The sequence below is a fragment of the Mucilaginibacter xinganensis genome (assembly GCF_002257585.1).
GTDB lineage: Bacteria > Bacteroidota > Bacteroidia > Sphingobacteriales > Sphingobacteriaceae > Mucilaginibacter > Mucilaginibacter xinganensis.
The window spans coordinates 1211102-1326444 of the sequence record NZ_CP022743.1 but is presented as its reverse complement, the minus strand read 5'-3'; the positions used below and the strand labels follow the sequence as shown (position 1 = coordinate 1326444).

Annotated in this window: 91 protein-coding genes (2 of these 91 running past the window's edge); 25 read left to right on the top strand and 66 right to left on the bottom strand. The window is 43.7% G+C overall.

The genetic code is table 11. The features are described 5' to 3' along the window. On the bottom strand, positions 1-1166 hold the start of the coding sequence (locus tag MuYL_RS05715; protein ID WP_094569617.1) for a PAS domain S-box protein. The gene continues 1450 nt to the left of window position 1, outside the view; only the first 1166 of its 2616 coding nucleotides appear in the window; its start codon is at positions 1164-1166; its stop codon lies off the left edge, out of view. Between the two features lie 317 nt (positions 1167-1483). Here MuYL_RS05715 and MuYL_RS05710 point away from each other — a divergent pair, with 317 nt between their 5' ends. Further along, positions 1484-1705: a DUF6965 family protein gene (locus MuYL_RS05710; protein ID WP_094569616.1), complete on the top strand. Its 222-nt coding sequence runs from the start codon at positions 1484-1486 to the stop codon at positions 1703-1705. 175 nt (positions 1706-1880) lie between these two features. Here the strand turns inward: MuYL_RS05710 and MuYL_RS05705 are convergent, their stop codons facing one another. The 13 genes from MuYL_RS05705 to MuYL_RS05645 form a co-directional block, all read right to left on the bottom strand. Further along, entirely contained in the window at positions 1881-2507 is a 627-nt protein-coding gene (locus MuYL_RS05705; RefSeq protein ID WP_094569615.1) for a hypothetical protein, read from the bottom strand. Positions 2508-2584: 77 nt separating this feature from the next. Beyond that, on the bottom strand, positions 2585-3211 hold the full coding sequence (locus MuYL_RS23715; RefSeq protein WP_262493658.1) for a collagen-like triple helix repeat-containing protein: 627 nt from the start codon (positions 3209-3211) through the stop codon (positions 2585-2587). Between the two features lie 63 nt (positions 3212-3274). Next, positions 3275-3913, bottom strand: coding sequence for a hypothetical protein (locus MuYL_RS05695; protein WP_094569613.1), 639 nt, complete (start codon positions 3911-3913; stop codon positions 3275-3277). Between the two features lie 33 nt (positions 3914-3946). Then, complete coding sequence (locus tag MuYL_RS23710; protein WP_170309727.1) at positions 3947-4567, bottom strand: collagen-like protein; 621 nt, start codon at positions 4565-4567, stop codon at positions 3947-3949. A 61-nt stretch (positions 4568-4628) separates the two neighbouring features. Then, a complete protein-coding gene (locus tag MuYL_RS23705) occupies positions 4629-5258 on the bottom strand; it encodes a collagen-like protein (RefSeq protein WP_157740631.1) in 630 nt (209 codons plus the stop codon). A gap of 253 nt (positions 5259-5511) precedes the next feature. Next, positions 5512-7683: a GH92 family glycosyl hydrolase gene (locus MuYL_RS05680; protein ID WP_094569611.1), complete on the bottom strand. Its 2172-nt coding sequence runs from the start codon at positions 7681-7683 to the stop codon at positions 5512-5514. A 293-nt stretch (positions 7684-7976) separates the two neighbouring features. Next, on the bottom strand, positions 7977-10280 hold the full coding sequence (locus MuYL_RS05675; protein WP_094569610.1) for a glycoside hydrolase family 3 N-terminal domain-containing protein: 2304 nt from the start codon (positions 10278-10280) through the stop codon (positions 7977-7979). Between the two features lie 5 nt (positions 10281-10285). Further along, positions 10286-12568 carry a beta-N-acetylhexosaminidase gene (locus tag MuYL_RS05670; protein WP_094569609.1) on the bottom strand — a complete coding sequence of 761 codons (2283 nt, stop codon included), beginning with the start codon at positions 12566-12568 and terminating at the stop codon, positions 10286-10288. A 67-nt stretch (positions 12569-12635) separates the two neighbouring features. Then, positions 12636-15362, bottom strand: a complete 2727-nt coding sequence (locus tag MuYL_RS05665; protein WP_094569608.1) for an alpha-L-rhamnosidase — start codon at positions 15360-15362, stop codon at positions 12636-12638. 157 nt (positions 15363-15519) lie between these two features. Beyond that, positions 15520-17013: a RagB/SusD family nutrient uptake outer membrane protein gene (locus MuYL_RS05660; protein WP_094569607.1), complete on the bottom strand. Its 1494-nt coding sequence runs from the start codon at positions 17011-17013 to the stop codon at positions 15520-15522. Positions 17014-17055: 42 nt separating this feature from the next. Further along, positions 17056-20457: a TonB-dependent receptor gene (locus MuYL_RS05655; protein WP_094569606.1), complete on the bottom strand. Its 3402-nt coding sequence runs from the start codon at positions 20455-20457 to the stop codon at positions 17056-17058. 191 nt (positions 20458-20648) lie between these two features. Further along, a complete protein-coding gene (locus tag MuYL_RS05650; protein WP_094569605.1) occupies positions 20649-21809 on the bottom strand; it encodes a FecR family protein in 1161 nt (386 codons plus the stop codon). 197 nt (positions 21810-22006) lie between these two features. Further along, on the bottom strand, positions 22007-22933 hold the full coding sequence (locus MuYL_RS05645) for a helix-turn-helix transcriptional regulator (RefSeq protein WP_094569604.1): 927 nt from the start codon (positions 22931-22933) through the stop codon (positions 22007-22009). Positions 22934-23025: 92 nt separating this feature from the next. Here MuYL_RS05645 and MuYL_RS05640 point away from each other — a divergent pair, with 92 nt between their 5' ends. Beyond that, the gene (locus MuYL_RS05640; protein WP_094569603.1) at positions 23026-23883 is read left to right on the top strand and encodes an NAD-dependent epimerase/dehydratase family protein; all 858 of its coding nucleotides are present in this window, start codon (positions 23026-23028) and stop codon (positions 23881-23883) included. Positions 23884-23896: 13 nt separating this feature from the next. Then, the gene (locus MuYL_RS05635; protein ID WP_094569602.1) at positions 23897-25093 is read left to right on the top strand and encodes an MFS transporter; all 1197 of its coding nucleotides are present in this window, start codon (positions 23897-23899) and stop codon (positions 25091-25093) included. 88 nt (positions 25094-25181) lie between these two features. On the opposite strand, the gene MuYL_RS05630 is transcribed toward MuYL_RS05635, so the two are convergent. Continuing rightward, on the bottom strand, positions 25182-25757 hold the full coding sequence (locus MuYL_RS05630; RefSeq protein WP_094569601.1) for an RNA polymerase sigma-70 factor: 576 nt from the start codon (positions 25755-25757) through the stop codon (positions 25182-25184). 281 nt (positions 25758-26038) lie between these two features. Between MuYL_RS05630 and MuYL_RS05625 the strand changes: the two genes are divergently transcribed. The 5 genes from MuYL_RS05625 to MuYL_RS05605 all read left to right on the top strand — a co-directional run bounded on the left by MuYL_RS05625 (position 26039) and on the right by MuYL_RS05605 (position 30212). Next, positions 26039-26506 carry a DUF3659 domain-containing protein gene (locus tag MuYL_RS05625; protein WP_094569600.1) on the top strand — a complete coding sequence of 156 codons (468 nt, stop codon included), beginning with the start codon at positions 26039-26041 and terminating at the stop codon, positions 26504-26506. A gap of 157 nt (positions 26507-26663) precedes the next feature. Further along, positions 26664-28019, top strand: a complete 1356-nt coding sequence (locus MuYL_RS05620) for a metallophosphoesterase (protein ID WP_094569599.1) — start codon at positions 26664-26666, stop codon at positions 28017-28019. Positions 28020-28153: 134 nt separating this feature from the next. Beyond that, positions 28154-28894, top strand: a complete 741-nt coding sequence (locus MuYL_RS05615) for a hypothetical protein (protein WP_094569598.1) — start codon at positions 28154-28156, stop codon at positions 28892-28894. 99 nt (positions 28895-28993) lie between these two features. Then, complete coding sequence (locus MuYL_RS05610) at positions 28994-29605, top strand: class I SAM-dependent methyltransferase (protein WP_094569597.1); 612 nt, start codon at positions 28994-28996, stop codon at positions 29603-29605. Between the two features lie 70 nt (positions 29606-29675). Beyond that, positions 29676-30212 (top strand): OmpA family protein, encoded by a 537-nt coding sequence (locus MuYL_RS05605; RefSeq protein WP_094569596.1) that lies wholly within the window; start codon positions 29676-29678, stop codon positions 30210-30212. Positions 30213-30255: 43 nt separating this feature from the next. On the opposite strand, the gene MuYL_RS05600 is transcribed toward MuYL_RS05605, so the two are convergent. The 9 genes from MuYL_RS05600 to MuYL_RS05565 all read right to left on the bottom strand — a co-directional run bounded on the left by MuYL_RS05600 (position 30256) and on the right by MuYL_RS05565 (position 42924). Beyond that, the gene (locus MuYL_RS05600; protein ID WP_094569595.1) at positions 30256-31014 is read right to left on the bottom strand and encodes a TIGR03915 family putative DNA repair protein; all 759 of its coding nucleotides are present in this window, start codon (positions 31012-31014) and stop codon (positions 30256-30258) included. Between the two features lie 2 nt (positions 31015-31016). Beyond that, positions 31017-32273, bottom strand: a complete 1257-nt coding sequence (locus MuYL_RS05595; protein WP_094569594.1) for a putative DNA modification/repair radical SAM protein — start codon at positions 32271-32273, stop codon at positions 31017-31019. A gap of 136 nt (positions 32274-32409) precedes the next feature. After that, positions 32410-34710, bottom strand: coding sequence for a family 20 glycosylhydrolase (locus MuYL_RS05590; RefSeq protein WP_094569593.1), 2301 nt, complete (start codon positions 34708-34710; stop codon positions 32410-32412). 181 nt (positions 34711-34891) lie between these two features. Continuing rightward, positions 34892-35713: a patatin-like phospholipase family protein gene (locus MuYL_RS05585; protein WP_094569592.1), complete on the bottom strand. Its 822-nt coding sequence runs from the start codon at positions 35711-35713 to the stop codon at positions 34892-34894. Positions 35714-35877: 164 nt separating this feature from the next. After that, positions 35878-36000, bottom strand: coding sequence for a hypothetical protein (locus MuYL_RS23700; protein ID WP_262493656.1), 123 nt, complete (start codon positions 35998-36000; stop codon positions 35878-35880). 13 nt (positions 36001-36013) lie between these two features. Then, positions 36014-37432, bottom strand: a complete 1419-nt coding sequence (locus MuYL_RS05580) for a TolC family protein (protein WP_094569591.1) — start codon at positions 37430-37432, stop codon at positions 36014-36016. A gap of 156 nt (positions 37433-37588) precedes the next feature. Beyond that, positions 37589-40804, bottom strand: a complete 3216-nt coding sequence (locus MuYL_RS05575; RefSeq protein ID WP_094569590.1) for an efflux RND transporter permease subunit — start codon at positions 40802-40804, stop codon at positions 37589-37591. Positions 40805-40933: 129 nt separating this feature from the next. Then, the gene (locus tag MuYL_RS05570; RefSeq protein WP_094569589.1) at positions 40934-42070 is read right to left on the bottom strand and encodes an efflux RND transporter periplasmic adaptor subunit; all 1137 of its coding nucleotides are present in this window, start codon (positions 42068-42070) and stop codon (positions 40934-40936) included. Positions 42071-42321: 251 nt separating this feature from the next. After that, entirely contained in the window at positions 42322-42924 is a 603-nt protein-coding gene (locus MuYL_RS05565; RefSeq protein ID WP_094569588.1) for a TetR/AcrR family transcriptional regulator, read from the bottom strand. A gap of 254 nt (positions 42925-43178) precedes the next feature. Between MuYL_RS05565 and corA the strand changes: the two genes are divergently transcribed. Next, the gene (gene corA, locus MuYL_RS05560; protein ID WP_094569587.1) at positions 43179-44306 is read left to right on the top strand and encodes a magnesium/cobalt transporter CorA; all 1128 of its coding nucleotides are present in this window, start codon (positions 43179-43181) and stop codon (positions 44304-44306) included. Between the two features lie 95 nt (positions 44307-44401). Here the strand turns inward: corA and MuYL_RS05555 are convergent, their stop codons facing one another. From MuYL_RS05555 to MuYL_RS05515, 9 genes are all read right to left on the bottom strand, one after another. After that, positions 44402-45280: a hypothetical protein gene (locus MuYL_RS05555; RefSeq protein WP_094569586.1), complete on the bottom strand. Its 879-nt coding sequence runs from the start codon at positions 45278-45280 to the stop codon at positions 44402-44404. Beyond that, positions 45264-46571, bottom strand: a complete 1308-nt coding sequence (gene nrfD / locus MuYL_RS05550) for an NrfD/PsrC family molybdoenzyme membrane anchor subunit (RefSeq protein WP_245845789.1) — start codon at positions 46569-46571, stop codon at positions 45264-45266. The genes MuYL_RS05555 and nrfD overlap by 17 nt, the downstream gene beginning before the upstream one ends. 16 nt (positions 46572-46587) lie before the next feature. Next, positions 46588-47511 carry a 4Fe-4S dicluster domain-containing protein gene (locus MuYL_RS05545; protein ID WP_094569585.1) on the bottom strand — a complete coding sequence of 308 codons (924 nt, stop codon included), beginning with the start codon at positions 47509-47511 and terminating at the stop codon, positions 46588-46590. 27 nt (positions 47512-47538) lie between these two features. Further along, entirely contained in the window at positions 47539-47817 is a 279-nt protein-coding gene (locus MuYL_RS05540) for a hypothetical protein (RefSeq protein ID WP_094569584.1), read from the bottom strand. A gap of 145 nt (positions 47818-47962) precedes the next feature. Continuing rightward, entirely contained in the window at positions 47963-48370 is a 408-nt protein-coding gene (locus tag MuYL_RS05535) for a c-type cytochrome (RefSeq protein ID WP_245845788.1), read from the bottom strand. A 61-nt stretch (positions 48371-48431) separates the two neighbouring features. Next, positions 48432-49403, bottom strand: a complete 972-nt coding sequence (locus MuYL_RS05530; RefSeq protein ID WP_157740629.1) for a DUF5777 family beta-barrel protein — start codon at positions 49401-49403, stop codon at positions 48432-48434. Positions 49404-49423: 20 nt separating this feature from the next. Continuing rightward, positions 49424-49807 (bottom strand): hypothetical protein, encoded by a 384-nt coding sequence (locus MuYL_RS05525; protein WP_094569582.1) that lies wholly within the window; start codon positions 49805-49807, stop codon positions 49424-49426. Positions 49808-49823: 16 nt separating this feature from the next. Beyond that, positions 49824-50606 carry a YceI family protein gene (locus MuYL_RS05520; protein ID WP_094569581.1) on the bottom strand — a complete coding sequence of 261 codons (783 nt, stop codon included), beginning with the start codon at positions 50604-50606 and terminating at the stop codon, positions 49824-49826. 121 nt (positions 50607-50727) lie between these two features. Then, a complete protein-coding gene (locus MuYL_RS05515; protein WP_094569580.1) occupies positions 50728-51258 on the bottom strand; it encodes a hypothetical protein in 531 nt (176 codons plus the stop codon). A 383-nt stretch (positions 51259-51641) separates the two neighbouring features. Between MuYL_RS05515 and typA the strand changes: the two genes are divergently transcribed. Beyond that, positions 51642-53453 carry a translational GTPase TypA gene (typA, locus tag MuYL_RS05510; protein WP_094569579.1) on the top strand — a complete coding sequence of 604 codons (1812 nt, stop codon included), beginning with the start codon at positions 51642-51644 and terminating at the stop codon, positions 53451-53453. A 105-nt stretch (positions 53454-53558) separates the two neighbouring features. On the opposite strand, the gene MuYL_RS05505 is transcribed toward typA, so the two are convergent. The 5 genes from MuYL_RS05505 to MuYL_RS05485 all read right to left on the bottom strand — a co-directional run bounded on the left by MuYL_RS05505 (position 53559) and on the right by MuYL_RS05485 (position 59346). Continuing rightward, positions 53559-53885, bottom strand: coding sequence for a hypothetical protein (locus MuYL_RS05505; protein WP_094569578.1), 327 nt, complete (start codon positions 53883-53885; stop codon positions 53559-53561). Between the two features lie 83 nt (positions 53886-53968). Then, entirely contained in the window at positions 53969-55411 is a 1443-nt protein-coding gene (locus tag MuYL_RS05500) for a hypothetical protein (RefSeq protein WP_094569577.1), read from the bottom strand. 17 nt (positions 55412-55428) lie between these two features. After that, on the bottom strand, positions 55429-58218 hold the full coding sequence (locus MuYL_RS05495; protein ID WP_245845786.1) for a TonB-dependent receptor: 2790 nt from the start codon (positions 58216-58218) through the stop codon (positions 55429-55431). A gap of 147 nt (positions 58219-58365) precedes the next feature. After that, positions 58366-58863 carry a MarR family winged helix-turn-helix transcriptional regulator gene (locus MuYL_RS05490; RefSeq protein WP_094569576.1) on the bottom strand — a complete coding sequence of 166 codons (498 nt, stop codon included), beginning with the start codon at positions 58861-58863 and terminating at the stop codon, positions 58366-58368. A gap of 93 nt (positions 58864-58956) precedes the next feature. Beyond that, a complete protein-coding gene (locus MuYL_RS05485) occupies positions 58957-59346 on the bottom strand; it encodes a hypothetical protein (protein WP_094569575.1) in 390 nt (129 codons plus the stop codon). Positions 59347-59513: 167 nt separating this feature from the next. Between MuYL_RS05485 and MuYL_RS05480 the strand changes: the two genes are divergently transcribed. The 6 genes from MuYL_RS05480 (at position 59514) to MuYL_RS05455 (ending at position 68519) form a co-directional block, all read left to right on the top strand. Next, complete coding sequence (locus MuYL_RS05480; protein WP_094569574.1) at positions 59514-60848, top strand: flippase; 1335 nt, start codon at positions 59514-59516, stop codon at positions 60846-60848. Beyond that, positions 60845-61492 (top strand): class I SAM-dependent methyltransferase, encoded by a 648-nt coding sequence (locus MuYL_RS05475; RefSeq protein WP_094569573.1) that lies wholly within the window; start codon positions 60845-60847, stop codon positions 61490-61492. Before MuYL_RS05480 ends, MuYL_RS05475 begins: the two co-directional genes overlap by 4 nt. Before the next feature lie 214 nt (positions 61493-61706). After that, a complete protein-coding gene (locus MuYL_RS05470) occupies positions 61707-65702 on the top strand; it encodes a gliding motility-associated C-terminal domain-containing protein (protein ID WP_094569572.1) in 3996 nt (1331 codons plus the stop codon). Next, the gene (locus MuYL_RS05465) at positions 65699-66697 is read left to right on the top strand and encodes a PorP/SprF family type IX secretion system membrane protein (RefSeq protein WP_157740627.1); all 999 of its coding nucleotides are present in this window, start codon (positions 65699-65701) and stop codon (positions 66695-66697) included. Before MuYL_RS05470 ends, MuYL_RS05465 begins: the two co-directional genes overlap by 4 nt. 117 nt (positions 66698-66814) lie before the next feature. Continuing rightward, complete coding sequence (locus MuYL_RS05460; protein ID WP_094569570.1) at positions 66815-67588, top strand: class I SAM-dependent methyltransferase; 774 nt, start codon at positions 66815-66817, stop codon at positions 67586-67588. A 13-nt stretch (positions 67589-67601) separates the two neighbouring features. Next, complete coding sequence (locus MuYL_RS05455) at positions 67602-68519, top strand: glycosyltransferase (protein ID WP_094569569.1); 918 nt, start codon at positions 67602-67604, stop codon at positions 68517-68519. Positions 68520-68601: 82 nt separating this feature from the next. On the opposite strand, the gene MuYL_RS05450 is transcribed toward MuYL_RS05455, so the two are convergent. Both MuYL_RS05450 and MuYL_RS05445 read right to left on the bottom strand, forming a co-directional pair. After that, positions 68602-70005 (bottom strand): aminopeptidase P family protein, encoded by a 1404-nt coding sequence (locus MuYL_RS05450; protein ID WP_094569568.1) that lies wholly within the window; start codon positions 70003-70005, stop codon positions 68602-68604. A gap of 215 nt (positions 70006-70220) precedes the next feature. Continuing rightward, positions 70221-73403, bottom strand: coding sequence for a S41 family peptidase (locus tag MuYL_RS05445; RefSeq protein ID WP_094569567.1), 3183 nt, complete (start codon positions 73401-73403; stop codon positions 70221-70223). A gap of 363 nt (positions 73404-73766) precedes the next feature. On the opposite strand from MuYL_RS05445, the gene MuYL_RS05440 reads away from it, so the two are divergent. The 3 genes from MuYL_RS05440 to MuYL_RS05430 are packed head-to-tail and all read left to right on the top strand — an operon-like array spanning position 73767 to position 75702. Then, positions 73767-74621 carry an NAD(P)-dependent oxidoreductase gene (locus MuYL_RS05440; protein WP_094569566.1) on the top strand — a complete coding sequence of 285 codons (855 nt, stop codon included), beginning with the start codon at positions 73767-73769 and terminating at the stop codon, positions 74619-74621. 4 nt (positions 74622-74625) lie between these two features. Further along, entirely contained in the window at positions 74626-75156 is a 531-nt protein-coding gene (locus MuYL_RS05435; protein WP_094569565.1) for a 5' nucleotidase, NT5C type, read from the top strand. Between the two features lie 21 nt (positions 75157-75177). Further along, on the top strand, positions 75178-75702 hold the full coding sequence (locus tag MuYL_RS05430) for a 5' nucleotidase, NT5C type (RefSeq protein ID WP_094569564.1): 525 nt from the start codon (positions 75178-75180) through the stop codon (positions 75700-75702). Between the two features lie 80 nt (positions 75703-75782). Here MuYL_RS05430 and MuYL_RS05425 read toward each other — a convergent pair whose 3' ends face one another. The 7 genes from MuYL_RS05425 to MuYL_RS05395 all read right to left on the bottom strand — a co-directional run bounded on the left by MuYL_RS05425 (position 75783) and on the right by MuYL_RS05395 (position 83237). After that, complete coding sequence (locus tag MuYL_RS05425) at positions 75783-76796, bottom strand: glycoside hydrolase family 130 protein (protein WP_094569563.1); 1014 nt, start codon at positions 76794-76796, stop codon at positions 75783-75785. Between the two features lie 15 nt (positions 76797-76811). Further along, positions 76812-77579 carry an HAD-IIB family hydrolase gene (locus MuYL_RS05420; RefSeq protein WP_094569562.1) on the bottom strand — a complete coding sequence of 256 codons (768 nt, stop codon included), beginning with the start codon at positions 77577-77579 and terminating at the stop codon, positions 76812-76814. 50 nt (positions 77580-77629) lie between these two features. Then, on the bottom strand, positions 77630-78622 hold the full coding sequence (locus MuYL_RS05415; RefSeq protein WP_094569561.1) for a type I phosphomannose isomerase catalytic subunit: 993 nt from the start codon (positions 78620-78622) through the stop codon (positions 77630-77632). Between the two features lie 12 nt (positions 78623-78634). Continuing rightward, positions 78635-79684: a class I fructose-bisphosphate aldolase gene (locus MuYL_RS05410; protein WP_094569560.1), complete on the bottom strand. Its 1050-nt coding sequence runs from the start codon at positions 79682-79684 to the stop codon at positions 78635-78637. Positions 79685-79842: 158 nt separating this feature from the next. Next, positions 79843-80571 (bottom strand): 6-phosphogluconolactonase, encoded by a 729-nt coding sequence (locus MuYL_RS05405; RefSeq protein ID WP_094569559.1) that lies wholly within the window; start codon positions 80569-80571, stop codon positions 79843-79845. 18 nt (positions 80572-80589) lie between these two features. Beyond that, the gene (gene bglX, locus MuYL_RS05400) at positions 80590-82824 is read right to left on the bottom strand and encodes a beta-glucosidase BglX (protein WP_094569558.1); all 2235 of its coding nucleotides are present in this window, start codon (positions 82822-82824) and stop codon (positions 80590-80592) included. 215 nt (positions 82825-83039) lie between these two features. Next, on the bottom strand, positions 83040-83237 hold the full coding sequence (locus tag MuYL_RS05395) for a hypothetical protein (protein ID WP_094569557.1): 198 nt from the start codon (positions 83235-83237) through the stop codon (positions 83040-83042). A gap of 461 nt (positions 83238-83698) precedes the next feature. On the opposite strand from MuYL_RS05395, the gene pstS reads away from it, so the two are divergent. Together pstS and MuYL_RS05385 are read left to right on the top strand one after the other, a co-directional pair. Next, on the top strand, positions 83699-84817 hold the full coding sequence (gene pstS / locus MuYL_RS05390) for a phosphate ABC transporter substrate-binding protein PstS (RefSeq protein WP_094569556.1): 1119 nt from the start codon (positions 83699-83701) through the stop codon (positions 84815-84817). Between the two features lie 130 nt (positions 84818-84947). Continuing rightward, on the top strand, positions 84948-85640 hold the full coding sequence (locus MuYL_RS05385) for a uracil-DNA glycosylase family protein (RefSeq protein WP_094569555.1): 693 nt from the start codon (positions 84948-84950) through the stop codon (positions 85638-85640). Between the two features lie 3 nt (positions 85641-85643). On the opposite strand, the gene MuYL_RS05380 is transcribed toward MuYL_RS05385, so the two are convergent. The 8 genes from MuYL_RS05380 to MuYL_RS05345 all read right to left on the bottom strand — a co-directional run bounded on the left by MuYL_RS05380 (position 85644) and on the right by MuYL_RS05345 (position 94600). Continuing rightward, the gene (locus MuYL_RS05380; RefSeq protein WP_094569554.1) at positions 85644-86492 is read right to left on the bottom strand and encodes a fumarylacetoacetate hydrolase family protein; all 849 of its coding nucleotides are present in this window, start codon (positions 86490-86492) and stop codon (positions 85644-85646) included. A 56-nt stretch (positions 86493-86548) separates the two neighbouring features. Further along, the gene (locus tag MuYL_RS05375) at positions 86549-87313 is read right to left on the bottom strand and encodes an SDR family NAD(P)-dependent oxidoreductase (protein WP_094569553.1); all 765 of its coding nucleotides are present in this window, start codon (positions 87311-87313) and stop codon (positions 86549-86551) included. A gap of 131 nt (positions 87314-87444) precedes the next feature. Beyond that, positions 87445-89106 carry a UxaA family hydrolase gene (locus MuYL_RS05370; protein ID WP_094572860.1) on the bottom strand — a complete coding sequence of 554 codons (1662 nt, stop codon included), beginning with the start codon at positions 89104-89106 and terminating at the stop codon, positions 87445-87447. 12 nt (positions 89107-89118) lie between these two features. Next, on the bottom strand, positions 89119-90474 hold the full coding sequence (locus MuYL_RS05365; RefSeq protein WP_094569552.1) for an alpha-L-fucosidase: 1356 nt from the start codon (positions 90472-90474) through the stop codon (positions 89119-89121). 157 nt (positions 90475-90631) lie between these two features. Further along, positions 90632-90961, bottom strand: coding sequence for an L-rhamnose mutarotase (locus tag MuYL_RS05360; protein WP_094569551.1), 330 nt, complete (start codon positions 90959-90961; stop codon positions 90632-90634). 304 nt (positions 90962-91265) lie between these two features. Further along, the gene (locus MuYL_RS05355; protein WP_094569550.1) at positions 91266-91667 is read right to left on the bottom strand and encodes a hypothetical protein; all 402 of its coding nucleotides are present in this window, start codon (positions 91665-91667) and stop codon (positions 91266-91268) included. A gap of 175 nt (positions 91668-91842) precedes the next feature. After that, entirely contained in the window at positions 91843-93342 is a 1500-nt protein-coding gene (locus tag MuYL_RS05350; protein ID WP_094569549.1) for a gluzincin family metallopeptidase, read from the bottom strand. 577 nt (positions 93343-93919) lie between these two features. Further along, positions 93920-94600 carry a GNAT family N-acetyltransferase gene (locus MuYL_RS05345; RefSeq protein ID WP_157740625.1) on the bottom strand — a complete coding sequence of 227 codons (681 nt, stop codon included), beginning with the start codon at positions 94598-94600 and terminating at the stop codon, positions 93920-93922. Between the two features lie 254 nt (positions 94601-94854). Between MuYL_RS05345 and MuYL_RS23785 the strand changes: the two genes are divergently transcribed. Together MuYL_RS23785 and MuYL_RS05335 are read left to right on the top strand one after the other, a co-directional pair. After that, the gene (locus MuYL_RS23785; RefSeq protein WP_094569547.1) at positions 94855-96516 is read left to right on the top strand and encodes an FAD-dependent oxidoreductase; all 1662 of its coding nucleotides are present in this window, start codon (positions 94855-94857) and stop codon (positions 96514-96516) included. A gap of 67 nt (positions 96517-96583) precedes the next feature. Further along, positions 96584-96853: a UBP-type zinc finger domain-containing protein gene (locus MuYL_RS05335; protein ID WP_094569546.1), complete on the top strand. Its 270-nt coding sequence runs from the start codon at positions 96584-96586 to the stop codon at positions 96851-96853. Between the two features lie 165 nt (positions 96854-97018). On the opposite strand, the gene MuYL_RS05330 is transcribed toward MuYL_RS05335, so the two are convergent. The 5 genes from MuYL_RS05330 to MuYL_RS05310 form a co-directional block, all read right to left on the bottom strand. Then, on the bottom strand, positions 97019-97834 hold the full coding sequence (locus MuYL_RS05330; RefSeq protein WP_094569545.1) for a glycerophosphodiester phosphodiesterase: 816 nt from the start codon (positions 97832-97834) through the stop codon (positions 97019-97021). Positions 97835-97847: 13 nt separating this feature from the next. After that, complete coding sequence (locus tag MuYL_RS05325) at positions 97848-100574, bottom strand: phosphoesterase (protein WP_094569544.1); 2727 nt, start codon at positions 100572-100574, stop codon at positions 97848-97850. 131 nt (positions 100575-100705) lie between these two features. Continuing rightward, the gene (locus MuYL_RS05320; RefSeq protein WP_094569543.1) at positions 100706-102283 is read right to left on the bottom strand and encodes a SusD/RagB family nutrient-binding outer membrane lipoprotein; all 1578 of its coding nucleotides are present in this window, start codon (positions 102281-102283) and stop codon (positions 100706-100708) included. A 39-nt stretch (positions 102284-102322) separates the two neighbouring features. Further along, positions 102323-105640 carry a SusC/RagA family TonB-linked outer membrane protein gene (locus MuYL_RS05315; RefSeq protein WP_094569542.1) on the bottom strand — a complete coding sequence of 1106 codons (3318 nt, stop codon included), beginning with the start codon at positions 105638-105640 and terminating at the stop codon, positions 102323-102325. Positions 105641-105991: 351 nt separating this feature from the next. Further along, positions 105992-106573, bottom strand: coding sequence for a phosphonate degradation HD-domain oxygenase (locus MuYL_RS05310; RefSeq protein ID WP_094569541.1), 582 nt, complete (start codon positions 106571-106573; stop codon positions 105992-105994). 180 nt (positions 106574-106753) lie between these two features. On the opposite strand from MuYL_RS05310, the gene MuYL_RS05305 reads away from it, so the two are divergent. Further along, a complete protein-coding gene (locus MuYL_RS05305) occupies positions 106754-107638 on the top strand; it encodes an alpha/beta hydrolase (RefSeq protein ID WP_094569540.1) in 885 nt (294 codons plus the stop codon). A 143-nt stretch (positions 107639-107781) separates the two neighbouring features. After that, the gene (gene trxA, locus MuYL_RS05300; RefSeq protein ID WP_094569539.1) at positions 107782-108078 is read left to right on the top strand and encodes a thioredoxin; all 297 of its coding nucleotides are present in this window, start codon (positions 107782-107784) and stop codon (positions 108076-108078) included. A gap of 83 nt (positions 108079-108161) precedes the next feature. Here trxA and MuYL_RS05295 read toward each other — a convergent pair whose 3' ends face one another. The 6 genes from MuYL_RS05295 to MuYL_RS05270 all read right to left on the bottom strand — a co-directional run. After that, complete coding sequence (locus MuYL_RS05295) at positions 108162-110696, bottom strand: phosphocholine-specific phospholipase C (protein WP_094569538.1); 2535 nt, start codon at positions 110694-110696, stop codon at positions 108162-108164. Positions 110697-110834: 138 nt separating this feature from the next. Beyond that, the gene (locus MuYL_RS05290; protein WP_094569537.1) at positions 110835-111986 is read right to left on the bottom strand and encodes a TIGR03364 family FAD-dependent oxidoreductase; all 1152 of its coding nucleotides are present in this window, start codon (positions 111984-111986) and stop codon (positions 110835-110837) included. After that, on the bottom strand, positions 111983-113302 hold the full coding sequence (locus MuYL_RS05285) for a DUF5690 family protein (protein ID WP_094569536.1): 1320 nt from the start codon (positions 113300-113302) through the stop codon (positions 111983-111985). The genes MuYL_RS05290 and MuYL_RS05285 overlap by 4 nt, the downstream gene beginning before the upstream one ends. Positions 113303-113304: 2 nt before the next feature. After that, positions 113305-113991: an HAD hydrolase-like protein gene (locus MuYL_RS05280; protein WP_094569535.1), complete on the bottom strand. Its 687-nt coding sequence runs from the start codon at positions 113989-113991 to the stop codon at positions 113305-113307. Between the two features lie 214 nt (positions 113992-114205). After that, positions 114206-114793, bottom strand: a complete 588-nt coding sequence (locus MuYL_RS05275; RefSeq protein ID WP_094569534.1) for a helix-turn-helix domain-containing protein — start codon at positions 114791-114793, stop codon at positions 114206-114208. A gap of 128 nt (positions 114794-114921) precedes the next feature. Continuing rightward, positions 114922-115343, bottom strand: partial view of a Kelch repeat-containing protein gene (locus tag MuYL_RS05270; protein ID WP_094569533.1) — the end only. The gene runs 706 nt beyond the window's last position; only the last 422 of its 1128 coding nucleotides appear in the window; its start codon lies off the right edge, out of view; its stop codon occupies positions 114922-114924.

Genomic DNA, 115343 nt, shown 5'->3' with positions numbered 1-115343 from the left:
AATTCTGCCTTTGCTTTAATTTCCGGGCGCAAATCGCGGGCATTGGCGCCCCTCCCTATTACTTCACCAGTTTCCGGGTCGCGAATCAGCATATAGCTCACTTCGCAGGGAATAGGTTCCTTTGTTATCTTGTTTCTTAACGTGATGAGGCCTTTCCAGCCATCTTCTTCCGTTATTTGTTTAAGAATGGTATTTTGAACACGCGCTAACTCTTCAGCGTCGTAAAAGTCTTTGGCAGACAACAGCGTAATATCCTCGGTTTCCAAAACGCCAACCAGGTGTTTTGCCGCATGATTCATATAGATCAGCTGGCCGGACATATCTGCTATCGTCATATGATTGGCGTTATCATCCACCAGTCTTAATAACTGCCTTTCCCGCTGCCTGGCATGCACTTCTTCTGTAATATCATATACCGTACCTGCAAAGCGGTACGCTAAGCCTTCCCCGTTAAAGTAGGCTTTGCCCTTACAATGCACCCAGCGTAAGCGGCCATCTTTTTGACCTATGGTGCGGTAACGGATATCATATTGATCATCAGCTTTTGGGTTAAGTGCATTTATGACCGCCTGGCGTACCGCCGGTTCATCAGCAGGGTGAATGCAGCTCAGCGCAGCATCATAAGGTATGTGTTCATCCCCGGCAAAGCCGAACAACTCCCGGCATCGGGCGTCCCAGCGAACGGTATTATTTAACGTATCCAAGTCCCATGTACCTGTTCCGGCCGAGGATAACGACAGGGTTAACCATTCTTTCGTATCCGCAAGTTGGTTTCTTGCTTCCACCATTTGTGTTATATCAACCGCAGTATGAAAAATATAAGCTATTTTCCCGTCTGGCCCGGGAATTGGCTTGTAAGTAAAATCGAAATAAAATGTACGAAGTTGTCCGTCGCGCAATAACTCAGCCTTAGACTCCCGGGTTTCGTAGGTTTCACCAGTTTGAAATACATTTTTCAGCAGGCCGATAAAAGGCTGCCCCTCAAGTTCCGGCAATGCCTTTTCAAGCGGCTTACCAATTACGGCCGCATCCCTGTCCCAAAGGTTAAGCATTAGCTGGTTAACCATACAGATAGTAACATCAGGGCCTGTATAAATGGCGGTTGCCACCGGCGATGCCTGTATCAGGGCGTTAAACTGCTGCGCTTCCGCAAAAGGGTTTGTCATTAAACTAATATTTTTGCTAAAAATATGCAAAAAATAAACTACCCCGGAACCTTTTAACAGGGCAATATTTTAAATTAAATTTCTTACAGTAACATCAATACGCTGAAAACCCATACATTTTCGGGGCCGGGCTTAATGGTTTGTGCGCTTAATAAAAACGGGGTAAAAGCAATTAAAGCAGTTATAAGAAAACGGTTGAACATTGCTGCTGGTTTTATAATCGATAAAAGAAGGAAGACTAAAGTAACTCCTTTTTTGCATAATTGGTAATGATGATTATGTGCGGGATGTTGACTCCAGTTTTATATTTTTGCAGAATGACGGACCAGGAGTTAATCACATTTTTTGAATCGGCAGCATTACCCGAAACACTTAGGATAGACCGGGCAACAACCCAACTGGATGTTAAGGGAGCAGTGGAGAGAAACATAGGAATGATGCAAAGCAGCCCAAAAGACGGAAATGCAAAACACCGGCTAATGCAAATCAGGCATGCGCTTGAAAACCCTTACAGCGGGCCGGCCATACCAAAGCTTTGATCAGTAGATCTTAAGAATCAGGCAGGTCTCACTGCTTCCAGGCCGTGCCTAAATTAAGTTCGAGGTTACCAATGCGGATGATTTCTTTGAAATATGGAAACATAGAAGGTTTTTAAGTTTGTATGCTATGAACGTACAAAACAATAAGCAGCTTGCCAGTGCTTAATTTAAAGTGTTACCGCCTTTTAAAGGTACTGCCTATGCTGTGCGTATTGCCGGGCACAACGGTGTATTTTATGCTGACTGTATTGCCTACATCAACGCCGCCCAAAAAACCAACAAAAGCGGTTACCTGGAGTATGATATGCCCGGGCTGCAGTGTTACCGATAAGCGATCGTCAAATGTGCCGTTTTCGATAGTGATGCTGATAAATGCCGGAAATGCAGTTACTTTTCCCGCAGGCCAATTGGTAGTTAATCCAATCTTTGCCACAAATTTCTCAAAATTGGTTCCATATACCAACACCAGGCCTTTGTCTATAACATCCTGGGTAATAGCAGGTGCAGGAACATCCCATTGGTACCAACTTATAAGGTAATTAGGATCAAAATCAGAAGTGGAGGTTGCAGGGGTTATCCAGTCTGAGTAGTATGCGTTTGTTGCGCCCTGGGCTCCGGTAGCACCTGCGGAGCCTGTTGAACCCTGGGAACCAGCTGCTCCGGTAGCGCCTGCAGGGCCCGTATTCCCCTGCGGCCCCACCTGCCCGGTTCCTCCTGCCGGGCCGGCAGGCCCCACATTCCCGCCTTTTATACATGAAGCAAGCAGCATTACAGCGGTAAACAGATAGCGGATCTTTTTCATGATATATAAGTTTTACTTTTAAAAAGATGACTGGATTAAGTGACCCATATCAATAAAAATCACTGTATAAGGGTCCATTAGTCAGGTAAATGCAGTGCCTCTTTTACTTGTGTATAGTTTTTAATATTAATGCTGCCCATGCTATGAACAATATTTCCGGGTATTATTAAATACCTGTACGTAATTGAGATATGTGTATTATCCCTGTCAAACTCATATAAGTTGGTGTACGTCATGGTAAGCACAATATTTCCGGGTGTGGCATCCGCTGTCCATTCCATGAATACCAGCGCCCCGGTAACGCCGTAATGGGTTTCAAAGGGGAAAGTATTAATGGTTGTGCCGTCGCTTTTGCAGTATACTACTACCAGCCCGCCGCTCAGCACACTGGCCGTAATTTCCGGGACCGGAACATGCCATATATCTACGCCGGGTTGGGAAACATTATCAAAAAAATCATTGGTTGCAACCTTCCAGTCAGAATAAATTGCGGTTACCGTACCCGGAACACCGGTAGCACCTTTCGGGCCGGCGGGGCCAGTTGGCCCCCTGGGGCCGGTTGGGCCGGGTACACCTGCAGGCCCGTTAACTCCAGCTATCCCTTGTGGTCCGTTAGGCCCCGCAGGGCCAATGCCGCCGTCTTTGGCACAACCGGCGAAAATAGTCAGGAAGACGAGAGCGAAAACGTAATATTTTCTCTTCATGATAAAAAAAATTATGATGAATACATCCCCGTTGCAGAAAGGCATCAATATTACAGTCCCTTTTTATTTGCTTACAATTTGCTTAACATGCTTATTTTTATTGGTACTGCCGGTAATATGTGTATTGCCGTATGCTACAATATACTTTATGCTAATTGTGTTGCCGGCATTATAGTTACCGTCAAAAAAACCTGCTGCTTCTGACACCTCTACCAGAATATGCCCCGGCTGGATATATGATGACCAGGAAGAGGTTAACGAGGAGGAGCCGTCAATTACAAAGCCGATATCAACAGGGAATGTGGTTATTTTGCCCGCAGGCCAATCGGTGCTCATGAAATCTGGTCTTGTTAAAAATTTCTCAAAACCGGTTCCGTACACAAACACTAATCCTTTATCCAAAGCATCCTGGGTAATTTCAGGGGCAGGAATATCCCATGCAGGTCCGGAGGAGGTTGCCGGGGTTATCCATGCTGAATAAAAAACATTGGTTGTTGCCCCTCTGGCACCGGTGGGCCCCGCCGGGCCAGTTGGTCCAGCGGCACCTGCAGGGCCGGTAGCTCCTGCAGGGCCTGTATCGCCCGGTTGGCCCGCCGGGCCTTGTGCTCCCTGCGGGCCAGCAGGGCCAACAGCGCCGTCCTTTACACAGGAAGTAAGCAATATTGCAACAATAAAAGCGAACAGGTAATGAATTCTTTCCATGATAGATGAATTATATTGATCAAAAACATTTTACTAATTGGGCAGGTGCAACGTGTGTTTTAAATGATCATAGTTGTTCATATCAGCGCTGGCCGATAACCGGCTATTTCCAGGTATGGCGATATATCTAAGGCTAAATAAATCAGGCATGGTAACGGTATTATTGCTATAAGTTACCATGGCAATATGAATGACACCCTGTTTTACGGCTGCGGTCCAGGTGTCTCCATTAACCGCAATAGGAAATAAACCCACCCTTCCTGCTGACCATACTTGCTCACTGTAAAAGTTATTTAACCCGGCACCATAAACTGCAACCTTGCCTGTTTTTAAAACAGCTTCCGTAAGCTGCGGTGCCGGAATGTCCCAGGTACGTTCAGTTAATCCATTAGTTGATTTAGTGATACCCGGCCCGGAAGGTGACATCCATGCAGAATAGATGATAAGCACACCACCCGAAGGACCGGTTGGACCAGCGGGACCGGCCGGACCCGCTGGTCCCTGGGGGCCAGTGGCACCTGGAGGGCCCTGGGCACCCGGCGAGCCCTGCGGGCCTTGCGGACCAGCCGGACCCTGGGGGCCTGTAACGCCATCCTTTGCACATGAGGCAAGCATTAAAACCACAAAAGCTAATAGGTAATGGATCTTTTTCATAATAACGTATTTATTAATCTTCAGATTTAAAGCAAAAAATAAAAACAGGCGTTCCTCGACTTCAGTTTGGCAAATGCAGCACCTGCTTTACCCGGCTATAATTATTAATATTAATACTGCCCATGCTATGAACAACATTATCAGGTACCACCACATACCGGTAAGTAATAGTGATGTGTATATCTCCCGCCTGGACATCGGGAAGTATAATTGGATACGCCATTGTAAGCGTAATGTGTCCGGGGACAATATCTGCGTTCCATGTTTGTGTAATTGATGAGCCGCCAGCCGGGTAGGAAGTTACAAAAGGAAAGGCATGGGGGTAATCGGTAGCTACCTTGGCATACACCACAATCAAACCATTACTGATCGCGCTGGCGGTTACAGCCGGTGCCGTTATGTGCCAGGTATCCAGGCCCGATTGATCCTGAACCAGGTAAGTATCATTTGCGGCGGTTACCCAATCAGAATACATAACAGTAAGTGTACCTGTGGCGCCGGTCGGTCCAGTCGGGCCGGCCGGACCTGTTGGTCCTGTTGCCCCTATGCCACCGGGAACGCCGGCCGGCCCGTCAACTCCCTGAGCACCCTGCGCGCCGTTGGGACCTGTTGGCCCAACACCACCATCTTTAGCGCAGCCGGCAACCATCATCACACCAATTAAGGCAAGTAAACAATGAATTTTTTTCATGCGAAACAGGTTTTATAGGTAAATATTTAGCAGGGGCACTAAATCGGCAATAGTTCGGGAGAACATCGTACATTTTCACTTATCAATTTAAAAATCAACAAGCAAAAAATTATTATGCAATGTAAGCAATATATAACTGATTGTCAATCCGTTAAATCACCTTTTTTTAAACAGGTAGTTAACCTTTACCGGATCGGCAGGTTTGTTTGCTGTATAGTGGGGTGAATATCGGATGATGAACTTTTTATCCGGCTCAAAAAACAGCGTCCGGTTTTTTATCACCCATAACAAATACGAGGATACCGCCATTCATTAGGGTCTTGTGCGGGATATAATTCATTTTATATTTTACCCCGTTAAGGCTGATACTTTGGACATACTTATTTGCTGCCGACAGGTTTTTAGCTTTGACAGTAAAGGTTTTTTTTCCAGGTAAACTGATAGTTACACTTTTTAGCAACGGTGCCCCGAAAATGTATCTGCCATCAGCAGGGTTAACGGGATAAAAACCCATCGCTGTGAAAACATACCATGCCGACATTTGTCCGCAATCGTCATTGCCAGACAGGCCATCAGGCTTATTTACATAAAATTCATCTGCTATCTGCCTCACCAGCTGCTGCGTTTTTGCCGGGTTACCGGCCATTGTATATAAATAAGCAATATGGTGATTCGGTTCGTTGCCATGTGCATACTGGCCAATAAGGCCGGTAACATCAAGGGTTGATCCCTTTCCAAAAACCTTCGAATCCATGGTAAACAATGAATCTAATTTTTCACTAAAGCGCTTTTTTCCACCCATCAGGGTAATCAAACCGGGAACGTCCTGCTGTACCTGCCAGGTATATTGCCAGGCATTACCCTCGGTATAGTCGCCGCCAATAGCCAGTTGCCCGCTATCCAGGTTGGCAAAAGGCCGTACCCAGTTGCCATTTGAAAGCCGCCCGCGCATCAGGTTGGTCGATTTATCAAAAAGGTTGACATAAAATTTTGACCTTTTTATAAAATATGCATAATCGGCCTGCTTATGCAGTACAGCCGCTAATTGAGCGGCGCACCAGTCATCGTAGGCAGCTTCCAGCGTTCGTGACACCGCTTCGCGTTTTACGGTGTCTGACGGCAGGTAACCATAACGCAGGTAAAGGCCCCAGTTATATTTTGGGTTTTTATTTTGGGTAAGCGTTGCCTTTATCGCCGCATATACCTTCTCCTTATCAAAACCCCTGATCCCTTTCATACTGGCATCCACCATAACCGGAATAGCGTGATTACCGATCATTGCATAACTCTCTTTGCCCCAAAGCGTCCATACCGGCAGCAGGTGCACCGCGTTAAAATGCTGCAGCATGCTTTCAACCATCTGCCCATCTTTATCCGGGCAAATAATGGTGTAAAGCGGATGGGCGGCACGGTAGGTATCCCATAATGAAAAAGTAGAATAAAAAACCTTATCGACCGATTGATGGACCAGGCCATCGGCTCCGCGATATTTACCATCCACGTCAGCAATATTATTTGGCTGGATCAGGGTATGGTAAAGGCTGGTATAAAAAGTGATCTTCTCCTGTTTTGTACCTTCTGCTTTAAGCTTGCCCAGATATTGCTCCCACGTCTTTACAGCATCCGTCCTGACAGCATCAAAGCTTTTACTAAGCGTTTCATTAAGGTTTGCGAGGGCTCCTTCAACGCTTACCCCCGAAATTGCCACCCGTGCTTCAACCGTTTCGCCGGGTTTGCTATCAAAATCAATAACAAGGCGGCGGTGCGTATCGCCATCAATAAAATGCGAACCAGTGATAGCTTTACTAAACCTTGCCACAAAAAACACTTTCTTATCTACCCATTGGCTGGTGTAAGCATAACCGCTGATATTATTTTTATTGATAGTAATAGCACCTTCAGATACATGGTTTTCCAATTCCTCCTTACTTTCAACCAGCCCGCTTTGCAGATCGATCAGCATATGAGCCGCCCCCCCTGCTAAATAAGTATAACGGTGCACGCCGGTGTGTGCCGAGGCGGTAAGCTCTGCCCTGATGTTATTATTACTTAATACAACTGTGTAATAACCGGGTGATGCTTTTTCTGTTGATTTTAAAAACCGGCTGGTGAATTGCGCCGGCTGGTTGCCCTGGTATGGAAAAAACAACACGTCGCCAAGGTCAACGCCGCCGGTGCCACTGAGATGCGTATGCGCAAAACCTGTTATTGTAGTATCTTCATACCGGTAACCTGAGCAATAGTTCCAGCCGAAATTACCAGTTTCGGGGCTCAGCTGCACCATACCAAAAGGAACAGTGGCCCCCGGGAAGGTGTGCCCATTGGCCGAGGTCCCGATAAAAGGATCAACATATTGGTTTACCGATTGCGCTTTAATACCGCTGGCTAAAATTACCAGCAGCAGAGCTATAATTATTCTTTTCATTGTACTAAACTTTAAGCCCATATTATGCCGGACAAAACGCGGCGTCATGCTTTGGGTGTTTTTATTATTTAACATGAATTCGATATACACATCTATGGAACACTCTTATTATCAGTTACTTATATGTGTTTTTTTATTCGAAAAAAGCAAACTAACTGATAATCAATATGTTTCACTTTGTCCCGGCTGTTCCGCATGCAAAAATGGAACGCTTTACGGCGTGAATACACAAACTTACCTCATCTAAAACTACGGCTGCACGCGGTTACAGAGAAGTTTAGGTCGAAATCACATTATTTATACGCCAACGTCTTTTTTAAAACCACATCCTCTGCTGACCGGGCTATCATTACATCAAAAATACCCGGTTCTGTTACTTCCTTCATGTCCAAATTCCAAATGGCTACATCCCCGGGCTTTATAATAAATTTTACATTTTTGGTCTCGCCCGGTTCCAGGCTGATCTTCTCAAAGCCTTTCAATAAAATTACAGGAGTAGTAACAGAATTCACCTTGTTACCCAAATACATTTGTACTACTTCCTTCCCTGCTATTTTACCCGAATTGGTTACATCCACAGAAACCGTTACCCGCTCATCTTTACTAAAAACAGGCGCTGAAACCTGCATATTGCTGTAAGCAAACGTGGTATAGCTTAAGCCAAAACCAAAAGGGTAAAGTACCCCTGTTGATGAAAAAACATAATCCTGTCCGGGTTTTTCAGGGGTGCCGGGGTTATGATAAAAACCTTTGTTTGAATTTACATGGTTATAAAAAACAGGTATATGCCCAACCGACTGGGGGATAGATACATTTAGCCTGCCTGAAGGGTTTACCTTGCCAAAAAGAATATTCGCGATAGCGCTCCCGCCTTTTTCGCCGGGGTACCAGGCCTCAATAATGGCCGGGATATTTTCCTTTTCCCAGCCAATGCTCCAGGGGCGGCCATGTACCAAAACCAGTATCACCGGTTTGCCGGTTTTATAAACGGCCCGTAATAACTCGCGCTGTACGCCGTCCGGATTAATATCGGTAACGTCATAGCCTTCGCCGCAGGTAAAAGGATCCTTTGGTTCGCCTTCGGGGGTATGCCCGTTCCATCCAATACCTGAAAAAACCACGCTGGTAGTACCCAATACCACTACAATTGCATCGCTGTTTTGAGCAGCTTTAACAGCTTCGGCAAAGCCGCTTTTATCATTGCCAGATAATGCGCAACCTTTGGCATAACTGATCTTTATCCTGTCGCCTGCCAGCTGTTTAATTCCGTTAAGCACCGTGGTGCCCGAACGGCTATCGCGGGTTGAGCTGTAATCGCCATATTGTACCTGGTTGGCATTGGGGCCAATAACAGCAAGCGATTTTAAACGCCCGATATTTAACGGCAACAATTGCTTTTCGTTTTTTAACAGGATGACAGATTCCTCTGCAATAGTTTGTGCAAGGGCAATATGCTGGGGGGTATGTACCCGATCTTTTAATCTGGCGGTATCCGGCAGCAGTTTTTCAAACAAACCGGCTTTAAATTTCACTGTAAGGATACGTGCAACGGCGCTATCAATGTCCGCTTCTTTTACCCGGCCGGCTTTAACCAGGTCCGCGAGCTTATCGTAAGTATCAGGGCTGGGAGCCTCCAGGTCAACCCCGGCCTGCAGGCCTCTTATAGCTGCATCGCCGGGGCCTGCAGCTATGTGGTGAAAAGTGTATAACATTTTCAGGCCCTCGTAATCTGAAAAAACATAACCTTTAAAACCCCATTCCCTGCGCAAAACCTGCTTCAATAAAAAGTTACTGGCATGGGCAGGCACTCCGTCAATTTCGTTGTAAGCCGGCATTACCGAATAGATATTTGCCTGTTGAACGGCATCCCTGAAGGGTGGTAGAAACATCGATCTTAGTTCCCTTTCACCCACCGAAGCCGGTGCCAGGTTAATGCCCGCCACCGGGATGCTGTAAGCCGCAAAATGCTTTGCCGTACACATCAGCTTATCTTTTGCAATACCATTTATACTTTGTGCTGCATCGCCCTGCATCCCGGTTACAAAAGCGGTTCCCAGGCGGCTCACTAAATACGGGTCCTCCGCATAACACTCCTCTACCCTGCCAAAGCGCGGATCGCGGATGAGATCAAACAGAGGTGACAGCGCCTGGTCAACTCCGGATGAAGATGCCTCATAGGCCACAACCGACGCCATTTGTTTAACTATAGCTGGGTTCCAGGTGCTTCCCAAAGCTATAGCCTGCGGAAAAATGGTTGCCCCTGATGCCAGCTGCCCATGCAGGCACTCCCCTATTTGAATGGGCGGGATACCCAGCCTGGTTTTTTCGCGAGCATATTTTTTGGCGGCAATTGATTGCGCAGCAATTTCATTTATGGTTACAAACGGACTTTCGCAAACGCCGTAACCCAGCGGATTGTTCAGCGAACCTTTAAGTGAGCTCATACTCATTTGCGCCACCTTTTCTTCCAGCGTCATGCGGCTTAGTAAGTCTTTTACGCGTGCATCTATACTTGCACCGGCATCTTTATATACCTGCGCCCCGGCAGTTACCGTACAGCACAGTGCCGTAAGAAATAAGGCCCATTTTTTTATCATAAAGGTTACATGTGGTATAAATAGGCACCCGGATCAAGCACCTTGCCCCCGACCGTTTGCAGTTGTAAAAGGTTTTGGGTACTGTTGGTATCATCTGCCAAATAATAGCCCCGAATAGCGTAGTACCCTTTTTTAAGGTGCAGCAATGCTTTTTGCGGTTCAACATACCGATTTCTTTCGCGGTCCATTACTTTGGCATTACCCAAAAATAGCAGCGGGCTTTCCTCAAAACCGGTAGTTAACTGGTAATCATCCTCCGTATCAATTTTAATAAATCCGTTTACCTTAACCCAATTAAAAAGAGGGCTGCCCGCAGGCGCGGCAACTAAGGGCTGCGGAAAGCTGAGTATGCCTGCTGCTGCCGGTGCTATGGTATCCAGCTTTCTATAGCTTACCTCTTTGGTTTTATAAAGGGAAAAATTTAACCCCGGCTGAAGGTTGCCTATGCTGTCATCAGCATCAACTACTACGTGTTTTACCATTTCCCTTTGCAAAATATGCTGATGGCCAAGCAACCAGGTGGTGTATGCCGAAAGCTTTAGGGTATCGGTAAGCGCCTCGTCTATTTTTAGGGGGAAACCGGCAGCTGCTGCTGTACTATCGGGCATTTTTCCGTTGATGGAGTAGCGAACCTGCGCGCCCTTTAGCGGATAATTTAGTACGAATGAATAATGGTCATGGTTGGTATAAACATCGGCCATATTTTCAATATTGGGCAGTCTGGCGTTAAGTCCCCACAATTTAAAAAGGCCGTATTGCATGTTCAGCTTATCGGCAAACCTGCCAATGTCCTTGTTTTCTTTGGCCGTCCAGCCCAGCTCGGCGACTGCCAGCGCGCGTGGGTAAACCATGTATTCCAAATGTTTAAGATTGGGCACTTTTTCGGCCCAGATATTGCCTTGCACGCCCATTATATATTTGGCGTCGCCGGTACTCAGTTGTTTTGACTGCGGCTCGTAATTATAAACCATTTGCCAGGGCACCGGGGGATTCCAGCCAATCGGCTCCAGACTCTCATTAGCCTGGGGTGCATCAAAATACATGTAAGGGAGCGGTGTCATCACTACGGGATGGTGCATTTTGGCTGCGGCTATTCCGCCGGCTTCTCCTTCCCAGCTCATTACCGTTGCCGACTCGGCAAGGCCGCCCTGCAGGATCTCGTCCCAACCGACCAACTTTTTATTTTTCGAAAGCAAGAATTTTTCTATCCTTTTTATAAAATAGCTCTGTACCTGCTCCGGCCTGGTAAGGCCCTCCTTTTTCATCAGGGCAACGGCTACCGGACTTTTCAGCCAATCCACAACTTCCGCCTCATCGCCACCGATATGGATGTACTGGTTTGGAAAAAGATCAATTACCTCGGTAAGCACATTTTGCATAAATGTAAAGGTACTATCGCCCGGGTCAAGCATGCGCACCCGGTGTTTAGCGCCGGTTGAGTCTTTACAACCCAGCCATGGGTAAGCAAATATGGCAGCTTCGCTATGCCCCGGCATTTCAATCTCGGGCAGCACCGTAACAAAGCGCTCTTTTGCATATTTTAAAACCTCCCGAATATCGGCTTTTGTATAAAACCCATCCCGGCCCCCATCAATCAAATTATCCAGCTTGCGAAACTTCCCCTGTTTTTCGTAAAAGCTGATCTTTGAACCAACATCGGTTAAAAGCGGGTATTTATCAATCTGAATTCGCCAGCCTTCATCGTCTGTTAAATGCCAGTGAAACACATTGAGCTTATAATGCGCCATCACATCAATATATTTCTTCACCTCATCTACCGTAAAAAAATGACGGCTTACATCAAGGCTCAGGCCGCGCCACTGAAACCGCGGCTCATCGACTATTTCACATGCTGCCAAACGGAAAGGCGCGGCACCATCCTGGGGCAAAAGCTGGATAAGCGATTGAATGCCGTAAAATATGCCATTACTATTGCCTGTTATTTTTATCGATGATCTACTAATATTTAAAAAGTAATCGCCTTTTGTACGGTTTGAATCCAGCAGCAGGTAGATGGCAGCAGCCGTTGGTTTTATCCGCACTTTTAAATGCAGGTTGTAGTTTTTTGCAAGATAGCTTTGGAGGTAAATAGCGGTAGCTTTATTATCCGCATCAATGCCTATCACCATATTGTTCTTTAAAGTAAAGGTGCCGGGTTTAGGGGTAAGTCTAAGCGGCTGCGGGATGATATGGAATTGAGCATTAACCGTAAAACATAAACACATCAACAGCAAAGCTGTGATTGCAGCGGCAAAATTTTTAGGGGAGCTATTTTTATTCCGGACCATGGCTTTATGGTTAGTTTATTTTTTTACTGTTTGAGCACCGCATACCCAATACCTGCGCAATGTTAGCTTAGGCTTTTTTAGGTTTCACTATTTTAAGTTTATATACAAAGTGATAATTGCCTGAGCCTGCGGTTAACTGCTCATCATTCCCCACATTTTTAATATTGCTTAACTCTTTCACTGTGTTTATGGCTGTGCCGCTTTCGGTAACATCGCCATCAACCAGTGGCAAAATAATTTGTGCGGTTGTGTTTGGCGGCACGGTTATATCAATTGTAATATTCCCGCTATCAACGCTCCACGCCGACCTTATTTTACCATACTCTGTTTCCAGTTCACCATCGGCATATTTTAGTTTGCCGCCAGGATATGGGCTGATGATCATTTTTTTAAAGCCTGGTGCTGTTTCATCGGTATTTATGCCGGCTATAACGCTGTACATCCAATCGCCAATGGCACCGTAAGCGTAGTGGTTAAAAGAATTCATTCCGGGATCCTCAAAACTGCCGTCAGGTTTTATGCCGTCCCAGCGTTCCCAAATGGTTGTGGCGCCGTGTTTAACGGGGTATAGCCATGACGGGTATGATTCATTCATCAGCAGGTCATACGCCCTGTCAGTAAAACCAAAGCGGCTTAGCACATGGCAGATGTAAGGTGTGCCTAAAAAACCTGTGGTAATATGGCCGTCATAACTATCAATATTTTGTACTAGCCTTTTAGCAGCCGACTCGCGCAGGTTTTCAGGCAACAGATCGAAATTAAGCGCCAGCACATAGGAGGTTTGGGTACCCGAGATCATGCGGCCATTAGGGGTTACATACTCACTCATAAATGCTTTTTTTATATTGATGAGCAGCTGAATGTATTTTTTAACATCGTCATCCTTATCCAGTATGCGGGCGGCATTAATGAGCAGTTGGGTTGAGTAGGCGTAAAATGCCTGTGCTATCAAATTTTTATCGGTATGCGCTGCGCCGTCCTCATAGTCCGTTCCGGCATAAAAAAGCCAGTCGCCAAAGTGGTTCCCGGTATCCCAAAGGTTGTTGCGCGTATGCTGCTGAATATAGGTTACCCAGGCTTTCATACTTTCATACTGCTGCCGCAATACCTGCTTATCGCCATAGGCTAAGTAAATATTCCATGGCGCTATGGTTGCCACATCGCTCCAGCCCGACGCCGCCGAATACGTTGAATCCAGCACGTTTGGTATTACGTAAGGCACCGCACCATTTTTAACCTGGTCTGCCGCCAGGTCCTTTAGCCATTTGGTAAAAAAGGCGGCTACGTCCATATTAAAGGTGGCTGTTCGGCAAAACGCCTGTGCATCTCCAGTCCAGCCCATGCGTTCATCCCGCTGCGGGCAGTCGGTAGGTATTTCAATAAAATTACCCTTTTGTCCCCATAAAATATTATGCTGCAGCTGGTTAATCAGCGGGTTTGATGTACTGAACTTGCCCGTTTGATCCATGTCTGAATACAATGCATAGGCTACTAAATTGGTTGAGTCAATGGGGCCGGTATAACCTTTAATTTTCAAGTACCTGAACCCCTGGAAAGTAAAATGAGGTTCATAGGTCTCCGCCGAATCACTTTTGAAAATATAAGTAATCTCCTGCTTTGCAGTCCGCAGGTTTTTAGTGTAAAAGTTTCCTTTCTGATCAAGCACTTCAGCATGGTATAGCTTTAAGGTATCGCGGGGTTTACCTTTCAATTTAAACTGTACCCAGCCCACCAGATTTTGTCCAAAATCAACTACGCGGTCTCCTTCGGGTGTTGTTAACACTTTAAGTGGTACAAACTTTTCCTGTTTACGTACCGGCGGTCCAACAGCTGCAATCAAATGATCTTTGATCAGGTCGTTTTGTTTAACGGGTTCCCAACTGTCGTCCTTGTAGGCAGCGGTTGCCCAGCCATTTTTCTCTTTGGTAGCATCGTACACCTCGCCATTAAAAAACGAAGACGACCTGACAGGGCCATAGGCTACTTTCCAGCTTTTATCTGAAACAAAAACCTGGCGTTTGCCATCGGTATAAAGTACTTCAAGCTGAAACAGGAGCGCAAGTTTTTTTCCATACACATTTTTCTTACGGTCATAGGTATAGCCACGGTACCAGCCGTCGCCAATGGTTACTCCAAACGCATTTGCCCCCCTTTGCAGCTGGCTGGTAATATCATAAACCTGGTATTGCAGGCGTTTGTTGTAGCTGGTGAACCCTGGTGCAAAATAATCGTCGCCAATACGTTTGCCGTTCAGCTGCGCTTCATAAAGGCCGTGAGCCGACAAGTATAAATGTGCTGATTTTACTTTGTGTGCCAGCAAAAAGACCTTGCGAAACATAGGGCTCGGCCCTCCGGTGGTATCCTGTTCATCGTTGCTCTGAATCCAGTGTGCGGCCCAGTCATCAGGTTTAAGAAGCCCCATTTTCCATGAGTTCACCTGGCTCCAGGGCGATGCCTGGTTTTTATTGTTCCAAACCCGAACCTGCCAGTAAACTTTTTGACGGGATGGCAACGGGCGACCTCCGTAATAAATGTGAACAGACTGATCAGAAAGCACCCTGCCTGATGTCCAAACAAGGCTGCGGCCTTTTGTTAGTGATGCAGCGTTAATGCCCACCCTGATCTCGTATGCAGTTTGGTGTACATTCCTGTCAACGGTAATCAGTTTCCAGCTTAAGCGCGGGTTTGTTACATCAATTGACATGGGGTTTATTTTATACTCGCAACTCAGGTTATCGGCCCTGAAAGCTATAGGAATAGCTTTTTTTGCCCATACTACGCAGGGTATAAACATCCAGATCAATAAGACAGTGCCCAGACACGACTTTTTTCGATCACCCTTCACTAATAAAATCATACTATGAAACGGTATTGTGCTAATTATCCGGATTAATATACGAAATTATTGCAGCCCCCTGACAAGGAGGTTGAAAGGGAGGCTGCAAAATATTTTAATGCTCCAGGTTTTGCTCATTTAAAGGGTACTGGAACAGCAAGCGGATATTGGTATATGCTGCTGAATTTATGTTCCAGTAATCAGCTTTCGACGCCCTTTCGCTGGCGGCATGCGCCGTCATAACCTGCACCGCTTTACCTGTACGCAACAGGTCAAACCAGCGGTGATTTTCAAACGCAAGCTCCACCTGCCTTTCGTGCGCAATGGCCGCGCGGAATGCTTCCTGGTTTGGTACACTTAATGATGCATCCTCGTTTGAAACCGTTTTATCGGCAAGGCCGGCACGTTCACGTACCAGGTTTAAGTATTTAAAAGCTTCGCCTCCGCCTGCAAAGCCCTGCTCGTTAAGGCACTCGGCAAGCATCAGGTAAACATCGGCATAACGGTAAACCGGGAAATCATTGGCAGTTATGTTTTGCACTGCACCCTGGCTCACATATTTTTTTATAAAAGGCAGATCATTACCATATTCGTCTGAAGTAAAATCAACCAATGATGCATCTCTCCGGTTATCGCCATCTTCATAAGCGTTTACCATGTCCTGCGTAGGGATGTTCCAGCCGTTCAGCGCGCCGTTCTGGATCTCAAAGCCGGTAATGTCGGTATCGTAATAATCCCATGGAATAAACTGGTCAACAAAATCGCTGCCCAGCCCGTTTGAACCTTCCTGGTATTGGATCTCAAAGATAGATTCAGGGCTGTTTTTTGTGTGGATGTCAAAGTTATCGGCATAATTGGCGTTCAGGCTGTAAGCATTTGATGCAATAACAGACCGCAGCAAAGGGACAGCAAGATCATATTGATGCAAAGTCATGTAAACTTCTGCAAGCATAGTCTCTGCGGTGCCTTTGGTTACCCTGCCCTTGTCAGCATCAGCGGCATATTTTACCGGAAGCTTTGCAATGGCATCCTGGGCATCAGCAATTATAGCTTTGTAAACATCGGCAGCCGGAGCTCTTTTTGCAACTTTATAAGCATCAGCAACTGATTGTACTTCGGTAAGCACCAGCGGCACATCGCCAAACATGCGTACCAGGTTAAAATAGTTAAATGCACGCAAAAAGCTGGCCTGCCCTTCAAACTCGGCAGCAGTTGCAGCGTCCAACTTTGCTGCGGGCAGCCTGCCTAAAATAGCATTACAGCGGCCTATTCCTGTGTAAGATGCGTCAAAAAAGCCCTGTACATACTCATTATTTGCAATCTCCCTAAATTCATCAATCTCTTCTTTTGGTGTTCCGGAGCGGTCATTAGGGTCGTATTCGTACGAAGTGTTATCAGACCTCATTTCACCCATCGCCCAAAATGGACCATTATACAAACCCTGCAACGGCTGGTAAGCCCCGTTTACAGCCTGTTTAAACTGATCAGGCGTTTTAAAAAAATTACCCGCATTTTGCGTATCTGTAGGCTGAAGGGCCAGGTAATCTTTTTTACAGCCTGCTATGCTTATCGCAATAAAAAAGAGAAACAGATATATATATTTTTTCATGTGTTTTGCTATTAAAATTTTAACCTACCGAACCATTTTAAATTAGAAGGTAACGTTGCAGCCTATTGAATAAACAGCCGAAACAGGGTAACCTGTAAAATTTACATTTGGTGAAAGTGACCTGTTACCCTGTTGCCCATCAATACCAACCTCGGGGTTGCCGCCTTTATATCCGGTTATTAGTATGGCGTTTTGTGCGCTTAAATAAACCCTGAAATTTTTACTGAACTTTGTTTTAAAGCTATATCCTAAACCAATATCCTTAAACATTAAATAAGAGTTGCTCTCTACCCAATACGAAGGATAATAGTCTCTTGCCAGGTTTGTGTTTGACGTTGTGGTTGGCAACAGCCCCGCACCGGGCTGGCTTTCAGAACGCCAGCGCTGCGCCACCGATTTCTCTACGTTAAACACGCCATCCAGGTTGGTGGTAAACTGTTTGTACATATCAAATACGTGCCCCCCAACTGAACCTGCTGTAACCACGTTTAAATCAAAGTTTTTATAACTGAAATGGTTATTAAAGCCAAACGTGAATTGCGGCCAGGGGTTGCCGATGATTGTTTGGTCGTTACCATCAATCACATGGTCGCCGTTGATGTCTTTGTATTTAATATTACCGATGGTTTCGCCGTCAAAGTGAGGGCTTTTATCAAGGTCGGCCTGGTTTTGGATGATCCCGGCAAAAATGTAACCGTAAAACTGTCCCAGCGGCGAACCTACTTTGGTTATACTGGTTGGGTTATCATTGGCTGGCGCATCTAAAATAAACGGTGTAGGCCCCAGGCTGATCACCTTGTTGCGGTTAAAGGAAACGTTAAAGTCCGATGACCAGTTAAAGCCACTGCTTACAATGTTTTTTGTGGTTAAAGTAAACTCCCACCCCCTGTTGCGCACATTACCAACATTTGAAAGGGCGCCGCCGTAACCCGAAACCGTAGGTACAGGAATAAATTGCAGCATATCCTGTGTATAGCGGTTATAATACTCTGCAATTAGATAAATACGGCCCTTTAAAAGCGATAGGTCTGCCCCAATATCAAGCTGGCGGGTGGTTTCCCAACCCAGGGCAGTGTTACCCAATTCGGTTAATGATTTACCGGGAGCAATCACGCCGCCAAAAGTATAATTGGTTTGGCTAACGGATGGCACATAATCATAGTTGCCTACATTATTGTTGCCTGCAAGGCCATAGCTGGCGGTAAACTTCAGTTGGTCTATCAGGTTTATTTTCGGGAAGAAAGATTCGTCAGAAATGCGCCAGCCACCGGATACGGACGGAAAGGTGCCCCAGTTATGACCAGGGGCAAACCTTGATGAACCGTCGCGGCGGATAGATGCGCTGATTAAATATTTGTCCTTAAATGAATATTGTGCTCTGGCTATTAATGATTGCAGGCGCCATTCTTCGTCGCCCGCACTCGCCGTTACTATAGTTGCGTTACCAACAGAGTGGATGGCATCATCAGCATAACCAGTACCATAAGTTAAACGGTTGTGCGAGGTTTCCTGCTGTATAGAATAATCGCCCAGGAGGGTTAAGGTATGATCGCCCCAGGTTTTTTTATAGTTAACACTGTTTTCATTGAGCCAGTTAAATGAGTTTGATGAGTTGAATGATCCGATAGCTTTTGCCTGTGTACCATCGTGATTGGGCACGTTAAATGCCCCAAGGAACGATGGCCGGAAATAATCACCGGTGCTATTCTGGTAGTCAACCCCGAAAGTTGATTTAATATCGAGACCTTTTATTACCTGCCAGTCTGCGTAAAAATTGGCAAGGGTTCTAAATTGGGTGTATTTGTTCGTAGTATTTACGAGTTCGCTCACCGGGTTGGCATTTTGAAAAGTACCGGGTGAACCCACAATATTTGTATATGACCCATCGGGTTGTTTTACGGGTGTGAGCGGGCTTTCCAGGTAAGCCTGGCTTAACACCGCCTGGTCAAAATGCCCATCAGTTTGCTGCAGATTGCGCAGGCTGTAGGTCGGCGCTATACTTAGCCCCATGGTAATATTTTTTGCCACATTGGCATCCATGTTTCCTTTTATGGAGTAACGCTGAAAACCGGTATTCAGAACGGTCCCCTGCTGATCAAAGTAACCAACAGAAAACAAGGACCGTACTTTTTCGGTCCCGTTGGAAACGGTTACATCGTAATTTTGCATAGGTGCTTTACGGGTAACCGCGTTAAACCAGTCTGTACCTTTGCCGTACTGTGAGGGATTGCGGTACTCAACCGGAACATTGTTGATGTCAAAAGTTTCGCCAGCTGCGGCTGCGGCGTCCTGGTACGACTCTAAACGCCACTGTGCAAATTCTCGGGCATCCATTACCTGCAACTTGCTCGACGGCAAAATACGCTGCATCCCTGTAGAAGTATTTACGGTGATATTTGACTCGCCTTTTTTTGCCCGTTTGGTAGTGATTAAAATAACACCGTTTGAACCGCGCGAACCATAGATTGCGGTTGAAGCGGCATCTTTTAAAACGCTGATATTTTCAATATCATCCGGATTAATGGTACTCAAAGGGTTTGAATACTGGTCAAAGCCTGGAGAGATTGGAAAGCCGTCAATTACATATAACGGGTCATCGCCTGCACCTACTGAACCTGCACCGCGAATGTTTATAGAAACACCGCCGCCGGGAGTTCCCGTCACCTGGTTTACGGTAACACCGGCCAGCTGCCCGGCTAATTTCAAATCTATACTTGCGGCCTTAATTTCTTTAATATTGGCCATTTTAACCGTGCCTACTGCACCGGTAACGTCTTTACGCTCCTGGTTGCCGTAACCTATCACCACCACTTCGTTCATCTGGCGACTGTCTTCTTCAAGCGTTATGTTTATTTCTGTGCGCTTATTAACCGGTTCTTCTTTAGTTTTTAAGCCTATAAAGGAGAACACCAGTGTTGCTTCGTCATCAGTGGTTATAGAATATTTTCCGTTACTGTCGCTAATGGTGCCTGAGGTAGTACCTTTAACTTTGATGTTAACACCGGGCAGCGGTAAATGCCCGCTATCGTAAACAACGCCTGTTACCGTAATTTTTGCAGCTGCGATATTTGTACGCATCTCTCCTTTTTTACTGATTACGATGGTTTTGTTTTCAATAACATAAGTAAACGATTGGTTTTTAAAACACTGCGCCAGCGCTTCTGCAAGTGGAGCGTTGGTTAACTGCACCGTGACCGGGGCTGCCTGCTCCACATCCTTATACCGGTAAAAAAAGCCGTAACCACTCTGTTTTTCAATTGCCGAGAAAACTTTCCGGATGGGCGTTTCCTTTACATTAAGGGTAATGGTTTGTGAAAAGCTCTTAGCACTAAGCTGCAAACAGCCAACGATAATTAGTAGTACTGTTATCCTCATAATCAAAAACAGGTTTTGAATTGCTTTTTTTGCGGTAAGAAAAATTTTACCACATAAGTTAAATGTCATAACTTTGAATGTTTTGGTTTATAGTTCAGTTGATGATGTTGTAAACCCATCCATTTGTAACCGGGGAGTGTTGCCGCACTCACCGGTTTTTCATTTATTGGATAAGGGAACTTAGGATAAGTATTTTTAGTGGAGACGTCGAAGTTTATTCATACTCGAAATTTAATAGTGTTTAATTAGTTAATATATTGTTAAGGGGTAACGGTTAAATTCTTATTTTCAAGTTTAAAGTGAACATGGCTCAATTCTAGTATATGCAACACCTGCGATAGTTTTACATTGCGTTCAATTTTCCCTACATACTCATCGTCGGGAATTTTACCTTCATAAGTAACTTTGATATCGTACCACCTTGCCAGCTGATTCATGATTTCCCTGATGCTTGACCTGTCAAATTCAAAATAGCCATTCTTCCAGGCTACCGCTTGTTCCGCATCAACGTCAACAATATTAATGTCGCCGCTTTTAGTTACCCGGCCCTGCTGACCCGGTTTTAACACACTGGCGTGGTTGCCAACAGTTAGCTTTACTGCCCCTTCAAGTAAGGTGGTTTTTATGGCATTCTCATTATCGTAGGCCATTATGTTAAAGTGTGTACCCAAAACCCTAACCTGCATATTATTTACCTTTACCATAAATGGCATGGCTGCATTTTTAGCTACTTCAAAATAAGCCTCGCCGGTTAGTTCAACCGTACGTTCCCTACCTTTAAACGCTGTTGGATATTTTATTGAAGATTCAGAGTTGAGCCAAACTTTGGTGCCGTCGGCTAGTAAAAGCTGATACTGCCCGCCTGCTTTGGTGCTCATGGTATTAAGGGCGCTTACATTTTCGTTTGCAGGTTCATTGGTCTCAGCTGCGTAAGTTACCTGTCCGTCTTTTTCTTTTTTTATGCTGACATTACCTTTTTTTGCCAAAACACCATTTTTTGCCGAATCAAGCACATAAGTCGAGCCATCGGCCAGTGTAAGCGTGGCCCTGTTGCCGCCCGGATTGGCATCATGCTTTACTTGCGATTTGTTAACGACTAATTGTTTATCGGCAGTTTTTTTGCTCACAACATAAAACATACCGCCGGCTGCCAGTAAAAATATGGCTGCGGCTGCCACGCGTTTGAAGGAGAACATGCTGAAAACTTGGTTGTTGCTGCCTTCAGCCGATTGGCGGACAGAATTTTGCAACCTGGCCAGCATCTTGTCTTCCAGCTGTTGTTTGTTACCCAACTTCGTTTCATCCCACTCGCCAGCCGACTGAAAACTATTAAAGTAATTTAACAGCAGTTGTTCCTCTTCTGCAGAGGCCCTGCCATCAAGATACTTTTCAATAAGCCGGTGAAATTCCTGTTGATCCACAAATTTGGGTTTTATGTAGAGAGTAAAAAAAGGACGCTATCCCCTATGCTTATGTAAAAAAATTCAGGGTATTTGTAAATGATCATTTTAGATGAAACTGTCAGTATTATGAAAAGTGTCATTATTCATAGTTCATTATACACTTTATTCAAAGCTTACCATATGAACGCTATCCTGAGATTAAGTTCTCCCGTACCTTAAGACCGGCTGTATTGCTTTGGTTTCATTCCAATATGTTCCATAAAAACCCGTGAAAAATGGCTGAGGTTGATAAAGCCCAGCCTGTAGCCAACGTCCGAAACAGACAGCTTTTCCTCTTTTAGCAGACGGGAGGCCTCTTTCATCCTAAATTCCTGATAATAACTGAAAATACTATTACCAAAAATTTGTTTGAATAAACGTTTCAGTTTAGACGGGCTCATACCTGCGCAAAAGGCCAATTCTTTAATAACCGGAGGATTTTCCAGGTTTAGAAGCATCTGCTCTTTTACTTTGTATATCGCTTGTATGTCGTGATTATTTAAAGCATACAGCTTTTTTTCATCCCGCTTTTCCAGTTCCATCAAGAGCCGGCAAACCATTTCCTCTGCCTTTATCCTCAGAAAAAATAGTTCAAAAATTCCACCAGCGGGTTCAGTTAGCATGTCGTCCACAATTTTTTGAAGGGAGGGATAAATGATTTGTTCAAACAGCAGGGGCTGCGTATTTGCTAACAGGCTTTGCAAAACAGGCGATCTTAAAGCTACATCAAAAAGCCCGTTTAGATAATCGGCATTCACTTCTATATTAATCGTCGCGGTATTGGTGTGGATGGCAATTACATCATCTGTATTGACACGGCTGGTGGCAATCAAAACGGATGGCGTTTCTAATGTTCGGGAAAAAACATGTTGGAACTTAAAAAAAATCATCCGGCCTCCTGCATTCCTGTCGGGATTTTTAATTACCAAATCTTCGTTGAGTTCGTAATTGCTGATCAGTAGCCGGATATATTCATTAAAAACGTATCCGGTACAATAGCCCTTGCCAAACGTTTCAGGGATCTCTAACCTATGGTTTTTTACCTCCGTCCCCAGTGATTGCGCAAAAGCAGAGAGAATATTTGGCACGGTATCTTTTTTCATAAAAATCCTTTACGACTATTTATTAGTCAATAATAGCTATTTTACCCATATAATACCAGTTAATTTTGAATTCCATTAAAACGATAGGAAATATGCGACAAGAAAACTTGGCTCGTTCAATAAAAATCCTGGTAACAGGTGCTACAGGTAAAGTAGGTAGCAAACTTGTTCCAAGGCTCATTCAATGGGGATACGAAGTCAGGGCCTTAGTAAGACAAACGGGTCGAGCATCATTCCTGAAAACTGCCGGTGCAGAATTGGCTGTCGGAGACCTGCTTAATCCCGGCTCATTTAAGGCTGCGCTTAAGAATGTTGATGTGGTGATTCACCTGGCCACATTTTACAAAGGCGCTAACGAAGAGCAGTCCAGAAAGGCAAACATTGACGGTACTGAAATTCTTGCCAAAGCTTCGCTCGAAGCCGGAGTGCAGCATTTTATTTTTGCCAGTTCAAACCGTGTTTACGGTTCCAACCGTACAAAAATGGTTACGGAAACCGATGCCACCCATTCATCAGATAATCAATTTGCGATAGCAAAGGTGGAAGTGGAAAATTTACTGCTAACGGTATTCGAAAAAAGTAACCCTGTCCTTTGCATCCTGAGATTTCCACTCGTTTACGGCGACGGAGACCGCCATTTAAAGGAAACAATTCCGGCACTTAATGATTGGCCTCCTGCAAAAAGAGTTCAGATGGTACATCATGCCGATCTTGCACAGGCAGTAAAACTATCCATTTCCCAAAAAGCAAACGGAATATACAACGTTACCGATGATGCCCCATTAACTATTTCCGAACTCCGGTGTATATATCACGTGCCCGATACTGAGGATGGGCAGATTTCCGATCCATGGGAGATGATTGTTAGTAACAGGAAAATAAGAGATACGCTTGGCTTCAGACCAATTTACCCAACTTTTTATGCTGCACATGATGCAGGAGCACTCTAAATAGCGCGAGATCATGAAGTCGAAAAAATATACCTTATGGATCATCATGTTGATCGTGGCACTGAACTCCATTGGATTTTCCATCGTGCTGCCGTTGCTGCCTTTTTTAGTAGGCAAATATCTTCCTTCCCGGCAAGTTGTTGTGGGCATGAGTGCACTCCTGTCTGTATTTGCTGCCTGCACGTTTTTTGCGGCACCTGTGCTCGGCGCATTAAGTGACCGATACGGACGAAAAAAAATCCTTATGGTAAGTTTATTTGGGTCTGTCATTGGCTATATCCTCTTTGGTATAGGAGGTGCGTTATGGGTACTCTTCCTGGGACGCATCATCGACGGACTTACAGCCGGAAATATCAGTACGCTGTTCGCCTACCTTTCCGATACGATAGCACCCAAAGAACGTATCAAATGGTTTGGCTATATCGGTGCGGTTATGGGAACAGGAAAAATAGGCGGCCCTGCGTTAGGTGGATTATTGGGGAACATCTCTATTGGCTTACCTTTTTACGTAACTGCCGCATTAATATTTCTTTCCGGTTTGGCCGTGTATTTTCTGTTGCCTGAATCTTTGCCTCCCGAAAAGAGGACTAAACAGCTGACATTAGCCAGTATGAATACGTTTTATCTTTTTAAAGAGATATTCAGCCTGAAAGCAGTCAAATTATTGCTCCTGCTGGGTGCGCTGTTTTATGCGGGCCTGGGTATATTCCAGTTTAACTTTACTGTTTTTCTAAAGGACGTTTATCATTGGGGGCCTCAACTTATTGGTATTCTGCTTACTGTTGTGGGAGTTTTCGATATTGTTACGCGTGCAGTATTGTTACCCCGTTTGTTGAAACATTATAGCGAAAAAAGTATAGCGATTGCCGGTTTGATCGGTCTTGGCATTGGGTTAGGATTGATTTTGGCAAGCATATACCTGCATTCGTTAATTATCATTTCCCTTGCCGTGATATTCATCATCTCCGGCGAGGGTTTATTTGAGAGTACCTATAACGGAAAGCTGTCACAATCAGTCAGTGAAAGCCAGCAGGGAAAATTGCAAGGCGTCAGTCAAAGCTTGCAGTCCGCAAATAACATGTTTGTTCCACTGGCTGCAGCCGCCATCTATTTTTACAATCCGGGGGCATTGTATGCAGTAGCTACATTGATTATACTTGCGGCAGTTGGTATGTGCGCAAAATATATACCCCGAACTAAACCAACCTAAGGCACAGAATTGTTTATTTCAAACAATAATGAATGATTAACTATGACCAGCCTGTATGATGTACTTTGAATAATGACAAAAAACGCCATCAGTTAACCAGCAAATAAGTTATAGCCGCTATAACGGTAGTAGTTAGCGATGTACGCAAATACCGCAACGCCTTGGTGATCTGGTTCTCTACTGTTTTTGTAGAGATATTCAACTGCTCTGCAATTTGCTTGTGCGACAGGTGTTCCTCACGGCTCAGTTTGTAAACTTCGCGGCATTTTTCGGGTAGTTTGTTTACCACCGAACTTACCTGCCCTATCAGTTCCTTATATTCAATATCATTATATGTTCCAGGAGTTTCCAGGCGCTCCAAAAGATTATCATAGATTTCACCGCGAACTGCCCCTGTGCGCACCTGCCGGTAAACCTCATACCGGATGGAGGCATACAGGTATGCTTTCAACGATACTGTTATTTCAAGCGTATGCCGGTTATTCCACAATTTTATAAAAAGTTCCTGGATAATATCTTCGCAGGCTTGCTGGTCTTTTAAGATGTTATGTGCCGAAATGTAGAGTGATTGCCAATATTTTTTGTAGATAATTGACAAAGCAATAGCCTCATCACCCTTTAGGCGATCAATCAATTGTTTATCAACTAAATACTCATCGTGCATCTTAAACGAAAATAAAAAATTAGCGCTATATTCCGTATAGTTTTGTATTAATACACTACATTGTTACGAAAAGGTAAATTTAAGTTAAATATTTAACTTGCAGTAAACTATAGATTGCATTTTGAATGCGCTTTTTCACGGAACATAAACTTAAGTCGTATATTATTCAAAAGGGGGCTCTTACCATCAAAAAGTAATAAGCATCATTTTTCAAACTGCTCACCGTCATGATTTTAGGTGCATATTATCTCTTTCTTTGATAAAGAAAAAGCACCACTATCATGAAAAAATTAAACCTGTTGCCTGTTTTACTCATAATACTTCTTACAGCGTTTGCTGCCAACGCTTTTGCGCAGGCCGGCCACGATACCAGCAAAGCCAACAATATTGTTATTGATGCCAAAGGTGGCATTTATAACCATGATGGCACTAAACTGGGGTATATCACCAAAGATGATATCGTCAAAAATAATAAAGGCGAAAAGCTTTATTTTATTGACCGCGATGGAAATGTTATTGACGCCAAAGGCAATAAACTAGGCATGGCCAAAAAGAACGGCAATTATTACAACAACAAGGGTCAAACTGTATTGCAATTGAAAAATATAAACGACGAAACCTGCGCAATTTTAGATCCCCAGGGTCACAATTTGGGTACCGTGCATAAAAACTACAAGCTGCATGCCTGCGCAGCACATTGTTATTTTTTAGAGCAAAAAAAGCTTAAGGACGCCAAAACAAAAGAATAAAGGCGGAGGAAGGGGTTAAACGAACTATGCTATTTCCGGCAGTTTTAAGCTACCCGGCGCAAAGCTTAGCGTAAAGGCCCCTTCCGCCATCTCTTAATCTGCTGTTTCAATTTTTTTTTAGTGTTTTATATTGTAACTTCATCTCAAAGCTACACCTATGAAACGCAAACAACGCAACAGCGGGGCGCACCCCGCTAATGGCTGTTTTACGGCAATAATTATACTGCTGGCTCTAATTCTGAATCTTTCATTACCCGGAAATACTTATGCGCAGGGCCGCTGCCTCATTGTTTCAGACATTCATTTAAATCCATTTTTTACTACCGATGGCAATTACGGGATCAATAATGAACTGGTACAAAAGTTATCGGCCGCAAAGGCTGACGAATGGGGTGAGATCCTGGATAATTATGCAGCAAAAACTATCGATTCGAACCTGCGCGGACATGATTCAAATTACCCGCTTTTAATAAGCGCTTTGGATAACATGTATCTGGCTGTTAAAAGGCCCGATTTTATAATTATTGCCGGCGATTTTATCTGGCACAATAACCCCGCTGATACCGCTTTAAAACAAAAATCCATTCAATTTATAGCCGGTTTGTTTCATAAAAAATTTCCGGGCGTACCCATAATCCCTACGCTTGGGAATAATGACAGTAACAACGATTATGAAAAACAAAGTCCGCAGTTTTTACAAAACTTTGCCAGTGCCTGGCAGCTGGAAAAACAAAATGCGGACACCGCTTTGTTTAAATCCCGTGGCTATTATACCGCCACTATTGGCAAATTAAGATTTGTTGTTTTAAACACTTCCCTAGTGAGTAAAAACAGTGTTGCCATGGGCTATAATTATTATAATGATGGTTACGCCATGGTGAACGACTGGCTGAAAAAAGAGCTGACGGATACAATAAACAAGGTATGGATCATCTCGCATATCCCACCCGGAACCAACGGCTTTGACGGAAAGCCCATGTGGATGACAGGCGGCCCAAAAGGCGATCTTTCCGCTATGTTTACGGGTACAGTGGTTAACAACAGCAGGCAGGTTGAGTTTATGATAGCAAGCCACACCCACTTTAATGATTTCAGGGTATTTTATCCCGGCACCAGTACCATTGCCGATTCGGCAGCGGCTTATATGAGGATAGTTCCATCTATAGGCATGGACCATCGCAATAACCCCTCATTTGAAATAGCTGATTTTGACGGAGCTTACCATGTTACAAAGGAAACCAATTACTACCTTGACCTTTCTAAACTTACCGGTAAAGAAGAGCCCACAAAACTAAAATGGAGCGACATGGTTAGCTTAAATAACTTTACTGCCAAAAGGAAAATAGATGCTAAAACCTTATCCAACCTGGTTGATAAGATGCTTTCGCAAAGTAAGATCCGGACTTATTATGACCAGTTTTATGGTGCGGGCCACCCTACAGGTGCTTTCACCAACCCGGTTAAATACCCCGCTTACCTTAAAGCAGAAAAGCAAAACCGGGCATCACAATAATTATTTAAGCAATTATATTGTTGATTGTTGCAAAGGTCCAAAGCACTATTTTCGCAAAAACGCGAAAAAAAATGACTTACAGGCAACAATTTATGTGTAACAAACGTATTACAATAAACAACAAATAACCAACCATGAAAAAACAACTAATAACCAAAGGATTTTGCGCCATTGCATTAGCCTTTATGTTTAGTGCCTGCCAAAAAAACGGCTCATCCCCTTCAACAACCGGAACGCAGCTTTCGTTTGCCATGAGTGCTGACAATTCATCAACTGCATTACCTTCTTCTGTTGGCGGGCTAACCACCAATGCAACCACCGGCACCGCCAGTATTGCATGGACATCGGGAATCGCTAATATTGCTTACTTTAAACTGGAGGCAAAAAAAGGAAACACATCCGTTGAGATCAAATCAAAAGCGTTAACCAACGTTGATATTTTTGCTCCTATCCCTGCAAAAATTGCCGCTGCCATTGACACCGGCACCTATAGAGAAATTGAGATAAAAATTGTACTGGCAAAAACTACAACTGCCAATATCCCGCTTACCCTTAAAGGTAACTTTACAACCGCAGGCGGCGCAGTTGTGCCTATTGAGTTTGACTTTAACGATGATGCCATTATTAAGGCCGAATTAGAAAATATTACTGTTGATGGTAAAACCGACCTGGCTACCACTATCAAATTCCATTTAAACAAATTGCTTACCAATACAGCTGCTGCCATTTTAGATAAAGCCGACCGCGTAAACGGCACCATAGTGATTAGCAGCACGGTTAACGTAGCACTTTACAATGCCATTAAAGCACATTTTGAATTGTGCGGCGAGGGCAAAGGTTTTGAACACCACGATAAGAGTGAAAGAGGAAAGTAACTGATCTTATAAGCATTATTTAACAAAAGCAAAAGCCCCTTCCGGGGCTTTTGTTATATCCGGAAAGTTCGGCTTACATTAGCGGCTTTAAATAATACCATGCAAAACAACCTGCAGCAACTTTACGGAAACATTGACATTTATTTATTTGACCAACTGTTAAAGGGCCGGTTTGATGGTTGCCAAAAAGTGCTTGACGCCGGCTGCGGCGGCGGCCGCAACCTTGTATATTTTTTGAGAAATGGTTTTGACGTTTACGGGATAGATCCAAACCCGGAAGCCATTGACGCTGTCGCTGAGCTTGCAGGTATGCTGGCACCGGATATTCCGGCAAGCAATTTCCAGATAGGCGCTGCAGAAGATTTGCCTTTTAATGATGCGACGTTTGACCTGGTGATCAGCAGCGCGGTACTTCACTTCGCCGCAGATACCTCTCATTTTGAAAACATGCTGCGTTCTATGTGGCGGGTACTTAAACCAGGTGGTTATTTGTTCGCCAGGCTTGCATCTGATATAGGAATTGAAACCCTGGTGAACCAGCTCGGCAATGGCCGCTACCTGCTTCCCGACGGTTCGGAACGCTTTTTAGTGAATGAAGAAATGCTGCTTGCATACACCAGCGATTTAAACGGACAATTGTTTGAACCCATAAAAACAACCAACGTGCAAAACTTAAGGTGCATGACCACCTGGTGCATCTTCAAAATGTGAAGAAGTTTATAAGTTGCAATATGCTATTTTGTATTGCGTTTCTATATTTACATCCATACATAGTCAATTTATGAAAATTATAAAAGCTCAGTTCCTGTTATTCGCCATTTTATTTGCCGTAGCCGCGTTACCGGCATGCAAAGCTAAAAAGCCGCTTGTTACCAAGCCTGCCGTTAGTTATCCGCCTGATCCGGCACCGGCACCAAAAGAAACGCCAGCACCTGCACCGGCACCTGTGCAAAAGGAAACGCCACCGCCACCCGTTGCAAAGCCCGACTACAATTTCAGCAACATCCAATTTGAATTTAACTCTGGAATATTAAAAACCGAATCATATCCTATTTTGGACAAGGCGGCAGCAGAAATGAAAAAAGACCCGACAGTTAAATTTGTCCTGAATGGCAATTCATCTGCTGAGGGGAGCTATGACCATAACATGGCACTATCGGTTGAGCGCGCCAATTCAGTTAAACTCTATTTGGTTAATACCGGTATCGCTGGTGATAACCTTAGCATTAAAGGTTATGGCGAAAGCAAACCTATTGCAGATAACACTACCGAAGACGGAAGAAAATTAAATCGTAGGGTAGAGATCAAGAAACAATAAAGGAATTGTCACCCTGCCAAGCAAAACTGCTCCGGGGTGACATTCATATTTTCTCTGTCAAATGTTTCCAATATCTTTTGGGAATATGCCTTAAATGCAGCTTTGTATTTTTTCGCGATGCGATATTTACACTCCTGAAATAATTCTTCCAAAGGTGCTGGTAGGTCTCCTCGTGTTCGCTAAAAACAGCGATGGCGTTACCAGCCGGAGCGGACGCCGAAAATTCCATAGCAACAAACTCCGTATCGTGCAGGTCGTAGTAAATGCCATAGTTTCTTTTTACGTCATATATCATCCATTTCTGATCAGCATAGCGATTTTTAAAGTGCCTTATTAACAACGGCAACACGTTAAAATCGGGTTCAACTGCTGCGTAATACGTATCGTCCTGCAGCTTTTGAAAGCGTACAAACGCCTCCATTCGGTGTTTCTCCCGACGCATCATTTGCACTATTTGCGAAATTCGCTGCACGTATTTGTTGCCGTAGTCATCTTCAATATTTTGTTGGGTATCAAACGCATATCTGATATAGCCTGCGATATTATTTTCTTCGTGCTCCATCCCTGCGAAATGGGCAATATAAACGCGCTGTACGCCATTTGCTGAAAGCCTGGTTTTCAGGCCTTTCAAAACCCGGTTTGCGCGGGCATCATCTGTAATAATCTGCAATTCATCTTCAAATAAAGCACTACTGCCTGTTCCGTCTTTTTGTAAATTAACAACTGTAAGCCTGCGATCATAAATTTCGAAAATCGCGGTCAGCAAGCCCTCAAAAGTTCCATCGTAGATCAGCCTGGTCATTTTTAAAAAAGATTAAGCTGGGATTGCACGTTCTTAAGGTACTTACTTTGCGACTCGGCTAAAATAAACTGCTTTATTTTGGTGCCTGTAAGGTCGCGCTTTTCGTAATCGCCGCTTTTGCACGTAATAAAATATTTAGCCCGGTTCAGGGCAACCCCTATCTTTTTCAGCTGATCCCAGTTTAAGAAAGCAAATTTACGGGCGCTCACAATTTTCTGCGCCGAATGCAGCCCAATGCCTGGTACGCGAAGGATCATGTGCAGATCAGCTTTGTTAATATCTATGGGAAAAGCCTGCATATTGCGGATGGCCCAGCCCAGTTTAGGGTCAATATCCAGATCCAGCAGCGGCTGTTGGCTGTTTACAATCTCGTTTACATTAAAGCCATAAAACCGCATTAGCCAATCAGCCTGGTAAAGCCGGTTTTCGCGCACCATTGGCACAGCGGTATTTAACCCGGGCAGGCGTTTATCAGCCAGCACAGGTACGTAGCCAGAGTAATAAACCCGCTTTAAATTAAAGTTCTTGTAAAAATGGTTAGCGGTATGCAAAATCTGCTGATCATTCTCAGGCGTGGCCCCAATAATAACCTGGGTGCTTTGACCCGCTGGTGCAAACATTGGTGCTTTTTTAAACAACTTCTTTTCTTCCTTTCGCTGAATGATCTCTTTATTTAAAAATGCCATGGGGTCAATCATGTCCTGCCGGTTCTTATCAGGGGCCAGCAGTTTTAAGCCGGCTTCGGTCGGCATTTCAAGGTTAACACTCAGCCGGTCAGCATATAAGCCGGCTTCGCGCATAAGTTCGTCACTGGCACCCGGAATGGATTTTAAGTGGATATAACCATTAAAGTTATTTTCTGTACGAAGTTTTTTGGCGATTGTTACCAACCGCTCCATTGTATAATCGGCATCTTTAAAAATTCCGGAACTCAGGAATAGCCCTTCGATATAATTACGGCGGTAAAAATTGATGGTCAAATCTACCACCTCCTGCACGGTAAATGCAGCGCGTTTAATGTCATTACTTTTTCGGGATACACAATAGGCGCAATCAAAGATGCAGTGGTTGGTAAGCAGAATTTTTAATAGCGACACACAGCGCCCATCTTCCGTATAGCTGTGACAAATGCCGTTGCTGGCATTACCGAGGCCTTTGTTCTCATTTTTTCGCTTGCTCCCGCTTGATGCACACGACACATCATACTTGGCTGCATCAGCCAGGATATTTAATTTTTCCGTTACCCTATCCACGTTCATATCTATCAAAATTACTAATATTTTTAGTAATTTTGAGAAGGAATAGGTAAACATTTGGGGAATAAAATAGGCAGAGTGATTATCTAAAAATGGGGGGAAACGTTTTAAATAGAATTGTTTACGCGCTGACTCCGTATTAATTTTTTAACCAATCAGCCGGAATTTCCTTTGGCTCCGAACCGTTTATGCTGTATTTCAACAACAGCTTAAAACCGCCGCCACCTTCAATAAAGTCAAGTGCGAATGGATGCGCTCCCATTTTCAAGGCAATTTGGCCGCTCCGTTCCTGCGCCGAATGGTTACCATCGTTGTTCACAGTGATGTTATCGCCAATCCGTAAAACGCCGCCGTCATCGCAGGTGAGGAAAAAAGTATAAATACCATCCGAAGGGACATCCAAATAGCCCTTGTAAGTTATTCCGAATGAGGGCGCTTTTACCGTAGGCGGTACAGCAATCTTATCGCTGGTAAAGGTGCTGTCAGCCTTTGCATTGTGCATTAACGCCGTTTCCTTGAAAAAAGCTTTGTAATAGCTGCAAACCAGGCCAGGTTTTGGTGACCCAATTTTTACCGGCCCAAGCATATTTTGCTGTGTATAATTCAGGCTGTAAACATCGCCCCGGGTGCCCGATGGCGTAAATGCCGCCACTTTAACCATTTCGGGTTGCTTAATTACCAATGGCGCGGGCAGTTCGGGAGAGCTTACTGCAGGTATGGAGCCATCTGTTGTGTACCGGATGACAAGGCCCGGCAAGGGTTTGCTGATGCTTAGCTTTCCTTCGTCAGTAAACACATATTCGTTCAATAAACCGGGAAGATCAGGCAACCTGTAATGGATCTTCAGCGCATCCATTCGCGGGTATTGCTCTACCAGCCGTTTTAAATAGGAATTGTACTTGCTTTGATCATTTGTCCAGAGCATTTCTGCAAGCGCTGTCATGCGGGGCATATACATGTAATCGGCGCGATTTTCTGATGGGATCATTTCCGTCCAGATGTTTGCCTGAGCGCCAATAATAGCGCTGGCTTCCTTTCTATTTAACCCTTTCGGAATCGGATTAAAGTGATATACCTTGTAAATTGAGTACTGGTCGGGCTGGGCGTCAAAGTATAAAGGTTCGCCGGGCGTCATAATAACGGTGTTGCCGTTTTGTGCAGCCTTTACGGGCGCGCCGGGTACCCACGTACGCCAGTACATTATAATGGCGGTTTTAGTTACGCCGCCTTCAATAATCTCGTCCCAGCCAATCATTTTCCGCTCCCGGGCATTAAAAAATTTCTCCATCCGGTTAATAAAGTAGCTTTGCAGCGCGGGCAGGTCTTTAATTCCTTCCTTCTGCATCAATGCTTTACAGGCATCTGATTTTGCCCAGTCGGACCGGTCGACCTCATCGCCCCCGATATGAATATATTTTGAGGGGAAAATTTCCATGATCTCCTTAAACACATTTTCGGCAAACTCAAAAGTATTTTCGTTGCAGGGGCAAACAGGCTTCGAAAAAAGTTCGCCAAATTTATTCTCGCCGTTGCAAGTTAAAAACGGATATGCGTTTATAGCCGCCATCATGTGGCCGGGCATATCAATCTCCGGAATAATATCAATGTGGCGGGCGGCAGCATAAGCTACCACACTTTTCATTTCATCCTGCGTATAAAATCCGCCGTATAACGTTTTACCATCGCGCTGAATGATGTGTTCTTTATCAATGGTAAAATCCGGATTATCCACAGCTCTCTTCATACAGGCCGAATCCTGGTTATTGAATGTACGCCACGCTCCTTCTTCGGTCAGTTTCGGATATTTTTTTATTTCAATACGCCAGCCCTGGTCGTCGGTTAAATGCAGGTGCAGTTTGTTCATTTTATATAAAGCCATCCTGTCGATAAACTTTTTAAGGTAGCTTATAGCGAAAAAATGACGCGATACGTCCAGATGCATGCCCCGCCATTCATAAGCGGGTTCATCTGTAATAGACATCACAGGCAATGCTAATTGGTTATTAACAATACCGCTTTCAACAGCAACAGGCAACAGCTGCCGGATAGTTTCAACCGCGTGAAATACGCCTGCCGGATCTTTTGCCGCTATAATTACCTGTTGCGGCGTAATAGTTAACTTATATGCTTCAGGGGCGGTAATGGATGCATCATATACCAATTTTATAGCATGGGGATTGGAGTTCTTAGTTATGCTTAATTTTTTGCCAAGGCCCTTGCTTAGCAAATCATTTAATTCATTTGCCTCATTCCAAAACCGCTCGGCAAGTGTAATACTTGTTTTTGAAGTTATAATAAAAGAACCTTTACCTGCGGTTAATTTAGCCGGATAAGGAATCAGGGGGAACCTGCTTTCCTGGGCTGATACAGGGACAATGCTTATAGACCATAATAGCATTAAAAACGTAACGATGCCGCGCCTTTGAATAAAGAGTTTCATGAACAGGACTAATAAATGAGCCTGAAAGGTAGTAATTTCAGTTTAATATCATGCTGACGCCCGTAAGTTTGCCGCCGTTTGGGTATGGTATGGCGCCTTTATCTGTCAAATTATCTATACCTGGTAAACAATTATTCGCCGCTCCCACTCATTTGCCTGAGCTTTTTAGTGGCCGTTAACATTATACTGAAGGTGATTTTTGGTGTGCCTGTACAATACCTTTAAGTATTTCGTTTTCTTGAATGGTTTTCAAAGTTTCTTCATAGCCTATGTTATAAATTTCATCGGCTGCATCGGTATCAAATATTCCGTAACCACCCAGATCATGCGGCTCAATAACTATATCGCATAAAATTTTACGCGTATTAAGGCTCGAACTTATAGCAATCATCGCGGCCCTGTCAACCAGGCTGCGGAATGATTTAATCTCAGTAACTACCGGCAAATGGTTACATGAAGAACCAATAATCACATCACAATTGCCTACCAGCGGTTCAACCGGAAAATTATTGAGAATTCCGCCGTCCACATACATGTGGCCGTTAATAATAATGGGTTTAAATATTCCGGGCAAACAACATGAAGCTAAAATTGCCATATCCAGCTCACCTTCGGTAAAATAAACCAGTTTGCCATCACCCAGATTAACAGATGAGACCGTTACGTGGATATTAAGTTTTTGAAAGGAATTATGAGGAATAAATTTTGTAAACAGAAACCGGGTCTTCAGTATTGAAATCAATCCCGCGCTGCCAATTGATGGCCTCAACAGCTTAAGCAGCTTTGTTTCCTTAATAATCTGTAAAATCTCTTTAGGGGCATATCCTGCCGCGAAAAAGGCAGCAGCCACTGCCCCGGCACTGGTACCTGAGATATGCGAAAATTCAATACCATGATCGGTTAGCGCCTGCATTACACCTAAATGCGCTACCCCCCTTACACCACCGCCTGAAAGCGCAAGCCCTATTTTCTTTGTTTTATTGAGATCGATAGCGGGATTCATTTGTTGCTTATTTTGGTTAATTAGTTGCCATTAACCGTGCCAAAGCTAACATACCATTTATCCGCCAGTTAAACGGAATTAAAAAAAACGGGACAACAGACCAGCTTATTGGTGTTGTCCCGTTGAGGATTATCAGTTACCTGAAAGGGTCAGTATAATAATTATTACTTCAGTACATTGATCAATACTTCAACCAATAATACAATCCCCCAAAATACAAGGGTAACGTTCCATTCTTTTATCGAACAAAAAAGCATTTTGCTTCTTAATGTTAAAAAGTCTTTCATAGTTATTAAATTATTATCTCCAACCACCACCCAGTGACCTGTATAATTCAGATACTGCGCTTAATTCATCTCTTTTAATTGATGCAAGTTCTAATTCGCTTTGCAAAACATTACCCTGCGCTGTTATCACTTCAAGGTAAGTAGCTAAACCATTTCTAAATAAAAGGTTGGCATTTTTAGTAGCCTGCTGTAAGGTATTTACCCTGTTTGCGGCTATATCCTGCTGTGCTTTTAGCTTATCAATTTTTACCAGCGCATCTGAAACCTCGCCAACTGCATTTAACACCGACTGGCGGAACTGCAACACTGTTTTTTCGCGGTTAACCTTTGCAACCTCATAATCAGTTTTCAATCGTTTATGATCCAGCAGCGGCTGCACAACACTGCCCGCAACCACACCAAACAGTGATGCAGGAATATTGAACCAGTTACTTGCCTTAAATGAGTTTACACCCCCTTGCGCAGTAATGCGCAAAGCGGGGTACATTTCGGCTTTGCTAATACCTACGTTGCTGTTTGCAATTTGCAGGGCCAGTTCTGCACTTTTAACATCAGGCCGGCGACTCACAATAGCTGATGGCAAGCCGGCAGACACACTTACCGGGATAACCATAGCATCCAAATTTGAGTTACGGGCAATTTTATCAGGTAGCTGGCCGGTTAAAATACGAAGAGCATTTTCCTGGATAGCAATATTCTGCTCAAACTGCGGCACCAGTTGTTCGGCTGCCTGTTTTTGTGCATCGGCTTGCTGTACCGCTAATGATGTAACCTGCCCGGCATCATATTGCAGCTTAATTATCCGCAAAGTGCTGTCATTAAGTTTTACATTTTTTTGCGCAATATCCAGCTGTGCATCCAACATCAGCAGGTTATAATAACCTTGCGATACCGTAGCCACCAAATTGGTTTGTACAGCTTTTTTAGCTTCTGTGGTTTGCAGGTAAGCAGCCAGCGCACTGCGTTGCTGGTTGTGGATCTTACCCCAAATATCAGCCTCCCATGAAAGGGCAAGGTTAGCGGAGTAATCTTCCACGTGCTTTGTGCCGATGTTGTATTGTGCAATGCTCAGGCCTGTTAAACTATTGTCTGACGGGCGCTGTGAATTGGCTGTAACATTCAGGTCAACCTGCGGAACATAGTTCCACTTTACCTGCTTAAATAACAACTGCGACGCTTCTATATTTTTTACGGCAATCTGCATGTCGTAGTTTTTTTCGATAGCGCTGTCAATCAGTTTTTGCAGGGTTGCGTCGGTAAAGAAGTTTTTCCACTGCATATCAGCAATACTGGTTGTATCGCCGGTTGTGGCGGCACTCCTGAAAGTTTCAGGCAACTCGGGTTTGGGTGTTTGTACATCCTTTGATACTTTACAAGCGCTCAGCACTGCCAGCACCAATATCAAAACAGACCCTTTAATATAATTTTTCATTGAAGTATTTTTTTTATGCCGATGGAGCTATCATGAGCTAACAGCTTCTGATCTTTCCATTTTCATGTATGATTAATAAGAATATGACTTGCAACCTCCTCCTCTAATCCTCCCATATCATTCCGTGGGAAAGAAATCGCAAGCCGCTCTTTGTATTTATACCGATAGTTCGCTTTGTAATTCAGCTGCGGGCTTGCCGCCATGTCCATGATGCTTATCTTCAGCATTTAATACAGCCAACGGGATCCCTGTTATTCTTTCCTGCAAACCCTGGAATATTACAAACAGTACCGGGATAATAAATAGCCCAAGCAATACACCTGAAACCATCCCGCCTGCGGCACCTATACTGATAGAGTGGTTACCTTGTGCAGATGGGCCTGTTGCAATACTCATCGGGAACAAACCGAACACGAATGCCAGCGATGTCATGATGATCGGACGGATCCTCAGCCTTGCAGCTTCAATTGCCGCTGCCACTAACGGCTGGCCGGCTTTACGCCGCTGTACGGCAAACTCCACGATCAGGATGGCGTTTTTAGCCAGCAAACCGATGAGCATGATGAGCGCTACCTGTACATAGATGTTGTTTTCGATACCTGTTAAACCTAATACCACAAACACACCTAAAATACCTGTCGGGATTGAAAGTATTACAGCCAATGGCAAAATATAACTTTCATACTGTGCTGATAATAAGAAATATACAAACAGCAAACACAACATAAATATTACGGCTGATTGTCCGCCCGAAGAAATCTCCTCACGTGTTTGACCAGCAAACTCATAAGCAAAGCCCGTTGGCAATTGCTCTTTTGCTGTTTCCTCTATAGCCTTAATCGCATCACCTGAGCTATATCCCGGTTTAGGGATAGCATTAACCTCAATAGAGTTGAACAGGTTGAAACGCGAGGCGGTTTCTGAACCATAAACACGGGTTAGTTTAACCAGCGTATTTATTGGCACCTGTTCGCCTGTTTTGTTTTTTACAAATACACGATCAATAGCTGTAGGGTCGGTCCTATCGGCAATATCAGCCTGAACCACTACGCGGTAGTATTTACCAAAGCGGTTAAAATCCGATGCCTGGGCAGTACCAAAATATGCTTGCATAGTTGCAAGGATATCTTTAACACTAACGCCCAACTGATCAGCTTTTTCGTCGTCAACTTCTAATTGTAATTGAGGATAATCTGCTTTGTAGGAAGTAAAGGCATAAGCGATTGCCGGTTTAGCCATCAGCTTGCCTATAAAGTTATTGGCAACGCCGCTGAATTTATCCAGCCTGCCGTTGGTTTTATCCTGCAGCACCACATCCATGGCTTCCACGTTACTAAATCCCGGCACAGTTGGAAAGCTGAACACGAAGAACGTGCCGCCTGGTATGCCGGCTAACTTCCCTCTTACTATATTTTGTATATCATCGATATTCTTTACCGCGCCCCTTTCTTCGTTAGGCTTTAACAATAAGAAAATTACACCGGCAGATGGACTGCTGGATTGTGTTAAAAAGTTAAAACCAGATAACGCTGTAACAAACCTTTGTGATGGTAAAGTCTTAAGCTGATCTTCGGCTTGTTTGAAGATCTTGTTGGTACCACTTAGGGAGGTTCCGGATGGCGTACTAACAGCTACGGCCACAAAGCCCTGATCCTCGGTAGGGATAAATCCAGTTTTTGTTCTGTTTACCAGGAAAACGGTAATTAAAACTACCAGCGCCAAACCGCCTATACTAAGCCATTTTTTACGCATAAGGAATTTTAAGCCACCTACATACCTGGTGGTTATATAATTAAACCCACCATTAAAGCCTGCATAAAATTTCTCTACAAACCCTTTTTTAGGTGCATCATGACCATCAGCAGTATGTTTATTCTTTAAAAACAAGGCAGCCAAAGCAGGACTCAAAGTTAAAGCGTTAACAGCCGATATAATGATGGCTATGGCCATGGTTAATGCAAACTGCCGGTAAAAGATCCCTGTTGAACCCGTCATGAAACTAACCGGTAAAAACACAGCTGCCATAACCAATGTAATAGATATAATGGCACCCGTAATTTCATGCATTGCCTCGGTAGTTGCCACTTTCGGGCTCATTCCCGGGTTATGCTCCATTTTGGCGTGAACCGCCTCGACGACCACAATTGCATCATCCACCACAATACCTATGGCCAGCACCAGTGCAAACAGAGTTAACAAGTTAACAGAGAAGCCAAACAGGTTCATGAAGAAGAACGTGCCGATAATAGCTACCGGAACCGCTATAGCAGGGATCAGCGTAGACCTGAAATCCTGCAGGAATATAAATACCACTATAAATACAAGCACAAAAGCTTCTATCAATGTATGCTCAACCTGGTTGATTGATTCATCAAGGTCGGTTTTGGTACGATAGAACTGGTTGTATTTAATGCCGGCTGGAAAATCCTTTGACAATTTTACCATCAGCTTATCAACGTCGATCTGAATTTGATTGGCGTTTGATCCCGCCAGTTGTACCAACCCTATAATGATACCATCGTGCCCGTTCAGGTTACTCACACTATTGTATGAATAAGCGCCAAGTTCAACACGTGCTACATCTTTTAAACGCAGCACAGAACCATCGGCATTTGCACGGATAGCAATATTCTGGTATTCTTCCGGTTTGGTAAGCTTACCTTTATATTTAATTACGTATTCAAAAGCCTCGTCACTTCGTTCACCAAATTTACCGGGAGCGGCTTCAAGGTTTTTGTCCTGTATAGCTGCCATCACTTCGGCAGGCGTTACTTTGTAGGTAGCCATTTGACCCGGATTAAGCCAAACACGCATAGAATAATCCTTAACACCACCAAATATGGCGGCAGAACCTATACCCGGGATACGTTTAATTTCGGGCACAATGTTGATTTGCGCATAGTTGGCTACGAAAGTCTGATCGTATTTTTTTGGATCTTCTGAATAAATCGCCATCGCGCCAATGAAGCTACTTTGCTGCTTGGTTGTGGTTATACCAAATTGAACAACCTCGGCAGGTAACTGACTGGTTGCCTGCGACACGCGATTTTGAACATTCACAGCCGCCTGGTCTGGATCGGTACCTTGTTTAAAATAAACAGTAATGCCCAGTGAACCGTCATTACTGGCAGTAGAGGTCATATAGGTCATATTTTCCACACCGTTAATAGCTTCTTCTAACGAAGGCGTTACGGAACGTAAAATGGTCTCGGCATTAGCGCCGGGGTAAACGGCAGACACCAATACTGCCGGAGGGGCAATATTCGGGAACCGTTCTAAGGGCAATTTTGTTAAACCAAGTATACCAACTATCACCAATAATATGGAGATAACAGTTGAAAGTACCGGTCTTTGTATGAATTTTTGAAACATGATTTTGTTTTTTATTTGTTTTCAAAATACTTGCAGCCTCACCTAAATCCTCTCCAAAGGAGAGGGCTTTAACTTCGCTCTTTTTTAGAACCCTCTCCTTTGGAGAGAGCAGGGTGAGGCCCTTAGTTTTTAGTTTTTTGCTATCGCAGCCGTTTTTTCCGGTGCCTTTTCCGGATGGATAACTGTGCCTTCCTGCAAGTGATCAATACCGCTTAACACAATCTGGTCGCCGGCTTTTACACCGCTTTTAACCAGGTAATTGCTTCCGCTTTTTCCAACTATATCAATAGCTTGCTTTTTAACTTTGCTGCTATCTCCAACGGTAAATACAAACACTTTATCCTGCATTTCAATAGTTGCACTTTCAGGTATAATTAGCGCATCTTTATGGGTAAGGCTTAAACGGATTTTCCCGGTATTGCCTGAGCGTAATAAACCCTGCGGATTTGAAAAACTCGCCCTTAAAGTAATGGCACCTGTTGTTTTATCAAACTGACCGTCTATCATATCAACTTTACCTTGTTTGGCATAAGCGCTGTTATCAGCAAGCAATAGTGAAACGGTTGGCAATTTTGATAATTTATCTTTAAGTGTCTCGCCAGGATATTGCTCTTTAAAGCTTACAAAATCCTTTTCACTCAGCGAAAAATAAACATGCACATCATGCACATCTGATAACTGTGTAAGTGCTTCGGCATCAGCAGGAGCTACAAGGCTTCCCTGTTTTTTTATCAGGCGGCCTATATAACCGCTTACCGGTGCTTTTATCAGGGTGTATCCTAAATTGATCTGCGCGGTTGAAACATTTGCTTTAGCCTGTTCAATATTTGCTTTGGCAATGTCATAAGCTGATTTTGCTGTTTTCATCTGGTATTCTGATACTACTTTATTTTGAACCAGTGGGGTTAATTTGTCAATTTCCAGTTGTGCGTTAGCTGCTGCACCTTCGGCGGCATGCTGGCTGGCAACGGCATTGTTTAAAGCAGCGCGGTAAGGCTGATCGTTGATTTTGAATAAAGGCTGACCGGCGTTTACAAAAGCACCTTCGTCAACAAATACTTTATCTAACGTTCCGCCTACCTGCGGGCGAACTTCTACATTAACAGTACCTTCTATTGATGCAGGGTACTCCTGGAAAGTAGTATCGGTGCCTGTAGTTATTGTGGCTACCGGTAGTGACGGTGCCGGCGGTGCTCCTGCCGTCTGGGGCTTTGTTGAGCAACTGTATAATGATATTGCCAGGATCGCTAAAATTAAATTTTTCATGATTATGTTATATGGAGTTGTTGTGTGTATGTATTTGTGTTTGAATTCAAGGAAACCCTGATTGCTACCTGCAACACCGGTCTGAACTTGAAATAGATATTATAACACTATTAAACAATTTAACAGTGTTAGGTATTTGAGATTGAGTTTGGTTCAGTGTTTTCATAGTTGTATTTATTTAATGTTGATAATTCGATTATATATTTAACAGTGTTAAATAGCTTAACACTGTTCTTAATTCGTTAAAAAAATTAATCCTGCATAGACTTTATAATGCTTCCTATTGCATCTTTCAGTACATGGCGGTTAATTTCGTCAGACGATCCCCGGCTTAACAGGTTAATGGAAACCAACCCGTGTACAACCGACCAAAGGGTGTAATATTTGGTACAGATCACGTCACCCTCCAGATCGTTGTTGTTCATTAACTCGCCTATTACCCCGCTGAAAAGATCGTAAGGGATATCTGCCTCAGGCAAGCCATTTACAAGTTCGCAGCTGCAATTGGTAGTTATGCCAAACATTCCCTGGTAAAGCTCTTTATTTGCAAAAGCAAAGTTCCAATAGGTAAGCCACATATCTTCCAGTTGTTTAGCCGGTAAACGGTGCCTATCTCGGGCTTCTGTTAATTCCCTCGCCAATTTTAAATAACCCTGGCGGTTGAGTTCTAATAGTATGGCTTCTTTATTTGAAAAGTATTCATATATAATAGGAGCGGTATATTCAATCACGTCGGCAATTTTGCGCATGCTCAAGGCTTGCCATCCTTCTTCCTTAACAATCTGCAGGGCAGCTTCCAGTATGTTACACCTGGTCTCTTCCTTCAATCGTAATATTCTATCTTTACTAGCCATTTTGAATAGGCATTAAATAATTTAACACCGTTAAGCAAATGTACAGCGATAAATTATTAAGTGTGTTCATTGTATTGTCATTTAATTATCGGTGAATTGTCATTAGAAGCAAAGCCCGCGTTGATTATGGGCAACCTGTCGCGGATATAATTAAATATCGCCGCTGCAGCGCCTACCCGGCACTTAAATACCTTTACCAATATATTTCCAACAAAAAGCCCTAAATTTCGTTCCTCTATATTTATATCCATTAAATGAATCACTCAATCAAAAGGATCCGCTATAACCCCCGAAGAAAAGCAGGAAACATTGGTGACAGCCCCGGGGCTATTATTATACCTGAAGATGCTGTAAAACCGCTGATCTGCGTATTTTCATACAATGCGAAAGAACTGGTTACCAACGAAGGAAAAAGTATAAAAGTTGTGCTCGACCAGTTTAAAAAATGCCCGGACCATACCCATTGGGTACAGATCAGGGGCCTGGGCGATGCCGGGCTGATTGAAGATATTGGCGCCATTTTAACCATTAACCCGCTGGTGCTCGAAGACATTACCAATATTCACCAACGGCCAAAATTTGATGAGTACGACGACTATTTGTTTGCAGTAAGCCGCATGATAAATTTCACAAAAGACTATGAGCTTGTTAACAATCAGTTTTCTGCCCTGGTAAAAGATAACGTCATCATCACTTTTGAAGAAACACATGAGGAATATTTTGAAGCGGTAAAAAACCGCCTTGCCTCCGGTAAAGGTGCCATTCGCACTGCCGGGGCCGGCTATATGTGCTACGCCCTTACAGACACCATACTGGACCGCTATTTTGCCTTGCTGGCCAAGCTGGGCGACCAACTGGACACGGTTGAAGACCGACTTTACGGGAATGTGGACAAAAGTATTATGTTTGAAACGCAGCAGCTTAAACGCACCCTGATTGTATTAAGGCGATCATGCTGGCCTGAAAGGGACAAAATTAATGATATGCTGCGGACCGAGAACTCCCTGATAAACCCCGAAGTAAAACTATTTTTAAAGGATGCCTACGACCATTGCATCCAGATCATGGATCTGATTGAGAGTTACAAGGAAATTACCTCCAGTATAATGGATATCTACCTTTCAATGGTGAGCAACCGAATGAACGAGATTATGAAGGTGCTCACTATAATATCTGTTATATTTATTCCCCTAACCTTTATTGCAGGTGTTTATGGGATGAACTTTTCCAGGGTAGATCCTGTAACGAATAAAGTAATGCCAGACAACCTACCCGAGCTTTACAACCCTCACGGTTATTTTTATGCGCTTGGCGGCATGTTTGTGATCGGCATTATTCAGGTTATTATATTTTGGAGAAAAGGGTGGTTTAGCAAACTATAGCTTTAATTTGGCGAGGAGCGGTTTAATAACAGATAAGTAAAAAAAAAGACCAGCCTTTCAGCCGGTCCTCTTAATATTTATTCCCTTTGCGATTTTTATTCAAGCTGCCCGCCTATTTTTCTAATCTTAAACAGGTTAAATACCAGGAAGATTAAAATTATCCAAACGCCGGCCAAAATAGAGTAGGCTATCAATTGCAGCCAAACCGGCGCTTTATCCCGGGTGGCATAAAGCGTTCTTTCATTAAAAGTGTTAACGGGGATAAACTTGGCACCCCAAGGCACCGTTTTTTCAACGGTGAGGTTTCCGTACTGGTCATTATCTTCAACTTTAGCAATCAGGGTAATATTTCCTGATTTGCCGGCGTGAAGGCTGTCCCTTTTAAAATCTGCCGAGGCCTGACCTAAAGAATCGGTGGTAAAAGTGGGCGTTTCATTCACGGGGAGATCGCCGGTAAGGCGTTTTACAGCTATTTTAAGCTCCACGCCTTTTACAGGCACCCAAGCAGTATCCTTCATTTCCAAAACAGTAGCCGTAATGCTTTTATCGGCGGTAGTCAGCAATATTTTGGCTCGTGACACGGTTAAGTCGGCCTTGGCTTCCTCAAACTTTTTATCCCCTTTAAACGTTGCTAAAAAAGTGTGTTTTACCGAGCTGGCCCATTCTTTTTTTACCGATACCGGGATAAAAATACTGGCCTCGCCCTTCCTGTTAGTGGTAACACTACCAATAGCTGTGCCCGCAGAATCCTTATCAAGGAACAGATTAAGCGTAATGCCGGCAACCGGTTGAAACCGTCCGTCAACCTTGGTCTTTACCCTCACCAGCAACGATGGAACGGTATTGTTATTAACAAAATAGCTAATGGCTACGCTCAGGTCTCCTTTGGGTGCAGCTTGTGCAAAGGCATTGTAGCTGGTAAATGCTAAAGCAAATGCAGCCAGCGTAATGAAATATTTATATAGCCTTTTCATGTTCTTCTGTTAAAGTTTCTTGGATTGGAATGATTGGGAAAACCCTTGCGAGTATGGTGATAATTAACAACGCGCCGGCTAATGAACCCATAGTGATGGCCCACTCTTCCCAGCTCGGAAAGTAATGGTGGTAGCTTGCAGGGGCATCATGCATAGGCAGGAAGGGATGAAGCAGGGTTGGTGTTACAATTAAGTAACGTTTAAACCAGGCACCAACAATAACCATTACCCCTACAATAAACATCGGCAGTGGCTTCCTACCGGATTTGAATAACAAAATAATTATCGGGATGATCATGCCTATTAAAATGGCGAACCAGAACACCGTTGCAAAGTCGCCGCTGAACAGACCGTTTAAATACCCTTCTTCTGACTTTTTCATTTTAAAGAAAGGAGTTAAGAACTCGTTCATATTGAAATAGAGGTAAAGCAGTGATAACAATACCACCACCCGGCCCATTTTTTCAAAATGATTTTCGGTAATGTATTTTTCAAGATGATAGGCTTTTCTGAAAACATACATGGCCACTACTACCGCTCCTGAACCAACCAAAAAAGCACCAGCAATAAAGTACGCGCCAAAGTTGGTACTGTCCCATCCGGGTCTGTAAGTTGTTGCAAACAACCATGAAGTAACCGTGTGTATGGTGAAGGCCACCGGGATAATCGTTACGCAAAGGATATTGATAGCCTTTTCGCTTAATTTAAATTGTTCAGGCGTACCTTTCCAAAACGAACCGATGTAGCTGTAAAATTTATGCATCCGGTTTCCTGACTTTTCTTTATAGCGCAACAATATTTTAATATCGGGCAGCAGGGGGTAATATAACAGCAGCAGGCTGATAAAAAAGTAAGTAGTAATTACTATTACATCCCAGATAATAGGCGATTGAATGCGGCCATGTGTAAACAGGTTGTAGAACCTTTCGGGGCTACCCATATCCACAATAATAATAAGGGATGCAAAAATGATTGCCGCCACCGCTATGATCTCAGCGATACGGGTAAGCGGCGATCCCCATTTAACACCCGCTAACCTAAATATGGCTGTTATTAAAGACCCCACCAGGCTTATGGCAACAAAAAATACAAAGTTTGAAATGTAAATACCCCACGAAACATAATCGCGCATTGCAGTAACTACCAAACCGTATCGTATCTGGCGGTAATAGGCAAACAGGCCTATCAAACAAACCACCGTTAATAATGCAACCCATATTTTGCCGGCCTTACCAAATTTTTGGGGCAACAGGTCGTTTATTATTTTTTCATCTATTATTGAATTTTCCACGTTTAGCTATTTAATGTTATTTATTCTGCACCTTGTCATTTTCAAGGCCTGATTCAAAAGGAAAATTACGGCTTACAGGCGGCAGGTAATAAACACTTGGTTTAGTTCCCAAATCTTCCATTAAGCGGTAGCCGCCTTTGTCTTTAATCAGGTCACTGAACCTGAAAGTTTCTGCGCCATTGCTTACTGAATCCTCGTTAAGATCACCAAAAGCAAAAACGCCGTTCGGACATGCCGAAACACAATGCGGTAACTCGCCCATCCTGGTCATATCTGCACAAAAATCACATTTGCCTACCGTTCCCTTTTTTTGAGGAACGCTGGTTTCGCATGAGTATGGCAGAGCGGCAATGGCAGGCGCAATTTCCGGCTCGCCCCAGTTAAATACCCTTGTTGAATACGGGCAGGCAGCCATACAGAAGCGGCAGCCTATACAACGGTCGCTGTCAATCAAAACAATTCCATCCTGCCTTTTAAAGGTTGCATCAACCGGGCAAACCTTAACACAGGGTGGCTCATCGCAATGCATACAAGTGGTTGGTTCCCAATAAGGAGCAGTATGCTCGGCATCCTGCATCGGGTCCACTTTAATCCAGTTTTCGCCGGGGTTCAATTCATGGGCATGGTTACATGCCGATTGGCATTTTTTTAGGTTTTTACACCTGGAAAGGTCAATAACCATTACAAACTTTTTCCCGGGGATGCCTATCCTGGCTTCGGTATTGCTAACAGGGGGCATGTGGGGAACAGGCTTTAAAAATGCCTCATCCACCTCTATCTCTTCTCCGTCAACAGATAGCAGCTTTACTTTTTTTCCTGATGGTACGGCTATGTCACTGGCCCCGGCCTCAAAAGGATCAGTTTTTGGTGTACATCCTGATACTAAGCCGGCGGTAATTAAGCCGGTTAATAAAAAGTCTCTTCTTGAATTATTTTCCATTTTAGTTTTCCTTTGAGGAATCTCCTTTTATTTCTTTATCCAGTTTTTGAGTTCACTGTCTGATACCTTTTTGCGGTTTGCGGTTAACAGGGATGCGTCAACATCTACCAGCCTGCCATCTTGTGTGAGCATCCTTACTGTTCCGCATTTAACTTCGGGACTGGGTGAAATTTTATTTTTTTTTGTAAAAAAAGGCAACCCTAATGAAGCTGAAACAGCTGCAACTACAGTTAAAGCACCTGCTTTCCAAACAAACCTTCTTCGGGATGCTGAATTTTCCGGTGTTATTTCTTCCTGGTTATTCATAATATTTATGCTTTAGACGGGTGTCATTATATGGCATAAGTTAGGCCATCCGGCGGTTTAAAGTGATTATCCCGCCGAACAGTTAACTTTATGATTATTGATTTTTAATAGTCATAACCGGCAAGCCGGTTATGACTGGATATTATTACTTCTTCAGTGTACGGATATAGTTCACTACATTCCAGATATCTTCAGCTTCAGGGATCTTTTTCTTAAAGCTTGGCATATCGTCGCGTCCTTCTGAGATCTTGTAGAAAAGAGATCCGTCTGACTGCGACTGTGCAGCTCCTTTAGTCATATCCTCCGGCTGAGTTTTAAGCTGGGCCGCTTTACTGCCGTCACCTAAACCTGTTTTGCCATGGCATGATGCACAATGCAGGTTCCAAAGTGATTTTCCTTCAGCAATTGATTCCTTGCTTGATTTAACCGGGTTGGCTGTTTTTGCATTCTTGTCAGGAACGGGCCATGGCTTGGTTTTTTGTATTGTGGTAAATGCAATGCTCATCATGCTTAAAGCAAATACCGAGGTTGTTAACATTAATTTCATTTTCATGGGTTTTTTATTTAATTATTAATTGATAAAAGAACATTACGTATTGACATAACATCAATTACTAATTCCATAAGCGGGTAATATTAAAGCCAATGACGAATTTGCCGCCTTTAACTTTCGTACCATCTGCCTGCGTATAGTTAAAAGCACTATTGGTATTATACAGGTTGTTTTTACCCTGGTTCAGCATGGAATAGTTACCCATAAACAGTTGAAAAGTATGGCCGCTTGTAGCAAACTCAAATCCAAAAGATAAATTAGGGCTTGGGTTATCGGTAGCATGCTTTGTTAGCGGTTGATCATAATTAACTATCACAGCGGTTGCGTCGCCTAACTTATACCGGCCTGAAATAGCAACAGCAAAGTGGTCGTGTTTCATTTCCTGGAAAATAGTTTGGCCGGTACTGTCATTTTTTGTGTAGTACCCCTTTACCGCATTTTGATGCGTTATGCTTGGGGCTACCTGTAAAGACAGTTTATCATTAATCTTACGGGCAATAATCAACTGGTTAAAAGAAATTATGCGGTCTGAATTATGGGTGAAAAGTGTGTTACCTACATCTTTCCGGGTATCAATTGCCAAATCGCCATAGTAGGTGACGCTTACGGGGTAGGTACCTTTGGTTTGTTTAATGATAGCGTATTTTGCGCTTCCGTCCCAAAGCATATCAAACTTATCAAGTCCGATACCCAGGTTAAGATTATTGATGGGAGCATAGCTAACACCGATGCGGATGTTTGATGAAGCGAACAGGCCCCAAAAATCCTCGTAGCCTTTGTCAACGGTTCCAAACCTGTGCTGAATATCCATTTCAAATGTACCTTTTACCGGTACCATTACAGTTTGATTGTCAATTATCCACACGCTTTGAAAAGTGTTTTTTACCGGTTTGGGCTTTGATGGAGTAATTGCTTCTTTCGCTACAGCAGCACTATCCTGCGCTTGTAAGTTGGTCTGTATTAATAACAGGCAACTACCCATGCATGCGATTGCTGTGAACAAACGGGTTGGTAATTTTATTTTTAGTTTCACGTCGTTATTTTTTAAGTCACTTAATTATTAAGAGCACCGGTTCTGATCCAGTCATAAATTTTTTGCCTGTCAGCAGCATTTGGGATATGCACCTGCATATTCCCGTTAATCTGGATATACAAATCGCTTTGGGCCGGAATAAGGGTATTAACAAATCCGCCGTTTACCAGGCTATTGTATGAAACCGCTGTTTCCATGTCAGGTGCCTGTGCGCCGGCAACGTGACAGCCTGATAGGGCACAATTGGTATTAAGTATCGGAGCTATGTCTTTTTTATAGCTATACTCTATCGGAGCAGCATTTGGATCGGTTCCGGGAGTTGGCAGGATAACATCTTTATAGCATCCTGTGGCGCCAACTATCATTACCAAAAGGACCCCGGCAATTATTATAAATCGTTTCATCGTAATTCGTTTTTAACTATTTATTGTTGAAGTTGGCATTAACTACTATGCTTACTTTGTCGGCAACTTCGGTGTTTATAATACCGAAATCAGCTTTATTGATCTGGAACTCCAATTTTAGCCCAAACTCACTATTAGTGGCTCCCGGTACAAGTGTTTCAGGGATATAGGTTAATTTACCGGTGATTGATTGTGTAACCGGCGCGGCACCGCCTCCCTGCCAGGTAAAATCAAAGGTTGCTATGTAACCATTGCTTGCTGAATCAAAAGCCACTGAAGTTGTTTTGATGTGGGCAACATTAGACACAGTAAGGTTTTGTGTGCCGGTTACAATTTTGGTAGTACCAAAAGTAGTGATCAAACAGCCCCCATCACGGCCAGGCTCGCCTGTATTAACCTGGTTGGTTTGTATGTACCCGGCAAAATGTGTCTTGGCAGGTTCGTTTTCATAAAATGCCCATGAAGTATCAGGCAATGGTTGCTTGGTTGTAATATAATTCTGCATTAATGCATCCTTCAGATCAGCAACCCCAAATTGATTAAATTTACCAGTAAGGTCAGCACCTACTTCTAAAAATGGGCTGGACCAGTTAACGGCACTGTGCACCTTATCGAATTTCCATTGAGTGGTATCGCCAACCGTTACACCCGGAAGGTGAATATGCTTGCCGTGAGAAATTTTTATCCCGGTTGATACAGCAGCGGGCAAAGGTTCATTTTTATGCGTGCAACTTGCAACTAATCCGTAGCCGCTAATAAGCACCAGAACAATCATCATTATTTTGTTAAATCGTTTCATAATAGTTTTGTTAAATTTTTGATTGTGTATTTATACTGTCAAAAGTATGGTGCCGAATTTTACAATTTAATGACGGGTATACGTTAATAAAGTGACCTTTATCATATAAATCAAAAACCCTTTAAATGCGCCTTAGCTTGTACTTTTTATAGAGAATATCCAGTGTAAATAATAGGATTATAAGGGCCAAGACACCAATGTTAAGGATCACGCTGGCAGCCAATACTTTCATATCATTTTTTACCATGTCGTTGTCTGCCGATTTGGCGATGAGGAGGCCAAAGAGGTCCGCAGCTATGAAATAGAAAAATGTACAACTATGGAGTAAACTTATAACGGGTTGTTTTTTTAGCGCAGGAATCAAAAAAGCAATGGAAAGGATTCCCCATCCTATCAGGTAGGGCTGTTGAATGGTGAGCCGGACGTGCTCCCACGAATAGTCGGGATAAAGTCTTTTTAACTGGAACCCCAGGAATAAAACACCTATAAATGCATAAGAAACAGGCAAGAGCGAAATGATCCGGCTTGTAAACTTCCCTTTTTGCTGTTCATTTCCCCAAAAGAAAAGCATTACTGTATAAACCAATGCATAGCCGGAGAAAAAAGCCATCGCTTCCAATTTCTGTATGGATGCTAAAAAACTGTTATCCATAAAAATAATTTCGGACGGTGTTTAATATTAAAAACTATAGGCTATTAAACTAATACCAGGTTAGCCGATATCATTTTAAATAACCGCCGCAAGTTACATCCGGATGAAAGGCTGAAATGTGACCCCTGTCATTTTAAAAGATGACCCTTCAACATCTTCAGATGAGTGTAAATTTGAGGGGTATTAACCGGTGAAGCCACATTGCCGATAAATTGACAAAATGCCGCCCAATGTTGCAGGGCGGCAATAAATTGTATTAAATTTTAAAAAACTGATTATTAAATTATTAGCCCCGCGCTGTCTGTTTTAGGTTAAAAGCCGATTCCGCTTTTAAATCCCACAAAAAAGCGCTACCTTTGCGCAAAATTTAGAGGCGCATTTTCATGCAAAAAATAAGAAATATAGCGATCATCGCTCACGTTGACCACGGCAAGACTACCCTGGTTGATAAAATATTACACGCTTGTTCAATCTTCCGGGATAATGAATCAACCGGTGAACTGATACTTGACAACAACGACCTGGAGCGCGAGCGCGGGATTACCATCGTTTCAAAAAACGTTTCGGTAATGTATAAAGATGTTAAGATCAATATTATTGATACTCCTGGTCACGCCGACTTTGGCGGTGAGGTTGAGCGCGTACTTAAAATGGCCGATGGCGTTTTATTACTTTGCGATGCTTTTGAAGGTGCTATGCCTCAAACGCGCTTTGTAACGCAAAAGGCCTTGGCCCTTGGCTTAAAACCTATTGTTGTTGTAAACAAGGTTGACAAAGAAAACTGCCGTCCCGAAGAAGTTTACGAACAAATTTTTGAATTGTTCTTTAACCTTGAGGCTACCGAAGACCAATTGGATTTCCCGGTTATCTACGGTTCGTCAAAACAAGGCTGGATGAGCACCGACTGGAAAGTTCCTACGGATAATATCTTTCCTTTAATGGATGCTATTTTAGCAAATATCCCTCCTGCTCCAATTGCTGAAGGTACTTTACAAATGCAGATCACATCTTTGGATTACTCTTCATTTGTGGGCCGTATAGCTATAGGACGTGTGGCACGTGGTACTATTAAAGAAAATATGCCGGTATCATTGGTTAAACGCGATGGTACTATCCAAAAATCAAGAATAAAAGAATTATACACCTTTGAAGGCCTTGGTAAGGTAAAAACTACTGAAGTAAGCTCGGGTGATATTTGTGCCGTTGTAGGTATTGAAGGTTTTGATATTGGTGATACCATTGCCGATTTTGAAAAACCGGAGCAACTGGAAGTTATCCATATTGACGAGCCTACCATGAACATGCTGTTCACCATTAACACTTCACCGTTTTTTGGTAAAGAAGGCAAGTTTGTAACCTCACGCCACCTGCGCGATCGTTTATACAAAGAAATGGAAAAAAACCTGGCGCTTAAGGTTGTTGAAACCGAATCGCCTGATTCATATTTAGTGTATGGCCGTGGTATTCTCCATTTATCAGTACTGATCGAAACCATGCGTCGCGAAGGTTACGAATTACAGGTTGGTCAGCCACAGGTTATCGTTAAAGAAATTGATGGCGTTAAATGTGAGCCGGTTGAAACCCTGATAGTTGACGTACCGGGTGAAGTTGCAGGTAAAGTGATTGAACTGGTAACACAGCGCAAAGGCGACTTGTTGGTAATGGAGCCTAAAGGCGATTTACAGCACCTTGAATTTGATATTCCTGCACGCGGTATTATTGGTTTACGTAACAACGTGTTAACTGCTACCGGCGGCGAGGCTATTATGGCACACCGGTTTAAAGCATACGAACCATGGAAAGGTCAGATCCCAGGCCGTTTAAATGGTGTATTGGTGTCAATGGATACTGGTAAAACTACTGCTTTCGCAATTGATAAATTACAGGATCGTGGTCGTTTCCACATTGATCCGGGAGTTGATGTTTACGAAGGACAGGTTTTAGGCGAGCATATCCGCGATAACGATTTGGTTATTAACTTAACTAAAGGCAAGCAGTTAACCAACATGCGTGCATCAGGAAGTGATACCAACGTGCGCATTGCACCTGCTATCAAATTCTCTTTAGAAGAATCAATGGAGTATATCCAGGCCGACGAATACATTGAGGTTACCCCGCAAAGCATCCGTCTGCGTAAGATCTTCTTAAACGAAAACGAAAGAAGGATTAACGCTAAGAAATTTGTAAATCAATAATTGAGTTACAATACTTGTAAAAAAGGCTGGCAGTTTAAATACTACCAGCCTTTTTCTGTTTTCAATAAAACTATATCGCGTTAATTGTTTAAATAATAATGGTATTTACCGGCTGTTTGATAAGCTTTTTGTGGCGTCAAAAAACAGGTGAAACCTGTTAGACATTTGATTGAACAAGTTTTGGTCAATGCAATAAATAATGCCGGTTTTAACTGTATTGGTTTTAATGATTCCCAATGATTTTAATTCAAGAATATGCTTGTCAATAGTTCTTGAATTATAACTATTGTCGTAAAAAGCTTTTTTGCTGATTGAATTTCCACTTTCAATTATCATCCGCAAAATAAAAACTCTTACAGGCAAAGCCATTGCCCTGGCAAATTTTGACAACTGCACATCATTATCAGTAAAATCCTCGGATAAAAAACTCATTGATAAACAACCGGATTAATTTGGTCAAAATTCAAAAAAGCCACTGCAGGTAATGCAGCAGCTTTTTCACACACTAATGATAATTATTTTACAGCACCAGGTGTAGTGTAAGGTGTTGTTTGCGGGTCAAAATTAGCCCAGCCTGCAGTCCAGTCGGTAGCACCAAATGCACCACGGTAAGTAACTTTATCAAAAAATGAATCAGTTACTTTTGCATTGGTAAACAATGCGCCTGTTTCTGCTAATGAACCGGTTTTAACCGTAAAAACAGGAGTTCCTGGACGGGCAAAGTCCGATGAAAATTTAAACGGATCATTAATCAGCGCATCAGCGTATAAAGTTGCATCGAAAGTATTTTTGGCTCTTAAGTTTGCCTCGAAAATTGCTTTTTGAACAGCGTTATCGCCCTTTACTTCGTTGCCTTTTTTGTTGCTTCCGTAAATGATGTTATTTTCAAATACCAAACGGCCTGCTGTATAGTTGGTTGATGTTGAACCTGCAGTGGTAACTTTTGAATCGTCAATGTAAATACCTTCAACAAAGCCGGCAAATACTGAGTTTAAAATACTCTCGGCAGAGTTACGGCGAATTTGAGCGCCGTGCTGATAGTTTGCATTTACATTGCTTGGAACAGTAAGGCTTGAAATTGGGCCTAACAAAGTCATGTTTGAAAATACAGCCGAAGTTTGCGGGGTTTTATCAGAACCTGAACCGTCATTGTCTGATTCAAAACCATTTGAACCCGAAACGTCAGCAATTGTTGGATAGCGTTGACCCAAACCAAACTGAACTTTGCCCGAGAAGCCAAAATCAGTATCAAAATCATCATCCAAACCACCTATAGCCATAAGGTGTTTTGCGTTTACAGTACCACCGAACCACTCAAAGCTATCATCGCCAGAGCGGTAAACTTCAATATAATCCAGCGTGGTACCTGCACCTACACCACCCATTGTTAAACCGTTGATCTCATTATCAGGTGAAAAGGGGATCCCGGCGTATTCAATACGGACATATTTTAATGTACCTGAATTATCGTTAGCATCAGTACCGCCATATTGAATGTACTTGGCGGCATCGCCTTTGGCATCAAGGCCACCTTCAATAGCAACGTTGCCACCCTGGTTAACCGGCGCTTTTCCTAAAAGGATAATTCCGCCCCAATCGCCTGCATTACGGGTTCCGGCGGCAAATGATGATGTAAATACAATCGGTTTATCAGCTGTACCCACAGCCATAACTTTGGCACCACGGGTTACAATCAGGGTACCTTTACTTGCTTTATCGCCTTTAATTATGGTGCCGGGCTCAATAGTAAGCGTAGCACCGTTGGTAACATAAACAAATCCCTTTAAAGTATAGATCTTGTCTGCTGTCCAGGTGGTGTTGGTTGCAATATCGCCTTTTACTTCTACGCCTGATGACGCAGGGTTAGTAACCGGGGGATCAATAGATGAGTCTTTCTTACTACACGACGTAGCAAAAATAGATGCGCTTAACGCTAATAGTAATAATGATTTTTTCATGTTGTTTTATTGGTTATTTAAAATGTATAATTAAATGATAATGAATAATTTGAACCCGTATTATAACTTCTGAAAGTATTACCAGTGCCCGATGGGATGTAAGGCTTTCCGTTTAGCTGGTAGGTAAAGTTGTATTTCTGATTCAGAATATCGCTGCCGCTAAGTTTTACTTCACCTTTGCTTTTAAGCACTTTGTAGCCAACCTGCATATCAAGCACTGTACGCGGGCTTTCATATATACTTGAGAACCTTTGTCCGCCTGCATAAAAAATCCTTTTCCCAAGGCGGTTTAGCAACACATTTATGGAAAGCGCATTATTAAACTCCGTATGCAATAAGCCAGCGTTGAATACATAAGGTGACTGCCCTACCAACTGGCGCGACTTTTCAAGCCTGGTTATACCATCATCAGGGTTAGTGATCTTTGATTTATTGATAGAAAGGTTAGCGTAAGCTGTTGTATTTTTAAAAAACTGCTGACCGCTTATAAAATCGAGTGTTTTTCGTGCCTCCATTTCAAAGCCATACACGTATGCTGATTTTGAATTAAAGTAGCTGATAGTGGTTGATGAGTTTACATCGTCAATAACCGGTTCAATGGCATCTGTGAATTTTTTATAAAAAGCTGATACAGAAAACACCTGCCCTGCCGACGGATAAAATTCATAGCGCAGGTCCGCGTTGTCAATAATAGTACGTTTTAAGTTAGGGTTACCCTGCAACGTCGCCAGCAGTTCATAGTCATAATAGGCAAACGGAGCAAGTTCCCTGAATTCCGGGCGGGCAACAGTACGGTAGTAAGATGCCCTGAAGTTTGCCTTTGGTGTTAGGGAATAAGTAAAGTTTACCGATGGCAACAAATCAGTATTATCCAATTGCGTACGCGGCTGGCTAACACCAGTTTCTTCCGTATTTAATTTCAGGTTGAACTTCTCAACCCTTAAACCATAAACTACCCGTATGTTGCTGCCTATTTTGCTGTCCAGCATTAAATAGCCGGAGTTGGTAAAGCTGTTTGCTGTGTACCTGTCCGTTGGGTTTGAGAGCTCTTCTAAACCGAACAGGCCTGTGTTAGTAACGTTGCGGCTGAATAATGATTGAACAGGCCTTTGCAGGATACTGTTAATATCATAATCCTGGTTGTTTTGGTCAAGTACAAGGCCGATGAACCGGGCATTAAATTTCCTGTCGCGGTACTGGGAATAAACACCAGCCTTTAAAGTACTTTGCTCAAATACCTTTATAGGAACACTATAATCTACCTTACCAGAGTAGATATTCTCATTCAGTGTTGAAAATACGCGTGCATTTTCTTTACCAAGTGAGGTAACCGTTGCATAGTAGGGTTCGCCGGGGTTGCTTTGTTTGTAGTTAACTTTTTTCTGATCGGGCTGATCGTTCTTTACATTGCTGTAGCCCAGGTTCCATTTAATTTTTGAGCTTTTGTTACCCAGGGCGTGCTCACCCTCTATGGTTGATTTAAGTAACGATTTCTCTAACAGATCATAAGCATAAAAATGATTGTCTGAACTGGTAGTGCTTGTATTTGCGCCAGTACGATAAGTAAACTGATCGTCAAAAACACGATTATAAAGATTTTTAAATGTGATTTTGTTTTTGCCGAAGCTGTAAGCAAAATTTGCCAGAGCGCCTACGTTAGTCGAAAATTTATTCTGCTGATTATGGTAATCAAAGTTATCAAACTGCTGAACCAGGTTTGGGATAACGGTTTGGGTGTTGCGGTAAGTAAGCGAAACTGTTGTTCCAAAACGATTTTTGTTTTGGCCAATCTCCTTTACATTACCTACCGTAAGCTGGTAGTTTTGACCCGGAAAGGCTTTGCTGTTATAGATATTAAAATTATTGTTTAAACTGTTGATGGACTGTATATTTTGCTTGCTGCTAAGTTGCTTGTTAACAATCTGGCTGGTTGAGGGAAAATTACTGCTCAGCTTGCGGCTGCCGTCATCAAATCCAAAATAGTCGCTGGCAGACCGGAAACCGGTATTGAAGCTTTTAAATGTACTTTGTGTGTTATAAGAATAGCCTATTCCGAAATTTATGAAGTTCCTGTCCGGAATATCTTTAGTAGAGATCTGTACGCTGCCACCGGCAAAGTCGCCTGCGATATCCGGACTGGCCGTTTTGCTGATAATAATGTTATCAATAAGGTTAGAAGGCACAATATCAAACGAAAATGCTTTACGATTGGGCTCAGTGCTTGGCAAAGGTGAACCATCTAACGATGCACTGTTATAACGATCACTTAAGCCGCGCACAACAACAAACTTATTGTCCTGTATAGTAGCGCCGCTCACCCTTTTCAAAACGTCACTCGTGTTCCTATCCGGCGACCGCCTGATCAGCTCGGATGAAATACCATCAGAAATAGAAATACTGTTTTTTTGGATAGCATATAAGGCTCCTGTAGATTCCTGCTTGTAGGTAGCCTTTACCACAACCTCATTAAGCGTTGCCGATTTAGCCTGCATTAGGGTTACATCCAATTGTGTGGCAACGCCGGCCTTTACTTCGATATCAGATACAGCTTTACTTTCGTAACCGATATACCTTATTAATACGGTGTATTTACCCGGCGCTATACCACTGATTACGTAATGGCCTTCCACATCGGTGGCTGTACCACTTGTGGTTCCCTGGATTCCGGCGGTTGCGCCTATTAATGTTTCACTGGTTTTACCATCAAGTATCTTACCGACAATTTTCCCGGTTCCCTGGGCAAAACCTCTTGTATTAACAACCCCTATTAAAAGGAATACCAATGCTGAATATATAGCTCTTTTCACTTAAATTATTTTGATGCAAAGCTATTTCTATCAAAATTTATTAAAGATTTTCTGCCATTATCAAACCATTATATGTTTCAGTTCAGTACGTTACCAATGGTTCAATTTCATAACCATTTACATTATTACAGGCCTATGTCTTTGTAATTACGCTAAAACCTGATCGTTATTTAGCAGCGCAATTTGCTTCATCATTTTATCAAAACCGGCGTCCATCAGCGCTATATTTTTAAGCTTGTCATTAACCTTACCTAAAACGCGCAGGCAGTTGTACATCTCCTGCCAGGTCAAGTCATCCGCCATATTCTCCTCAAATACGCTGAATAGATTACTCATAATACCAATCAGATAATTTGCTTTTGGTGTAAGTGAAATAAGTTTACCCCGCCTGTCTTTAAAGTTTACTTCTTTGGTAACATATTGTTTGCTTTCGAGCAGGGTAATAATGGGCACCATGTTTGATTTCTCTATCTTCAGCGTTTCACAAATAGCCTTTTGGGTAGTTCTGCCTCCCGCCCTGCTGATCAGTAATATAATTTGATAATGCTGGTAGATATCTATTTCCTTTAACGCCCTGGATAAATATTGCTGGTATGATTTATTAACCTGCATAACCTGCAGGCTTAAGTCTTCTCCAAAATTCATGATCAATAAACCTTAACCCTGTGCCAGTGAAATGACAACAGGGTAATTAATAATTAAGTTAATTAAACTGAGGTGGCTAAAAAGCCGGAGAAGTTAAATAAGGAATGTTTGGAGTACGAGAAATAGTTGCGGTGCCTGGAATGGCGTTTTGCCAAACGAAAAATTAAACCGAAAAAACTTTATGGCTAAAAGACCTGAACTTATGCAGAATAAGCTAAACAGCAAACAGATTACCGCAACAGCCCCTATCTTTAGTAGTACAGGCGGTGTTGAAAGGTGTCTTTTAATGATGAAATCAAAGCTGATATCATGCAGCCCATGCTCAAAATATTGTTGATGAGAAACGCCAATTGCACTAACGGCATGGTTGTAATGATGGTGGCTTGTATTTCCTGTAAAAATGCCCGACAACGGCAACCCAACAATAACCAATACCGCAAAAAAGAGTAAAAATATTGTTAAAGCTTTCAGTATCCCGCGCATTCCACTTTGTAATTTGCAATACAAATATTTGATTATTAAACCCGCTAACCAACTGTAATTAATTTGTTAATGAAAAGGTAACAACAAATTAAACTTGAAATCTTCGAACTGACAAAGCGTACAGTAATGAAAGGATGCTTCCTGTTTTTTAATACATTTGTGGAAATATGCGTTTCCCAAGTATCCCAGGTTTTGAACAGCAGGCATTTGAAAAGTATTTTAAAAATACAGGCTGGTTAATGATGGCGCGTGTAGGCGGACTGGTAATAAAAGTAATAATCACAAATTTTGCTTTATCAAACTACCTGGGGCCTGCACAATTTGGCGTATTAAATTACCCAATGGCTATTGTTACCTTTTTTATGGCGATAGCTTCCCTTGGTCTTGATGGTTTTGTAACCCGTGAATTACTACATGATCCTGAAAAAAAAGATGTCATATTAGGTACCTCCTTTTGGATGCGTTTAATAGCCGGCATTGCTACATTACCACTGGTATGGTTAGTTTACGTTATAATAAACAACCATAAGCACCTCGATACTCCATTTAGTTATGTTTTCATAGTTGCTTTTGTTTCAGTTATTCAGTCGGTAAACATTATCGACAGTTTTTTTCAGTCAAGGGTGCAAGGAAAGTATATAATGTACGTGCAAGTTGCTGGTAACATTGCATCAGCTTTAATTAAACTGGCATTCATTATCTTAAAGCTCACATTAATATGGTTTGTTTATTCTTTGGTATTTGATGCAGTTCTGATAGCTACCGGCTATGTGCTTATCTACAGGCAAACAAACAATCATTTATCCAGCTGGAACTATAACGGCAAAGTAGCGGCTTATTTATTTAAACATTCGTGGCCGTTGGCTTTTTCTGCTGTGTTGGTATCTATCTACATGAAAATAGACCAGGCCATGATAGCCAGCTATCTTGACAGCAAACAATTAGGCATTTATACCACTGTTGCGCAGTTAAGTGAAAGCTGGTATTTTATCCCAGTTGCAATAGTTACCTCCGTTTTCCCTGCAATTATGCATGCAAAAAAAACAGATCAGTCCCGTTATAAGCTACGGTTGCAAAACATGTACGACATAATGGTTGTAATAAGTTTAAGTATTGCCATTATCATGAGTTTTGGTTCATCCGTAATTTACCATGTAGTTTATAAAAATCCTGAATTTTGGCCAGGTGCCAAGGTATTAGCGGTACATGTTTGGGCAGGAATTTTTGTGTTTTTAGGAAGTGCCAGCGGCCAATATTTAATTGCCGAAGGCTACACCAAATTATCAATGCTAAGAACCGGCGTAGGCGCTATAGTAAATATTGTACTCAATATTTTTCTTCTGCCTGCTTATGGGATTCTTGGTGCTGCGTACGCAACCCTTGTCGCCTATTTCGTGGCAACATTTTTAATAGTACTTATCCCAAAAACAAGAGAGCAGGGTTTATTAATGTTTAAATCATTATTCTTAATTTCACTCGCTCAAAAAATCATTAAAAAATGAGTAAACTAAAATTACTTTATAAAGTGTTTGCCAGTCCTAAGAGACTTAAAACGCTTTTATCATTTAACGATAAAGGCTATTTAGACGAAATTGGTTGGTTTAATGCTTATGACGCTAAATCTCCGGTTGATAAGGAGAATAATCCTATCCCTTGGGTTACTTATTCCTTTATTGATTTTATTAAGACGCACCTGAAAAGCCAGCACTCAGTTTTTGAGTTTGGCTCGGGTAACTCCACCTTTTTTTATGCTAAATATGCGGGCCTCGTAGTTTCAGTAGAGCATGATAAGGAATGGTTTGATAAAATAGTAAGCACCAAGCCCAACAATGCCGAAATGATATTCTGTGAACTGGTACGCGATGGCGACTATTGCCGTATGCCAGTAAAACTGGAAGAAAAATTTGATATTATAATTGTGGATGGTCGCGACAGGGTAAACTGCTGCAAACAAGCAATAAATGCACTATCTGAAAACGGCGTAATCGTATTAGATGATTCAGAGCGCGACTTCTATTTTGAAGGTATCAGCTTTTTAAAAGACAAGGGGTTTAAAGAGCTATCTTTCAGCGGCATTTCGCCTGGTTTGTTTTATCGCAAGTCAACTTCTGTTTTTTATAAAGCAGCTAATTGCCTGGATATTTAATTTATCCTTGAGCTACCACATAAAAAAAACAACACCCCTAATTAACAGAAGCCTGGTTGTTATTGCTATTTTTTATATATTTTCACTTAAAAAAGTATCGAGGCGCGAAAATTTCATCAACAGGCTATTTAATAATAGTTTTGTTAATTTTTTGAAGCGAACATTTAATTGATTAATTATTAAACACAATTACCCGGCAGCGTTTTATTTAAATATGATAAACAGAAGCACCCATTATTTAGTATTGCTGGTACTTCTCTTATCCGTAAATTTTTGTGGCGGTGCTGCGCTCATTAAACCTTTACGCACCGACAAGAACAATAATAGAGAACGCTTAATAAAAAAGCGGGCTGCGGGCCACATAACCGCTTTTAAAGTTCCGGGACAACTTGCACCTGAAATAATTGATGAGGCTAATCATTCCATTTCACTGGTAGTGCACGCAAGCACCAACAGGTCTGCATTAACCCCAACCATAACCCTTGATCAGGGAGGCTCTACCGTAACACCAAATTCAGGTGCCCCTAACGACTTTACAATTGCACAGGGGTACGTTGTCGACGGTTCAACATTTTATTCGGTTAACGTATTGCCGACCAGGGCTCTTGCCCCAATTTGTGCCGGAACATCAACCACCGTCCCCGGCGACCCGCCTCCCGGAATCCCGGTTATCAGCTACGCGTGGGAAATACTTGATGCAACCAATAACTGGGTGCCTGCACCCGGCCCAAATTCAATTACCAGCTCTGATTATCAAACCCCTGTACTTGCCGGAAATCCAAACTCGCCGATGCTCTACACCTACAGGCGGGGCATAATAACTGCATTTGGTACTGCATATGATTCATATACTGATGTTACAGTAAACCCATCAACACCCATTTCAAATAATAATATTACAGCGCCCGGCACCTCAACTTTTTGCGCCTCAGGACAGGCAACAACTATTACCGGCAGTGCGCCTTTAGGTGGCTTGAGTACCTATACTTATCAATGGCAGTCATCCACAGACGGCAGCACTTTTACGGACATCGCCGGCGCAACAATTGCAACATTCGATCCGCCGCTATTAAACACTACTACCTGGTACAGACGTATGGTAACTTCCGGCACCTGTACCGCACCGTCAACCAGTAATTTAGTTAAAATCACTATACAACCTGCGCTGTCAAATAATACGATAACCCCTCCGGCAACGGTGCTATTTTGCGCTACCGGCAGCCCTGCTGTTATTGCAGGAACATTGCCCACCGGCGGCGATGGCATTAATTACACTTACCAATGGCAAAGTTCGTTAGACGGTGGCAGTACTTTCAACAACATAATTAATAGTGATGTAAAAGATTACAATCCCGGCACGATAGCGGCTACAACGCTTTACCGGCGGACAGTAATTTCAGGCACCTGCAGCACACCATCGGTTAGTAATAGTATTACCATAACTGTACAAACGGCATTATCAAACAATACCGTAACACCACCTGCCAATATAACGTTTTGCGCCACCGGCAGCCCGGGCGTTATTACAGGAACGCTACCTGCCGGTGGCGATGGCATTAATTATACCTACCAATGGCAAAGTTCATTAAATGGTGGCAGCACTTTTAACAACATTTTAAACAGCAATGTGAAGGATTATAATCCGGGCGTAGTAACCACCACCACGCTTTACCGGCGCACGGTAATATCTGGTTCCTGTACTACGCCATCCGTAAGCAACAGTGTTAAAATCAGCGTGCAACCTGCGCTGTCAAATAATACCATTACCCCACCAGCTACAGTATTATTTTGCGCTACGGGCAGTCCGGGTGCTATTGCCGGAACATTACCCACCGGCGGCGATGCTATAAACTATACTTACCAATGGCAAAGTTCATTAGATGGCGGAAGCACTTTCAACAACATCTTAAACAGTAATGTGAAAGATTATAATCCAGGTGTGGTTACCGCAACAACTGCTTACCGGCGCACGGTAATTTCAGGCAACTGCACTATACCATCCATCAGTAACAGTGTTACAATCACGGTGCAGTCTGCGCCATCCAACAACACAATAACCCCACCGCCGACAGTGTTATTTTGCGCCACAGGCAGTCCAGGTCTTATCACCGGATCGTTACCAACAGGCGGCGATGGCATAGCTTATATTTACCAATGGCAAAGTTCGTTAGATGGCGGTAATACGTTTAACAATATCTTAAACAGCAATGGGAAGGATTATGATCCCGGTGTGGTTACCGCAACAACTGCTTACCGGCGCACAGTAATTTCTGGGGCGTGTGCTGCACCATCCATCAGTAACAGCGTTACCATTACTGTTTATAAAGTTCTTTCAAACAACCTTCTCACCGCACCAGCCACCGCTGCCTTTTGCGGGCCCGGCGACCCGGCGGCTATTACCGGTAGCCTACCTACAGGTGGCGACGGCGCATATACCTACAAATGGCAGCAATCAACAGATAACACAAGTTTTACAGACATTGCCGGTGCCGTTGCTAAAGATTATGACCCGGCATTATTAACAGTAACTACTTATTACAGGCGGCTTGTTATATCCGGCACTTGTATAACACCTGTTATAAGCAATGTAATTGAGATACACATCACCAATCCGTTAACAGTAAATACCATTGGCTCTCCGCTTACCACAACATTTTGTACAAGTGTTGATCCGGCAGTTATTCCCGGCGGCTTCCCTGCTGTTGGAGATGGCCCAAATACTTTTATTTACCAGTGGCAACGCTCATTGGATGGCACTACATGGACAGATATCCCCGGCGCAAACTCAATTGATTATGATTCGCCCCCAATTATGGTTACTACTTCACTTCGCCGCAATGTAACTTCGGGTGCCTGTATGGTACCCCTATCTAGTAATGTGGTGAAATTCACTATAATTGACAGCCCGCCAAACATAACAACAAACCCGGTTGCGCCAATATGCGCAGGCAATAAGGCGGTTATTTCGGTAACCTCACCCAGTGCTGCCTTAACCTACTTTTGGTACAATTCACCGACAAAAGACTTTATATTATTTACGGGACCGGTTTACACAACCGATCCTTTAACAGCCAGTCAAACCTTTTACGTGGAGGCTTCCAACGGCACCTGCAACAGTCCTATACTGGCGAGCGCTGCAGTAACAGTTATCCAGTTGCCTTCAGTGCCTGCCATAGTTACCAGCCCGGTTACTACCTGTATGGGTTCAGTAGCGGCTATTGATATCGCAAACCCGCAGGCAGGCCAAACCTATAACTGGTACACCACGGCAACCGGCGTAACACCAATATTTACGGGCTCCAGCTTTACCACTCCGCCCGTTACCGCTAACATTACTTATTACGCCGAAGCGGTAAATAGTTCGGGCTGCGCATCCTCAAGCCGCACACCCGTGCCGGTTTCAGCAATCGCGTTGCCAGTAATCACGGCACATGGGGCAAGCGTTTGTCCCGGCGAAACGGCAACTTTAACAATAGACCGCCCGGACCCTGATGTAATTATAAACTGGTATACAACAGCCACCGGGGGCATCCCGATATTCACAGGGAGCAGTTTTCCCGCCCCGCCCGCTAACGCAAACATAACATACTTTGCAGAGGCTGTGAGTGGTGGCTGTATTTCAGCTTCACGCGCTGCGGCAATGGTACAAATAATTAAACCGCTGCCTGCGCCTATTGTCAGTGTTGAATCAGCCCTTGCGCCAACAATAACATTTAAATGGAATGCTGTAACAGGCGCCGCAGGATATGAGGTTAGCCTGAACGGCGGCCAATCGTTTACAGACCCTAGTTCCGGAAGCGGGGGAACAACGCATACGGTACAGGGCTTATCAATAGGGCAAACCGTTACCATTGTAGTACGGGCCACCGGCGACTATCCTTGTCAGCTTAGTAATAATTCAATACAGGTATCAGCCACAGCCATTAATCCGCTTATTGACCAAATTTTTGTTGCCAATGCATTTACGCCTAATGGAGACGGCAAAAACGACATTATTTATGTGCACAATGAAAATATTAAAACCCTGAAATTTTACGTATACGACCAATGGGGCGAATTGTTATATGTTTCCCAAAGTCAGCAAAATGGCTGGGATGGGACTTTTAAAGGTAAAACTGAACCGGCAGGCGTTTATGTTTACTACCTTGAAGCGATAATGAACGACGGACAACTGGTGAAGAAAAAAGGCACCATCACATTATTAAGGTGAAGAAATTAATTGTAATTATATCCGTTTTACTCCATTTGGGGGCAATCAGCACTTTAAAGGCGCAGATAGACCCGCATTTTTCGCAATATTACGCTAACCCGTTGTGGCTCAATCCGGCATTAACCGGGGTTATTGATGGCGACACCCGCATAAATGCAAACGCCAAAAATCAATGGACCGGTATCCCTAACGGCTATAAAACAAGCGGGCTTTCGGTGGATTTCCGCTCGGGCGAGAAAGCAGGACTTGGGTTCAACGTAATTAATCAAAGTGCAGGTACTGCCGGATACAATTATTTTGCGGCTTATGGCTCATACGGCTATGGCGTGCCCATCTCTGCCGACGGTACGCAGAAACTGCACTTTGGCATCCAGGCAGGCATCATTAACCGCAGTTTTGACCCCAGCAAACTTCAGTTTGATAATCAGTACACCTCAATCATTGGCTTTGATCCCACAGCGCCAAGTTTCGAAGGCTTTTCAACCACCAGCGCAACGGTATTTGATGCCAGCGCAGGTGTTTTTTATTACGATGGCGACCCAATCCATACCGCGAATATGTTTGCAGGCTTAAGTGTTGCGCATCTTACCTCACCAAAAGACCCCTTTACTAACGGGAGCATTCAAAGCAGGTTGCCGGTGCGTTTCACGGCCCACGCAGGTGTAAAGATCAAAGCTTCTGATGAGTTTGACATCACTCCTCATGCCATTTACATCAGCCAGCAAAACAGCAGTATTAAAGCGCTTGGGGTTTACTCTGAACTAAAATTTGAAGACAATAACGGGTTAATATTGGGTGGCATGTACCGTATTGGCGATGCGGCCGTTGCCGATGTGGGCTATCACCTCAAAAACCTGGTAATAGGATTAAGCTACGATGTTAATACATCAGCGCTTAAAAGTGCAACTAACGGACAAGGCGGCTTTGAACTTTCACTGGTTTATATTTTCCGAAAAGGGCCAATTAACCCCGCTGCGGTTTGTCCTAAGTTTTAAGCCCCAGGCGGTGGCCTGCTTTGGAGAGGATTTAGGCAAAGCGATAAATAAATAAAACTTTACCCGTTTTAAATATTGAATACCATAAATTTGAACCCTGTATAATTAAGCGACATCATGCAACCATCTGCCCTTAGCGATAACGTTAAAACCGCCTACGACGAATTCTATGAAAAGCACGACGAAGCCTGGCGGATGCTTGGTGCCAAATACAAGGCACAGCATATTATTGATGTTTGCCGCGGGCGCGTCTTTAAAAAAGTACTTGAAGTGGGCGCCGGCGATGGCAGCATTTTAAAGTTGTTGGCCGACCGGGATTTTGCCCCCGAATATCACGCAGTGGAGATCTCGGAAAGCGGTGTTGAGCACATCAAAACCCGCAATATAAAAGATCTGAAATCAGTACAGCTGTTTGATGGTTATAAACTGCCTTTTAATGATAACAGCTTCGACCTTATCATTTTATCGCACGTTTTAGAACATGTTGAGCACGAGCGCATCCTGTTGCGCGAACTAAAGCGGGTGGCCCGCCACTTTGTAATAGAAGTACCGCTTGATTACCGGACAGGAGTTGATAAAAAAATTAAACATTTTCTGGCTTATGGCCACATTAACGTGTACACCCCAACATCCCTGCGTTACCTGTTGAGTACCGAAGGTTTTGTTGTGGAGGATGACCTTACATCAATGATTGAGCCCGAGGTTACCCGCTTTAATACCTATATCAACCGAAAAAAATCAAAGAGTCTCCTTACCGATCTGAAGATCACTGCCGAATATGCAGTTAAAAACAGCCTTGGAAAAATCTTCGGTAAAAAAATGGACGAACAATTAGCCAGCGCTTATACCGTTCTATGTAACAAAGCCGAACAACACCTCGAAATATTCTGATCTGCCATATACAATGCAAAACCTTGCCCCGATAGCCCTTTTTGTTTACAACCGGCCCGAGCATACGCGCCGTACCATTAGCTATTTACAAAAAAATTTACTGGCAGATGAATCGCGGTTGTTCATATTTTCTGACGCGCCAAAAACCGCTGATGATAAGGCTAAGGTTGATCAGGTGAGGCAGCTGATAAAAGAAGTATCAGGCTTTAAGTCGGTTAAGATCGTACTCCGGAAAGAGAATCTCGGCCTGGCCAATTCCATTATAAGCGGGGTTACCCAACTGGTTAATGAGTACGGCAAGATCATTGTTTTTGAGGATGACCTGCTATCGTCGCCTTATACCCTGCAATACTTTAACGAAGCGCTAACCCGGTATGCAACCGAAGAGGGAGTGATGCATATTGGCGGATATATGTACGAACTGGCGGATAAAACCCTCCCGCAAACCTTCTTTTTCCGCGCCGCTACCAGTTGGGGCTGGGCCACCTGGGCAAGGGCGTGGGTAAATTTTGAAGACGATGTGGATATACTGCTCAACCAGTTCGACAAACATAAAACCGACCAGTTTTCCATTAACGGCACCATGAACTTCTGGAAACAGCTAACAGGGTTCAAAGCCGGCAAAAACAATTCGTGGGCCATCCGCTGGTATGCTTCTATATTTTTAAAAGGAGGCTTAACCCTCAATCCATCCACCTCGCTGATCCAAAACATAGGCAATGATGGCAGCGGTGTACATTCAAATAAAGAAAATATGTACCAGGTGCGGATAGCCAAAACCGCCATCAAACAGTTCCCTACCGAAATTAAGGAGGACCTGCAAGCATATGCTGCAATAAGGCATTTCCTAAAAAACCGTAAAGGCAGCTTTATCAAACGCGGATTAAGGTTTGTGAAGCAGTTACAGGTAAAGTATTTGGTGAAGAAATAAAATAGAAACACCTTCTAAACTTCGTTATTGCTTCAAGCTTGTCTGCAAGCAGCAATCCCGCAACGAAGTGACTTTTGAGTTTCTACCCCTTCAATCCTTCTATCTCCTCCAACGTCTTTGGCAAATATTTACCAAGCAGCTTACTGCCGGTATCCGTTATTAAAAAATTATCCTCAATCCTTATCCCGCCAAAATCACGGTAGGTGTTCAGCACATCGTAATTAATAAAATCGGCGTATTTGTTTTCGGCCTGCCAGCGGTCAATCAGCTCAGGGATGATGTAGATACCCGGCTCAACGGTAAGCACAAAACCAGCTTCCAGCTCACGGCCCAGGCGTAACGATTTGAGTCCGAAAATGGAAGTTTCTTTTTTAAGGGCATCGGTGTAGCCAACATATTGCTCACCAAGGTCTTCCATATCATGCGTATCCATACCCAGCATGTGGCCCAGTCCGCATTGAAAAAACATAGTATGCGCACCCGCTTCAACAGCGTCGGCGGCATCGCCCTTCATAATACCGGCATCGGTTAACCCTTCCACCAGTTTCTGACAGGCGGCCAGGTGAATCTCTTTATACCTTACCCCCGGCTTAAGCATACTGATTGCATGATCCATGGAGTCCAGCACCACATTGTATAACTCTTTTTGCCTGCTGGTAAAGCTTTTGCCAACAGGAAAAGTACGGGTAAGGTCGCCGCCGTAATGCATGGCGTTTTCAGCTCCTATATCACTCAAAACCATCCGGCCTTCCTGTAAAGTATTGCCGTAATAATGGGTATGGAGCGTCTGTCCGTAAGTGGTGATAATAGCAGGGTAGCCCAGACGCGCATTATTGGCAATAGCCACTTCGTGTGCCTTAGCAACCAACTCGTACTCCTTAATACCTGCGCGGGTATGTTTAATAACCGCCAGTTCCATATCTACGCTAACGTTCACTGCCTTTTCCAGTTCAGCAACTTCAAGCGATGTTTTTATAACACGTTGCCCAACAACAGCTTTTATCAGTTTTACAGAAACATATTTAGCCAGATCAGCCAGACTGGTGTTTAACCATGCTGCCAGTTTTATTTTATTTTCGGGGCGATAAGGCGGCAAAATATGTACCGGCCTGCCCGATGTTATTGCTTTATGGATAAAATGAATTACCTGGTCATAAGGTTTCGTTTCGCCAACGCCAACCATCGAGGCCATTTCACTTATGGTTGGCAGGGTGCCTGTCCAAACAATATCATCAATAGTCAATTCATTACCAAAGATCACTTCCTCGCCGGTATCGGTATCAATAATGGCGGCCAGCCCATGGGTATCCAGGCCGAAGTAATAAAGGAAGCTGCTATCCTGCCTGAACAGGTAGGTATTGTCCTTGTAATTCATACTGCTATCCTCGTTACCCATTAACAGGATAATGCCGTCATGACCAATGTTTTGTTTTAAGACCTGCCTGCGGTCGGCGTAAACCTGTTTGTCAAAAAGGTGAAGTTCCATGCTGCAAATATAACCGGGATTTGGGGATTTGAGGGGATGTCACGATAATTTGAACTATAATTAAAGGATTTTTGGAATGTTATAATAAAAAAAACTTGTCATTGCAAGCAATCGCGGCAACCGCCTACCTTACAAACTATACGCCATTCCGTTCGCCTTGTAAAGTATGCGGTTGCTTCTTCCCACGCAATAAACCTGGTGGAAAAAATGTGCGCCTATTTCAACTCTTTCATTATCTCCTCAATAGCGCGATCCAGTTGCGGATCTTTATTTTCAAGCCTGTCAGTAAAGCCATTTTTTACATAAATATCCGGGCTCACACCATTTTTTTCAATGTCCTTCCCGTCCAGTGTAAAGCAACCCCAGGCCGGGATGCGGTAAAACGATCCGTCAACAAGGCCTTTACCACTGGTAAAAATTATCCAGCGATAGGTTTCCGTCCCAATTATCTTACCCAGTTTCAGTTCTTTAAAACCCTGTGCTGTCATTTCACCATCGCTCAGGGTTTGCTCATTAACCAAAAGGATTATCGGCTTTGCTGCAGGTGCGAAATTGGGCTGCGGGCTTTTCTTTCCGCCGCGGTATTGCCATTGCAGGTAAGGCCGCTGCGATAAAAATCTTAAAACGGCGTCGTGCACGTTGCCACCCGTGTTATAACGGAGGTCAAGTATCAACGCATCTTTTTTGTAAGCATCATCAACCATATCCTCCAAAAACTTCTCGAGTGACGATCCGCCCATATCTTTCATGTACGAGTAAGCTATTCGGCCCTTACTTTTATCAGTTACCGCCGTCCTGTTTTGATCAATCCAGGTATCATAAAGGTCTTCAACCAGCGCGCGTCGTCCCTCCGGGTGAATTTTGGCGACGGTTTCTTTACCATCTCTCAAAAATGTCAACTCTATTTCCTTATCTTCTGATGGCTTTGTGAAATAAATATTCCGGTCCTGCTTTTCATCAACTGTTCGCCCATTTACCGCCTTTAAGCGGTCGCCCGCCTTCACGTCAATTCCCGCTTTGTCAGCATTACTGTTTTTCAACACCGATACTACTTTATATGGATCGTCGTTATCAAATATTATCCCGGTTTCCATTGTGGCGTAGTTCAGGTTTTTACGCTCCTCGCTGCCATTAGAGTAAAACCCCTGGTGCGATGAATTGAGTTCGCCCAGCATATCGTTCAGCAAAATCCGAAGATCGTTCCTGTTGTTCACAAAGGGCAGATAGACGCTGTAACGGTCATGCATTTTTTTCCAGTCGGTACCATGGAAGTCGCCGTCATAATAGTTCTCTTCCAGCCCGGCCCAAGCCTCGTCAAACATCTGCCTGAATTCGCCATCCAGGTTGCGGTCAAACTTGTAGCCTATGTCTATTTTATCCAGTTTATTATTGTCAATATTAAGTGTATAAATATTACCGCCGGCAAGGGCGTAGAACTTATCACCTGCGATAGCTATGTCGTACCCACTGATATCATCCCCAACTTTCTCCGTTTTATTTTCTTCAAATGGCTGGATAGTTGTGCGGTAAAGCGCCCATTTACCTTCTGCATGATTAGATACGAAATATACCAGGGTCTTCTCCCCTTTTTGAATTACGTACGGGGCATGCTGGTTCCCGAAATCAGGACTGATCTGCTCCAGCCGCTTCATCACATCTTCGGTATCTATAACGATATCGGCAGGCGGTTTTGGTATTGGCTGTTCAGATAATGGCTTCTTTTTAGTACTCGCCTTTTTGTCTTTATCCTTTTTATTGGCAGTGCTGTCCTTTTTATCTTCCTTAAACAGTTCCCTCAGCTTATCCAAACGAAACGCCTCATTAAATTTTTGAAGCGGCATGCGGTAAACATGCATATCACCCGAACCTGTTGGATAGAGCGGTTGGGTGCGCACAGATGAAAAATAAATGTACTTTCCATCGGGCGACCAAAAGGGTTCTGTTTCTGTAACCCCGCTGTTGGTAAGATTAACCGTTTTTCCAGATTTGATACCATAAATAAATATATCCTGCTCAAAATTGCGGTAAGCAGTGTAAACAACGTATTCGCCGTTTGACGAGATAAATGGCTGCGAATTTTCAAATCCCCAGATCTCATCGTTGGCAACCGGTTTGCTTTCAAGCGTTTTAAGGTCTATCAGGCGCACTTCGTTCCTTCCGCTTAGATAAACACCTTTTGTATGTTCCTTATTTACCGTTATTTGCCTGTTATTTGCCTTGTCACTTGTAATTACTTTCGCTTTCGATGGCTTGTCAACCGCGACAGTATACCAATTACTGTATCCGCCTGAAGTTTGGCTGAACAGCAGCGATTTATTATCCGGCAACCATTTCACATCGGTAACGCGTTCGGCATTCCCGCGTTCAACTTTTGTAACAAATTTGCCTTCAACATCACTCACAAACACCTCGCCGCGCGATACGAACGCCATTTTCTTGCCATCAACCGATACATCCATGGCTTCAATTTTCCCCTTAACATCAAACTCCTGCTCTTTGGTCAGCACATCGTTACGGGAAATAGTAAGGTTCAGTTTCTGTGCCTGCTTTGATGTCACATCGTAAACAAACAACTGGTAATCTTTTTCAAAAACAACCTTTTCGCCATTAGCGCTTACAAATGGATTTTTAATTGATGAGTTAAATTGTGTTAGTGCCGTTTTTTTTTCGTCAATAAAGGTGTACAGGTTGTATTCCCCATTTCCTTCGTCTGATGCAAAATAAACGTTCCCCTTTTGATCTATGGTTGTCCAAAAGTCTTTGCCGATCCAGTTGGTGTATTGCTTATAGGCTTTTGTTTTGGGGTTGTACGATTGGATATCAGGATTAAAGGCCCCTTTATAATGCTTGCGCTGTGGAAAAATATAACTTTCCCAACTATCGCTAAAAAATAGCTCGCCTGTTTGCGGGTGTTCAACCACATCATGTATGGTGTTAAAAAAATTCCCAAAAACGCGGGTTGGCGTACCTCCGTTAAGGCCTATCCGGTAATCGCTGATATCGTTGTACCTGTTTGAAGTAAAGTATAGGGTCTTCGAGTCCCAGCTCCATGAGTCAACCTGGTCATTGGCGCTGTGAAAGGTAAGTTGTTTGATCTCACCGCCCGACAACGGCATTACATATACATCGTTATTGCCAAACTGGTTTGATGAAAATGCCAGCCATTTACCGTCGGGCGATACATGCGGCCGGGTTTCTTCCCCGCTCATAGCCGTGATCCTGCTGGCTACCGGGTTGTTCAGATCTGCTTTCCACAGGTCGCCCTCATAGCTAAAAATAACCGTCTTACCATCGGGTGTAAGTGTAGGGTTCGACGTAAAATAAGCTTCATTGGTTTGCGCTTTGGAAAAGCTTTGGAAAAGCATTGCTGATAAAAAGACAAGGTAGATTTTCTTCATATTTTTACATTGAATGATGTAAAGACGCAAGCCCGGCTGCATCTGTGTCAGGAAAAATAAATTTTTTGTTAAAATACTACTTTACAGAATTTAAAACAAGCTGAGAAAACACTCTTTTGTAGTCGCGCTTTTCGTATAAGTGCCCTGCAAAAAAGATTTTTGAATTAATTAAAATTGCAGTAACACCGGGGTGTGTCATGGCAACCTTATTTTTACCTTTGGTAAGCCAAGGGAACCAATTTCATGCACATCTTTGTTAACAAAAGAAACAACATGGCCTGCGTAATCATTACTCATAGCCGGGGTGAGTTTTAGCCAGGTACCGGATATTAATTTAATTTCGAATCAACAAACCGCAATCAAATGAGCACAACTAAAATTGGCTGGATAGGCCTTGGTAAAATGGGTATCCCAATGTCACAACAGTTGATAAAGGCAGGCTATTCGCTTACCGCTTATAACCGCAGCAAGGTTAAAGAGGCTACTTTATTAACGGCCGGCGCAACCACGGCGGCCACACCCGCCCTGCTTTTGCAACAGGTGGATATAGTAATCATCATGGTATCTGATGACAACGCCATTCAAGATATTTTTAACGGCCGGGATGGTTTGCTTGGCGTCAATACAACCGATAAGATAATTATCAATATGAGCACCGTTTCACCTGCAATTAGCAGGCAAATGGCGCAGCTTTGTAACCAACAGGGTAATCATTACCTTGATGCACCGGTATCCGGCAGCGTAAAACAGGCAGAAGACGGCACATTGGTAATAATGGTTGGCGGCGAAGAAGCTATTTTTGAAAAGGCCAAACCTGTATTAGAAAAAATTGGCAAGCTGGTCATGAGGGTTGGCGATACCGGCGCAGGCAATACCGCCAAACTGGTAATTAACACCCTACTTGGCATCCACGCACAGGGTCTTGCTGAGGCGGTATTATTCGCACAGCAAAACGGTATTGAAGCGCTCCCTTTATTAACCCTCTTAAACAACGGGGCACTCAGCAGCCCATTCCTGAAAATTAAAGGTGATGCTATTGTTAACGACAGTTACAGCGCAGCGTTTGCCCTTAAACACATTGCAAAGGACCTTCGCCTAGCAAAAGACCTGGGACTTTCAACCCCACTTGGCGAAGCCGCTTACGAAACTTTCCAACAGGCAGAGCCAGCTTTAGGTGATGAAGATATTATTGCAGTAATAAAAGCGCTGAGAAAATAAAACTATGAGAAAGTCGATAGCTATTGACATGGATGGTGTGATTGCCGATGAGGTAGTACAGTTGTTAACCTGGTATGAAAGACATTACGGATTAAAGATCCATCCCAATGAACTTAGCGGCCGCAGCGAGGATGAGGTGGTGCCTGAAAAAGATGCTTACACCAAATTTACAAAAATGGCCGGCTTCTTTCGTACCATGCCGCTTATGCCGGGTGCTGTTGAATCCGTAAAAAAACTGTCAGCGCAGTACGACATCTATATCGTTTCTGCAGCTATGCAATACCCGCACTCCCTTTCCGAAAAACGGGAATGGTTGGGGGCAAATTTTCCTTTTATAAGCTGGCGGAACATTATTTTCTGCGGGGATAAAAGTATTATCGGCACGGATTATATGATTGATGACCATATCAAAAACCTTGATTATTTTAAAGGCAAAACTATTATGTTCCATGCGTTTCATAACGTGAACCATAACCATCACACAAGGGTAAATAATTGGGATGAAGTTTTAACACTGATGGATAGCGGGTTTTAAAATGTTTTTTACCTTTAAACCATGAAAAAGTCTATAGCTGTTGATATGGATGGCGTTATTGCCGACACCGAAACCCATTTTTTAAACTGGTACGAAAGGGAATACGGCGTAAGGATAGGTGTACATGAAATACAGGGCCGTGAAGAAAACGAAATGTTTCCTGACAAAACAGTCGCCCGCAAGTTTGCATTTACTCCCGGCTTTTTCCGCTCTTTACCGGTAATGACCGGTGCTGTTGAAGCACTGAAGACCCTAATGAAAAGCTACGATGTTTATATCGTTTCGGCTGCTATGGAATTCCCGCAGTCGCTGCCTGAAAAGCTGGAATGGCTGAAAGAACATTTCCCTTTTATCAGCTGGCGCAATATCATTTTTTGTGGCGATAAAAGCATCATCGGCACCGATTATATGATTGATGACCACATCAAAAACCTCGACTTTTTTAAAGGAACCACCATTATGTTCCACGCCTTTCATAATGTTAACCACAACCATCACCAAAGGGCAAACAATTGGGATGAGGTGCTGAAGTTGCTGGTAAAATAACCAGGGCGCCAAAGGCTGCTCAAATTATCGGCTAAGTTAATGTCAGTTTATGGGCTTGTATGCATACATGTAAAAATCCTTTAAAGCTTACATTTTGAAAGTGAGGTAAGCTCTTCGAGTAATGCGGATAATTGTACACAGGCGCAGGCTATCAGCTCATCTGCTGCGCCGTAATAAATATACAGCACATCGCCAAATAAAGCTGTTCCTGTAGGGAAGCATACATCGTCCACATCGCCCATTAACTCGTATTCCAGCTCGGGCTTAAATAAGGGGTATGAAAGCCGGGCAATTTCCTTTTGGGGGGCATTCAAATCAAAAAGTGCGGCGCAGCAGGAGTATTGATATCCCTTCACCGTGTCTTTTACACCATGGTAAAGTACAAGCCAGCCGTTTGGCGTTTCAACAGGGGGGCAACCGGCCCCTACATAGCTAACCTCGTGCGCAAATTTGGGGCTGAGAAAAATATGCTCTTCAAAATGGCTAAAATAATCTTTCCAGAACTCGTCCGTCAATTCATTTAAACTACTAACCGAAACAATTTGAATATCGGGTTTAATCCGGTGCAAAAAGGTCAATTTCCCGTTAATCCTTCGTGGAAAGAAAACAAAATCCTTATCAGCCAGGATCTTTGCCCCGCGGTTATAGCGCAGGTATTTTTCATTTAATGTGGTATTATTTTTTGTAAGAAGGTCAAAATCATCATAGCTAATTTGAGGCACAATTATTCCCTTCCTGTCAAAATGCTGTAGGTTTGTTGAAGTAGCCAGCGCACCCAGTGCATTCTCATCATCAAAAGCTACGTATGAGAGATAGTATAGATCATCGATCTTTACAATCCGCGGGTCTTCCATCCCGTGTTTTTCATAATCAAACTGCGGCGATAAAAACGGCGTATTCATCCGCTCCGCGATTTTCAGAGGGCCATTGAGCTTGCAATAACCTATACTTGAATAATTACCCTTGCGTACGGCCCGGTAAAAAAGATGCACTGTATTCCCTTCCTGCCATACCGCCGGGTTAAGTACGCCGTCATTTTCAAAATCCAGATCCGTTTGCCTGAGTATTACACCTTCTTTTTTAACTTCTGCCATAAACTTCGCAGGTTCTTAAAACCCTTTTTTAAAATGCCCATTATCCAGACTGCCTATAATACCTTCGACAACACGCTTTGTTTCGTCAGGATCTTTCACACAAATAGAAAATGCACCCGATTGCCTGGCAGGGTAATCATTGCCACCCGGGAAAATAGCATCCCCAATAAATATCATTTCGCTGATCTTAATATCCAGTACATCCCGCAGCTTATGCATCCCATATTTTTTGTCTATCCCCTTTTTGGTGACGTCAATGGAAGTAGCGCCGCCCAAATTCACGGCAAACCCCGGGATCAGTTTATCCAGCTGTTTTTTTATTTTATCGCGTTTCTTAAAATCGGGATCGTATTTTTTCTTTTCATCTAATGGAGCAGCCTGCCCCAATGCCGAATAAGTTACCTGGCTCCCGCGATCCTCAATAGTTTCACCCCAGGTTTTGGCGGCTTTATAGCCCGAGGCATCCACCGCTTCATTCAGCGAAGTAATGATCTTCTTTTTCTGCGCATCGGTAAAGTTTTCGGCATACAACTGCTTCCAACTGGTTTTGTATTGATAAAACTTGGTTCCGCAGGTTGGCAAAATATAAAGGTTTTGCAATTTCTTACCTTTAGGCAGATGTGCAAGCACCTGTTTCTCAAACTGAGGCCAGTCACCACCCGATATAATGGCAACCTTCGCCACCGTCAACAGGGCTGCAAGCCGCCCGGCCATTTCATTATCAATAGCGGCCTTGCTTTCAGCAAGTGTGCCGTCCAGGTCAAAAACAATCAATTTCTTCATAAATATCAGTAGAGTTTTTCTAACCATGGTCTACAGGTCACGGTCAATCTTCACACTTCCGGCAAACATAGCTCCAGTAGTGTCACGTTGCCGTCCGGCACAAAGGGACAGGCACCACTTATAGCGGGCAGCAGCATTACCTCGCCTTTGGCAAGGTGGTAAAATTCATTACCGCTTTCTACTTCGCCGCCACCCTCCAAACATACCAGTACGCGCGGCGCGGCTTCGTTTCCCACCATAAAAGGATATTCTCCGGTAATCCGGCTCATGCTAAAATGTTTGTTATCAATAACCAATTCGCGCAATACAGGTTCATTGGCTTTCACGGTGGTAATAACCGGCTTTAATTCCACCTTACTAAAGTCAATACAGGCCAGCGCTTGTTGCACCTGTAGCTCACGTAGTTTTCCGGTTTTTGCGTCAACGCGGTCCCAATCATAAAGGCGATAGGTTACATCGCTGTTTTGCTGCACTTCAAAAACCACCACATCACCAAGCGTATGTACCGTGCCAGCCTCAATCAATATACTGTCGCCAACTTTGGGCTTAAAGCTGGCCAGGTCATCAGCAACCTGGTGTTTCTCCAGGTCGGCCTTAATTTTGGTGTTAGTTGTGCCGCTTTTTAAGCCGGCATAAATGCTTGCGCCTTTTCCTGTTTCCAACACTACCCAGGCTTCCGTTTTGCCGCTTTCCCCTTCTGGAATATAGTCTTTCAGCGCGTCCGAAGGATGCACCTGTACCGACAGCACATCCTGGCAATCTAAAAACTTCAGCAGCAGCGGGAACCGGTTGAAGCCGCCCTGTAGTTTTCCCAGCAACTGTTTGGGTGTATGTTCAAAAAGCCAGTTGATAGATTTTCCTTTTAACTTGCCGTTGGTTATTTTGCTGGAATGATCAGCGCGGTCACTTAATATCCAGGCCTCGCCTACCGGTTCATTTTTTGGTAAAGGTTTTTCCAGTAAACTATTGAGCCGTCTGCCTCCCCAAACGCGGTATTGGTAAATGGGTTCAAATTTCAGCGGATAAAGTTGTTCCTGCTCCATATCTGGCAATGCTTATTTTACAGTCAGGATCAAAGGCTTATCAACCAGTTCCATATCAGGCGTGTATTCGCCCCTGCGTGCCGCATTATCAAGGCTGGCCCTTTTATAAAGTAGTTTTTGCGCCACTTTTACATTTTTATCCAACCCTTTCCAGGCATTCATAGCAGGTTCCTGTATGGCCCTGGCAAACGAGAAAGTTAACGCCCATGGCAATTTACCTTTATATTTTACGTGCATAGCATTTAAGTGGGCACTGGCCAGCTCAGGTGACTGTCCACCTGATAAAAAAGCGATGCCGGGTACGGACGGCGGCACGCATTTTAACAATGTACCCACTGTGGCTTTTGCTACCTTATCGACACTTGCCTGCTTTTCGCTTTTTGTGCCCGGCAATATCATATTGGGCTTAAGAATTAGTCCGCGCAGATCAACGCGTTGCTTTTCCAGCTGTTTGAAAAGCATCTTTAATGCCTTTTCGGTAACCTTCTGACATTTTTTAAGGTTATGATCGCCATCCATCAATACTTCGGGCTCAACAATAGGCACAATGCCATTTTCCTGGCAAAGAGCGGCATAGCGGGCGAGCAAATGCATATTGGCTTCGATATTTGCTTTTGTGGGTGTATCTTCACCAATGGTAATTACAGCGCGCCATTTGGCAAAGCGCGCGCCAAGATCATAATATTTTTCAAGGCGCTGCCGCAGGCCATCCAGCCCTTCGGTTATCTTTTCGCCGGGGAAGTTGGCCATATTTACGGTACCCTCGTCAACCTTAATGCCGGGTATGATACCCGCTTTTTTTAAGGCGTCAATAAACAGCACGCCCTTTTTGGTTGATTGGTAAATTGTTTCGTCGTAAAGAATAGCTCCGCTAATACAATCGCCAAAATTGGGGGTAGTAACAATAAGTTCACGATAAGCGCGCCGGTATTCAATTGTTGTTGGAATTCCCGCTTCTTCAAAACGTTTGTTGCAAGTGCCCGTGCTTTCGTCCATGGCCAGCAAACCTTTGTCACCGGCCATCAGGGCGGTTGCTGTATTGATCAATTCATCTGTTTTCATTTTGTGTGATGTTTAATGCTTCGGCTATCCTGCAATTTAAACACCTTTAAAGCGTATTTGTTAGACCGAAAACAGATTGTTACATTTAAATGGAATTTTTCGCACAAAAGCCCCGCTTATACAGCTACCGCACTCGTCATTTTAAATGCACCAGTAAACTAATCCACCAGCCCCGATGCTGCGTCTTCATCCATCATCGCATAGCCATTGCCAAGCGTTTGAAAAATTGAGGCTGGCACTTTATTGGTTACTTCGCCCTGCAACGCTTTTGCAACTATAGTTGCCTTTTTTTTACCCGAAGCCAGCAGCATCGGAATTTGCGCTTCCTGCAGGTGTTTCAGTCCAAGGGTTATGCCTTCAGTAAGCTTGGTTTCCTGCTGAAAATATTTTTGTCCTACTTCTATTGTGATTGGTGCCAGCGGCGAGTGGTGCGCGTATGAGTTAAAATCGGCTCCCGGTTCGTTGAGGCCCAAATGGCCGTTCATGCCAATCCCCACCAGCATTATAGCCAGCGGACCCTTTTCATTTATAAAAGCATCCATGGTCCGGCATGAAGCATCCAGGTCTGCTGCTTTGGCGTCAAATACCATCATTCGTGACGATGCTATTTTTGCAGGGGTGAAAAAACTTTCGTACAAAAAGTTGGTGCAGCTGCCCGCATCATTTTTATCCATCCCTACCCACTCATCAAGCCCGACAAAATAACACTGGCTAAAATCAACCTTTTTTTCCTTTTGATATTGCACCAAGAGTTTATAAATACCGGCAGGCGTATCGCCCGAGGTAAGGCAGATCAATGAATCGGGTTTCAGTTTTACCTGGTTTAAAATGATCTCTGCGGTGGCGCGGCACATTTCATTATAACCGGCATAAGTACGTAATTTCATATTGGAGGTGTAAAAATTTTAGTTGGCAAGTATAAAGCTATCCTGCAGTCTTATATCGTCAGATGCGCTGCCTATCATTACCCTGAATTCGCCAGGCTGCGTTATCCACTGCAATTGATCGTTATAAAAAGCAAGTTTATCTTTATTTATAGTAAATGTAATAGTCTTTTTCCCGCCTGGTTGCAGCAGTAGTTTCTTGAAATCCTTTAATTCTTTCACAGGGCGCAACGGTTGTGAAACTATATCGCGCAGGTAAAGCTGAACCACTTCCTCACCGGGGTATTTCCCGGTATTTTGCAGGTCGAACGAAACGGTTATGGCTCCATCCTTTAGCATATTCTTTTTGCTCAGTTTAAGGTTATCGTACTTAAAAGTGGTATAACTTAAGCCGTGCCCAAACGCAAATTTGGGACTGTTCAGCAGATCTATATAAGCCGAAGTATAGTTCACATCGCTATCTGTTTTAGCAGGGCGACCCGTGTTGTAATGGTTATAATATATTGGAATCTGGCCCTCGGTACGCGGAAAAGTAATAGGCAGCTTAGCCGATGGATTATAATTGCCGTAAAGCACATCGGCAATGGCGTTGCCTGCCTGGTTCCCCAGCCACCAGGTATATAAAATTGCCGGGGCATGGTCGGCTGTCCAGTCAAAAACCATAGGCCTTCCTGCATAAAGCAGCACAACTACTGGCTTGCCGGTTGCCACAATTGCTTTGATCAACTCTTCCTGCACACCTGGTAAATGAATGTTAGCGCGGCTTTTAGCCTCGCCGGTCATGTCAAACCTTTCGCCCATAGCCATTACCACCACGTCGGCCTGCATGGCTGTTAAATAGGCCTCCTTAAATGCGGCGCGGCTGGTATCCGTCACATCACAGCCTTTTGCATACAGCAATTTAGTTTTGCTGGCCTGTTGCTGCATGCCTTCGTACAATGATACCACCTGGCTTTCGTCCCCAACGTCCAGCGACCAAAATCCTTTGTTCTCTTTTTTTAGCTTTACCATCGGCCCTATCAATGCTATTGAGCCTGTATTTTTTGATAAGGGCAGCAACTGATTGTCGTTTTTCATCAGCACGATGCTTTTACGGGCGGCATCCCTTGCAGCAGCTATATGCTCGCCTGTATTTAACATGCTCTTTTCTCGTTCGGCATTGCTAAACCTGTAGGGATCATCAAATAACCCCAGTTCATACTTTTTGGTCAGGATGCGGCTCACCGCTTCGTCAATTGTTTTTACAGATACCTTTTTTGCAGCCACCAGTTTTGCCAGGTTATTAATATAGCTGCGGCTTTCCATATCCATATCATTCCCTGCGTTTATGGCGGCTTCTGCAGCGTCGTAATTATCTTTCACGTACCCATGATTGATCATTTCGCCTATTGATCCCCAGTCGCTTACCACAAAACCTTTAAAGCCCCATTTGTCTTTTAAAATATCACGCTGTAAATAGTGGCTGGCAGATGCCGGGGTGCCATTCAAATCGTTGAATGAATTCATAAATGTACCCACACCGGCGTCAACCGCCGCTTTAAAAGGCGGAAGGTACACTTCCCAAAGCGTACGTAAACTCATGTCAACGCTGTTATAGTCGCGGCCGCCAATGGCAGCGCCGTAAGCTGTAAAATGTTTGGCGCAGGCCATAACTGCATCCAGGTTTCCAAGCCCTTTACCCTGGAAACCCTTAACACGCGCGGTTGCTATTAATGAACCTAAATATGGATCTTCTCCGGCGCCTTCCATCACGCGGCCCCAGCGCGGGTCGCGGGCAATGTCAACCATGGGGGCAAACGTCCAGTGTACTCCGCCCGCAGCAGCTTCGGTTCCGGCAATCCGTGCCGACCGTTCTATAACAGCCAGATCCCAGCTTGCAGCTTCAGCAAGCGGAATTGGGAACGTAACACTGTATCCGTGGATCACGTCCTGCCCAAACAACAATGGTATTTTTAACCGCGATTGCATCGCGGCCTCCTGGAAAACCCGCGTATGCTGTACGCCTACAATATTAAGTATGGAACCAACCTCGCCGCGTTTTATTGCGTCCAGCTTATTGCCTACATCGGTAGTTACAGGGCCGGTTGCCGCCCAGTCGCCATTATATTGGTTTAACTGGCCAATTTTCTCGGCCAAAGTCATTTTCCTTACTAATGCTTCAACTTTCTGCGGAATGCTGCCGGGTTGCGCAAACGCAAAACCAAATGCAGTAAAAAACAATACGAAGGTGATGATGATTGATTTTATGCGGTTCATTTTGGTAAAGGAATTACCCGGGTAAATAAAATCAAGAATAGTCAAATAAATTTTAAAGATGAAATATAATTAAAAACGGCAATTTCCGGTTGGAGGAGAGCTTTCATCATAATAAGGCATGCAATCCAATGGAAACCATATATCCCATGTAATTCGTATAGTATATTAAAGTAAAAAGCCCCTGACCTTAGCGGCAGAGGCTTTACTAAAACAGGTTAGTTTGCATGACTTTTCACTTTATCATGCTGGATCTTTTCTAAAAAACCATGCTCATTAATGGCGTAGTTAGCTTCAGAAGTATCGTTGTAATCTGCAGGAATTTTAACGGCCCCGGTTTTCTTTTTATATGGAAAGAAAAAAGGGAGGATAAGTACGGCAAGTAAAGCGCCGATCTCGAATAACTCAATAAACATATATTTTATTACTAAAGTAAACAAATAGCAAAAACACCTACAATTGATTTATGCTCAGGAATTTATCCCAGGCTAAATTTTAGGCCCAGTGCTTATTGCTTTGACAAAGCTAAATCAATGCCAAATATTTTCATAGTGGTTTATAATTACTTTCAAATTATCAAAAAAGCATAATTTTGATCATATTATTTATTTCTTTAGGCACCCGTCTCTATCAGATTGATAACAATTTATCAGTTTGATAGAATTTTTCATTATTTAATCCAGGTGTTTTTTTAGCAGTTTTTTTTCGATGTGTATATTTTTCTGCCCTATATCATACATTTATGGAGCTATTTGCCAAACAAAACTAAAGCTGTGTTAATTATTCATACAGGCACTTTACAATTTGTTAACAATAAGATAACTCAGGAGACAACACTAAGTCGTCTCTTTGTTGTTGAATAAATAAAAACATTACGATGAAAATTTTCAAAATAAGTCAGTTCGCCTTTGCAGCAATGCTGCTGGCTGAAACAGCTTTGATAAGCTGCGGCGGAAACAACACAAAATCAGGTAGCGACAGCTCTTCAAAACCTGCTGAGGCCGCTGCTTCAACAACAGATGCTAACACCCTGCTTGGCGCAGGCAGCACCTTTGTTTATCCGCTTTTTTCAAAGATGTTTGCTGAATACAACAAGGAAACCGGCATAAAAGTAAATTATCAGTCTATCGGATCAGGCGGCGGTATCTTACAACTTACCAATAAAACAATTGACTTTGGCGATTCAGACGCTCCTTTAAATGACGATCAAACCAAAAAAATTGGTGCAGAAGTGCTGCACATCCCTATGTGCGCAGGCGCGGTAGTGATCAGCTATAACCTGCCCGACTTAAAAAGCACGTTAAAACTAGACCCTGAAGTTTTAGCCAATATATTTTTAGGCAAAATAACTAAATGGGATGATGCAGCAATTGCAAAAATAAATCCGGGTGTTAAGTTACCTTCAACCGGCATCTTCATTGCCCACAGAAGCGATGGCAGCGGAACAACTAATATTTTTACCACCTACCTTTCAAAAGTTAGCGCCGACTGGAATACCAAGCCCGGTAAAGGCTCGGCAATTAACTGGCCTGTTGGTTTGGGTGGCAAGGGTAATGAAGGTGTTGCAGGCTTAATTAAACAAACTCCTGGTGCCATTGGTTACATTGAACTTGCTTACGCTATTCAAAACAAAATGACCTTTGCCGATCTGAAAAACAAAAGCGGAAACTACATTACCCCAACTGTTGCCTCAACAAGCGCGGCAGGTAATATAGCAATCCCTGCTGATGCAAAAGTTTCATTAAGTAATACCGATGCTAAAGACGGTTACCCGATTAGCGGTTTTACATGGGCAATGATCTACAAAGAACAAAACTATAGTGGCCGCACTAAAGACCGTGCAGAAAAAGTGATAAAACTACTTTGGTGGAACACCCATGAAGGACAGAAGTTGTGCAACGATCTGAACTATGCACCGCTATCGCCAGCAGCTGTTGCGGTTGCCGAAAAGATTTTGAAATCAGCGACTTTCGACGGAAAAGCAATACAGCAATAAGATCAATTTGATATTTTTAGCGCCCCGGCAAGTTTTGCCGGGGCTTTTTTTATTTGTTTTTTTTTGCGTAAAACAGGGTAATAAACGGATTTATGGGGTTAATTTTATCGAATAAATTTCGAACTCCATTATGACCTTCGCTGAAAAAGTAATCCAATACAATAAGCATCTGGAATTTAAAGGAACCCTGCCGCACGGCGTCAATATCATGAACCCGTTTAAGGAAAACCCGCAGGCCAATAGCTTAATGGAGCAATTTTATACCAAATATTACAACGACGGTAACCAGCGGCACATGATATTGGGCATTAACCCGGGCAGGTTTGGCGGTGGCGTTACCGGCATCCCCTTTACCGATTCAAAACGGTTAAAAGCAGTATGCGGGATCAATTACGAAGGCAAGGAGACGCATGAACCCTCTTCAGTATTTGTTTACGAAGTAATTGAGGCTTTTGGCGGGCTTGAAGCGTTTTACAATCACATTTATATAAATTCCGTTTGTCCGCTGGGATTTACGGCAACCACTAAAACCGGAAAGGAAGTTAACTACAACTACTACGACAGTAAAGAGCTTACCAATGCCGTTTATGATTTCATTGTCGAAAATATCAGAAAACAAATAGATCTCGGTAATAATACCGATACCTGCTTTTGCTTCGGCACAGGCAAAAACGAGACATTTTTGCGCAGGTTAAATGATGAACATGGCTTTTTTAAAAACATCGTTGCCCTGGAGCATCCCCGGTTTATAATGCAGTATAAATCAAAAACAAAACAGCAATACATTGAAAAATATATTGCTGCTTTCAAGCGTGTTATTTAAGGGCTATTGTTTATAATCAACCAGCACCTGCCTGGCCTCGCCTAATCCGTCAATTCCTAATTCAATTACGTCGCCTGGTTTAAGATAAACGGGGGGGGTCATGCCCAGCCCTACACCGGCAGGCGTACCTGTAGAAATAATATCGCCTGGCAGCAGGGTCATAAACTGGCTGGTATAGGATACTACCTGCTGTATGTTAAATATAAAATTTGAGGTATTGCCATCCTGCATTGTTTTACCATTAACTTTTAGCCACAGGCGCAGGTTATGCGGATCGGCAATTTCGTCTTTGGTGGCAAAAAACGGGCCGATTGGAGCGAAAGTATCGCAACCTTTACCTTTATCCCATGTGCCGCCCCGTTCTATCTGGAACTCGCGTTCAGACACATCATTGTGCAGCACATAGCCCGCTACATAATCCATCGCATCCGCTTCGCTCACGTAGCTTGCTTTTTTACCTATCACTACTGCAAGCTCAACTTCCCAATCGGTTTTAACAGAATTTTTCGGAATGATGATAGGATCAAACGGACCAGTAATGGCAGTGGTCGATTTCATAAATATAACCGGCTCGGTTGGCGGCGTTGCGTTGGTTTCTTTGGCATGGTCGATATAGTTTAACCCTATGCAAACAATTTTAGATGGCCTGCCCAGCGGGCTGCCGAGGCGCACCTCTCCGGTAATTTCGGGAAGCAGGCTATCTTCCAGGAAATAGCTTAACCGGGTTAAGCCATCGTTTTCAAAAAACGCCTCGCCATAGTCCTCACCAAAGGCAGAGGTATCGTATTTTTTATCGTTAATGATCACGCCGGTCTTTTCTTTCCCGGCTTCACCAAATCTTATCAGCTTCATAGTATTTTTAGTTGGTAGTTAGTAGTATAAATTGGTTGCCCCGTGGTTATTCAAACTCAATTATTGAGGGTAATAAACCCGCCGTCAATAGGGTAATCGGTGCCGGTTATAAATCCAGCCTCGTCCGAACACAGGTATAGCGCAAGGGCAGCAATCTCTGCCGGCTGGCCCATCCGGCCGATCGGTTGCGATTTGGAAAGCTTTTCGAACATCTCCGCTTCCTTACCGGCATAATTTTTGGCTATAAAGCCATCTACAAAGGGCGTATGTACCCTTGCCGGCGAAATACTGTTACAGCGGATATTATCGGCCATATAATCCCGCGCTACCGATAACGTCATGGCGTGGATAGCGCCTTTGCTGGTGGAGTAGGCAAACCTGTCGGTAATGCCCACGTGCGCCGCAACCGAGGCAGTGTTTAATATTACTCCGCCATTATGGGCCTTCATTATGGGTAAGGCTGCAAAAAGACAATTGTACACCCCTTTAACATTTACATTATAGATTCTGTCAAAATCCGCCTCGCTGGTATTATCAGCCCTGCCAATATGGGCAATTCCGGCGTTATTTATAAGAATATCAATTTTACCTATCGAATTAAAAACAGCTACCACCTGCTGCTGGCTACTCACATCGCATTTATGCACTTCGGCATTTCCGCCACCGGTTTTAATTTCAGCAACGGTATCATTTGCTGCTGCTTCGTTCAACTCAATAATGTGAACGGTAGCGCCCTGCTTAGCAAACAGTATGGACATTGCCTTACCTATTCCGCTGCCGCCACCGGTTATTACTACTTGTTTGTTGGTTAGTTTAAACATGTTTTAATTGTTTTTTCTCATTGTAAGCGGAAGCAAAAAATCCTATTCAAACGATAAATCTCCCCGATATTAGTCCTGCTTGACTGAGGTATGTAGAAGATCTTTCCCTGCGTTCAGAATAACAAAGGTTATTACAACGAAATCCCCCGCTTCCATGGGATCCAGTCATCCTGGCCCAATCTGACCGATGCCGGTTCTGCCTCGCCGCTTGCTACTTTAATTACGTAGTCCAGGATCCGCTCGCCCGCCTGTTGAATAGTTTCCTCCCCTTCTATTATTGTTCCGCAATTAATGTCGATGATATCCGGCATTTTAGATGCAAGTACAGTATTTGTTGACAGTTTAATAACCGGCGTAACAGGGTTACCGGTGGGCGTTCCCAGGCCTGTGGTAAACAGCACAATAGTGGCCCCCGCTGCTACTTCGGCAGTGGTACTTTCCACATCGCTGCCGGGCGTACATAATAAATTCAGACCGGGCTTTGATACTTTTGCAGGGTAATCCAGCACATCGGTAACCGGCGATGTGCCACCTTTTTTGGCTGCACCGGCTGATTTTATTGCATCCGTAATTAACCCGTCCCGGATATTACCGGGCGATGGGTTAGCATAAAATCCCGACCCATCCGCCTCAGCGCGTTTATTGTAGGTGGTCATCAACTGCATAAAATAGTTGGCTTTATCTTCGTCCACGCACCGGTCGCTCAGTTCCTGCTCCACCCCGCAAAGCTCCGGGAACTCTGATAAAATAACGGATCCGCCCATACTCACCAGCAGATCGCTCACATAACCCAAAGCCGGGTTTGCCGAGATCCCGGAAAATCCATCCGAGCCGCCGCACTCCAGCCCGATGCACAATTTAGACAAGGGCGCAGGCGTACGTTCCGTTTGGTTGGCCTGCATCAATCCGGCAAAGGTTTGCTTAAGCGCCTGTTTCAGCAGGTCGCTTTCAGTACCTACCTTTTGCTGCTCCAGTATCACCAGTGGCTTGCTGAAATTAGCATCGCGTACTTTTATTTCCTGTTCCAAAATGCTTACCTGCGCATTCTGGCAGCCCAGGCTCAATATGGTAGCGCCCGCTACGTTAGGATGGGTAACATAACCAGCTATCAAACCGCAAAGCGTTTGTGCATCGCTGCGATTGCAGCCGCAGCCCATATCGTGGGTAAGAAATTTTATGCCGTCAATATTTTTAAAGAAACGGTTCGATTTGGCTTTATCAGCGGTGTCCCGGATATCCGCATTTAAGATCTCTTCAACAGATTTTCCCGCCTGGTAAAGACTCATCAGCTGGTCAACATCACCCTCATAACTTTTAGCCTTTTTATAGCCCAGCTTATCTACCAATGCCTCTTTCAACACATCAATGTTACGGTTCTCGCAAAAAACCATCGGTATAACCAGCCAGTAATTGCCGGTGCCTACTGAACCATCGGCGCGATGGTAGCCCATAAATGTTTTGTTGGCATATTTGCCGGTATCCGGCCGGTGCCAGTCCAGCTTGCGTTTACCCAGGTGAAATTCGCCGGAAGCATGGTGGACCGTCTGTGTGCTGATGGGGCCGCCCTGCGGAATGGCTACGGTTGCCTTACCTACCAATACACCATACATAAAAATTTCATCTCCGGGGTTCAGCGCACTGATACTAAATTTATGTTTGGCATCAACATTTTGGGTAAGCTTAAAGGTTTGCCCTTCAAAATTAATTTCCGTGCCCTGGGCCAGGTTTTGCAAAGCCACCAAAACATTATCTTTCGGGTGGATGCGGATGTAACTATATTTTTGTGTTGACATTATCTGTTTCAATTATTGCAGGGTAAGTTCCACTACCGGAATCTCAAAATCAGGCTTTTTAGCCGGCAGTGTTAACACAAGGTCATCCGGGTTTGTTGCCGATGGTTTGTATAATAACTCCGAAGCATCATTTAAAAAAGCCGCATACTTTATTTTACCGGCGTAGCCCGATAAAGTTATAGTACCACCTGCGGGGTAATCATACAAATGTACATATAGCCGTTTGGTTTTTGCGTTGTAGGTCAGTTTATCATTTTCGGGAATTTTGTAGGAGTCAGGTGCGAAGGTGCAATTGTAAATTGCTTTGCTGTTGGCATGCATCCAGGAGGCAAGGCTATCAAGCGCGCGGGTGGCGCGGTAGTCAAACTCGCCCCGGGCGGTTGGCCCAACATTCAAGATCAGGTTGCCGCCGTTACTTACCGAAGTAATCAGCAGATCCAGCAGCTGGCGATGGGTTTTCCATGTATTTTCATCGCGATAGTAACCCCATGAACCGGAGAACGTTTGGCAAGTTTCCCAGGTTTTACCGCGGTATTTAGCCAGTTCGGCGGTGCTCACTTGTTCGGGGGTTTCAAAATCTGCTCCGTCCTTATATTCTTCCAGGTTAAGCCGGTTGTCAACAATAATCCCCGGCTGCAGTTTACGGATCAGTTTCAGCAATTCAACCGATCCCCAGTCGTCTTTTCCTTTACCATGCCCGTTTTTCTGCGGGAAGGAAAAATCCAGCCATAAAATATCAATCTTACCGTAATTGGTTAAAAGCTCGGTGATCTGGTTGCGCATATATTGCCTGTATTTAGCCATATCGCGGCCCTTATTCAGTGCAGCATAGCTAGCATCGCTTTTATCTTTTGGCGACTGTGGATGGATGTCGTCAATAGTATAATCGGGGTGGTGCCAGTCTAGCAGCGAGTAGTAGAAACCCACCTTTAGTCCCTCGGCGCGGTAAGCATTCACATATTCACGCACCAGGTCGCGTTTGGCACCCGTATTTGGTGCTTTGTAATCGGTATATTTAGAGTCGAACAGGCAAAACCCTTCATGATGTTTGGTGGTAAGCACCGCGTATTTCATCCCGGCTGCTTTGGCGGCATGCGCCCATTTTTTTGGCTCAAACAGGTCGGGGTTAAACTGGTCAAAATACTTTTGATAGCCGGCATTGTCAATCTTCTCGTTATGTTTCACCCACTCGTGACGGGCAGCACCACTATACAGTCCCCAGTGGATAAACATCCCAAAACGGCTGTCGGCCCACCATTCCATCCGTTTTTGTTTTTGTGCATCCGTTTCGTTTCCGATCTGTTTTTGCGCAAAAGTTGCCTGGCTAAGGATAATCAGCAACAGCGCGAGTTGTAGTTTTTTTAGCATGATAGATCTATTTATTAGGTTAATGGCTCTATTAAATTTCTAAATCGTTCTCAGCAACAGACAATCTTTCAATCCCAAACCTCCCGTGTCTGTAAGATTCATCTCCCTGAAATACTGAAAAAGTTTATCTATATTTTCCTGGGTCTTGATGTTTTCTCTACAATGAAAAAATTTGTTTCATCAATACCCATTTTTCTCCTTTCAGCGCATTTTTTAACGGCTGCTGGTAATTCCACATCAGGGTTTCCCACTCCTGCACTTCTGCGTTGCCTGCATCCATTTTGCCTTTACGATCAAAGCTGAAACTATTGTCGGTTTCCATGATCATAAACAGTCGGTTATCAAAGCGGTAGATCTCCATAGCTGTAATTCCCGCATTCAGAATGCTTTTCCTGATCCCGGGCCACACCGCTTCATGATGCCTTTCATATTCAGCAATTAAAGCAGGGTCATCCTTTAGGTCGAGCGTTAAACAATACCTGGGCATCACAGATTTCTTTAGGTGTAGTACGGTTTGTAATTGTCAATTGTACAATATTAGTTAATTGAGATGAAAGGTAAAAGGAAAAAACGGAGAAAGAGATGGACGGTTAGAATGTCGGGAAAGTCAGAAAGGTAAAAAAGACAATCGGTTGGTGAATTTCGGTAATAGCGCGCTATGCTATCGCGCGTCATCCAGATATTTTTCAAAAAAGGCTTATGTGTTGATCAAGTAGAGCTGAGGTTCACAAAGATAATCAGCCCGGAGACATCAGCTCTTCAATTTAGCTGTACAATACCCTCATCTTATCTCAACTTCCCGAAAATCCTTGCCGCCGAATCACGCGCTGGCCTTTGGCATTGGTGTCAATTTTATGGGTGGTGTGTAATTGCTGTTCGCCGGGCATACCGCTAAGTTGCTTATTGTCTATCAGCATTTTCACAAACTGTTTGGCGTCCCGGGCTGCGTCCTTGTCGGGACTATCGTTTTCAATACTTTTTACATCATGTTCGCCGTTAGGCGAGATCGTTAACGACACCGGCAGCGGCACATACAACGGCCCGTGGTCGTCAGTTAATGCAGGGTAAAGCTTGTTAGCCTCAACGTCCATGGTCCCGTCATCATTCCGCGTGTAACTTACCAACTCCAGGTTTTTTTTTTCCAGGGCCTGCTTCAAAGCAGTTTCGGTTATTGCCGGTTCTTTAGATGCCATAGTGACAGACTTAATTTAAGCCTAAAATTACCAATTTAATCTGGGTAAAAAGAAAGCTATCATTTGCACCCAAAACCCCGCTCCTTTTGAGCGGGGTTTAAAAATTGTTATTTCCAGACACAAAGTTCAAAATCCTCTTCTATTAAGAATCTCTAGTTGAGGTTATGAAAAATCCTCAATGCCCGCACCAGGGCCCGCAGTCTATCCGCACGCGCTTCAACACATACTCGCTGCCTTCCTGCTGCAATTCGTGGGTGTGCGACTCGTGATGCGTTTCGGACAAGCCTGGCCTCACCACCGGCGACATGGCCACGTTATTTTTCACGACCCGGAGGCGTCCGCGGCGCAGCAAATCTTCAAAAAATGATTTGGCTGCTTCATCATCTGTTTGCGGGGTAACCATGCCTACATTTAGCGTAGCGCCGGCAATAGCAAAGCTTTTGGGCTCTGATACCCCATGCACCAGGATGCTGTCCATACCAAGGTCGTATTCTGCAACATGTAAACGCATCCTGTCCACATCCTTTGATTTGTCTTTTGCAGCGGTCATAGTTTTTGCCGCAGCAGCCGTCATCTTTAACTTCGCAAGCGCAGCGCTGGAAGCAACCGAGATGATCCCGTGGCGGATGAATGAGCTCTTTAATGCCTGCCCATAAGCAATATTGGGGAACAGTGCATTGGCGGCCGATACCATGTGTGCTGCTACCTGGCTGTAAAAAGCCGAAACAACTTTTGCTGCAGTAATGCCTGCCACCAGGATCTTACCCATATCAACGCTCACCTGCAGCAGGTCAGCCTCGTCTTTATTTGTGGTGATATGAAACATATTGGCCATACCTTCAAAAAATGCCGAAGTAAATACCCTTGAGAAAGAATGCGGTTCGGATGATAACGCCGATGCGGGGGCATAAGTTGGCAATGTGTGGGGTGGCCTGTAAAAGAATGAGTTCACCGCATTGCGTAAACAGTCGGCATCAACGTCTGAAGGATCGCTCTGGCGGATCGCCCAGCCGAGCTGTTCAGCCAGCCGCGAAAGGCGTGACGATTTGTATAGTGAGCCACCGGTTTCAGCGAGAACCCCGTGGCGCAGGCTGGGTACTTGCATGGCACATAATATAGCGCTCATATCGCCAAATGATTCATGAAAAGCCGGAACCTCCAGGTTTGCGGCGTTCCATAACTGGGGTTTTAAAGCATCAAGCACTGCATGCCCCTGTTCGTGGTTAATTACATCCGGGCTCTCGCCTGAATAAAATGTGCGTGTGCCAACAATTCCATGAAAAAAACGCAGCCCTACCCTGTCATAATAAGCATTCAGGTCCGACCCGTGATCCAGATCAACCGGCAGTGTCTTACCTACTTCCCACGAAATGCCGGGCAGCTGCACACTCCAAAATGCAGACCCGCGACTTAACGACGCCGCTGCCGCCCAATACCTGAATTCTGCTGTACCGGGTGTATAAACACCGGCCGCCGGCGCCTTTGCCGGGTTTTTAATGGCTGTTGGTAACGATGTTGCGCTCATATCCGGTGCCGGTTCCTGGATCAGCTGCCCGCCATCAGGCTGGTTGCCTGAACCCGGGTCCTGTTCCCATGCGTTGATTGTACCGGCAGGTTGTTTTGGGTGTTTGGTTTTGCCGCCTTTCTTTTTCCTGGTGATTGCTGTTGTTTCCATCTTATTATTTATTTGGGGTGAATAAAAATGTATCGCCGTTATTAAATCAAAGTTGTAGATGTATAAAAGTTGTGGTATTATTTTTGGCTAAATAAAATTACATACTTATTAAATAATAAATACCGTATAAATACGGTATTTATTAGGGTGTATTTACGCGTTTACCGGGATTGCATTGGTGAAAATTGCGCGTGATGCGCTAAAAACAGATTTATTTATCCGCTGTTAATTTTATTGTGCGACTTATAATAACGTAAATTTGATATAATAATGGAACATGTTTATTATCAGCAACTTACCTCTTTTTAGCACTTAATAAAAAGCAAACATACTGATAATCAATATGTTTCACTTTGTTCCGGGTGTTCCGTATGCAAAAATGGAACGCGCTGCCGGCAGAACACACAAACTTGCCTTTTCTAAAACAACAATTGCACGTGGTGGTAGAGCGGTTTAGGTATTGGACTAACTTTTGCTTATGCCGAACTCAAGTTATAATATTTAAAATATCTCATTAGCGATAACTACAGCTGCCACTATCTGAGCATTTGAGACTGTTTAGGCAAGAATGGTTCTTTCAGTCCTTTTTTATGATATAGATAGAAATTTCTTTCCTGGTAACAAACCCCAGCGAGCGGTAAAGTTTTATCGCCCGTTCATTAGATGATAACACATGCAGAAAAGGGATTTCGCCTGCTGCCTTAATCCGCTGTACCTGGTTAAGGATCAACTGCGCCGAATAACCGCGGCCCAAATAATCCGGATGGGTACAAACTGCGCTGATCTCGGCATAAGGCGTAGGGTTCATCCGTTGACCAGCCATTGATACCAGCTGGTCGCCATCAAAAACACCGCGGTAATGTCCAAAATCAATTGTGCGTTGTGCAAAAGGACCGGGATTAGTTAATTTGGTTAACGCCAGCATTGCGGGAATATGCTCATCGCCAAGGGCAATAACGGGCTCTGTGGCGGCAGCGTCCCTTGCGGGCGTTTCGCACACCATCTGTAAAACGTCCATCCGCTGCAAAACGTTCCAGGGCGCTGGTACGGCAATCAGTTCAGCGCTTACAAAGCCAAATACGGTATTTTCTGGCGCAACCTCGTAAAGGGTATTAAAGTTTTCAGAGGTATTTTCAGCAAGCCCCGAAAATGGAGAGATCTCCGCAGGGAAATATTTAGCCTTTTCAGTGCCTTTAGAAAGTGTTTTATTACCGGTATTAAGGGCGTTAAAAGCGGGATTGTCAAGTATATGATTCATATGGTTGTATGTTGCGGCACTGTTACCGGCTGGCAGTGTACCCGGTTTCAAAGCTATTAATATTTTATAAATACACCTGTGCTGTTTGCTGCGTACTGTCAATATCAGGTACTGCGGTAAGTAATAAAAATAGCGCCCAGCATCCTTAAAGGCGCATTTTCATCTTCATTTTTCCTAAAAAACATAACTGTTTGCATCCTAAACTATATTACTTTTGCAATAAATTACTACCTTACGGCAACACACCTTTTACGATGGAAAAACCAATAATATTTTCGATAGATGACGATTTGCAGGTGTTACGTGCCATCACCCGCGATTTGAAATCGATGTACGGCAAAGATTACAGGATCATCAATACTACCTCTGCAAACGAAGCGCTTGAAAGCCTCATCGATCTGAAAAACAGTTCGGATGTGGTTGCCATGTTTGTTTGCGACCAGCGGATGCCCGAAATGGAGGGTGTTGCCTTTTTAGAAAAAGCCATAAAAATATTTCCAAAGGCCAAGCGCGTTTTGCTTACCGCCTATTCAGATACCGAAGCCGCCATAAAAGCCATCAACGATGTTCAGCTTGATTATTACCTGATGAAGCCCTGGGACCCGCCATCAGAAAGGCTTTACCCCGTTATTGACGACTTGCTGGATGACTGGCAAAGTGATTATATCCCCGATTTTAAAGGCATAAAGGTTGTTGGCTACCAATTTTCGCCGCAGTCACACACTGTTAAAGATTACCTTGCCAGCAACCTGATTCCCTACAAATGGCTGGACATTGAGAAAAATCCGGATGCAAAAGCCGTACTGGAACTCAACAATGTCGGGCTGGATGAATTGCCTGTTGTAGTTTTTGACGATGGCAGTTATTCGTGCAAACCCACCATCAGATCCATCTCTGATAAGATTGGCACTAACCCGCAGATCACCAATGATATTTATGATGTGGTGATCATCGGGGCAGGCCCGGCGGGTTTGGCGGCAGCAGTTTACGGTGCCTCCGAAGGGTTAAAAACACTGCTTATTGAGCGCAAAGCACCGGGCGGGCAGGCGGGCACCAGTTCCCGGATTGAAAATTACCTGGGTTTTCCGGCAGGCTTAAGCGGCGCTGATCTTACCCGGCGTGCCATAACCCAGGCCATGCGCTTAGGTGCCGAATTCCTGTCGCCGCAGGCGGTAAATGATATTAAACAAAAGGACGGCTATAAAACTATTATCCTGGATGACGGCCCCGAGATAGTTAGCCGCACAGTAGTTATCACTACAGGTGTAGACTATCGCAAGCTGGATGTAAAAGGCGTTGAAAACTACACCGGAGCCGGTATTTATTACGGTGCAGCCACCACCGAAGCTTCGGCATGCAAGGGTAAAGAAGTTTACGTAATAGGTGGCGGCAACTCGGCCGGGCAAGCTGCAGTTTACCTGTCAAAATTTGCTGAAAACGTTTATATCATTATCAGGAGAGATAGCTTAAGCTATACCATGTCCGCTTATTTGATACAACAGATTGCAAACATCCCCAACATTCATGTATTAGCCGATACCGAAATTACCGAAGCAACGGGTCATAATTGCCTTGAAAAGCTAACCATCTATAACGTTAAAACCAAAGAGAGCGTTACAAAACAGGCAGCAGCGCTTTATATTTTCATCGGGGCAAAACCATATACCGACTGGCTGAAACTGGATATTTTAAAAGATGAAAAAGGCTTTATTGAAACCGGCCGGGAACTAAGGCGTTACGACGAGTTTAGCAAGATCTGGAAGCAAAAGCGTGACCCTTTCCTACTCGAAACCAGCTGTAACGGTATTTTTGCTGCCGGCGATGTTCGTGCGGGTGCCATGAACCGTGTAGCATCGGCTGTTGGCGAAGGCTCAATGGCCATCAGTTTTGTGCATAAATACCTGGCGGAGGTGTAGTCGAATCAGTTGAAGTGTTGCCAGATTAAAAGGTTCAATATCTTAGTATAATAAAAAAATAATCCACATGGAAGACGAAGTATGCAAACACCTGGCGGCTATTAAAACTCTTAAGCAGCCTAAAGATTATGTGTGTGAAGAATGCATAAAAACGCACAGCAGCTGGATGCACCTGCGTACCTGCCAAACCTGCGGGGTAACGCTTTGCTGCGACAGTTCACCAAACCAGCATGCCAGCAAACACGCTGCAGAAGCCGGTCACCCGGTAGTGATCTCTGCCGAACCGGGCGAACGCTGGCTCTGGTGCTATGTTGACGAAGAAATGGCGGAGTATTAAGCGGACAGTTAAAACACGTTGCCCATTAAATGAGGGCATTTTCCGACTCAACTGGTGAAAATATGACACGGGATTTTGCGGGCTTAAAAAATAAAGTCAGAAAAGTAAAGTTTGAGTACATTGCTTTTCTGACTTTCAGACTACCGAACTCTGCGACTTCCTCCCTTACCTCAACCCCTTGCTTTTCAAATACTTTATCAAAGCAGGCGGGTTATCGGTTTGTACGCCTTTTAAACCAAGAGCTATCGCCTTATCCCAAACCAGCGGGCCTTCCTGCGGGCCCTGGGCATCGGGCCAAACCGGGATTTTAAGCGTCGCTGCCAACTCAAGCATTTGGCTGTTATAGGTATCATAGTTACCATCCAACACATCAGGATGCCAGGTATCAATAAATTTTTTCATCCCGGCTGCATCTTTCACACTATCAGGCGTGCTCAGCATCAGCGGCATGGCGGGGTCGGTTTTCCGCCAGTCTGTAATTTGTGATGCTTTGTTGATATAAATTAGCACTTGCCTTTCCATGTGGTATTGTTTTAAGAGGGCCAGCGTAGCCGCAGCATCGGCTTCTTTAAAATCTATGTAGATGTAAATTTTATTCCTGCAAAGTTTCAGGATCTGTTCAAACGTTGGAATTCGGTAAGTTGCCGTATCGGGTTTGCTCTTCACCCTTACCTTCAGTTCTTCCAATTGCTGTAGAGTAAAGTCTTTAATTAGCCCTTTACTTTCCGTCATCCGGTTTATACTGGCATCGTGCATACTAACCAGTTTACCATCGCTGGTGGTTCGCAGGTCAATCTCTATATAATCAGCACCGTCTTTAATAGTTGCGGCATAACCCTTCAGGCTATTTTCAGGGTAAATAGTATGGTCGCCCCGGTGTGCAATAACAATATATTTATGCCTGGCCGCCGGCACAGGGTTTTGGGCATACGTTTCAGTTAACAGCAGCAACAAAGCTGCCGCCAGGTATATCTTCTTCATTTAATTTTCGTGGTTAATCTTTGTCGCCTTTATCCAGGCGTTTACGTTCATTGCGTTCGTGTTCTTCATCATCCATATCGGGGCCTTTTTCAATTTTACGCCAGTCAACTGTTTTGTTGTACTTTTTCATAGCCTGTTGCGCATCAAATACCCTGGTATCATTTTTCTCCAGCGTGTAGGGTGTAAAATCAGGTTTTGCAGTAAAAAAATCCTGTAACAGGGTGCCTGTGGCATCATATTGATTTACATAAGATACGCCAAGTATATTGTAGATGGTTTTTAACACTGCGCCAAAGTTTGCATGTTTGTGGCTTACATATCTCTTTTTAACATACGGTCCGGCGAGCATCAATATAGAACGATGAGCATCAATATGGTCAACCCCGCCCTGAGGATCATCTTCGGTAATAATTACCAGCATATTTTTCCAATATTTAGTGCGGGAAAGGAAGTGTAATATGCGACCGACAGCAAGATCGTTGTCCGCTACAAACGACTGTTTCATAGGATACCCATCTTCCGGCCTTACGTCTGCCGTATGGTCATTAGGCACCTGCATGGTAATTAAAGCTGGCATTTTTTTCTTCCCTTTGATCCACATTTTGGTAAACTCGCCTTCAAACTGGTCCATCCTGTACTGGTCAGGAATATTGGTATTAAAACCAGCATAATTGTAGCTTGTATGTTTAAACAATGCTTTTTGCATTGGTACCATTACCACGTGGCCTGAGCCAGTAGCTGTGTCCTGCCATTGTTCGCGGTTATGTGCCGTTTCGTTCGCTTCACCAAAATTGTAAAACGCAACGCCCTTGCGTTCCAAGGCTTCCCAAAGTCCGCCACGTTCTGCATAGTCCTCGGGGTCCATACTACCGGTTGATCCCGGGAAACGCCTTCCCGGAGCGCTTGAAAATATTTTGGCCGTTTTACTTACGTTTGAATTTGCTTCCACCCATTCATTTGGGATTACACCAAGCATCCAATGATGCCCGTGGATAGAGGCATCACTGTCACAATAATAATTATCCGAAAAAGCAAACTGCTGTGCAGCCTTTGCATGGTTGGGAGTTACTTTAAAATTTGGCAGTTGCCTTTTTAATGCGTCAGGCAAAGTATATTCACAGTTTACACCAAAGCGGGCCAGTGTGCTGTCGCCATTGGCGTGTTTCAGTTGCCCCAAAACCTCGTCGTACGTACGGTTCTCTTTAGTTATGTAAACAATGTATTTAATTGGGGTTGGCGTTGCACCCGGTAACACCGGCAAAGGGTTAGCCGGGTCTATCTCAACTTCCTTGCTTAAAAAGGTATTGTTAATAACCTGTTTGGTGTACGCTTTTAGTTTCTCGTCGTCGGGCACCGGCAGTTTCTGGAACAGACCCAGTTGAATATCGCCGATGTAAGTTCCCTGCGGCGGCGCCACAAAGCCATTGCCACCATTTGGCCCCGCACCCAGGCCACGGCACGAGGTTATGTAAAGCTCCTGCTCGTCGGCAGAGAGTTTAACCCGCGAGGGCCCCCAGCCTGTAGGGATAAGCCCTTTGGTGGTTTTTGTAGGTACGTCAATAACAGCTACAGCGTTAAAGCCGAGTAATGCCACGTACAATGTTTTTTCATCCTTGCTTAGGCAAATACCAAAAGGCAGCAGCCCGCGGTAGTGATCCAGCCTTTTGTCCGTAGTAATGGGGATAGTTCCCGCTAAGCGGTGGTTCTTATAATCTATAATAGAGATGTTGTCGTTAGTGGCATTGGTAACATAAGCCAACTGCCCGCCCACCGCAATAGAGTTCGGGCTGGCACCGCCAACTACTTCGGCCCCCTCAATCATTTGTCCTACCTGGTAACCCGTTTTAAATTTGTTAATAATTTTATTAGATGCCAGGTCTATGGTAAAAACGCTCATGGCCTCGGGCGATGATGGGCTTCCCACGCCGGGAATATGGCGCCCTTCAACCACTGTTCCTTCAATCGCTTCTTTTGTATCGTTACCATAAGGATGGTGGCTGATCATAATAGAATCAACATTTTTCGGTGTTGCACCCTTTATCAGCGGGTATGAGTACATACCCACATTGGCTACAAACGCCGTTTTTTTATCCGGACTCAGCGCCAGGCCGAAAGGCTGCCTTCCTGATGGTATAGATGCGGTTATTGCCCTTGTTTTCAGATCGATCCTCACCATTCTGAAATTTCCGCGGTCAAGCACCAGCAATTCATTATTCGCATTATTCAGCAGCAGGTCTGATGTGAAGCTATCTTCATATTGTTTGCCGTTTACTTTGCCGTTAAGGGATAGTGAATCTGTCATCTTCAACTTCTCAGTATCATAAATAATAACAGATCCATTATCGCCGCCGCTCAGGTAAACGGTTTTTGAATCGGGAGCAAAAGCAACGCCCAAAAATGATCCATCCTTAACCGGCGAGATAATGGTTTTATCGTACGACGGCACCCGCAATGCATCCATTGTTTTCAGGTTAATTAAGGTAATTACGCCATTATGAATGGTAATTGCCTTTTTTCCGTCGGGCGATAATGAAAGGCCAAAAGGGTCATGAGTAATCCGAATCAGTTCTCCCGCAGGTGTCACAAAACGTCCGCTCGGCAATATGGATATCCCACCCTGGTTAATTTTACAATACTGATCAACACCGGGCACCTCCAGTATGGTTGCCTGTTTTTGCGCATAGGTAAATGAAACAACAATAAGCAATAGTGTTGCGACAGACAAAATTTTGTTTCTCATAGTATCAAATATATTAACAGAAAAAAACTTTTGTTTATACCGGGCTAAAATGCGCTGGTATAACCTTTAAATAATTTATAAAACAAAGAAGCCACCCGGTTTCGGCGGATGGCTTCCTTTAGGAAATGGTACTATTTTATTAACCACATCGCCTGGTAAATATCGTCAGAACCACCGTATTGGCTGGTCACAGCTGCATTATAGTTTTTCGAATTTGCAGATCTTTCATTTATCGGGTATTGGTATCGCAAAGGTATTTTACCATTTACAGTGTTACCAGGACCAATATCAAACGCAGGTACACCGGTACGGCGCCACTGATAATAAGCCTCCAAACCTGAATTACGGGCAAAAGCAAGATATTTTTGTGTTAATATTTGATTTAACCCGGCTGTGTTGTTTCCCGCGTATTTAACGGTTGGCTGGTTGTAATATCCGTTATAGCTAAAATGTACTGTGTAGGTGATATCATCATATAGAATTCCAAAATAGCTTTTTTGGAAAGTAATGGAATTGGCACCATCTTTAACACCATAGAAACCTAAATCGGCATTAATCCCATTCTTATACCATCCTTCGGCGTCGCCGGTTGCCCAGCCCCGGTTTATGCCTTCAGCAATGTTGAAACACATTTCAGGGTAACTTATGATGAATGTATTTTCACCGGTTAAGGTTTCATAATAGCGATGGCGGCCTATTAATGAAATTTTTTGCTGCTGTACCAACTGCGCCATTGCACTTAATGCCTGGCCTGATGCGCCGCCAACAAATGAACTGTAAGATGTATCGGCAAAACCCAAACCCCTTGCAGGTTCAGCTACTTCCAGCGCACGTAAGTCTTTAAGTGAGGCTAAAGTGTTAAGGTAAGTTGCAGCCATGTTATCACGCGTTGCATCGTTACCATAATTTCTTGGGCTATTCGGGTATATTGAGAAAACCCCATCATAAACATGCTGTAAATTATCACTCATTGATGTCATCAACGGATATTTAGTGGGATTAGACAATATCGCTGCAAACTGCCCGGCTATATTCAAATCAGTTTCGCTTGTTTTCTTACTCAAAGCGATAAGCATTCTTAACCTGAATGCATTTACAACTTTCTGCCATTTGGTTAGGTCTCCCGCAAAATACGTATCATAAATAGCAGGGATTGAATAGGTACCGCTTGTTAACGCATTAACTGAATTCATTTGGCCTAAATCGGTATTTGCTGATTCAAGCAAAGCTAATGAGTTAATGAATATTTGTTTTTGAGAATCATACGCAGGTGTAGGATTTTTTAAACCTTGTAACGCATCGGTCATTGGCACATCACCAACTTTAAGGCTCATATTTATAAAATAATAGGCCCTGAAAAATTTAGCTAAAGCCAGGTACGGTTTTGACAGCGTAGCACTTAATTTTCCGGCTTCAGTTTCCATTGCAACAACATTATTCAATGTTGTGTAATTGAAGCCCGCACTGCCTGTCCAATACTGGTTACTTCCGTAATAAGTATAGTTAATAGCGGTAAACTGGCCTGCTTTTTCTTCATCTCCAAAGGGCGACACAAACATATCTGCTTCAATGTTTGGCAATAATAATGATGGAGAAATGCCGGTAATAGGAAGGTTCCTGTTAACAACATCCTTATCAAATTCCTTTTTACAGCCTGATATTGACACCAGGAGCACTAAGGAAGTTATGGTTAATTTTAATAATTTCATTTTCAATTTTTTTTAGTTGTTAAAAAATATCTAAACAGCTTAATAAACAACGTTTATGTTAAACCCAAAACTCCTGGTAGTAGGTGTTTGCAGGTTGTATTCACGATTTGGCGTTCCGTTCTGGTCACGGCCAGGGTACTGATCAACATCAATATCCTTATAGCCGGGATGGAAGAAATAAAGCAGGTTACGACCTACCAAAGAGAAGTCAACTTTTGAAAGGTGTAGTTTTTGCACCACATTTTTAGAAAGCGAATAACCGATTACCACTTCCCGCAGTTTAGCATAAGTTTTGCTGATCACCGTATGTTCAGGGTCGTTATAGAAACTGCTTACATAATCCTGCACATATTTTACAGGCGTTGTATTGGCAACAAATTTTAGCTGGCTTAAGTTAGTAATAACACCAGTTTTGGGATCATATTGAATAGCGGGGCTGCCTGCAGCAAGTGCCGCTCCATCATGGCCTAACATAGGTGTACCATCGGCGTAAACAGCACCTTTAAATCCTGGGTCGCCCCAATGCTGCGACTCGTATAAACGTGCGGCACCAATTATTCCTTCAGCTGTAACTGCTCCGCGGCCACCTTCAATTAATTTACGGTAAACACGGTCCTGGATTTTACCACCAAACATACCGTCAAACTGAAATGACAAGGTAAATTGCTTGTACCTGAACTTGTTATTAATACCCCAGCTAAAATCAGGGTCGGCATTACCTAGATATTGGGCAACAGGTAAATACATTGGCAAACCGGAAGCATCATGTATCACCCTGCCATCAGGGGCTTTTGCTTCGGCAGCACCATACAATTTGTCCACACGGTCGCCAATATGGAAAAACTGGTTAAAAGTACCATTCAACTGGCTTGGAAACTTATCATAAACTTCTTTGTAACTGCCTACGTTTACTAACACATCCCACCTTAAATCAGGCGTAACTATAGGACTGCCATTCAATGAAAATTCAAACCCGGTCCGTTTTGTAGCAAAACCGTTGGTTACAAAGCTTTGTGCACTACCGTTGGTTTCTGAACTTGAGGCTGTAAATATCTGAGGACCATCTTTGTAAATGAAATACGTACCTGATAAACCTAAACGATCTTTAAGGAAACGAAGATCAGCACCAGCTTCGTAATTTGATCTTGTTGACGGCTTCAAGCTTGGGTCAATTGCATAGGTAGGAGCAGAAGCTACAGTTACGTTATCACTTGATTTGCCTAAAGTGTAAGCAGGAGGAGACGAGATGTAGCCAGGGCCCCCGTAATTGGTTTGGTAAGTAGATCCATAACCGGCTGCATTACCGGCAGGGCCTATATAAGGAGAAGTTCCGCCTTCTTTTACGTTAGCATAACTTGCTCTAACTTTAAAGAAAGATATAAAATCAGGAAGTTTTACGTAATCAGATATTGGTGTGCTAGCACTTACTGATGGATAAAAATAAGATTGATTTTGCAGTGCAGACGACTTTTCGTTACGTGCAGTGGCGGTAACTGTAAAGTACTTCTTGAAAGTCACGTCAGCCGATGCAAATTCACTTAGTGTAATCAAATCCGAAGCAAAATTATAAACCTTCAACGGATTTATAGAGTTTTGGAAAGTATAAACATCATGAATCAATAACTGGTCGGTTGATGTGTACAATGAAGTATATTTCATGGTACGTAAAGTTGAACCAGCTAAAGCGTTAACCGTAAACCCGCTTTTTAAGATATTATCAAAATTATATTTCAACAATAAATCAGTATTGTTATCAAATTGGTCACGACGGTCTTCACGATAGTTACCATGGTTATGCTCATCGCCGTAAGGGTGGGCAGAAAACGGTTCTTTTTCAGTCCTTAAAACATCATAAGTACTAACATTGGAACGTAGGGTTATGTCAAAATCTTTATTTGGGCTATAGGTAAAAGCTGCCCAGCCGTAGATATCATTTTTGTAATGCCCTCTTAACCATTCATAGCTCTGGAACCATGGGTTATGATAACGCTTGTATTCAACAAATACAGATTGAATACCTTCTTTTCCTGGCTGCCAATAGTTACGCACATCGTTAATATTCCAGTCGGCACCTGTCCAGATATCAATATTATAGATGATACTATTAGGACCGTAAGAAACATCGGGGATGTTATCAGTAAATTGACGGTTGTAATTTAGGTTACCTTCAACTTTAAACTTTTTATTAAAGTTATAGCTGGCAAGAATGTTAAAGTTGACAGTATTTAATTTTGTATTTGGTGTAATACCTGTTTGATGACCATCAGTAATTGACATACGAACGTTTGATTTCTCAGATGTAGAAGAAAAACTTACGTTGTTGCTGGTCAAAACACCAGTCTGTAAAAATCCCTGCAGGTTGTTAACGCCACGGGCAACCCATGGTGTAGGTTTGATATGCCCCTGAAATTTTGAACCATCAGCAAATGTAGTAGTATAAGTTTGGGTCGGGTCATATGCGCCGTCATACTGAGGAAGCAGTAAACCAGCATTTAAACGCGGGCCCCAAACGTCATAGTCACCATCATTAACACCACCGCCGGCTCCATCGCCGAAAGCATATTTGTCATAATCACCACCACCGTATGAATTTTGAACTTTTGGTATTGCTATAAAACCTTTATTAAACTGGGTGCTTGAATTAAACTCAATAGTAAAGCCTTTACTATCTTTTTTTGCCCTCTTTGTAGTTATTAAAATTGCACCATTAATACCACGGCTACCATAAATAGCGGCTGCTGTTGGCCCTTTCAAAACGGTATAAGTATCAATATCGTCAGGACTGATATTCTGTGTATCGGTATTTATTGGAATACCATCAACTACATAGAAATTTAAAGGAGATCCTCTGAGTAATACAGTTGGGGCTGCTAAAATCTCCTGGTTGATACCGACGTTTAAACCAGAAATTTTACCGGTTAAACCATTAACAGCGTTAGGCTCACGCGCTTTGGTCAACTCCGATCCACTAATTTCCTGAACTGAATAACCTAGTCGCTTGGTTTCTCTTTTTACGCCTAACGCGGTTACTACAACTTCATTTAGGGTTTTGAAGTCTTCTACCAAGGTTACATCATAGTTAGTCTCCTCGCTTATTGTAATGTCCTTTGTTACAAAACCAAGGAATTTAAAAGTAAACACCTGGCCTTTTTCAGCTGTAAGCGAATAATGTCCGTTAATGTCTGTTACTGTACCTCTTGAGGTACCCTTTAGCACCACACTTACGCCTGGCAATGGTTGTTTTTTGCTGTCGGTAACTGTACCGCCTATTCTTGATTGCCCGAATAAAAGCACCGGCGCAAGACAGAATAACAATACCGTTATTACGGTCTTTAGTTGCATGTAAATCTGTTTCATCTGTTAATTTTTAATAGTGAAGGAAAGGAAGTTTTCATGCAGCAATACTAAACTTTGTTTATTATTAGTAAACTAAATTAATATTAAGCAATGCTTAATTATAGATGTACAGAATGTTAAGCAGGTGGATTTATGTAACGGGAAAATTACATCGAGCTTACAAATATTTAATATTGGGAAAGGGATTAGCGGTTAGTGATTAGAGACTGACATTCCGGGAGCCGGAAAGGATTGGAAAGAAAAAATGGCATTATCGCGCGTTCACCTGGGCAGGGATGCTCCAGGCTTCTATTAATTACAAAACACTAACCCCTGCTTTTGCCACTAAACTTTATTCTCCAGTCACAAGCCCTATTCGTTAACGGAGAGATGAGCTAACGCAAGTTCTTTTAAATGAGAGATGTTATCAACCGGGATATTCATTTCCTTTGCTTTATCGTCCCAATAACGCAACCTTATAACCAGGTCCATGTCAGGGTTAAGCTCAAATTCAGCAGCCTCATCGCTGCTCATCCGCCCGCCCTGGAACTCTAGCGTAGCTTTGCTGGCTTCGGAAAGCTTGTTATAATATTCGGGATATTTGTAGGTGAGGTATCGTTTTGCCAATACATGGCCCTCAACTAAATTTGCAACCCTTTCAGAAAATCCCTTTTCCAGCAAATAATCAGCGCCGAGCTTTTCGTGGTCAACATTGCCCATGCCGTCCATGCTTTCGGCTTCACCTTCTTCTGCACATAAATGGCCGATGTCATGAAAAAATGCAGCAAGGATCACTTCAGCATCGTACCCCTCTTCTTCGGCAAGTGCCGCCGCCTGCGACATGTGCTCCAGCTGCGAAACGGGCTCGCCAATATAATCCTCATCACCATATTTTTCATACAGCGAAAAAACTTCGTTAACTATTATTTGGTGGCTACTTGCAGACGATCTCATCCGGATAATTTTTAGCGCTAAATTAAATTATTCCATATTATCATATCGTTAAGTATTTGTTAAAATCCAGTTTTAGTGCATTGTTTACCTATTTTGCACCGTGTGAAATATCATGCTTAATATCGTACAATTTAATTAGTGATATTTGTACTATCTTTAATTAAAACCCAACCCGAAACCATGGTCAGATCTATTCAGGCGTTAATTGTTTTGTTCATAATTCCTGTCGCGCTGTGGGCACAAACAGAACCTATAGTTATCCCGCTTTGGGATAATGGCGCGCCTGGTTTTGAGAGTCGGCGCAATGAGCCGGAGCAGGCTAAAGATTACTGGGTAAAAAATATTCACAACCCGTCACTTACGGCTTATTTACCCCCAAAAGATAAGGCTAACGGAGCCGCTGTGGTAATTTGCCCCGGCGGAGGACATCGGCTGCTGGTTTACACTGCCGAAGGGGTTGATCCCGCTAAATTTTTAAATAATCTTGGCGTCACTGTTTTTGTACTTAAATACCGTTTAGGGCGGGATACACTTTCGCCTTATAAAATTGACGTGCATGCCAAACAGGATGGTTTCAGGGCAATGCGACTGGTGCGAAGCCGGGCTGCCGAATTTGGGATAGATACCAACAGGATTGGCTTAATGGGGTTTTCGGCAGGTGGCGAAGTAGTAGATATGGTAGCCTTTGATAAAGGCACCGGTAATCCAAAAGCGCCTGATCTAATTGATCGTCAGTCTTCAAAGCCCGCATTTATCATCCAGATCTACCCCGGCCCACTCTACATTCCGGCTGTGATTCCGGCAGATGCACCGCCAGCATTTTTGCTGGCCGCTAATGATGACCCCTGCTGTTCTATACCGGTAATGCAACTTTTACAGCGCTATCGTGATGCTAAAGTGTCTGTTGAGGCGCACTTGTTTACACAGGGGGCACATGGTTTTAACATGGGGCAACGGTCAAAACTTAAATCCATCAATACCTGGCCTCAACGACTGGCCGACTGGCTATCGGATAATAACATCTTACAGCCAACCGGCAACGTGCGACCGAAGGTGATGCATTAAAATTTCATGAAGTAGTAAAAAATCGGGAAGCCGAAAGCAAGCTATAAGTAGCTAATCTGCCTTTGTTACCCCACAGTAATTTTCAGCAATAAATAAATCTTATTCCCTGTAAAAGTGTTAACTTGTTATAAATACAACATATCATGGCAAATTTCCAGGAGATAATAGCATCAGATAAACCCGTATTGGTTGATTTTTCGGCAGAGTGGTGCGGACCGTGTAAAATGATGCCGCCCATACTAAAGCAGGTAAAAGACGCCTTGGGCGATAAGGTTACCATTATTAAAATAGATATTGATAAAAACCCCGCGGCGGCAAGCGCCTATAAAGTGCAGAGCGTGCCCACACTTATGATATTTAAAAACAGCCAAACCAAATGGCGTCAAAGCGGCGTTGTACAAGCCGGGCAATTGCAGCAGGTTATTCAGCAGTTTGTTTAACCATTATGTTAACGGCCAGTACTTAAAAAAGGTTGTTATACGAAGCCCGGGTTTCTGCATAACAACCTTTTCATTTACAAAACTTATACGTTCCCCATCTGAGGGTCGCTAAACCCAGGATTACCGGTTTCAACACGACCAGCATAACGCTTTTCAAAGCTTTGTATCCCGTTTATCTTCACGCTAAAATCATACCAGCCATGGCTATCGGCCAGGTTAAGGGCCAATGCCGATTTACTGCCCCCCTTAACAGCTAACTTATGATTGTTAGTTTTATAACCGTGATCTGTTATTTCAACCGATTGAGAGGTATTACCTAAATTATGCAAGCTTAACACAATATCACCAGTAAGCTTTTTGCTATCGGTGAGGCCAGACTGGTACTCGCAGGCTATGTCAAGATCCGGATCATTGGCATTACCTTTAAATTCCCGGTAAAAACCGTTCGGTCCATAAACCCTCAGGTGATAGTGGCTATTATCAAAATCGCTTAATGGCCACTCGTCAGCAACGGTATCACCTGCCTTTGCGGCATAAGCCCAGGTGCGCAGGTTTTCATTAATATATTTGCCAGGGGCATATACATTAAATGGCGAACCGGCTGCGCCGCTGCCAAACACTTTATTGCTGGCCGTAAATTTTAATGCGAACGATTTTTTATCCGCACTTAATTTACCATCGGCATATAACTGGTAAGGCAAAGCACATGAAGGTTTTATGCCTTTCTCCTGCTTCGGCATATAGGGCGAAGTGTACGGCGCTTTATTGAGGTGGGCAATTTCATCAGCAGTAAGCAGTTTATAAGTGTCGGGCAATTTCTTAAACTGCGCTTTATGAATACTTTCAACAAAAGCATCCTTTGGTAAAAACTGCGGATTAGGGATTACCTCGCCATTATAAGGGCGAAATACCGAGGTTAGGTCGCCGCAAACCGTGCGGCGCCAATCGCTGATATTTGGTTCTGCTATTTTTTTACCGGTTTTTTTACTCAGGAAAGTTTCTAAAAATTGCAGGGTGGAGGTATGGTCAAATACTTCTGAATTTACCCAGCCGCCCTTGCTCCATGGCGATGCTATCACCAGCGGCACCCTAAAGCCAAGGCCTATAGCGTTTTCCTTATCATACTTCTCAGGGAAATTATTGCGGGCCTGTTCCTGCTCAAGCGTTACAAACTCAACACGGGTGTCAATCCCGTCAGACACCTTGCCGGTACCCTCTTTGTGCGAATGCGGTGCCGTAAACGGTGGTACGTGGTCAAAGTAGCCATCATTTTCATCATACGCCAATATAAAGATGGTCTTCTTCCAAACCTCGGGGTTTTGGGTAAGTATATCCATCACTTCTGATACGTACCAGGCACCAAACCAGGCCGCACTGGGGTGATCTGAGAAATTTTCAGGTGCAGTTACCCACGATACCGTTGGCAGGTTACCTGTTTTCACATCTTCCCTAAATTGGTGCAGCACATCGCCCTTTGGCACCTTCAGCTCGCGCATGGTACCGTCATCATTATATTTTAAATCTTCGAGGGTGCGGTAGTGCGGGTCGTTCTTATTATTGCTGAATGCCTTGGTATGCAGGCTTTTTTCTTTATCAGTAAGCTTGTCAAACATACCCGGTTTGTAAACTTCGCGTTCTTTTTTTATTGCTTCAAGGTAACCAGTCAGCTCCCTTAATTGCTTTTTAAGGTGGCTGATGTGCGCATCGCCGGCGGGCAAAGCAGCAATCTTTGTTTTCAGCTCATCTATCTTCGCAGGCAACTCGGCAACCCTTTTTTCCATGGCCTCAATATGGGGCTCATGCAAATGGATGTTATACTGCGCAAAAAACTCCAGCGGGTTATCCTGGAAGTTTGAAAGCCATGGATCTTCCTCGCCTTCAAAGCCTGTATCTATGGCTACCTCATTCTGGTAGCATTTCCACGAGATGCCATTATCTTCCAGCCTTTCAGGGAAAGTGGCCCATTTCAGGGTGCCATAATCCATATCCTCGTTCCAAACACAGGCCCGTGCGTTTTCGTTTTGTTCCTCGCGAATAGTCCCGCTCCAAAAATACAATCGGTTAGGGTTGGTACCTGTTAATGCGGAGCAAAAATTCTGATCGCAAACAGTAAAAGCATCTGCTAAAGCATAATAAAACGGGATATCCTCGCGGGTGTGGTAACCCAGGGTAAGCGGCATATCGGCGTATTCTTTATTACCATTGCGTTTGTTATCAAGCCATTTATCAAACTTTCCGTCGTTACGTGCATTAACCTGGTTGCGCCATGAATGCGGCAGAGAACTCATCCAGGTTGATTTGGTATTCTTTATATCAAGGCGAAAAGGGGCATAGGTTTCACCTTTTTTGTTAGACTGCAACCACACTTTATTTTTATTCGGCAGGTCAATGGCACGCGGGTCATTATATCCCCTTACCCCTTTCAGCGTCCCGAATACGTGATCGAACGAACGGTTTTCCTGCATTAGGATAACAATATGTTCCGCATCCATATAAGTACTTCCCGGGGCGGGGTTAATAGCCATTGCCTTTTGTATAGAAGCGGGTATAAACCCTGATAAACCGGCCGCACCTGTTAACATTGCTGCCTTTTTTAAGAAATCTCTCCTGGTATCCATTTATCTGATATAGGTATTATTATAATATTCTTTAGTCTGCAGTTCCCTGCCGCAGCCAGCAGTACTAATTGGTTCAATCCAAAAGTAACATCTCTTTTAACGATATCTATATCGTCCGATATAAATTGTGCCAGCTAGCTATTGCAAACCGCCAAACCGCTTGCCGATATACTCCTCGCACAACCCAAAAGACAGCGTCATCCCGTTACCACCTACGCCGTTTATTACCGTTACACCGGGTGCAACGTCAACTACCAGTTCGGTTGCGCCGTTAGTCATTTTAGGGTAAATGCCGTGCCATGACTGTAGCATCTTCCAATCCTTAAAAGTGGCAAAAGTTTGTAAGTAAGAAGTTATCATATCATTAATAAATGCTTTGTCGAAAGGGTCATGCACCAGGCCATATTCATGCGAATCACCAATAGTTAATTCACCGCTGCCATTTTGTGATACCATTACATGGATGCCCCATTTCAAATATTCAGCATATTGCTCCTCATAACGTTTCCGCAGGGCGGGCAATGAAGCTGCTGCCTGGAAACCGGGATAATGGATCATAGATAAGCCGCCACATAACGAGGGGCCAATGCGCCATTCGTCAGGCTGTGTAACCAGCCGCATCATTTGCAGTTTACACTTGGTTATCTGCGTTTCTAAAAACAGTTTAGGGTAAAGCGTTTCAAAATCGGCACCGCTGCAAACAAAGATCTCGTCGGCTTCCCAAACGCGATTGCCCGAAGTTACTTTTGGGTGGTCTATTGTAGTGATTGCAGTGTTCCAGTGAAACTCCACATCGTATTTTTCAGCAAGGTATTTAGCTACCTGCCCCACTGCAACCCGAGATTCAACGATCATTTCTTCGCCGCTCCATAAAGCGCCTTTTAAACCATCGGGATTTATCGCCGGCGATTTTTCCAATGCCTGCTGCGGCGACAGCAAACCGCAGTCGCGGAATTGCCGGTTAACTTCAACGTATTCAGTAATTACCTGTAGTTCGTCCTCATGATATGCAAGGTGCAGTGACCCAACTTCATTATGCCAAATGCTAGCTTCATTGCAAATTTCTTTCCAGATACTGCGCGACAACATGGCACGATCGAATAATGGCCCGGTTGCCTGCCCAATGGGCCACACCATTCCAAAATTACGGATGGACGCACCTACAGCGCGCTCATTACGCTCAAATATGGTTACTTTATAACCGCGCAAAGCCAGTGCCCTTGCCGTGGCTAAACCAACAATACCGGCACCTATTATAATGGCGGATTTGTTTGAAGAAATTAATTTCATACCGTTTGTATATTTAATTCGCCTTGCGACTCTTCATTGCTGTTATGTTTTCGCGCACTTTTTAAAAAGTAAAACAGAGATAATACTGCGCAAATACCACCCACAATTCCAACCACTAAAACGCCCTCTTTAAAAAACGTTGCCCAGCTTATACTGGGCCGCCCCAGCTCTTTAACAAGCAATATGGTAACACTGCCAAGGTACCCCATAGAGTCTGAAACGTAAATCAGGAACCCTACATTACTGCGGTAATGAAAAGTGGCTATCATTCGCTCAAAAAAAATGGCATTATAAGGCACATAACCAAGATAAAGGCCAAGACCTGCTACTGTCATCCACTCCATAGGGCCAATAAGCTTTAGCTCAAAAAGTATGGTTCCGGCTGCTATCAGTACGCAGCCGCCTATAATCATCAAATGAATAATACTAAAAGCCTTCAGGTTCTTTTTAACCAGGATCAGCAAGCTCATCGCTACCAATACAATCACAGAAATTATAGTATCTATTTTGGCAAAAATGGTATTATCCTTATTGCCCAGACTTGCCCAGATCTCCACCTCAAAATTATCGCGGATATCGCGCATTATGGTAAGCAGCACATAAATGATGAGGGTAAGTATTATCCCCGGCAAAAATCTTTTTAGAAATTGCTGGCGCTCAGCCGCATTCATGGGTGTGCGTTTTGTGCGCAGCGCTATGTCTTCCGCAGTTGGCGGCGGCATCAGCTCCAGGCAAAAAACAAAAAACAACAGCGGCAGCACAAACAGCGCGCCTGTTATAAATGGCATGGAGTACTCGCTGATGTGCAAGGTGTCGCGCATGGTACGCGCTATGGTTTTTACAAAGCCGGATGCAAATATTAGACTGATAGACAAAACCGCAGCCATAAATTCCGTAGATCGCCTGCCCTCCAGGTAACTAAAAACCAGCCCCCAGATCATCCCCAGCGGAAAGCCGTTTATAAAAAGACAAATGATATTATAGGGTGCCGGAATAACAGCAAAAAGCAATAATGCAACCCAGGAGGCTCCTATTAGCGCGAAAATGCTTTTCGCACGCTGGCCGGGTTTTAATTCGGCAATAAATTTAATGCCGTAAAATTTGCTGAGGGTATATCCAATAACCTGTGCTATAACCAGCCAAACTTTATAGTCAACGTGAAAGTATTGCTCGCCTGTAAAAGTTCCCGCAGCAAAACCTTTGCGAAAAGCATACATAGCTGTATAGGTACCAAAAGCAGAAACAGCCGCCATTATTGAAATGACTGGGTAAGGCCACGTGGCAACCTTAGCCCGCAGGCGCTCCATTACTTTCATAGCTATTTGCTGATAATGGTTAATACCTCCGCTATATCATCAATTATATGGGTAGGGTTATAAGTTTCAAGTTCCTGGCGGGTAAAAATGCCGGTAGTAACACCAATTACATATTTACAACCCGCGCTTTGTCCTTCGCGAACATCAACCTCGGTATCACCAACTTTGGCAACTTCCCGTGCGCGGTTAATTTTACCGTCTATCATCAGCTTCTGGATCATGTACGGGTGCGGGCGGCCAAGTTCAACCTCGTCCGAACCGATTACATGGTCAATCAACCCTTTTTCAAACCATTGCAAACGGGTAACAATAGTATCGGCAATATCCCGTGAGAACCCTGTATTGATACCAACCTGAATGCCTTTTGCACGCAAGGCAGCAAACGTTTCTTCCACGTTCGGCAAAGGCTCAATTCCCGGTGCCGATTTGTAATGTTCTATCATTTGCTGCACAAACTCCTTATGGATCTTGCTTACCAGCTCAGGTGTAATTTTCGCATCGTTATGCTCATGCAGGCGAAGGATCTGCTTAATGGCGAGATTTTTCTCATAACCCATTAACGGATTAATTAGTTCCAAAGGAACCTCATAGCCTGATTTTAATAAAGCGGCCTGGAATGCCTTGCTTACATCATGGTCATCTTTAACCGTTGTACCGGCTATATCAAATACTACTAATTTTATGGACATAACTATTCAATGATTGTTGAGCAATACTAAACATAGTTTATTAAAACTAAACTAACTCAATGTTAAGATTTGATTAAGAGATTGGGATTGAAGAGTGAACAAAAGGGTAAGAGATTAACCTTAAGTGATTTTAATTCGATCAATAATAAACAAAATGGGATTTAGAACAGTAAAAAGCTTTCTCAATATTAGAGATCCTTACCTAAAATTTCAATCACTTTCCTCCTACTTTTTCCTCAAAAAAATAAATCACCAGCATAATAGCAGTAGTGATCCCCAGGTTTTTGGGCGTATGGGGGATGCGGCCATCAAACAACATAGAGTCGCCTTGTTTCAGGGTAATCCTTTCGTCGTTAAACTGGTATTCTACTTCGCCGGCCAATACGTATTTGTATTCAAAAGCATCAGTTTCTACCAGGGGCCTGTTGGCGTCGGGCTCCAGTTCAAGAATTACAATATCTATGGTACCGGGGTTGATGGATTTTGTGAAGATGCGTTGATAGTGAAACCCCAAAGCATGTTCTTTTTCAAAATGGTCATACTCCGCCTTCCTTTTTACAAGTACAGGAAGTTCGTCACTTTTTGAGCGGATATCCTTAAAAAATTCATTCAGGTCTATTTCAAGGGCCTTTATTATCTCTATCAACACCATTAACGATGGTATGGTGCGGCTATTTTCTATTTGGGATATCAACCCTTTACTAACATTAGCCCTTACCGCAAGCTCCTGTACCGTTATGTTCTTTTCGCGCCTCCGGTCTTTTATCCGGTTACTGATCTGGATCAGGATATTTTCTTCCATTAATCTTCTAAAAGGTTTATCGGCGCAAAGTAACTAATAAAGCAAGTGGCAGGAAATAATATTTATGTTAAGAAAAGTTAAATTAATAATTTATTGTTTAAAGAAAATCGAAGATCTTCAATTTAGGGTTATTTCAGGCTGAACACTTCCAGGGCAACATCGCCGCGGTCGCCACTATTTCCGCCCGGTGGAGGCCCATTTGGCAGACCGGCATTTGCCGGCGGATTAGCGCCCTGCTGTGCACCATTAGGAGGCGGGCCCGGCATGCCCGGTTTGCCAATTGGTGGTGGCGGACCGGCCGGCCCACCTCCTGCCCCGCCGGCAATGTAAATTTTATGATCAAGCACTGCACCACCAACGCCGTTGCGTGCCCGGTTCAAATCAGCAACCTTTTCCCAGTGTGTATCTTTTAAAGGATCGAGTCGATAAACATCCTTTTGCGGCCCGTTGGGCCTGTTTGCCGTTGCCCGTTCGCCGCCGATGTAGTAGATCTTATCGTCCAGGTTTACTGCCGTACCACCGCCGGTGCCCATAGGCAACTTAGCATCAA

Excerpts from the sequence above, each read along its gene's own strand:
- MuYL_RS05305 (WP_094569540.1), top strand. The coding sequence starts at position 106,754 with ATGGTCAGATCTATTCAGGCGTTAATTGTTTTGTTCATAATTCCTGTC.
- MuYL_RS05490 (WP_094569576.1), bottom strand. The coding sequence starts at position 58,863 with ATGAATTTTGGAGAAGACTTAAGCCTGCAGGTTATGCAGGTTAATAAA.
- MuYL_RS05555 (WP_094569586.1), bottom strand. The coding sequence starts at position 45,280 with ATGAAAAGGCTATATAAATATTTCATTACGCTGGCTGCATTTGCTTTA.
- MuYL_RS05290 (WP_094569537.1), bottom strand. The coding sequence starts at position 111,986 with ATGAAATTAATTTCTTCAAACAAATCCGCCATTATAATAGGTGCCGGT.
- MuYL_RS05315 (WP_094569542.1), bottom strand. The coding sequence starts at position 105,640 with ATGAAACAGATTTACATGCAACTAAAGACCGTAATAACGGTATTGTTA.
- typA (WP_094569579.1), top strand. The coding sequence starts at position 51,642 with ATGCAAAAAATAAGAAATATAGCGATCATCGCTCACGTTGACCACGGC.
- MuYL_RS05275 (WP_094569534.1), bottom strand. The coding sequence starts at position 114,793 with ATGGAAGAAAATATCCTGATCCAGATCAGTAACCGGATAAAAGACCGG.
- MuYL_RS05570 (WP_094569589.1), bottom strand. The coding sequence starts at position 42,070 with ATGAAAAATTTAATTTTAGCGATCCTGGCAATATCATTATACAGTTGC.
- MuYL_RS05380 (WP_094569554.1), bottom strand. The coding sequence starts at position 86,492 with ATGAAGCTGATAAGATTTGGTGAAGCCGGGAAAGAAAAGACCGGCGTG.
- MuYL_RS05435 (WP_094569565.1), top strand. The coding sequence starts at position 74,626 with ATGAGAAAGTCGATAGCTATTGACATGGATGGTGTGATTGCCGATGAG.
- MuYL_RS05615 (WP_094569598.1), top strand. The coding sequence starts at position 28,154 with ATGAAAAAACAACTAATAACCAAAGGATTTTGCGCCATTGCATTAGCC.
- MuYL_RS05320 (WP_094569543.1), bottom strand. The coding sequence starts at position 102,283 with ATGAAATTATTAAAATTAACCATAACTTCCTTAGTGCTCCTGGTGTCA.
- MuYL_RS05600 (WP_094569595.1), bottom strand. The coding sequence starts at position 31,014 with ATGACCAGGCTGATCTACGATGGAACTTTTGAGGGCTTGCTGACCGCG.
- MuYL_RS05345 (WP_157740625.1), bottom strand. The coding sequence starts at position 94,600 with ATGAATCATATACTTGACAATCCCGCTTTTAACGCCCTTAATACCGGT.
- MuYL_RS05480 (WP_094569574.1), top strand. The coding sequence starts at position 59,514 with ATGCGTTTCCCAAGTATCCCAGGTTTTGAACAGCAGGCATTTGAAAAG.
- MuYL_RS05660 (WP_094569607.1), bottom strand. The coding sequence starts at position 17,013 with ATGAAAAAATATATATATCTGTTTCTCTTTTTTATTGCGATAAGCATA.
- MuYL_RS05450 (WP_094569568.1), bottom strand. The coding sequence starts at position 70,005 with ATGGAACTTCACCTTTTTGACAAACAGGTTTACGCCGACCGCAGGCAG.
- MuYL_RS05675 (WP_094569610.1), bottom strand. The coding sequence starts at position 10,280 with ATGATAAAAAAATGGGCCTTATTTCTTACGGCACTGTGCTGTACGGTA.
- MuYL_RS05470 (WP_094569572.1), top strand. The coding sequence starts at position 61,707 with ATGATAAACAGAAGCACCCATTATTTAGTATTGCTGGTACTTCTCTTA.
- MuYL_RS05295 (WP_094569538.1), bottom strand. The coding sequence starts at position 110,696 with ATGGATACCAGGAGAGATTTCTTAAAAAAGGCAGCAATGTTAACAGGT.
- MuYL_RS05655 (WP_094569606.1), bottom strand. The coding sequence starts at position 20,457 with ATGACATTTAACTTATGTGGTAAAATTTTTCTTACCGCAAAAAAAGCA.
- MuYL_RS05705 (WP_094569615.1), bottom strand. The coding sequence starts at position 2,507 with ATGAAAAAGATCCGCTATCTGTTTACCGCTGTAATGCTGCTTGCTTCA.
- MuYL_RS05365 (WP_094569552.1), bottom strand. The coding sequence starts at position 90,474 with ATGCTAAAAAAACTACAACTCGCGCTGTTGCTGATTATCCTTAGCCAG.
- MuYL_RS05325 (WP_094569544.1), bottom strand. The coding sequence starts at position 100,574 with ATGAGAAACAAAATTTTGTCTGTCGCAACACTATTGCTTATTGTTGTT.
- MuYL_RS05520 (WP_094569581.1), bottom strand. The coding sequence starts at position 50,606 with ATGAAACGATTTAACAAAATAATGATGATTGTTCTGGTGCTTATTAGC.
- MuYL_RS05710 (WP_094569616.1), top strand. The coding sequence starts at position 1,484 with ATGACGGACCAGGAGTTAATCACATTTTTTGAATCGGCAGCATTACCC.
- MuYL_RS05635 (WP_094569602.1), top strand. The coding sequence starts at position 23,897 with ATGAAGTCGAAAAAATATACCTTATGGATCATCATGTTGATCGTGGCA.
- MuYL_RS05445 (WP_094569567.1), bottom strand. The coding sequence starts at position 73,403 with ATGAAGAAAATCTACCTTGTCTTTTTATCAGCAATGCTTTTCCAAAGC.
- MuYL_RS05395 (WP_094569557.1), bottom strand. The coding sequence starts at position 83,237 with ATGTTTATTGAGTTATTCGAGATCGGCGCTTTACTTGCCGTACTTATC.
- MuYL_RS05695 (WP_094569613.1), bottom strand. The coding sequence starts at position 3,913 with ATGGAAAGAATTCATTACCTGTTCGCTTTTATTGTTGCAATATTGCTT.
- MuYL_RS05590 (WP_094569593.1), bottom strand. The coding sequence starts at position 34,710 with ATGAAACTCTTTATTCAAAGGCGCGGCATCGTTACGTTTTTAATGCTA.
- MuYL_RS05645 (WP_094569604.1), bottom strand. The coding sequence starts at position 22,933 with ATGAAAAAAGATACCGTGCCAAATATTCTCTCTGCTTTTGCGCAATCA.
- MuYL_RS05430 (WP_094569564.1), top strand. The coding sequence starts at position 75,178 with ATGAAAAAGTCTATAGCTGTTGATATGGATGGCGTTATTGCCGACACC.
- MuYL_RS05680 (WP_094569611.1), bottom strand. The coding sequence starts at position 7,683 with ATGAAAAGAATAATTATAGCTCTGCTGCTGGTAATTTTAGCCAGCGGT.
- MuYL_RS23710 (WP_170309727.1), bottom strand. The coding sequence starts at position 4,567 with ATGAAAAAGATCCATTACCTATTAGCTTTTGTGGTTTTAATGCTTGCC.
- corA (WP_094569587.1), top strand. The coding sequence starts at position 43,179 with ATGAATCACTCAATCAAAAGGATCCGCTATAACCCCCGAAGAAAAGCA.
- MuYL_RS05580 (WP_094569591.1), bottom strand. The coding sequence starts at position 37,432 with ATGAAAAATTATATTAAAGGGTCTGTTTTGATATTGGTGCTGGCAGTG.
- MuYL_RS05330 (WP_094569545.1), bottom strand. The coding sequence starts at position 97,834 with ATGAAGAAGATATACCTGGCGGCAGCTTTGTTGCTGCTGTTAACTGAA.
- MuYL_RS05280 (WP_094569535.1), bottom strand. The coding sequence starts at position 113,991 with ATGTCCATAAAATTAGTAGTATTTGATATAGCCGGTACAACGGTTAAA.
- MuYL_RS05460 (WP_094569570.1), top strand. The coding sequence starts at position 66,815 with ATGCAACCATCTGCCCTTAGCGATAACGTTAAAACCGCCTACGACGAA.
- MuYL_RS05360 (WP_094569551.1), bottom strand. The coding sequence starts at position 90,961 with ATGCCCAGGTATTGTTTAACGCTCGACCTAAAGGATGACCCTGCTTTA.
- MuYL_RS05485 (WP_094569575.1), bottom strand. The coding sequence starts at position 59,346 with ATGCGCGGGATACTGAAAGCTTTAACAATATTTTTACTCTTTTTTGCG.
- MuYL_RS05420 (WP_094569562.1), bottom strand. The coding sequence starts at position 77,579 with ATGAAGAAATTGATTGTTTTTGACCTGGACGGCACACTTGCTGAAAGC.
- MuYL_RS05505 (WP_094569578.1), bottom strand. The coding sequence starts at position 53,885 with ATGAGTTTTTTATCCGAGGATTTTACTGATAATGATGTGCAGTTGTCA.
- MuYL_RS23705 (WP_157740631.1), bottom strand. The coding sequence starts at position 5,258 with ATGAAAAAAATTCATTGTTTACTTGCCTTAATTGGTGTGATGATGGTT.
- MuYL_RS05475 (WP_094569573.1), top strand. The coding sequence starts at position 60,845 with ATGAGTAAACTAAAATTACTTTATAAAGTGTTTGCCAGTCCTAAGAGA.
- MuYL_RS05595 (WP_094569594.1), bottom strand. The coding sequence starts at position 32,273 with ATGAACGTGGATAGGGTAACGGAAAAATTAAATATCCTGGCTGATGCA.
- MuYL_RS05575 (WP_094569590.1), bottom strand. The coding sequence starts at position 40,804 with ATGTTTCAAAAATTCATACAAAGACCGGTACTTTCAACTGTTATCTCC.
- MuYL_RS23700 (WP_262493656.1), bottom strand. The coding sequence starts at position 36,000 with ATGAAAGACTTTTTAACATTAAGAAGCAAAATGCTTTTTTGTTCGATA.
- MuYL_RS05500 (WP_094569577.1), bottom strand. The coding sequence starts at position 55,411 with ATGAAAAAATCATTATTACTATTAGCGTTAAGCGCATCTATTTTTGCT.
- trxA (WP_094569539.1), top strand. The coding sequence starts at position 107,782 with ATGGCAAATTTCCAGGAGATAATAGCATCAGATAAACCCGTATTGGTT.
- MuYL_RS05370 (WP_094572860.1), bottom strand. The coding sequence starts at position 89,106 with ATGTCAACACAAAAATATAGTTACATCCGCATCCACCCGAAAGATAAT.
- MuYL_RS05545 (WP_094569585.1), bottom strand. The coding sequence starts at position 47,511 with ATGGAAAATAATTCAAGAAGAGACTTTTTATTAACCGGCTTAATTACC.
- MuYL_RS05670 (WP_094569609.1), bottom strand. The coding sequence starts at position 12,568 with ATGGTCCGGAATAAAAATAGCTCCCCTAAAAATTTTGCCGCTGCAATC.
- MuYL_RS05665 (WP_094569608.1), bottom strand. The coding sequence starts at position 15,362 with ATGTTTATACCCTGCGTAGTATGGGCAAAAAAAGCTATTCCTATAGCT.
- MuYL_RS05630 (WP_094569601.1), bottom strand. The coding sequence starts at position 25,757 with ATGCACGATGAGTATTTAGTTGATAAACAATTGATTGATCGCCTAAAG.
- MuYL_RS05410 (WP_094569560.1), bottom strand. The coding sequence starts at position 79,684 with ATGAAAACAGATGAATTGATCAATACAGCAACCGCCCTGATGGCCGGT.
- MuYL_RS05515 (WP_094569580.1), bottom strand. The coding sequence starts at position 51,258 with ATGGATAACAGTTTTTTAGCATCCATACAGAAATTGGAAGCGATGGCT.
- MuYL_RS05415 (WP_094569561.1), bottom strand. The coding sequence starts at position 78,622 with ATGGAGCAGGAACAACTTTATCCGCTGAAATTTGAACCCATTTACCAA.
- MuYL_RS05310 (WP_094569541.1), bottom strand. The coding sequence starts at position 106,573 with ATGAGATCGTCTGCAAGTAGCCACCAAATAATAGTTAACGAAGTTTTT.
- bglX (WP_094569558.1), bottom strand. The coding sequence starts at position 82,824 with ATGAACCGCATAAAATCAATCATCATCACCTTCGTATTGTTTTTTACT.
- MuYL_RS05425 (WP_094569563.1), bottom strand. The coding sequence starts at position 76,796 with ATGGCAGAAGTTAAAAAAGAAGGTGTAATACTCAGGCAAACGGATCTG.
- MuYL_RS05285 (WP_094569536.1), bottom strand. The coding sequence starts at position 113,302 with ATGAAAGTAATGGAGCGCCTGCGGGCTAAGGTTGCCACGTGGCCTTAC.
- MuYL_RS05610 (WP_094569597.1), top strand. The coding sequence starts at position 28,994 with ATGCAAAACAACCTGCAGCAACTTTACGGAAACATTGACATTTATTTA.
- MuYL_RS05375 (WP_094569553.1), bottom strand. The coding sequence starts at position 87,313 with ATGTTTAAACTAACCAACAAACAAGTAGTAATAACCGGTGGCGGCAGC.
- MuYL_RS05525 (WP_094569582.1), bottom strand. The coding sequence starts at position 49,807 with ATGAAACGATTTATAATAATTGCCGGGGTCCTTTTGGTAATGATAGTT.
- MuYL_RS05350 (WP_094569549.1), bottom strand. The coding sequence starts at position 93,342 with ATGGAAACAACAGCAATCACCAGGAAAAAGAAAGGCGGCAAAACCAAA.
- MuYL_RS05440 (WP_094569566.1), top strand. The coding sequence starts at position 73,767 with ATGAGCACAACTAAAATTGGCTGGATAGGCCTTGGTAAAATGGGTATC.
- MuYL_RS05385 (WP_094569555.1), top strand. The coding sequence starts at position 84,948 with ATGACCTTCGCTGAAAAAGTAATCCAATACAATAAGCATCTGGAATTT.
- MuYL_RS05405 (WP_094569559.1), bottom strand. The coding sequence starts at position 80,571 with ATGAAATTACGTACTTATGCCGGTTATAATGAAATGTGCCGCGCCACC.
- MuYL_RS05540 (WP_094569584.1), bottom strand. The coding sequence starts at position 47,817 with ATGAATAACCAGGAAGAAATAACACCGGAAAATTCAGCATCCCGAAGA.
- MuYL_RS05585 (WP_094569592.1), bottom strand. The coding sequence starts at position 35,713 with ATGAATCCCGCTATCGATCTCAATAAAACAAAGAAAATAGGGCTTGCG.
- MuYL_RS05535 (WP_245845788.1), bottom strand. The coding sequence starts at position 48,370 with ATGAAAATGAAATTAATGTTAACAACCTCGGTATTTGCTTTAAGCATG.
- MuYL_RS05625 (WP_094569600.1), top strand. The coding sequence starts at position 26,039 with ATGAAAAAATTAAACCTGTTGCCTGTTTTACTCATAATACTTCTTACA.
- MuYL_RS05605 (WP_094569596.1), top strand. The coding sequence starts at position 29,676 with ATGAAAATTATAAAAGCTCAGTTCCTGTTATTCGCCATTTTATTTGCC.
- MuYL_RS05355 (WP_094569550.1), bottom strand. The coding sequence starts at position 91,667 with ATGGCATCTAAAGAACCGGCAATAACCGAAACTGCTTTGAAGCAGGCC.
- MuYL_RS05335 (WP_094569546.1), top strand. The coding sequence starts at position 96,584 with ATGGAAGACGAAGTATGCAAACACCTGGCGGCTATTAAAACTCTTAAG.
- MuYL_RS23715 (WP_262493658.1), bottom strand. The coding sequence starts at position 3,211 with ATGAAGAGAAAATATTACGTTTTCGCTCTCGTCTTCCTGACTATTTTC.
- MuYL_RS05565 (WP_094569588.1), bottom strand. The coding sequence starts at position 42,924 with ATGGCTAGTAAAGATAGAATATTACGATTGAAGGAAGAGACCAGGTGT.
- MuYL_RS05620 (WP_094569599.1), top strand. The coding sequence starts at position 26,664 with ATGAAACGCAAACAACGCAACAGCGGGGCGCACCCCGCTAATGGCTGT.
- MuYL_RS23785 (WP_094569547.1), top strand. The coding sequence starts at position 94,855 with ATGGAAAAACCAATAATATTTTCGATAGATGACGATTTGCAGGTGTTA.
- MuYL_RS05455 (WP_094569569.1), top strand. The coding sequence starts at position 67,602 with ATGCAAAACCTTGCCCCGATAGCCCTTTTTGTTTACAACCGGCCCGAG.
- pstS (WP_094569556.1), top strand. The coding sequence starts at position 83,699 with ATGAAAATTTTCAAAATAAGTCAGTTCGCCTTTGCAGCAATGCTGCTG.
- MuYL_RS05640 (WP_094569603.1), top strand. The coding sequence starts at position 23,026 with ATGCGACAAGAAAACTTGGCTCGTTCAATAAAAATCCTGGTAACAGGT.